Annotated in this window: 73 protein-coding genes, 1 tRNA gene and 2 rRNA genes (2 of these 76 running past the window's edge); 14 read left to right on the forward strand and 62 right to left on the reverse strand. The window is 68.4% G+C overall.

What is annotated here, in order from left to right:
• From LMH63_RS15515 to LMH63_RS15665, 31 genes are all read right to left on the reverse strand, one after another.
• Nucleotides 1-955 carry the 5' portion of an ABC transporter ATP-binding protein gene (locus LMH63_RS15515; RefSeq protein ID WP_109679692.1) on the reverse strand. The gene continues 311 nt to the left of window position 1, outside the view, so the window shows 955 of its 1,266 coding nt (coding positions 1-955); it begins with the start codon at nt 953-955; its stop codon lies off the left edge, out of view.
• Nucleotides 956-988: 33 nt separating this feature from the next.
• Nucleotides 989-1,882, reverse strand: coding sequence for an ABC transporter permease (locus LMH63_RS15520; protein WP_109679695.1), 894 nt, complete (start codon nt 1,880-1,882; stop codon nt 989-991).
• A 22-nt stretch (nt 1,883-1,904) separates the two neighbouring features.
• Nucleotides 1,905-2,855: a glycosyltransferase family 2 protein gene (locus LMH63_RS15525; protein WP_109679693.1), complete on the reverse strand. Its 951-nt coding sequence runs from the start codon at nt 2,853-2,855 to the stop codon at nt 1,905-1,907.
• The gene (locus tag LMH63_RS15530; protein ID WP_109679694.1) at nt 2,839-3,669 is read right to left on the reverse strand and encodes a sulfotransferase family protein; all 831 of its coding nucleotides are present in this window, start codon (nt 3,667-3,669) and stop codon (nt 2,839-2,841) included. The genes LMH63_RS15525 and LMH63_RS15530 overlap by 17 nt, the downstream gene beginning before the upstream one ends.
• A gap of 92 nt (nt 3,670-3,761) precedes the next feature.
• Nucleotides 3,762-5,462, reverse strand: a complete 1,701-nt coding sequence (locus LMH63_RS15535) for an IS1634 family transposase (RefSeq protein WP_109680424.1) — start codon at nt 5,460-5,462, stop codon at nt 3,762-3,764.
• A 268-nt stretch (nt 5,463-5,730) separates the two neighbouring features.
• Nucleotides 5,731-6,900, reverse strand: coding sequence for a glycosyltransferase family 4 protein (locus tag LMH63_RS15540; RefSeq protein ID WP_109678871.1), 1,170 nt, complete (start codon nt 6,898-6,900; stop codon nt 5,731-5,733).
• The gene (locus LMH63_RS15545; RefSeq protein ID WP_109678872.1) at nt 6,897-8,351 is read right to left on the reverse strand and encodes a hypothetical protein; all 1,455 of its coding nucleotides are present in this window, start codon (nt 8,349-8,351) and stop codon (nt 6,897-6,899) included. Before LMH63_RS15545 ends, LMH63_RS15540 begins: the two co-directional genes overlap by 4 nt.
• The gene (locus LMH63_RS15550) at nt 8,341-9,360 is read right to left on the reverse strand and encodes a sulfotransferase (RefSeq protein ID WP_109678873.1); all 1,020 of its coding nucleotides are present in this window, start codon (nt 9,358-9,360) and stop codon (nt 8,341-8,343) included. The genes LMH63_RS15545 and LMH63_RS15550 overlap by 11 nt, the downstream gene beginning before the upstream one ends.
• Nucleotides 9,357-10,991, reverse strand: a complete 1,635-nt coding sequence (locus tag LMH63_RS15555; protein WP_158280382.1) for an asparagine synthetase B family protein — start codon at nt 10,989-10,991, stop codon at nt 9,357-9,359. Before LMH63_RS15555 ends, LMH63_RS15550 begins: the two co-directional genes overlap by 4 nt.
• Nucleotides 10,992-11,131: 140 nt before the next feature.
• Entirely contained in the window at nt 11,132-12,433 is a 1,302-nt protein-coding gene (locus tag LMH63_RS15560) for a putative O-glycosylation ligase, exosortase A system-associated (protein ID WP_109678875.1), read from the reverse strand.
• Entirely contained in the window at nt 12,430-13,251 is an 822-nt protein-coding gene (locus LMH63_RS15565; RefSeq protein ID WP_109678876.1) for a formyl transferase, read from the reverse strand. The genes LMH63_RS15560 and LMH63_RS15565 overlap by 4 nt, the downstream gene beginning before the upstream one ends.
• Complete coding sequence (locus LMH63_RS15570; protein ID WP_109678877.1) at nt 13,244-14,482, reverse strand: prenyltransferase/squalene oxidase repeat-containing protein; 1,239 nt, start codon at nt 14,480-14,482, stop codon at nt 13,244-13,246. The genes LMH63_RS15565 and LMH63_RS15570 overlap by 8 nt, the downstream gene beginning before the upstream one ends.
• Nucleotides 14,479-15,897, reverse strand: a complete 1,419-nt coding sequence (locus tag LMH63_RS15575) for a phenylacetate--CoA ligase family protein (protein WP_109678878.1) — start codon at nt 15,895-15,897, stop codon at nt 14,479-14,481. Before LMH63_RS15575 ends, LMH63_RS15570 begins: the two co-directional genes overlap by 4 nt.
• Nucleotides 15,894-17,003 carry a glycosyltransferase family 4 protein gene (locus LMH63_RS15580; protein WP_109678879.1) on the reverse strand — a complete coding sequence of 370 codons (1,110 nt, stop codon included), beginning with the start codon at nt 17,001-17,003 and terminating at the stop codon, nt 15,894-15,896. The genes LMH63_RS15575 and LMH63_RS15580 overlap by 4 nt, the downstream gene beginning before the upstream one ends.
• Nucleotides 16,994-18,226, reverse strand: a complete 1,233-nt coding sequence (locus LMH63_RS15585) for a TIGR04063 family PEP-CTERM/XrtA system glycosyltransferase (RefSeq protein ID WP_109678880.1) — start codon at nt 18,224-18,226, stop codon at nt 16,994-16,996. The genes LMH63_RS15580 and LMH63_RS15585 overlap by 10 nt, the downstream gene beginning before the upstream one ends.
• Nucleotides 18,223-20,157: an XrtA/PEP-CTERM system amidotransferase gene (locus LMH63_RS15590; RefSeq protein ID WP_109678881.1), complete on the reverse strand. Its 1,935-nt coding sequence runs from the start codon at nt 20,155-20,157 to the stop codon at nt 18,223-18,225. The genes LMH63_RS15585 and LMH63_RS15590 overlap by 4 nt, the downstream gene beginning before the upstream one ends.
• Nucleotides 20,158-20,162: 5 nt before the next feature.
• Nucleotides 20,163-21,344, reverse strand: coding sequence for a TIGR03088 family PEP-CTERM/XrtA system glycosyltransferase (locus LMH63_RS15595; RefSeq protein WP_109678882.1), 1,182 nt, complete (start codon nt 21,342-21,344; stop codon nt 20,163-20,165).
• Nucleotides 21,345-21,346: 2 nt separating this feature from the next.
• Entirely contained in the window at nt 21,347-22,912 is a 1,566-nt protein-coding gene (gene xrtA / locus LMH63_RS15600; RefSeq protein ID WP_109678883.1) for an exosortase A, read from the reverse strand.
• Nucleotides 22,909-24,897, reverse strand: a complete 1,989-nt coding sequence (locus LMH63_RS15605) for a TIGR03087 family PEP-CTERM/XrtA system glycosyltransferase (RefSeq protein WP_146205217.1) — start codon at nt 24,895-24,897, stop codon at nt 22,909-22,911. The genes xrtA and LMH63_RS15605 overlap by 4 nt, the downstream gene beginning before the upstream one ends.
• Nucleotides 24,898-24,902: 5 nt before the next feature.
• Nucleotides 24,903-25,964 carry a FemAB family XrtA/PEP-CTERM system-associated protein gene (locus LMH63_RS15610; RefSeq protein ID WP_229332620.1) on the reverse strand — a complete coding sequence of 354 codons (1,062 nt, stop codon included), beginning with the start codon at nt 25,962-25,964 and terminating at the stop codon, nt 24,903-24,905.
• 149 nt (nt 25,965-26,113) lie between these two features.
• Nucleotides 26,114-26,971, reverse strand: a complete 858-nt coding sequence (locus tag LMH63_RS15615; RefSeq protein ID WP_229332621.1) for an XrtA system polysaccharide deacetylase — start codon at nt 26,969-26,971, stop codon at nt 26,114-26,116.
• A 103-nt stretch (nt 26,972-27,074) separates the two neighbouring features.
• Entirely contained in the window at nt 27,075-28,328 is a 1,254-nt protein-coding gene (locus LMH63_RS15620) for a UDP-N-acetyl glucosamine 2-epimerase (protein WP_109678887.1), read from the reverse strand.
• A 23-nt stretch (nt 28,329-28,351) separates the two neighbouring features.
• A complete protein-coding gene (locus LMH63_RS15625; protein ID WP_158280383.1) occupies nt 28,352-29,794 on the reverse strand; it encodes a TIGR03016 family PEP-CTERM system-associated outer membrane protein in 1,443 nt (480 codons plus the stop codon).
• Nucleotides 29,784-30,683, reverse strand: coding sequence for an XrtA-associated tyrosine autokinase (locus tag LMH63_RS15630; RefSeq protein ID WP_109678889.1), 900 nt, complete (start codon nt 30,681-30,683; stop codon nt 29,784-29,786). Before LMH63_RS15630 ends, LMH63_RS15625 begins: the two co-directional genes overlap by 11 nt.
• A 19-nt stretch (nt 30,684-30,702) precedes the next feature.
• The gene (locus LMH63_RS15635) at nt 30,703-32,235 is read right to left on the reverse strand and encodes an XrtA system polysaccharide chain length determinant (protein ID WP_109678890.1); all 1,533 of its coding nucleotides are present in this window, start codon (nt 32,233-32,235) and stop codon (nt 30,703-30,705) included.
• A 43-nt stretch (nt 32,236-32,278) separates the two neighbouring features.
• A complete protein-coding gene (locus LMH63_RS15640; protein ID WP_229332622.1) occupies nt 32,279-32,875 on the reverse strand; it encodes an XrtA/PEP-CTERM system exopolysaccharide export protein in 597 nt (198 codons plus the stop codon).
• A gap of 141 nt (nt 32,876-33,016) precedes the next feature.
• The gene (locus LMH63_RS15645) at nt 33,017-35,770 is read right to left on the reverse strand and encodes a tetratricopeptide repeat protein (RefSeq protein ID WP_109678892.1); all 2,754 of its coding nucleotides are present in this window, start codon (nt 35,768-35,770) and stop codon (nt 33,017-33,019) included.
• Nucleotides 35,770-37,167 (reverse strand): PEP-CTERM-box response regulator transcription factor, encoded by a 1,398-nt coding sequence (gene prsR / locus LMH63_RS15650; RefSeq protein WP_229332623.1) that lies wholly within the window; start codon nt 37,165-37,167, stop codon nt 35,770-35,772. The genes LMH63_RS15645 and prsR overlap by 1 nt, the downstream gene beginning before the upstream one ends.
• Nucleotides 37,154-39,229, reverse strand: coding sequence for an XrtA/PEP-CTERM system histidine kinase PrsK (gene prsK / locus LMH63_RS15655; RefSeq protein WP_109678894.1), 2,076 nt, complete (start codon nt 39,227-39,229; stop codon nt 37,154-37,156). Before prsK ends, prsR begins: the two co-directional genes overlap by 14 nt.
• Nucleotides 39,230-39,241: 12 nt before the next feature.
• Nucleotides 39,242-40,552, reverse strand: a complete 1,311-nt coding sequence (locus tag LMH63_RS15660) for an ExeA family protein (RefSeq protein ID WP_109678895.1) — start codon at nt 40,550-40,552, stop codon at nt 39,242-39,244.
• An 18-nt stretch (nt 40,553-40,570) separates the two neighbouring features.
• Nucleotides 40,571-41,968 (reverse strand): TIGR03013 family XrtA/PEP-CTERM system glycosyltransferase, encoded by a 1,398-nt coding sequence (locus LMH63_RS15665; protein ID WP_109678896.1) that lies wholly within the window; start codon nt 41,966-41,968, stop codon nt 40,571-40,573.
• 414 nt (nt 41,969-42,382) lie between these two features.
• Here LMH63_RS15665 and LMH63_RS15670 point away from each other — a divergent pair, with 414 nt between their 5' ends.
• The gene (locus LMH63_RS15670; protein WP_158280384.1) at nt 42,383-43,063 is read left to right on the forward strand and encodes an acyl-homoserine-lactone synthase; all 681 of its coding nucleotides are present in this window, start codon (nt 42,383-42,385) and stop codon (nt 43,061-43,063) included.
• A 10-nt stretch (nt 43,064-43,073) separates the two neighbouring features.
• On the opposite strand, the gene LMH63_RS15675 is transcribed toward LMH63_RS15670, so the two are convergent.
• The 3 genes from LMH63_RS15675 to LMH63_RS15685 form a co-directional block, all read right to left on the reverse strand.
• A complete protein-coding gene (locus tag LMH63_RS15675; RefSeq protein ID WP_109678898.1) occupies nt 43,074-43,883 on the reverse strand; it encodes a PEP-CTERM/exosortase system-associated acyltransferase in 810 nt (269 codons plus the stop codon).
• Nucleotides 43,884-44,006: 123 nt separating this feature from the next.
• A complete protein-coding gene (locus LMH63_RS15680; protein WP_158280385.1) occupies nt 44,007-45,086 on the reverse strand; it encodes a nitroreductase family protein in 1,080 nt (359 codons plus the stop codon).
• Entirely contained in the window at nt 45,083-45,958 is an 876-nt protein-coding gene (locus LMH63_RS15685) for a ThiF family adenylyltransferase (protein WP_109678943.1), read from the reverse strand. The genes LMH63_RS15680 and LMH63_RS15685 overlap by 4 nt, the downstream gene beginning before the upstream one ends.
• A 185-nt stretch (nt 45,959-46,143) precedes the next feature.
• Here LMH63_RS15685 and prsT point away from each other — a divergent pair, with 185 nt between their 5' ends.
• The 3 genes from prsT to LMH63_RS15700 all read left to right on the forward strand — a co-directional run bounded on the left by prsT (nt 46,144) and on the right by LMH63_RS15700 (nt 50,941).
• Nucleotides 46,144-48,951: an XrtA/PEP-CTERM system TPR-repeat protein PrsT gene (gene prsT, locus LMH63_RS15690; RefSeq protein WP_109678900.1), complete on the forward strand. Its 2,808-nt coding sequence runs from the start codon at nt 46,144-46,146 to the stop codon at nt 48,949-48,951.
• A 214-nt stretch (nt 48,952-49,165) separates the two neighbouring features.
• The gene (locus LMH63_RS15695; protein ID WP_146205219.1) at nt 49,166-50,353 is read left to right on the forward strand and encodes a sulfotransferase family protein; all 1,188 of its coding nucleotides are present in this window, start codon (nt 49,166-49,168) and stop codon (nt 50,351-50,353) included.
• A gap of 9 nt (nt 50,354-50,362) precedes the next feature.
• Complete coding sequence (locus LMH63_RS15700) at nt 50,363-50,941, forward strand: hypothetical protein (protein ID WP_109678902.1); 579 nt, start codon at nt 50,363-50,365, stop codon at nt 50,939-50,941.
• Nucleotides 50,942-51,061: 120 nt separating this feature from the next.
• Here the strand turns inward: LMH63_RS15700 and LMH63_RS15705 are convergent, their stop codons facing one another.
• The 10 genes from LMH63_RS15705 to LMH63_RS15750 form a co-directional block, all read right to left on the reverse strand.
• Nucleotides 51,062-52,072 (reverse strand): EDSAP-1 family PEP-CTERM protein, encoded by a 1,011-nt coding sequence (locus LMH63_RS15705; protein WP_109678903.1) that lies wholly within the window; start codon nt 52,070-52,072, stop codon nt 51,062-51,064.
• 298 nt (nt 52,073-52,370) lie between these two features.
• Nucleotides 52,371-53,573 (reverse strand): nucleotide disphospho-sugar-binding domain-containing protein, encoded by a 1,203-nt coding sequence (locus LMH63_RS15710; protein ID WP_109678904.1) that lies wholly within the window; start codon nt 53,571-53,573, stop codon nt 52,371-52,373.
• A 165-nt stretch (nt 53,574-53,738) separates the two neighbouring features.
• The gene (locus LMH63_RS15715; protein WP_146205220.1) at nt 53,739-54,530 is read right to left on the reverse strand and encodes a hypothetical protein; all 792 of its coding nucleotides are present in this window, start codon (nt 54,528-54,530) and stop codon (nt 53,739-53,741) included.
• Between the two features lie 235 nt (nt 54,531-54,765).
• A tRNA-Thr gene (locus tag LMH63_RS15720) sits at nt 54,766-54,841 on the reverse strand.
• Nucleotides 54,842-54,994: 153 nt separating this feature from the next.
• A complete protein-coding gene (locus LMH63_RS15725; protein WP_229332624.1) occupies nt 54,995-55,285 on the reverse strand; it encodes a hypothetical protein in 291 nt (96 codons plus the stop codon).
• Nucleotides 55,286-55,289: 4 nt separating this feature from the next.
• Nucleotides 55,290-56,549 (reverse strand): hypothetical protein, encoded by a 1,260-nt coding sequence (locus LMH63_RS15730; RefSeq protein ID WP_109678907.1) that lies wholly within the window; start codon nt 56,547-56,549, stop codon nt 55,290-55,292.
• An 11-nt stretch (nt 56,550-56,560) separates the two neighbouring features.
• Nucleotides 56,561-56,911, reverse strand: a complete 351-nt coding sequence (locus LMH63_RS15735; RefSeq protein WP_109678908.1) for a hypothetical protein — start codon at nt 56,909-56,911, stop codon at nt 56,561-56,563.
• Nucleotides 56,912-56,959: 48 nt separating this feature from the next.
• Nucleotides 56,960-57,289 (reverse strand): DUF2589 domain-containing protein, encoded by a 330-nt coding sequence (locus tag LMH63_RS15740; protein WP_109678909.1) that lies wholly within the window; start codon nt 57,287-57,289, stop codon nt 56,960-56,962.
• Nucleotides 57,286-57,708, reverse strand: coding sequence for a DUF2589 domain-containing protein (locus tag LMH63_RS15745; protein WP_109678910.1), 423 nt, complete (start codon nt 57,706-57,708; stop codon nt 57,286-57,288). The genes LMH63_RS15740 and LMH63_RS15745 overlap by 4 nt, the downstream gene beginning before the upstream one ends.
• Nucleotides 57,709-57,730: 22 nt before the next feature.
• A complete protein-coding gene (locus LMH63_RS15750) occupies nt 57,731-58,585 on the reverse strand; it encodes a DUF4332 domain-containing protein (RefSeq protein ID WP_308443959.1) in 855 nt (284 codons plus the stop codon).
• Nucleotides 58,586-58,602: 17 nt separating this feature from the next.
• Here LMH63_RS15750 and LMH63_RS15755 point away from each other — a divergent pair, with 17 nt between their 5' ends.
• Nucleotides 58,603-58,749, forward strand: coding sequence for a PIN domain-containing protein (locus tag LMH63_RS15755; RefSeq protein ID WP_199225672.1), 147 nt, complete (start codon nt 58,603-58,605; stop codon nt 58,747-58,749).
• A 211-nt stretch (nt 58,750-58,960) separates the two neighbouring features.
• On the opposite strand, the gene LMH63_RS15760 is transcribed toward LMH63_RS15755, so the two are convergent.
• Both LMH63_RS15760 and LMH63_RS15765 read right to left on the reverse strand, forming a co-directional pair.
• Complete coding sequence (locus tag LMH63_RS15760; protein ID WP_109678911.1) at nt 58,961-60,184, reverse strand: type II toxin-antitoxin system HipA family toxin; 1,224 nt, start codon at nt 60,182-60,184, stop codon at nt 58,961-58,963.
• Entirely contained in the window at nt 60,177-60,494 is a 318-nt protein-coding gene (locus LMH63_RS15765) for a helix-turn-helix domain-containing protein (RefSeq protein WP_109678912.1), read from the reverse strand. The genes LMH63_RS15760 and LMH63_RS15765 overlap by 8 nt, the downstream gene beginning before the upstream one ends.
• A 311-nt stretch (nt 60,495-60,805) precedes the next feature.
• Between LMH63_RS15765 and LMH63_RS15770 the strand changes: the two genes are divergently transcribed.
• Both LMH63_RS15770 and vapC read left to right on the forward strand, forming a co-directional pair.
• On the forward strand, nt 60,806-61,042 hold the full coding sequence (locus tag LMH63_RS15770; RefSeq protein ID WP_109678913.1) for an antitoxin: 237 nt from the start codon (nt 60,806-60,808) through the stop codon (nt 61,040-61,042).
• 5 nt (nt 61,043-61,047) lie between these two features.
• Nucleotides 61,048-61,449 carry a type II toxin-antitoxin system tRNA(fMet)-specific endonuclease VapC gene (gene vapC, locus LMH63_RS15775; protein ID WP_109678914.1) on the forward strand — a complete coding sequence of 134 codons (402 nt, stop codon included), beginning with the start codon at nt 61,048-61,050 and terminating at the stop codon, nt 61,447-61,449.
• Nucleotides 61,450-61,689: 240 nt separating this feature from the next.
• On the opposite strand, the gene LMH63_RS15780 is transcribed toward vapC, so the two are convergent.
• Both LMH63_RS15780 and LMH63_RS15785 read right to left on the reverse strand, forming a co-directional pair.
• On the reverse strand, nt 61,690-62,088 hold the full coding sequence (locus LMH63_RS15780) for a type II toxin-antitoxin system VapC family toxin (protein ID WP_109678915.1): 399 nt from the start codon (nt 62,086-62,088) through the stop codon (nt 61,690-61,692).
• Nucleotides 62,085-62,315: a type II toxin-antitoxin system Phd/YefM family antitoxin gene (locus LMH63_RS15785; RefSeq protein WP_109678916.1), complete on the reverse strand. Its 231-nt coding sequence runs from the start codon at nt 62,313-62,315 to the stop codon at nt 62,085-62,087. The genes LMH63_RS15780 and LMH63_RS15785 overlap by 4 nt, the downstream gene beginning before the upstream one ends.
• 581 nt (nt 62,316-62,896) lie before the next feature.
• Between LMH63_RS15785 and LMH63_RS15790 the strand changes: the two genes are divergently transcribed.
• A complete protein-coding gene (locus tag LMH63_RS15790; protein ID WP_109678917.1) occupies nt 62,897-64,201 on the forward strand; it encodes a hypothetical protein in 1,305 nt (434 codons plus the stop codon).
• A gap of 107 nt (nt 64,202-64,308) precedes the next feature.
• Here LMH63_RS15790 and LMH63_RS15795 read toward each other — a convergent pair whose 3' ends face one another.
• From LMH63_RS15795 to LMH63_RS15820, 5 genes are all read right to left on the reverse strand, one after another.
• Complete coding sequence (locus LMH63_RS15795) at nt 64,309-64,506, reverse strand: DUF2283 domain-containing protein (RefSeq protein WP_109678918.1); 198 nt, start codon at nt 64,504-64,506, stop codon at nt 64,309-64,311.
• Between the two features lie 336 nt (nt 64,507-64,842).
• Nucleotides 64,843-65,580 carry a type III pantothenate kinase gene (locus LMH63_RS15805; protein WP_109678919.1) on the reverse strand — a complete coding sequence of 246 codons (738 nt, stop codon included), beginning with the start codon at nt 65,578-65,580 and terminating at the stop codon, nt 64,843-64,845.
• A gap of 235 nt (nt 65,581-65,815) precedes the next feature.
• Nucleotides 65,816-66,793 carry a biotin--[acetyl-CoA-carboxylase] ligase gene (locus LMH63_RS15810; protein WP_109678920.1) on the reverse strand — a complete coding sequence of 326 codons (978 nt, stop codon included), beginning with the start codon at nt 66,791-66,793 and terminating at the stop codon, nt 65,816-65,818.
• On the reverse strand, nt 66,786-68,087 hold the full coding sequence (locus LMH63_RS15815) for a M18 family aminopeptidase (RefSeq protein WP_199225673.1): 1,302 nt from the start codon (nt 68,085-68,087) through the stop codon (nt 66,786-66,788). The genes LMH63_RS15810 and LMH63_RS15815 overlap by 8 nt, the downstream gene beginning before the upstream one ends.
• A 153-nt stretch (nt 68,088-68,240) precedes the next feature.
• Complete coding sequence (locus LMH63_RS15820; protein ID WP_109678921.1) at nt 68,241-69,422, reverse strand: MFS transporter; 1,182 nt, start codon at nt 69,420-69,422, stop codon at nt 68,241-68,243.
• Nucleotides 69,423-69,853: 431 nt separating this feature from the next.
• Here LMH63_RS15820 and LMH63_RS15825 point away from each other — a divergent pair, with 431 nt between their 5' ends.
• Nucleotides 69,854-70,951, forward strand: a complete 1,098-nt coding sequence (locus LMH63_RS15825) for a M42 family metallopeptidase (protein ID WP_109678922.1) — start codon at nt 69,854-69,856, stop codon at nt 70,949-70,951.
• Between the two features lie 101 nt (nt 70,952-71,052).
• Nucleotides 71,053-71,757 (forward strand): GntR family transcriptional regulator, encoded by a 705-nt coding sequence (locus LMH63_RS15830; RefSeq protein ID WP_109678923.1) that lies wholly within the window; start codon nt 71,053-71,055, stop codon nt 71,755-71,757.
• 63 nt (nt 71,758-71,820) lie between these two features.
• Here the strand turns inward: LMH63_RS15830 and LMH63_RS15835 are convergent, their stop codons facing one another.
• The 7 genes from LMH63_RS15835 to LMH63_RS15865 form a co-directional block, all read right to left on the reverse strand.
• On the reverse strand, nt 71,821-72,642 hold the full coding sequence (locus tag LMH63_RS15835; protein WP_109678924.1) for a sugar phosphate isomerase/epimerase family protein: 822 nt from the start codon (nt 72,640-72,642) through the stop codon (nt 71,821-71,823).
• Between the two features lie 52 nt (nt 72,643-72,694).
• Entirely contained in the window at nt 72,695-73,507 is an 813-nt protein-coding gene (locus LMH63_RS15840; protein ID WP_109678925.1) for a methyltransferase domain-containing protein, read from the reverse strand.
• A gap of 28 nt (nt 73,508-73,535) precedes the next feature.
• A complete protein-coding gene (locus LMH63_RS15845) occupies nt 73,536-74,813 on the reverse strand; it encodes a TRAP transporter large permease (RefSeq protein ID WP_109678926.1) in 1,278 nt (425 codons plus the stop codon).
• A 30-nt stretch (nt 74,814-74,843) separates the two neighbouring features.
• Nucleotides 74,844-75,437, reverse strand: a complete 594-nt coding sequence (locus LMH63_RS15850) for a TRAP transporter small permease (RefSeq protein WP_109678927.1) — start codon at nt 75,435-75,437, stop codon at nt 74,844-74,846.
• 81 nt (nt 75,438-75,518) lie between these two features.
• Nucleotides 75,519-76,625 (reverse strand): mandelate racemase/muconate lactonizing enzyme family protein, encoded by a 1,107-nt coding sequence (locus LMH63_RS15855; RefSeq protein ID WP_109678928.1) that lies wholly within the window; start codon nt 76,623-76,625, stop codon nt 75,519-75,521.
• A 199-nt stretch (nt 76,626-76,824) separates the two neighbouring features.
• Nucleotides 76,825-77,817, reverse strand: a complete 993-nt coding sequence (locus LMH63_RS15860; protein WP_109678929.1) for a TRAP transporter substrate-binding protein — start codon at nt 77,815-77,817, stop codon at nt 76,825-76,827.
• Between the two features lie 364 nt (nt 77,818-78,181).
• Complete coding sequence (locus tag LMH63_RS15865; RefSeq protein WP_109678930.1) at nt 78,182-78,892, reverse strand: GntR family transcriptional regulator; 711 nt, start codon at nt 78,890-78,892, stop codon at nt 78,182-78,184.
• Nucleotides 78,893-79,102: 210 nt separating this feature from the next.
• Here LMH63_RS15865 and LMH63_RS15870 point away from each other — a divergent pair, with 210 nt between their 5' ends.
• Genes LMH63_RS15870 through LMH63_RS15885 form a run of 4 tightly spaced genes read left to right on the forward strand, consistent with a single transcriptional unit; the run spans nt 79,103 to nt 83,674 of the window.
• Complete coding sequence (locus LMH63_RS15870) at nt 79,103-80,119, forward strand: tripartite tricarboxylate transporter substrate-binding protein (protein ID WP_109678931.1); 1,017 nt, start codon at nt 79,103-79,105, stop codon at nt 80,117-80,119.
• 13 nt (nt 80,120-80,132) lie between these two features.
• Nucleotides 80,133-80,675 carry a tripartite tricarboxylate transporter TctB family protein gene (locus tag LMH63_RS15875; RefSeq protein ID WP_158280386.1) on the forward strand — a complete coding sequence of 181 codons (543 nt, stop codon included), beginning with the start codon at nt 80,133-80,135 and terminating at the stop codon, nt 80,673-80,675.
• Nucleotides 80,676-80,684: 9 nt separating this feature from the next.
• Nucleotides 80,685-82,205 carry a tripartite tricarboxylate transporter permease gene (locus LMH63_RS15880; protein ID WP_109678933.1) on the forward strand — a complete coding sequence of 507 codons (1,521 nt, stop codon included), beginning with the start codon at nt 80,685-80,687 and terminating at the stop codon, nt 82,203-82,205.
• A gap of 47 nt (nt 82,206-82,252) precedes the next feature.
• Nucleotides 82,253-83,674, forward strand: coding sequence for an MmgE/PrpD family protein (locus LMH63_RS15885; RefSeq protein ID WP_109678934.1), 1,422 nt, complete (start codon nt 82,253-82,255; stop codon nt 83,672-83,674).
• A 107-nt stretch (nt 83,675-83,781) separates the two neighbouring features.
• On the opposite strand, the gene rrf is transcribed toward LMH63_RS15885, so the two are convergent.
• Both rrf and LMH63_RS15895 read right to left on the reverse strand, forming a co-directional pair.
• Nucleotides 83,782-83,898 (reverse strand): 5S ribosomal RNA (rrf, locus tag LMH63_RS15890).
• A gap of 103 nt (nt 83,899-84,001) precedes the next feature.
• Nucleotides 84,002-85,235, reverse strand: a 23S ribosomal RNA gene (locus LMH63_RS15895); it runs 1,657 nt beyond the window's last position.

Raw genomic sequence — 85,235 nt, forward strand, 5'->3', positions numbered from 1 at the left:
CTGTGGTGTGCGTACCGACCAATACCTCGATGGCATCAACGCCAGTCTGGCAGACTGCATCTACGTCAACCACTAGGGGTGTGGCCGTCGGGATCGCTGGCTTGCCGCCAACCGTGGATCCATGCACGGTCACCTTGACGTCCTGTATCTCCCCAGAAGCCCAGATTTGACGGTCTTGTGCTAACGTTAGATTTCTGCTGACTTGATCCGCAGTCCTTTCGTAGTACAAGTTACAGGTTTCTTCCGGCGGCCCGTCCTGTATACATTCTCCATTGTGCAAGAGGAATGCGCGGTTACAGAGGCGCATCACTTGGCGAATATTGTGGCTGACGATAAGTACCGTTCGGCCGTCATCCTTGATAATTTGCTCAATACGGTCGAAGCATTTACGCTGAAATGCGAGATCGCCGACCGCAAGAACTTCGTCGACAATGAGTATTTCGGATTCGACCGTCGTTGCGATCGCAAAGCCCAGCCGGATCTTCATCCCAGAGCTGTAGCGCTTGAGCGGTGTGGCGGCGAACTTTTCCAGCTCGGCGAACTCAAGGATCTCCGCGACCTTGCCCTTAGCCTTGGCCCGTGGCATACCGAGTGTCGCCGCATTGAGGTAGATATTCTCGATCGCGTTCAGCTCCGGGTGCAGACCGGAGCCTACCTCGATCAGCGGTGCGGTCCTGCCCCGCACTATCACCTCCCCCGTGGTGGGCGGGGTGATGCCGGCCAGGATCTTGAGCAGGGTGCTCTTGCCTGCGCCGTTGGTCCCAATCAGGCCCACCACCTCGCCCGGCTCGATGCGGAAGTCGACGTGGTCTAGCGCCCGGAGAGTGGCCCGGCCCTCCTGAGCGGGGGCGCCCCGAAGGCGGGCGATGCCGTTCATGAGGGTGTCCTTTACCGTCTCCATGTAGCCGAGCTGGAACTCCTTGGAGACGTCGTTCACTTCGATGATGGGCTTCATGGTTCGATCCCTGTCTTTCGGTTCCCGCGGCGCTCAGATGAAATCCGCGAAGCGCTGCTCGGCGCGCTTGAAAACGTAATAGCTGATGGGCAGCAGCACGGCCGTCGTCAGCATGCCGGGGAGGAGGACCGCGAGCTCGGGCGCCTCGCCGCGTAGCAGCGCCCCCTGGAAGCCATCGATGATGCCGGCGAGCGGGTTCATGGTGTAGAGGAAGTAGAGCGTCCCGGAGAGCGCGCCGGCCGCCTGGTTCTCGAGGAGCGTACGCTGCACCAGGTCCATCGGGTAGATGATGGGCGAGACGTACATCAGCATGGAGATGATGAGCGGCAGGGCCGTGCGCACGTCCCGATAGTAGACGTTGAGCGCCGCGCCGAGGGTGCTGACGCTGAGCGCCACGATGATCGTGTAGAGGATGATGAGCGGCACCCAGAGGAAGTGCACCGTCGGCGGCATCTGGTAGATCACCATGAGCGTTGCCAGCAGCACAAAGCTGATCGCGAGTTCCACGACCTTCGTGAGCGTCGCCGTGATCGGGAAGATCTCGCGCGGAAAGTAGATCTTGCGCACCAGCGCGGCGTTGGAGACGACGCTGTTGACGCCCTGATTGACCGACTCCTGGAAGAAGATCCAGGGCAGCAGCGCAGCGAAAGCCATGATCGGGTAGGGGATATTGCCCGTGTCGATACCAACGAAGCTCTTCACGATAGTGAAGATGGCCGTCATCAGCGCGGGCTTGAGGACCGCCCAGAACAGGCCGAGGTAGGCCTGCTTGTAGCGGACACTGATCTCTTTCCAGGCGAGGATAAGCATCAGCTCCCGGTACTGGATCAGGAGCTGCAGGCTGCGGAGCAGGCCCTTGCGATCGTCCGCATGGTAGATGCGGACGTAGTCCGAGGTTCCCGGCTCGGCTGCCTCCTCGGCTGTCATCTTTTCCGTGGTTTCGGACATTTCAGTTCGATTGGCTCGTGTTCTGGCTGGGTTTGGGGATTCGCGGCGGGGGCGCCGCTCCTACAATCGTTGCGACCAGCAGGCTCGCGCAGAGGCGGCCGCGCGCTACGGGGGCGCGGAGGCCTCCCTCGATCAGGTGCATCGCGGCGCGGGTGCGGCGGCCAGCCCTCGTCTCCCACTTGGCATAGTCGGCGAGCACCGTGGCGTAGCAGGCCTGCCAGAAGCGGCCGCGGTCATTCTCTGGCAACAGGTGGCGGTTCTTGCGCAGGACTGTCAGCGCCGCCTGGCGCATTACGTCCAGGTTCCCGCTCATGCTATCGGCGCGTTTCTCGATCACGGTAAGGGGCTCTTCCAGACAGGTATAGCCCCCCACCGATGCCAGACGCATCCACTGGTCCACGTCCTCGAGGCTACGCAGGGCCTCATCGAAGGGGCCGGCCTGTTTCAGCGCCTCGCGACGGGCCAGGACGGCGGAGCCACTGCCGGCGACGGCGGCGTTGCGCTCGAAGATGGCGTGCAGCGGGGATCGGGTAACCGCCGGGCAACCCCAGACTCCCCGGTCGTCGCCCTCGGCGTCCACCACGCGGGTAGCCGTGGAGCAGAAGGCCAGCCCGGGCTGGGCCTGCATCAGTTCGACCTGGGCCTGGAGCTTGCCCGGCAGCCACCAGTCGTCCGCGTCGAGGAAGGCGATCAGCTCACCTTTTGCCTCCGCAATGCCCGCGTTGCGGGCGGAGCTGAGGCCGCCGTTGGGCTTGCGGATGAGACGCACGGGGTCGCCGTAGCCCTCGGCGATGGCGGCGGTTGCATCCGTACTGCCGTCGTCCACCACGAGCACCTCGATGGGGCGATAGTCCTGGGCGAGCACGCTGTCCACGGCGCGCGCCAGGCACCACGCGGCGTTGTACGCCGGCACCACCACGCTCACGAGCGGCGCATCAGGCTGCGGGGTCATAGCCCAGCTCCTGCATCAAGGGGGAGATCATCGGCAGTATGCGCTCGATGGCATCGCCGTTGTGCTCCCGCCACTTGTCCCGTTTTGGTGCGCCGGCGACGAGGCTCGTCGGGCGCTCGGCTAGCGTGGCGCAGCGCTGTTGCAGCTCGTCGGTGAAGGGCAGATCCAGTTTCTCGAAGACCTCGCGGAACAGCGCCACGGGGCGGTCGAGCAGATCCTCGTAGCGGATTCGCACCCACTGATCCTCGGGAATCCCCGCCCTCGCCTCGAGCGCCAGATGGTTGGCCGTGGTCCACTGGTGGGCACAGGCCTCGGCCAGGCTCGCATGGTTGTAATCCCGCCAGCCGGGCGGCAGGAAGAAATGCCACTCACGGAAGGCGCCATTCTCGATGGCCACCTCCTCCGGCGGCGGGCCGAGGAACTGGCCGAGTGCGAAGCGCCCGTCCCGCCAGCCGTCCATCAGGGAGCTCACGTTCGCCCGGCCATCCCGGTGGATGAAGACGAACCTCGCCTGCGGGAATAGCGCGTGCAGGTAGGGCACGCGCAGCACGTTGATGCAGGTCTTGTCCACAATGAGCCCCGCGCCCAGGCGCTCGTAGAGGAAGCGCAGCGCCGCCTCGCGGTGCTCCGGGCGGGCGTCGGCACGGCCCGCCGCCTCGGAGTGCCAGCCGTTATGGGCGGGGCCGTGGAGGCGATGCCAGAGCTGCGGCAGCTCGTAGCCGACGCTGCGCACCCCCGGGGCGGCGGCGAGCGTCTCGTAGGTGACCGTGGTGCCGGCGCGCGAGCAGCCTACAAGGAAGATCGGGTCGGGCATGCTCGGGCGGGCAAGGGACCAGTACCCCCAAGTTCATCAGCCGCGGCCATAAGTAGTTGATGCCAGGGGCCTGGAGTTTCGAGTTGGCACAACTACACGGCGATATCGCGGCGCGGCGGCGTCACCTCCAGGCTCTTGAACAGATCACGCTGGGCGGCATCCATGGAGATCCCCTGGATCGACTCGCCATCCAGGGTGAGATGGTGCAGCTGCACCGTCTCCAGTCTCTCCAGCAGCCTCTCGACGCTGTGTACGTCTGCCGGGGGATTGGCCCGCAGCCGCATGCGCAGCACGCGGTAGACCACCAGCGCCAGGAAGCAGATCAGCGCATGAGCGCGGATGCGCTCGGGCAGGCGGTGATGCACCGGCGCGATGTCGAGGGTGCCTTTCAGCGCCCGGAAGCCGCGCTCGATGTCGGCGAGGCTGCGGTAGCGCTCGACGATCTCGCCGGCCTCGCGGTCCTCGAGGCTGGTGACCAGCAGGAGCTTGCCATCGAGGCGCTCAGCCGCCGCCCAGGCCTCTTCGTCGATCTCGTAGTGGAACGCCGGGGCGGTGAGGTCCGCTTTGATGATCCCGGAGAGGCGCTGCTCGACGACCGCCTTGTGGAAGCGCTGGTAGGCGCTACGATCCGAGGAGCGCCGCCCACGCCCGGGCTTGCCGGCGTCTTGGTTGTCCAGGCGCCGGGCGAGGCGCTGGCCAAGCTCATCAACACGCTCGATGCGCCGGCGCCGGTGGGCGCTCTGCTCGGCGGCGCGCTCAGGATTGTGCGCCACCACCAGCCGCCGCCCCGCCCAGGTGGTCTCGGTGACGGCCTCCCCGCCGCCGGCCTCGGCCTCAGCCTCGCGGGCGAGCTCGGGGTGCAGGCGCGCCATCAGCTCGGTGAACTCGCCGTAGCGCCGCCCGGGCACCGCGAGGATGTAGTCCACGGCCAGGCCCTGTTCGCGGCCGAGCGCCTCCAGGGTGTCGACGTTGTCGAGGCTCAGCAGCCCGCGGTCGGCGACCACCACCACGCGCTGCAGGCGGAAGCGCTCCAGCAGCCGGGTGATCATCGGTGCGAGCGTCCTGCTCTCGGCCACGTTGCCCTCGAACACCTCATGGGCGATGGGCAGCCCCTCGGCGGTCTGCACCACCCCGAGCGCGAACTGCCGCGCGATGCCGCCGGTGTCCTTGCTCATCCCGGGCTGGCGCAGATCGGCCTCGAGGCGGTGCTCGCCGTGGATGCGCACCGTGGTCACATCGTAGAAGGTCACGGTGAGGTCCTGATCGAGCAGCGGGCGGATCTGCTCGGCGACCACCGCCTCGACCGCCTCACGGTGCTCGATCAGCGCATCCATGGCGCGCAGCAGCTGATTGTGGTCGATACGGCGTTGATCGACGCCGGGCAGATGCACGCGCTCGAGCCAGCGCAGCACCCCGAGCTTGCTCTGCGGATCCAGCAGCCGGTTGAACACCATCGCGCGGATGACCGCCTCGAGGTCGAACTGGCGGTAGGAGGAGCGCAGCGCCCGTACGAGCCCCTCGTCGAGACCGAGCGCGCGCCAGATCTCGGTGAGCAGCCACGCGCCGCCCAACGAGCGGCTCGGCTCGAACTCCGCGCTCTCGCTGTCGACCAGCGGCAGGCCGGTGTGGCGCTTGAGCCCGCGGATGATGCTCTGGACCTTGTCCTCGGTGAGCTGATCGGCCCGTCCGAGCTGGGCGATCTGGCGATGCCGTGTCCGGCCCTGGGCGTCGCGATAGCCCTCGACCAGTCGCAGGTAGGTGCGGCCTTGGGAGCGCGAGGAGCGGATAAACATGGCGCAACGCTACAACGGCGACATTCGCCTTGCAATGAGCGCTCTTGGCTAGACCCGGCAAACCCAAAGTTGGCACAACACGGCCCCCGCGGACAGTCCCGTGCAACTCGCTGATTTCCTAAGCCCCGACCGCTGCTATACCACCCGAATCCGCGGGTAGCCTGATGAACTTGGGAGTACCGCCCGCGCGCCCAACGCCGGGCCTCGCGCAGGTTCTTGGCGCGGATCTCCGGGTCCAGGAGCTTGGGCAGGCTATGGAGTTTCGCGATCATCCCTGCACCTCCGTGGCCGGCTCGGCGTGCAGCGCGGCGGTGCGCTCGGCCACCCGCTCCCAGGCGAGCTCGCGGCAGGCGCGCTCGCGGGCACTGGCGGCGAGGCGGGCCGCCAGCTCGCGGTCGCCCAGGAGGCGGCTGAGCGCCTCGGCGATGGCCTGGGTGTCGGTGCCGTCCACCCGCAGGCCGGTGACGCCGTCGGCGACGGCAGAGCCGGTGCCACCGGCGATACCGGCGAGCGCCGGGGTGCCGCAGGCCGCGGCCTCCACAAACACCATGCCGAAGCCCTCCGTGTCGCCGTCGATCTCGCGGTTGGGCATGGCGAAGACATCCGCGGCGCAGTACCAGCGGGGCAGGTCCTCCGCCGGCACGGGACCGAGGAAATGCACGCGGTCCGTAACGCCCTGCTCCGCGGCCAGCCGCTTCAGGTCCGGTTCGGCCTCGCCGATGCCGGCGATGGCGTAGTGCACGTCCAGGCCCTGGCGCACCAGTTGCGGCAGCATGCGGATCACCTGGTCGAAGCCTTTGCGCAGGTTGAGACGGCCGACGGAGAGGATCAGGGGCTGGTCTTCGCCGATGGCGAGGCCCCTGCGGAGGTCGGCGGTGGGGTAGTCCGGGCGGAAGCGCTCGAGGTCCACGCCCGGGTGGATGATCTCGATGCGCTCCGGGTCCACGCCGCGCTCGATGAGGGCGTCCCGGGTGAAGTCGCTGTTGGCGATGACGATGTCCGCGGCGCGGTAGGTGGCGGCCATGGCGCGCTGACGGCGAGGGTGGCGCCAGCCGGTGATCTCCTCGCCGTGGGCGTAGATGACGAGCGGCCGGCGCAGGAGGCGCGCAAGCAGGCGCGCGACATAGCCCTCGGGGAGCACGCGGCCGGCGTGTACGGCATCGAAGGGATGCCGCAGGCCGAGGGCGAGGCCTTTCGCGAAGAGCCTTGCGTAGACCGGCAGCGAGGCCGGGCGCAGCCAGGCGTGGCGCGCGAGGCGCAGGCGGTGGACCGTGTTGGGGTGGCCGCGGTCGTATTCTGCGGCTCCCGGTACGTCGGCGGTGATGATGTGAGTCGCCTTGCCCCCCAGGCGCCGGTAGACGGCATCGAACCACACCGCCGTGCCGCCCTTGGTGGGCAGGAAGAGCTCGGTGAGCACCAGGTAGCGGCCGCCGTTCATGCCCGGCCCTCCACCTCGTTCGTGGCCATGGTCGTCTCCGGCACCCGCAGGAGCCACGCTGCAGCCATCGCCGGCAGGGCGAGGCCCGTGGCCCAGGCAAGCTTGCGCAGGCGCCCGTGCCCCGACAGGCGGCGCAGTGTGACGCGCAGGCGGGCGGCCGCGTGGCGGTCGACCAGGGTCGGATCCCTCCGGCGATAGGCCGCGGCGAGTTCCTGGCAACTCATGAAGCGCACGTCCGGCAGCGCCGCCCCCGCCCAGTCCAGCAGCCGATCCAGCTCGGCGAGGCTGCGCTGGAAGGTGGCCTCGTCGCCGGTGAAGTTGGCGCGGTGCGTCTCGAGCAGCGCCGGGCGGCCGAGGGTAAAGCGCCGGCGCACGGCGGCGAGTGCGGCGTCCGCGGTGTGGCCGCGCCCGGGCTCGAAGTAGATGTCGCGCACGAGGTACAGGGCGCTGCCGGCGGCCGGCTGGCCGTTGCCGATGGGGCCTTCTGGCGCGGCCGGCTGGCCATTGGCGTCACGGGCGGTGTAGCGGCGGTCGGGAGTGATGATGGCCTCGACGCCGGCGTTGATCCAGGTCTCTTCCACCTCGCGCGTCCAGACGAAGGTCGGGGGGACGGCGACCTTCGGCGGGGTGCCGAGGATGCGGGCGTAGGTGGCCACCTCCTCCTGCGCGGCGGCCTTGATGGCGGCTCTGGCCAGGGGCCGCGAGGGCAGGGTCGTGGTGTCGGCCCAGCGAGTCTGGAGGTGGGGGGGCAGGGCCTCGGTTTGGGGGTAGTCCTCCGCCGTGAGCCAGTGAAGGAGGGAATTCGCGGCGGCGGTGCCGCTCCCACAGGCGCTGGCACCGGCACTGTTCGCGGCACCCTCTCCGCTGTGGGAGGCGCGTTCCCGCGGCGATTCTTCGGTCAGCACGGCGGAGCCGTGTGCGACATCTGCTGTCTGATTCGGGCCCTGCATAACGCACTCTGCGCGCCTTCGCGGTCGGAGACCGCTCCCACGGGGGGCGGCCTTCAGCGCCTGCTGAAGGGTTTCGGGCCAGTAGTGGGCCAGGCCATGGAGCTGGGGGGCGAAGACGCGTCGCGCGATGCCGCCACGGATGGCCTTGAGGATGGGCTCGGCGCTTGGGTCGTCCAGGGCGATGGTCGGAACGGCGTCCGGGTGCTCGCGGGCGGCCCGGCCGTCCGGGGCCGTGAGGATGAGTCCGAGGGTCATCACGGCCGGGCGGCCGGTGCTGTCGCGGCGTCTACCCAGGCGCGCGGCGATGCACTGGAGGCGCTCGGCGTGCTCCGGCGGGCCTGGGGACCAGTCGTCGCTCTCGATGACGAGCACGGGGTGGCGCAGCACGGGCTCGCGCCAGGCGCGGCGGATGGTGTGGCGATAGTGCCAGACGATTGCCGCCCAGCTCGCGAGCATGAGCACGAGTACCACGCCGAGCGCAGTCAGCAGCTCAGAGGCCATACAGCGCTCCGGCCCGCGTGTCGCGAACGGCGGCCTGGACACGGCCCTGCACGTCGGCCGGCAGGCGCTCCCGCCAGGCGTCCGCGGCGCGGGCGGCGTCGCGGTGGACGCCGAAGTAGGCACCGTCGTCGGCACGGGTACTCTCGCGGATGAAGCTACGTGTCTGTGCCTCCCAGGAGAGGCCAGCGAAGGCGAAGAGCTCGGCGAAGCGCTCATGCGGCGCCCGACACAGGTCCTCGTAGCGGGCGAGGCGGCAGACAGAGCTGCCCTCCGTATCGTCCAGGGCCTTCTCGTTGAACAGCGCCCAACGCCAGGCAAGGCGCTCCTCGGGCTCCATCGCCATGAGCGAGTCCAGGTCAAGCCCATAGCGCCGTGCCTGAGGCGTCTCCGCCAGCTGCCCGAAAATGCCGCGATCGGCGCTGGTGGCGACGCCGCCAGCGAGCCGTCCACTCTGTTCTCCGCGGAGCACCGAGTCCACATATCCACAGGGGTGGCGGATGATGTGTACGCCACGCGCCCCCGGGATGTTGCGCACGGCAAGGCCGAGGCGCCCGAGCGATTCGATGGACTTCCAGGCCAGCCTGACGCCATGCCTGCCGGAGGCTCTCATCAGGGCCGGAACCGGAAAGTCCCGTCCCGACGCCTTGCCGGCGGCCTTCGCGGAGACGATCAGGAGACTGCGGGCGCGCTCGGCCAGAGGGCTGCGGTAGCGCTTGGGGAACTGCGGAAGCTTCCCCGTGACCCGGGCAAGACGACACGCAGGCAGGCGTTCCGCGAATCCCTGCAGCCATTCACCCTGAATAGGGTCGTCCGCATCGGGGAGCAGCGGCAGATCCCTTAGGATCCGGCCGCTGTCCGGCTCGTGCAGGTAAAGCACGTCCGGGTGGCTGTCGAAGACCTTGCCGACCCAAGTCGTGCCCGAGCGCGGCATACCGAAGAGCAGCACCGGCCCGTCAGTGGCGGCCGCTGCCATTGGCGACTGCGGGATGTGGCTGGAGGCTGTGCTCATGCCTGCCCCTCCGCGGCACGCGCTTGTGCTGCCGCGCGATACCCCTCCCGCGCCTCGAGCCACTGCTCGAGCATCATCAGCACCCAGATCATTACGCCGTAGTAGGCGGCGTGCTCGGCGTGGCGCTCGGTGAGCAGCTCATCGATGAGCTGCGGGCGCACTAAGCGCCGGCCCTTGAGGGTGCTGAGGCTGTCGCCGGCGAGTGCGCGCAGCCCAGGGTGCTCGGCGAGCCAGATACCGAAGGGCAGGCCGAAGCCCTGCTTGCGCTTGGCGAGCGTCTCCGGAGGCAGGAAGCCCTGCAGCGAGCGCTTGAAGCCGATGCGCAGCCGCCCCCGGTGGACCTTGTCCCAGGGCGGCACGCGGGTGGCAAGGTCGGCCACTCGTTCGTCGAGCATCGGGAAGGCAACGCCCACGCCGGCGAGCCCGCAGGCGCCGCGAACCTTGGGCAGGTCGCTGTCCGCGAGCACGAAGCGCAGATCCAGGGTCAGCAGCCGGTGCAGGAGGTGTTCGGCCTGCGCGCCCTGCCAGGTCTCGCGCAGAAGGGCGAGTGGGTGCTCCGGGTCGGCGGCGGCGAGGACATCTTCGTGCAGCACGCGTGCGGGGCCGAGGCGGCGCAGGAGGTTGTGCGCCTCCAGGCGCTCTGGCAGGGGCTCGTTGGCGCGGGCGACGTAGCGTGCGAGCTTGCCGATGCCGGGCAGCCCGCGGGCCAGACCGTTGTCGAGCAGCGGGTCGACGAGCCCGCGGCGCAGCGGCGCAGGCACGCCCTGGTAGGCACCGAGCAGGAGCTGCTTGGCGTAGCGGCTGTTGCCGCCGTAGAGCTCGTCGCCACCGTCGCCGGCCAACATGCGGGTGAAGCCGTCGGCCCGGGCCTGGGCGGCGCAGAAGTAGGCTGGCACCGCGGAGGCATTGCCGAATGGCTGCTCGAAGTGGGTCGCCATGCGCGGCACGGCGTCCACCACGTCCTCGGGGGTGACGTAGTACTCGCGGTGGCGCAGGCCAAAGTGGCGGGCAACGATCCGGGCATACTCCATCTCGTCGTAGCCCTCGGCGGCGAACCCGATCGAATAGGCTGTCGCCTCCCCGCCCAGGTGCTCGGCGAGCAGGCCCGCGATGGTAGAACTGTCGGTGCCGCCGCTGAGGAAGGCGGCAGGGGGCTCGCCCTCGGCAAGACAGTCGGCCACCACCTCGCGCAGCACCTCGGGGAGGCTGTCGGCGACGTCACGCCCGCCGCCCTGCTCCCCCGGCCGCCAGTCCGGCGTCCAGTAACGGCGGACCGTCACGCCTCCGTTGCCATCGACGGTGAGACACTCGCCGGGTAGCAGGCGCTGCACGCCCGGGTGGATCGTCTCCGGGCCCGGGACGACGTGAAAGTGCAGGTAGTCGAGCACGGCCTGGGGGCCGATCTCGCCATCGAGACCCGCCTCGGCGGCGACGCTGTTTGCGCGTGAGCCGAAGACGATGCGGTCCTCGAGGACGGCGTAGCACATGGGCTCTTGGCCCATGCGGTCGCAGGCGAGGAGCGTATTGCCACGCTCCGTGTCGTGCAGCGCCAGCGCGAAACGCCCAGCCAGGCGGCCCGGCAGCTCCGTGGTTTCGTCGCGAAACCGGCGCGCCAGCTCTGCGGGCGTCACTGCAGCCGTGCCACCGACTGCGCCTCCGTGCGGGCGCGGACACCCCCCAAGGGCCACATGGACACCCTTGCGGCCGACCGTCATCCCGGCCGGCGTCTTGCCCCGGCCAAGCTGGCGTGGCAGCGATCCGAGTAGCGCGCTCATGCCCGCAGAGGCCCTCCGAGAACCCGTGTCATGGACGCCAGACGTGCCGGCAGGGGCAACGCATCGGAGGCGGGGGCGAGGGCCTCCTGCCCCGCCACCTTGCGCTGAACGATCAGCTTGGTCACTACGACAATGGCGATGATCGAGTAGTAGAGGTCAAAGTATTGCAGCCCGAGGAATGCTCCCGCGCCGCAATAGCCCACCAGGCTTACCTGCAGCATGGCGGCAAGGTCCCGCGCCCAGTAGAGCTCGGGATCCCGTCGGCTGTGCCGGATGATGTAGCTCGCCGATCGCCAGGTGAATAGCAGCAGGAGCATGAACATGGCGAGTCCGAGCCAGCCATGCTCGCCCAGCGTGCCGAAGAATATGCTGTGCGAGTCGCGCCCGCCCCAGTAGACGAGCGCACGGAAACCTCCGCCGATGAAGCGGTGGTTGGCGAGATCAACGGCATTCCCCCACGCCCGCACACGCTCTGAGGCCGAGTTGTCTTCCTCCCAGTTCTGGATGGTCTCCATGCGGTCGAAGTACTTCTCGGGCATGAAGTAAGGGGTGGCCAGGACGACCGGCACGACGAGCAGGAGCACCCCCGCCTTGCCGCGGCTCTTCAGCAGAAAGAAGCCCAGCATGGCGACGCCGCCCACAAGCGCGCCGCGCGAGTGCGTGCCGATAATTGAAATCATCGTGAGGGCAATCGATACCGTCAGCACGAGCTTCAGCCATTTGTGCTGCGCCTGAAGTTGCAGGTACCGCAGCATCGGAATCGTCATGATCAGCGCAAGGCCGATCGAGTTCCGATCCGCGATGAAGCTGTTTGCGGGGCCGAGAACGCGATGTGCGCCGCCAGTCGAAAGCGTGAACCAGCCGCCCTTGATGCCGAAGAACGCCAGCGAGAGTGTGATCACCCACATCAGCAGGTGGATCCGCTGCGGCGTGTAGATGAGCATCATGGTGACGAAGGTCATCAGCTGGATGCGCCAGACCTTGTCCCACTGGTCCCAGGCGAGCCACGGGTAGAGCGACTGCGTGGTGGTAAAGAACATCCATAGCGTGAAGATCAGCAGCAGAAGCGACTCCCGCGTCCACGGGATCCGCTTCGGCTCGTTCCTTGCCAGCATCAGGCCGATGAGCGTGCAGACAGCGATCATGAGCGCGTAGGACATGTCCGTAGCAAACCCCCACGCGAAGCGGTGCGGGTTCATGTAGCTCATCCACGACCACGCCAGCACACCGAAATAGGGCTGCCGCAGGATCATGGGCAGCATCGCGAATACTATGGCTGTGAGCAGGATCGCTCTCATGCCTGCGCCTCCCGGCGGGCGGCCGCGGGCCCGCCGAACCAGCGGATTCGGGGCGGCAGCTCGGGCAGCGGCTCGCGCTGCAGGCGCTCGGCCAGGGCGCGCTCGCTGCGCAGGGTGCGGTCGCTCACCCGGTACAGCCGGCCGCGACGGGCCTGGTGCTCGCCGATGGGCTCGCCCGCCGATAGCCGCTCGAGCATCCGGGCGTAGACCTCGGCGCTGTCGCGCACGGCGCGCCAGAAGAGCCTGAGCTCGTCGTCGTCCGGATGCACCGCGGGGCAGACGTGGGCGATGAGGCGTCCGGTGTCGATGCCGGCATCGATGAAGTGCAGGGTGCAGCCCACCTGCTCCGGCTCGCCGTTGTGCAGGGCCCAGAAGGTGCAGTCCGCGCCGCGGTAGTCCGGCGAGAGGCCGCCGTGGAGATTCAGCAGCGTCGCCCGGCCGAGCAGCGGCTCGCGGATGAGCGTGGTGCCGAAGACGGCCACATAGTCCGGCTGAATGCGGTCCACCAGCTCGACGACGGCCGGGTCATTCACCGTCGGCACCAGGGTGACGCGTTCGGGGTGGTCCAGCGCCGCCGGGCGGTCGCCAAAGAAGTATTGCGCCTCACCGCCGCCGGTGTAGCGGCGGCGGTCGCGCAGCCAGCGCCAGGCCTTCTGCCAGAACGTCTTCGGATTCAGCAGCCGCCGGAGCTTGCGCACGCTCCAGCCGCCGGTCTCGTGGACGATGGCCTGGACGTCCGCCGCCTCGCAGAGGCGGTTCGCCACGTACAGGTGCCGCGGCGAGCGCCCGCAGAGCACGATGATGCGCGGCCTAGGCATCGGCCACCTCCCGCCCTTGCGCTGCGACCACGGGATCGGCCGCCGGCACCGGCTCGCCGGAGAGACCCACCAGCAGCGCATCGGCGAAGAACTTCGCCGCCCAGTTGGGATACTCGAAGCGCGAGTAGCGGCCCCAGATGGGTGCGGAGCCGGCGATGCCGCCGTCGTCCGGGGCACCGTCGCCGCGCCGGCGGTGCTGGCGTTTCAGATACGCGATCGCCCGCTCCGCGTGCTCGGCGAGATCATGGCCCGTCGGCGTCTGCGCCAGGCGCTGCCAGATAAGCGCCGTCTGGGCGAGGCCGGTGAGGCAGCAGTAGCGCCGCCCCTCCCCGACCCAGCCCGCGGCGAAGGCGCCGGCGAGGAATCCGTCCGCGCGCTGCTGCCCGGCCAGCGCCCTCGCGGTGCGCTCGGCCGCCACCACGTAGCGCGACTCCCCGAGCAGTAGGCCCGACTCCAGCAGCCCGCGGGCGGCGTAGGCGATGGTGTGGGTGAACGGCGGCTCGCCCTCGCGGAAGGCGTTGTTCCGGAACCAGCCGTCGGCGTCCTGCTGGGTGAGCGCCCAGTCCAGGTTGGCGCGGGCGGCGCGCACCAGCATTGGCTCGTCGGCCAGCAGGCCCGTGCGCAGCAGCGCCCAGGCGGCGCGGGTGTTGTAGGTGTGCGGGATGCCGTTGTGCACGCTGCGCCGCCAGCAGCCGTCGGCATCCTGTTGCGCGAGCATCCAGCGTCCGGCGCGCACGGCGGCGGCCAGGCACTCCGGTCGGCCGAGCTGGCCATAGCCGGCGATCAGCCCGTGCATGATCTGCCCGGTGTTGAAGATCACCGGCCGGCTGCCGGCCTCGCCGAAGTGGCCGGGGAAGGCGCCGTCCGGGAGCTGCAGGCCCAGCTCCCAGTCGAGGATGCGTTGGGCGCGGTCCACCAGGGAGGGGCGCTCCAGGCTCCGGGCAGCGGCGAGGAAGGTTTCGACGATGTAGCCGCTGGTCTCCGGGTAGCTCGGCAGCCAGCCGTCCTCGAAGCTCCAGCCCGCGGAGACGCCACCGGCGTCCGGCTGGCCTTCGCGGCGGTCCTGCGCGCGCTCGAGCCACTGGATGGCGGCCAATGCATGCTCGTCATGGCGGCCCGGCACGGCGCGGCCCGGGGCCACGATGTCGCGCAGCACGAGGCGCAGGTGGGCCGGCACCCAGGGCCGATAACGGCGCGGCAGGTCCAGCAGGCGGGTGACCGCGGCGCTCATGGCTGCCCCTCCCCGCCGGCGGCCACCCGCAGCGCGCCCGGCAGCGGCACGTGGCTGACCACGTAACGGTACTTGCCCGACGCCTCCGGCGGGATGGCGTCCACCTCGCATATGCGCACCCGCACCTCGCGCCCGAGCCGGGCGCGCAGGCCGTTACGGGCCTGCTCGGCGGTGGTGGCGTCCCAACCTGCGCCGGGCACCACCAGGATCTCGGCCTCGTCGACCCGATGCTGGATGAAGCGGAACTCGGCGATGCCCTCCAGATCCCGCAGCACGTAGATCACCGAAAGGGCGTGCATCACGGCGCCGTCGGCACGGACCACGAAGTCCGTGCTGCGGCCCACCACCTCGTCGATGACGTGCAGGCCCCGGCCCTCGCGGCAGGCGGCGCCGGAGACGCGGACCATGTCCCCGGTGCGGTAGCGCAGGAATGGCTGGGCCTCGGAGCAGAGCCCCGTCATCACCGCCTCGCCCACCTCCCCGGGGGCGACGGGCTCGCCCTGGGGGTCCAGCACCTCGAGGATGATGCTCTCGGAGCACAGGAGCATCTGCCCGGCGGGGGACTCGTGGGCGGTGAAGCCGATGTCCCGGCTGCCGAACTCGTTGGCCACCGGCACCCCGAAGACCTCGCCGATCAGCTCGCGCTGGTGGGCAAACAGCGGCTCGCCGGTGGTGCACACCACCCTGAGCCCCGGCAGGCACAGATCCGTGCCGCGCTCCCGGGCATGGGCGGCGAGCAGCGCGATGGAGCTCGCATAGCCGTAGACGCAGGCCGGGCGGAAGGCGCGAATGGCTGCGATGTAGTCGTCCATGGTCTGCGGCGACATGTCGAAGGCGTTCAGCACCAGCTGGTTGAACAGCCGGTCGCGCAGGGTCTTGATGCGGTCGGTGCGGCCGAGCTCCACCGGCGAGCCCCAGAGGTAGACCTCCCGCTCGCCGACCTCCACGCCCCACCAGCGGCGCGCGCGCATGCGCCCGGCGGCGTCCGAGGCCTGGCGGCGGCGGCCGAAGCGGAAGATCAGCGGCTCGCCGCTGGAGCCGCCGGTGTTGGAGCGCTGGGCCCCACCGGGGACGCCGTGCCAGACGGCAGCGTCACCCGCCGCGCGGGCATCCGCCTTGGTCATGGGCGGCAGACGGCGCAGCGTCTCGAGGCTCACCGGCTCGCCATCGCTGCCGGGTTCCAGGCCGGCGGCGTCCATACGCTCGCGGTGCCAGGGACAGTGGGCATGAGCGACACGCAGGAGCGCACCGAGGCGTTCCGCCTGCCGGGCCTCCACGACAGCGCGGGACTGCCACTGGCCCGCCTCCAACTCCGCCAGATAGGCGAAGGTGGGGCGGCGTAGCAGGCGCTCGTGCAGGGGATAGAGCGCACGGCGCACCGCAGCCGGGGGTATCGCGACGTTCGGCACGCTCATCCCGAGGACACCGCGGTTGCCGATGGGCCACCGTGCGCAGCCCGTTCGTACACATCCAGCAGCCGCTCGCGGACCTGTGGCCATGCGTAACGACTCGCTTCCTCCAGGCCGGCTCGGCGGAGCCGGGCGTGCAACACCGCATCCTCCAGCAGGCGCTCCGCAGCCTTGGCCATCGCGTAGGCATCGTCTACCGGGACCAGGAGCGCGGTACGTCCATGCTCGACCATGTACGGGACACCGCCTACATTCGTGCTGACAATCGGCACCCCACTTGCCATGGCCTCAAGCAAGGCGTTCGGCATGTTGTCGGCACGGCTCGGATTGAGCAGGACGTCAGCATCCCGGTAGAGCGCTGCCATCCGTTCCACGCCTACGCGGCCGGTAAAGGTGACGGCCTGCGCAACGCCGAGAGAGGCCGCGAGCGCAAGCAGTCGCTCGGCACTCGGCCCACCGCCGGCGACGATGAGCTGCGCATCCGGATAGCGTTCGCGCAGGGACGCGAACGCCCGCAGAGCCGTATCCACACCGTAGAGCGGTTCCAGGTTGCGGGCCACCAGCAGCCTTGGGCCGCCGTCGCGACGGCCGGCGGCGGCGCAAAAGCGCTCGCGATCGATGATGTTCGGAAGCACCTCCGCGACCAGCCCGTGCGCGCCGAATACATCGCGCAGAAAGCCGGAGGGCACGACCAGGGCCCCCGCCCGCCGGAGCGTGGGCCGCACGAGCCAGGCGGAGCGGGCCAGAAACTCCGGTGCCTGGCCGCCGCGGTAGTTGACCACGGTCGGGACACCCCGCAACCGCGCTATCCATACGGCCGGGGCGGCGAAAAGATGCCAGGACCAGCCCGAGTTCGCCATGACATGCACCACCTCCGCGCGCCCGGCCATCCGCCACAGGTGCACCAGGTACGGAATCAGCCGGAACAGGGCCCGAAGGCCGCGCAGCCCCGCCACCCAGCGCGGCCGGTAGTCCGCGTTCACCGCCACCAGCTCGACGGCATGACCCTCCCCCGCGAGCAGCTCGCCGAGCTGCCGTGTCTGGTTGGCCATGCCGCCCTCCGGCGGCGGCAACGGCCCCACGAGCCCGATGCGCAGGCGGCTCAGCTGCATGCCCTCGCCTCCGCGGCAGTGCCCAGCCCGTCGTAAACGCCCTCATAGCGCGCCACGCTCGCCGGCCAGCTGCGCTCCGACTCGACGAACCGCCGCCCGTTGGCGTGCAGCGCCGGCCAGGCGGTGCGGTCGTCCAGGAGCTCCAGCGCCCGCTGGGCCAGGGCCTCCGGGTCGCCCGCGGGGAACAGGATGCCGTTCTCGCCGTCGCGGATGAGCTCGCGATGGCCGCCGACGTCGGAGGCGAGCACGAGCCGCCCCTGGGCCATGGCCTCGAGGGGCTTCAATGGGGTGACGAGGTCGGTCAGGCGCATGGACAGGCGCGGGTAGACGAGGATGTCGATGAGGTCGTAGTACCGCTGCACGGCCTCGTGGGGGACGCGGCCGGTGAGGACCACCGCGCCCTCGAGGCCGAGGGCGCGCACCTGCTCGCGCAGCGCCGCCTCCTGCGGACCGCCGCCGACCAGTAGCAGCCGGGCGCCGGGATGGCGCGCGCGGATCTCCACCATGGCCTCCACGGCCACCCGCAGACCCTCGTAGCCGTAGAACGAGCCGATGAAGCCGAGCACCGGGCCCTCGCCAAGCCCAAGCTCGTCGGCGAGGCCGGCATCGCGCTCCCCGGCGAGCCGGAAGCGGGACGGATCCACCGCGTTGGGGATCACCGTTACGCGAGCCGGGTCCACGCCACGGCCGACGATCTCCCCGCGCAGGCCCTCGCAGATGCAGGTGACGGCATCCGCCCGGCGCAGCACGTAGCTCTCCAGCGCCCGGGTGGCGCGGTAGCGCAGGCTGCCCTCGGTGGTGGTGCCGTGGTCGACGGCGGCGTCCTCCCAGAACGCACGCACCTCGTAGACCAGCGGCAGGCCGAGACGGCGGGCGACGCGCAGAGCGGCGAAGCCGTTGAGCGGCGGCGAGTGGGCGTGGATGACGTCCGGGCGCACGGCCTTTGCCACCTGCGCGACTCGCGCCGCCAGCGCATTGATCAGATAGGCCTCGCGCAGGACCGGCGTGCTGTGCCCGGGGCCGCGCAGCTCCGGGGTGCGGTGGAAGCGCAGGCCTTCCACGGTTTCTTCCAGCGCCTCGGCACCGTAGTGGCGGGGGCCCGTGACATGCTCGGTCTCCCAGCCGAGCGCCCGCTGCTCGTCGAGGATCGCGCGCGTGCGGAAGCTGTAGCCGCTGTGCAGCGGGATCGAGTGATCGAGCACGTGGAGGATGCGCCGGCTCATCGTCCCCCCGCCATCGCCATCGGTTCCGCTGCCGCCCCGGCGGACCGGTCCGCGCCCGCAAGGGCGCGCTCGAACATGAGCAGGCTCCAGATGAGCGCGCTGTAGTCGCGCAGACCGGCCTCGTGCTCGCGCACCACGCGCCGCAGGAAAGCGGTGTCGAACCAGCCGACATCGGCCAGGCGCTCGCCGAGGAGAGACGAGCGCACGGCACCGCGCAGCGGCCCGCGGAACCACTCCGCGAGAGGCACGGCGAAGCCCATCTTGGGGCGGTACATCAGCCCCTCCGAGAGCATGGGGCGCATGGCGCGCTTCAGCACATGCTTGCCGTCCCGGCCCTGGAGCTTGAGCGCCGGCGGCACCGTGGCCGCCCACTCGACGAACTCGTGGTCGAGCAGCGGCACCCGCACCTCGAGGCCGTGGGCCATGCTGGCGCGGTCCACCTTGGTGAGGATGTCCCCCGGCAGGTAGGTCTTGAAGTCCAGGTACTGCACCGCCGATAACGGGTGATCGGGGCCGTTGGCGGCATGCCCTTGCATGACCTCCACCGCCCGGTAGCCGTCCAGCTCGCGGCGGAAGGCGTCGTTGAAGAGCCGCCGCGCCAGCGGCTCGCCGACGATTGACACGCTGTGGAAGTACGCCTCCACCGAGTCCAGCGCCAGGGCTTCGAGGGTGGCCTTGGCGCGCAGCACCTTGGGCGCCCAGTCCGCCTTCGGGTAGAGACGCCCGGCGAGGCCGAAGACCGGCCCGCGCAGGGCGCGGGGCAGCAGGCGGCGGACGCGCTCCTCGTTCAGGTGCCAGCGGTAGCGGCGGTAGCCGGCGAAGTTCTCATCGCCGCCATCGCCGGAGAGGACGACCTTCACACCCTCGCGCGCCAGCTCGCTGACCCGGAAGGTGGGCATGGCGGAGCTGTCGGCGTAGGGCTCGTCATAGAGGCCGGCGAGCCGGTCCAGGAGCTGGAAGTCGTCCGGCTCCAGGCGGCGGACGTGGTGGTCGGTGCCGTAGCGCTCGGCCACCTCCGCGGCGTAGCGGGCCTCGTCGTAGGCGGATTCGCCGAAGCTGATGGAAGTGGTGTGCACCGGCTGCTCCACGAGGCCCGCCATGGTGGCCACCACCGCGCTCGAGTCCACGCCGCCGGAGAGAAAGGCGCCGACCGGGACGTCCGCCACCAGGTGGCTCTCCACGGCCTCGGCCAGGCGCTCCCGCAGGCGCTCTTCGGTGGCGGCGGCATCGAGGCCCGCCTCCGGCGCAAAGCGCAGGTCCCAGTACTGGCGCGGCGCGCCCACTGCCTCGCCGGCGCGCACGGTCAGCGTGTGGCCGGGCGGGAGCTTGCGGGCATGCCGGTAGATGGTGCGCGGCTCGGGCACGTAGCCGTAGGCGAAGTACTCCTCCACCGCCCGCGGCTCAATCTCCCGGGGCAGCCCGGGGTGCGCCAGCAGCGCCTTGAGCTCGGAGCCGAAGAGCACGCGCCCGTCGGGGAGCTCGGCGTAGAACAGCGGCTTGATGCCGATACGGTCGCGGGCGATGAACAGCGCCTGGCGGTGGCCGTCCCAGATGGCGAAGGCGAACATGCCCCGCAGGCGCTCGACGCAGGCCTCGCCCCACTGCTCCCAGGCGTGGACGATGACCTCGGTGTCCGAGCGGGTGCGGAACTGGTGGCCGGCGGCCTTCAGTTCCTCCATCAGGGGCTGGAAGTTGTAGATCTCGCCGTTGAAGACGATGGCGACGCGCCCGTCCTCGTTGAACAGCGGCTGGTGGCCGGCGGCGAGGTCGATGATGGAAAGGCGCCGGTGGCCGAGGCCGACGGGGCCGTCGATCCACGTGCCGCGGTCATCCGGGCCGCGGTGGGCGAGGCTGTCGGTCATGCGATCGAGCACGGCGGCGTCGGCGGCCTGCCGCCCGCGGGGATCGAAGATGCCGGCGATGCCACACATGTGCCCTACTCCTTGACCGCCGTGCCGCCGGCCGCCGGCGCGGCGGCGGCGCGCAGGCCGCGCGCTTCCAGCAGCTCCGCATAGGCCTCTTCGTACTGGCGGGCCATGCCGCCCAGGCTGAAGCGCTCCAGCGCGCGGCGCCGGCCGCCCTCGGCGTGCGCCCGCCGCCGGCGGGCGTCCCGCGCATAGGCGGTGAGCACGCCGGCAAGGGCGGTGTCGGAGCCCGCCCGCACCAGGGTGCCGTTGACGTTGTCTTCCACCAGCTCCGGGTTGCCACCGACGTTGCTCGCCGCCACCGGCAGGCCGCTCGCCATGGCCTCGAGGATCGTATTGGAAATGCCCTCGGCCACCGAGGGCAGCACGAAGAGATCCATCTCCCGGTACAGGGCGGGGAGGTCGCTGCGGCTGCCGAGGAAGCGGCAGGCATGGGTGATGCCGAGCTCCGCGGCCTTGGTTTCCAGGCCCTCGCGCAACGGCCCCTCGCCCACCAGCACGAGCTCCAGCGGCCGGCCGTCCTCGGCCACGCCGCCGGTGGTCGCGAGAGTACGCGCAAACGCGCGCAAAAGGGTGACCTGATCCTTGACCGGGACCAGCCGCCCGACCGTACCGATGGTGAAGCGCTCCCGCGACGCCACGGCCTCGGCCCCGGCCGGGCGGAAGCGTTCGGTGTCCACGCCGTTGCAGATGCGACGGATGCGCGAGGGCGGCACGCCGACGGCGGTGCGCAGGTAGCGCTCGATCTCCTTGGAGAGCGCGATGTAGCGGTGCACCAGCGGGCGCAGCGCGCGGCGCAGGCGGCGGCTGCGCGGGTTGGTGGCATCCGCCCCGCTCTCCCAGCCATGCTCGCCGTGCACCCGCCCGCGCACGCCGCTCAGTGCGGCCACGAGCTGGGCATCCAGGGTGCCGAGGTTACGGGTGTGCACGATCGCCGGTCGCCAGCTGCGCAGCACCCGCGCGAGGCGCAGGTAATGGGCCGGGTCCTTACCCGCGCGCTTGTCCAGGGCGGCCACGGGCACGTCCGCGCGGCGGATGCGCGCTCGGAAGTCGGTGTAGCCCGTCAGGCAGATCACGCCGTGGCGGAAGCGCTCCGGGTCGCTCGCGTTAATCAGATTTACCACGCCGTTCTCGAGGCCGCCGGTGTCGAGCCGGTAGACCACGTGCGCGATGAGGGGGCGATCGTCCTGCACGGCTACTGCCCCCCTCGCACGGTGGACGTGAGTGTGTCGTCAAGCGCCGGGCGGGCGTCGGCGAGGAAGGCGCGCAGGGTCTCGCGGGCCTCCTCGCGCTCGGTGCCGTAAGGGGCGTAGACGACGACCCCGGCGGTGCCGCGCTCGCGGCCCATGAGCGGCGCGAATGCCTCCAGCGCCTTGCCCTGGATCCGGTCGGTGAGGTGCTCGCCGCCGATCCAGTACCAGTACCAGGCGAGCACGCGCTGGCCCTCCAGGCGCAGGTCCGCCTCGTAGACCGACCCGCCGGGGGCGGCAGGGACGTCCCCACGCACACTGACCGTGGTCATGCGCCAGCGCGGATGCTTCTGCTCCACCATGACGTTCTGGCTGTTGATGAGCTCGCCCTGCTCCGCGTGCGGCAGGTAGTAGGCCAGGTAGAGGCCGGCCTCGCCGGCGGGCCCCTGGTAGCTCGCGTGGCGCTCGAGGTCCATGCCGCGGTAGCGGGGCGACCACTCAGTGAGCCCGCCGTCACTCTGCGACCATCCGGCCACCACCGGCGCCTGCAGCGCCGCGCGGGAGAAGGCGCTGGCGGGCGGGCCCTGGAGCTGGTACGCAAGCGCCGGCCAGGCGGCCAGGGCGAGCACGCCGATACCCGCCACGGAGAACGGTGTGGCAAGGCCCTGCCGACGCGGCTCGGGCTCGAGGCTGCCGGGCGCCGGGCCACGGGTGTCCTCCGCCCAGTAGGCGCCGACCCAGAACATCAGCAGAATCACCACGCCGAAGAACACCCAGCCATAGATCAGGTGATCGACGCCGGTGGCGTATTCCATGCCGCTGAAGTGGCCGATCATCACGATCATGTAGGCGCGCAGGCTGTTGGCGATGATCGGAACGATCACCGAGGCCACCACGAACAGGCTGCGCCGCAGGGCGCTGCGGTAGGTGATGTAGGCGTAAAGCGTGCCGAGGGCCACTGAGGCGATCAGGTAGCGCAGGCCGCTGCAGCCCTCGACGATGGACCAGTTGCCACTCGGCAGGCTGAAGAAGAACCCCTCCCGGAACACCGGAATGCCCGACAGGCGCACCAGGGAGACGGTGACGTCCGCCGTCAGCTTCATCAGCGGCAGGATGAGGAACTCGCCGATGGGCACCGAGAAGAACAGGTAGGCGAGCGGGAAGAGCAGCGCCCAGACCACCCGGGTGCCCAGCGTCAGCCAGACCACGGCGGGGATCATGCTCACCAGCGCGAGCTGCTGGGTCACAGCCACCTCGGCGAGGTCGCTCAGCAGCCAGAGGAAGCCCGCCCCGATCAGCACGACCAGCGCCAGCGGCTGGGGCCGCGGCGCGATCTGCGCCAGCACCTCCCGCCGCCGCCAGATCAGGAACAGGCTGATGGGCGCGATTATGTAGCCGTGGGCGAAGGTCTCCGAGCGCGTCCAGATCTCCACCATGGACCAGGCCGTGGGGAAGAACAGCGCCAGGGTGAGCGCGATGAGCCCCACCGCCAGCGCACCCGCCAGCGGCCAGGAATAGGGCCGCTGCTCACCGACCGCAGCCGAAGGCAGGTGATCGGTGCTCGCGCTCATGAGCGGGACCTCCGACGGGTGGTGGATGGTGTCGGATGGGGATTCGCGCAGCAGAATTGCGCTCCGACAGGTGCGGCGGCTCTGCCGCGACTCTCCCTGGAGCGAACGGACATTCGGCGCGAGTGCGCGCCTCCCACAGGTGGATTCATGGCCTCGGTGGCGTGATCGAAGCCCGTAGGAGCGGCGCCCTCGCCGCGAATCCCTTTCCCGGTGGGAGCGGTCTCCGACCACGATAGCGCGCCCCGCGCGCTGCCCGGGACGCTGGGATGCACGTCGCTGCGCGCCATTTCGCGGTCGGAGACCGCTCCCACGGGATAAGCAGCGTCCCGACCGTAGGTCGTGCGCGGCGACGCCGCGTGCGACGTTTCCACGTCTGCCATGGGATGTCGCACACCGCTTTCGGCGGTGCACGACCTACTGGATCCCGGGCTTCGACGCGAGGGCGCGCCTCCCACAGGCGGGTTCAGGGCCTCAGTGGCTCGATTGAAGCCTTTGGGAGCGGCACCCTCGCCGCGAATCTCCGGCTCGTTCCCCCTCGCCAGCAACGCCTCCACCGCGGCGACCGACGCGGCCCAGCTATGGTGCTCGCGGACATAGCGCATCGCGTTCGCCCCCAGCTCGGCCGCTCGCTCGGGGCGCTGAATCAGGGCAAGCACGGCCTCGACGAAGGGCTTGGGGTCGCTCGCGACGAACAGGTGCTCGCCGTGCCTCACGTCGATCCCCTCCAGCGCCTGCGGGGTACAGACGACGGTCTTGGCCATCGCCATGGCCTCCAGCACCTTGTTCTGAATGCCCCGCGCGATGGTGAGCGGCGCCACCACCGCGGCGGCGTGGCCGACGTAGGGGCGGACGTCCGGCACGCGGCCGGTGACACTGATGCCCGCCTCCCGCGCGAGCGCCTCAACGGCAGGCGTGGGGCGCAGGCCAACGACGCAGAACGCGGTGTCGGGCTCGCGTTCGCGAATGCGCGGGAAGATCTCGCGGGCGAACCAGAGGACGGCCTCGACGTTGGGGCGATAGTCCATGGCGCCGGTGAAGACCAGGGTGTGCGTCCCGCCGAAGGGGTTCTCCCCGCACTTCTCCGGGCTGAAGTACTCGGTGTCGACCCCGTTCGGCACGGCGTGCACCCGCCCCGCGAGCTCCGGCGCCGACCGCAGGAAGCAAGTCCGCTCGGATTCGGTGACCAGCAGCGTATGGTCCGCCCGGTGTGCGCGCTCGCGCTCGAAGGCGGCGAGGCGGCGCCCTTCCAGGCTGTAGAGCCAGCCCATCAGGCCCCCAGCTTCGCCGTATTGGCGCCATTTCTCGGAGTCGACGTCGACGAAGTCCGTGATGGTGAGGGGGCGGAGATCGCCGCGGCTCGTGCCTCCCACGGCGGGGAGGGGCTTCGCTCCTGCTTTGGGAGAGAGTTCGGGCGCACCTGTGGGAGAGTCGCCGCGGCTCGCGCCTCCCACAGCGAGCGGAACGCCCTCCTTCCCTGTGGGAGGCGCTTGTAGCGGCGACTCTTCGGCAGGCACTCTGCCCGCCGCCAAGGGTCGCTGAGCCGACTCACCTCCCACAGGTAGCGACAGTGCCCCGGTGGTCCGATCAACGCCTGTGGGAGCGGCGCCCTCGCCGCGAATCGGCATGTACTGCGCCATCGTCGACGAGTAGACGAAGACGTTGTCCATGCCCTCCGCGAGCTTCGCGCCCACCCAGCGCTGCATGCGACGGTCGCGATAGAAGGCGACGCTCAGGGACTGCCGGGTGGGCAGCGCGGCAAGGCTGCGCAGCTTGCCCAGCCGGCGGTTCAGCCACACCAGATGCACTTCGGCGCAGATCTGCTCGAGGGCCTCGCGTCCCGCCCAGTCCACGGCATCGTCCACGAAGGCCCCGAGATGGACGCGGTGCCGTGCCGCCAGCCCGCGCAGGAGGTTCCAGGCGCGGATCTTCTCGCCCTTGTCCGGCGGGTAGGGGATGCGGTGGCATAGGAACAGCAGGTCGCTCATGCCGGTCACCCGAGGCTGCGGACTATGTGAGGGCCAATGGCATTCGCCACCGGCAGCGGGAGGCGCTGCCAGAGGCGGATGAAGCGCTGGTAGCGCGGGTTCATGGGGCTGTTGTCGCGCAGCGCGTGCTCGCGCACCAAGCGGCACTCGTAGTGCAGCGGCTCGGGGATGAACCCCCAATGCTTCTTGAAGCGGTAGGAGCCCGTGTCCTTCTTGCTGCGGCCGTAGTCGAAGACCCTGCAGCCCCTCTGCCGCGCACGCTCCATGAGCGACCAGTACATGAAGTCGTTGGCGTAGAGCCCCCGGCTCGCGCCGGTGCCGCCGCCGTAGTAGGGGAACACCTCGTCGCGGAAGTAGAAGCTGAGCACGCTCGCCACGATCCGGCCGCGGTGGGTGACTGTGAGCACCTCGCAGGCGTCGCCGAAGACGTCACGCAGGATGTCGAAGTAACGCTTCGCGAAGACCGGGGTACCCAGGTTGCGCACGCTCTCGGCGTAAGCCGGGAAGAAGCGCGCGCTGTCGTCATCCAGTGACCACTCAAGGCCCGCGTCGATGCCCTTGCGCACCATGGCCCGCTGCTTGCGGGGGATGGCCTTCAGGTTGGCGTCCGGGTCCTCGTGGATGGCGCCGCGGAAGGTGACGTAGAGGTCTTTCGTGGGCCAGTCGTCGTGTAGGGCGAAGTCGCGGTGACGGTACTCCAGGTGGCCGACGCCGAGGTCCTCGGCAAGATCCACGGCGGCCTGGTCCAGCGCCTGGGTCGCCCGGTCCGTGGTCGCGGCGATGCCGCCGTAGACACAGAACGGCAGCGAGGTGAGCTGGTCGCCGAACAGCCGGCTTCTCACCCGGGCCAGCGGCAGCACCCCCTCGATGCCCTGCTCGCCCTCGGCCATCAGGAACCAGGTGGGGTGCCGGAAGGCGCGCTCGATGACCGTCTGCCAGCCGGCGCGGTGGCAGAAGGTGGCCGTTGGGCAGGCGTCGACGAAGGCGTCCCAGCGGGGGTGGTCGCTTTCGGTCAGGGTGGTGACCTGGAGGCCGTGCGAAGAGTCGCCGCGACTCGCGCCTCCCACAGTGGCAGGAGGAGACTCTGGCGCCGCTGTGGGAGGCGCTTGTAGCGGCGACTCTTCAGTAGGGTTCCTGCCCGCCGCGGAGGGTCGCCGAGTGGACTCGCCTCCCACGGGCGGCTCGGACTCACCGGCGTGGCGCTCCATCCACTCGCTCATCCCATCACCTCGGGAAAAATCCGGTCGATGCGGTCCCAGGCGAAGTCCTGGAGCAGGCGCCGGAGGCGGCCTTCGGTGCGGCGGAGGCCAACGTAGTGGCGGAAGCGGGTCCTCGCCGGGATGCCGGGCATGCGCGGCTGGTCCGGGTCGATCTCCCACGGGTGTAGATAGAAGATCGCGTTGCGGCCCTCGGCGTTGATGCGGCGCAGGCTCCAGCGGCTGACGCCGTAGGGCAGCAGGCGGAAGTAGCCACCGCCGGCGGCGGGCCATGTGCGCCCGGCGGCCGGCAGCGCAGCCACGGGGATCTCCAGCGCGCTGCCCTCACCATTCGGCCGGTGCAGACCGAGGGGCGAGTCCGGCATGCCGTAGTGATCATGGCGGATCGGGTACACGCTCGAGCTGTAGGCATGCCCGGTCGCGGCCAGCGCGTCCCAGGCCCGGGGGGTGCGCGCGTCCATGGAGAAGCTGGGAGCACGGTAGCCGCGCACGAGGGCGCCGCCGGCGTCCTCCAGCAGGCCCTTGGCGCGTATGAGGTCCTCGCGGAAAGCTGCATCGTCGAGGTCGCGGACCCGGCGGTGGTCGTAGCCGTGGCTGGCCAGCTCGTGGCCTTCCTCGACGATCCGCCGGACGAGCGCGGGATAGCGCTCGGCGATCCACCCGAGGGTAAAGCAGGTGCTGCGCACGCCATGCTCGGCCATAAGGTCGAGCAGGCGGTGGGTGTTGGCCTCGACCCGGCCCGGATAGTCGTCCCAATGCGCCCGCGGTGCTATGCCCTCGAAGGCGGAGACCTGGAAGTAGTCTTCGATGTCGAGGGTGAGGGCGTTGACTGGGTTAGCCGGGCTGGGATGTCGCACACGGCCTTCGGCCGTGCACGACCTACCGGCTTGTACTGCGCCGCGCGCGGCTTCGCGGGCGGAGACCGCTCCCACGGGGAGTTTGCTACGCCACTGCTCCATCTCAGCCACTCCTGCCGAGCCAGCGGTTGAGCTCGGTGGCGATGCGCTCGGCGGTCTGGCCGTCCCAATACTCCGGGATGCGGCCCTGCTTGCCGCCGGTGGTGAGGATGTTGTCCACCGCGGCGAGGATGGTGGCGCGGTCGGTGCCGACCAGGGTGTTGGTGCCCTGCTCGATGGTGATGGGGCGCTCGGTGTTCTCCCGCACGGTGAGGCACGGGATGCCGAGGGCGGTGGTCTCCTCCTGGAGGCCGCCGGAGTCGGTGATCACCAGGGTGGCGCTCTGGAGCAGCCCGAGCATGGTGAGGTAGTCGACGGGGTCCAGGAGGTGGAGGTTGGTCGCTCCCGTGGGAGCGGCTTCCGACCGCGAAACGGCGCCTGGCGCCGTACCCTCCGGGGGCTCCTGGAGCGCGCTGCGCGCGCTTTCGCGGTCGGAGACCGCTCCCACAGGAGCCGCTGTGCCCGCGGAGCCGTAGGTCGTGCGCGGCGCAGCCACGTGCGACATCCGCGCGCGGGTCCGCGGATGCACGGGGAACACAAGCGGCAAACGCTCGGCGGCCTCGTTAAGGGTGCCAACGATGTTCGCGAGGACTGCCGCGTCGTCCACGTTCGACGGGCGGTGCAGGGTGACAAGGCCCCAGGGCTTCGCCGGGTCCACGTCCAGCGCCGCGAGAGTCTGGGCGGCGCTTACCGCCTTCTCCCGGTTGCGGTGGACGGAGTCGATCATGACGTTGCCGACGAAGCGCACGCGCTCGGCGGGCACCCCTTCGCGGGCGAGGTTGTCCTCGGCTTTCGCCTCCGTGGTGAACAGCAGGTCGGCAATCTGATCGGTAAGGACGCGGTTGATCTCCTCGGGCATGGTGCGGTCGTAGGAGCGCAGGCCGGCCTCGACGTGAATCACGGGCACGCCCTTCTTGCTCGCCACCAGGGTGCACGCGAGCGTGGAGTTGACGTCCCCGACCACGAGCACCGCCGCCGGCTGCACCTCGTCCAGGACCGGCTCGAAGTGCTCCATCACCGCCGCGGTCTGCTTCGCGTGGCTGCCGGAGCCCACCTCCAGGGAGATGTCCGGCTTCGGCAGGCCAAGCGCCGCGAAGTGCTGCTCGTTCATGGCCACGTCGTAGTGCTGGCCGGTGTGCACGAGCGTCGCGGGGATCGCCGGCTCGGCGCGGGCGAACGCCTCCAGGATCGGCGCCATCTTCATGAAGTTGGGGCGGGCGCCGACGACGCAGAGAACAGGTGGCAGAAGCTTGCTCATCCCGATCCGTGCCCTTCCATGCCCTAGAAGCTGGCGGAGACCGTCAGCGTGATGGCGTTCTCGCGGTATTCGCCCGCCGGCTCGTTGCTGTCCCGGCGCACGTGGCGGTAACGCAGACTTGCATTAATGTCCTGGCCAATGCTGCGGTTGAAGCCGGCCGTGAACGAGTAGAGATCGTCTTCGCGCTCGCTCAGCTCACTCTCGTTCCGTGAATAGCTGGCGGTGCTGTTGAAGCTAGTAACCGGACCGAGCTTCCAGGTCCATGAGACAGAGCCGCCCGTCTGCGTGGTTTCCTCTTCGGAGACCTCAAAATCACGGCGCACTTGGAATGCATTGAACGTGAGCGTATTGCGCGTTCCGAAAATCGTGAGCGTTCCGGTACCACGGCGCGTATACGAAAACTCATTTACCGGCTCGAAGACAGGAATTATTGTACGTCGAATAATCTGCCCCGGTGCACAGAATGGATCATCCGGCAGACAGATAACGAATCCGTCACCTTCCTCGAAGCCCTCAAAAACAGAAAGCTCGGAAGAGCTTATTGATTCCGAATAGCTAGCACTCAGCTGCGCCGACCGCCGCCGATGCGTGATGCTGAAACTCTTCGTCTCGCTGATATACCGCTCCCCGTAGGTCGCGCTAACGCTCGTACGGCGATTTGGCGCATAGGTGGCCCCGACCGTCCAGAACTCACCGGAAAGGTCAGCCCGGTCCGACTCGTAATCGTTGTCCTCGTACCCACCGCTCGCCGTCACGCGAAGCTTACGTGTCAATTCGTAGCCAACGCTCGCGGAGGCACTGCGAAACGTCGCCGGATCGCGATCCACACCGGTTACCCGCTGGGCCTGCGCATCCAGGCCCCATGAGAGCCGCCCGAAGCGCGAGCCGCTATCGAGGTTCCAGCTCGCGCTGTTGGAGTAGTTATCCTCGCTGAAATCGCGATAGACGCGGCTATGTCGATAGCGAAGTGTCGACTCCGCGAACGATCCGAATCGATTAACGAGATAAGGGCTGACGCTGACGGTTCCGACGTCTTCGACATTGCCCGTATCCGAAGTATCGTCCAACCCGATCGGCCCGAAAAGAGAGAGCACCTCCTGGCTATATCTCGCGCTAGCGTCAATGAAGAGGTTTTCCCCAATCAGCTCCGAATTGAGGGAGCCGCTGAAGACGTGATTGAGACGGTCGCGATCGGATTCGCGCAGGTGGGTCAGTGCGCGCAGCCGGTAGCTTGCATTGACCGTTGTGCGCGCGCTATCCCCCGTCACGTTGAAGCCAGGACTGATCACGTTGATCAGCTCCCAGTCCTCCTCACCAGGGGGGGCGAGTTCAACGTTGTCGGTGAAGGTGAGACTGTCGCTGAGCGTCGGCGTAAACGACCAGTCTAGCGCGTGCGCTGGAGACGCCAGAAGCGCCGCCGCCACGGCTGCCGTCCCGGGACCGACCAGTGCGCGCTCAGCTGCCATAGGACCCGTAGCCGTAGCCATATCCATACTGATAATCGAGCCCCGGCAGGCGGGTCACCCGGTTGAGCATGGTCATCACCACGTCGCAGCCCTCGATCTGCTCCAACGCACTGCTGACCGCGTTCTGGGCCGTGCGCATGGCCTGCACGACCACAAGTATCTGCCCCATGTGGGTGGCCAGCACGCTGGCCTCCGTCGTGGCGAGCAGGGGCGGCGAGTCGAACAGGACGATGCGGTCCGGATAGCGCTCCGCCATCTCCTGGCCAAGCGCCGCCATGGCGTCGCTCGCCAGCAGCTCAGTGGACTGGCTGTAATTGCGCCCTGCGGGCACCACCGTGAGGTTCGGTACATCGGTGCGCAGGATCACGTCGGAGAGATTGCCCACGTGGCCGCCCAGGACATCCAGCAGCCCCAGCTCCGCGCCCTGCAGGCCGAGGTAATGAAGGATCGACGGTCGCGCCACATCGGCGTCCACGAGCATCACGGTGCGCCCGATCTCCCGCGTGATGCTGAGCGCGAGGTTGATGGTGCAGAACGTCTTGCCCTCCCGCGGCAGGGCGCTCGTCACCATGATCAGATTGCCGTTGCGGATCGCCGGGCCGTTCTGCCCGAAGGCATTCCGGATCAGCGGGCGCTTCAGCGTCCGGAACTCCTCGGCCACCCGGCCACGGTCCTCGTCCGGGGTGAGCAACCCCAGCCGCCGCATGCGCTCGGGATCGAGCGGATGCGCGGGGCGGTCCACCGCCGGCTGTATGCCCGGCTCCGGACTCGACTCGCGGAAGTGCGGCGGCGGCTCGGGAGCCTCCTGTCGCGGCGCCTCCCGCTCCGTGGACTCCGGGAGGGGCTCGGCCCCGGCTGCCTTGCGCATGGCGCGCTCAATGGTGTTCATAGCGAGTTCCTTCTGCCGTTCAGCCAAGGACCGGGAGCGTGACTACGCCCGCATAGACGCCCAGCAACGCGGCCACCGCGAGCAGGAAGCCGCCGAGCTTGAGAATCGTGCGGCGCCGGTGCTGGGGCGTCGGGTTGATCGACACGGCGCCGAGGTACGGGCGCTCGGTGAGGCGCTCGAGCGCTGCCCGCGAGACCACGGCCGGGCGCAGCTGGCCGAGACCGAAGGCCGCACCGCCGCCAGCGCCAAGCGCCAGGAAAAGCACCGCGCTCGAGAGCACGAAGCGATCCGGCGACACCGGGTTGGATGGCACGAACGGCGGATCCACGACGCGGAACTCGACCGTGTCCGTACCCACCTGGACCTCGCCGGTGAGCCGCGCCAGCTCACGGCGCTCTCGCAGCGTGTCGTAATTGCGCTGGACGATGTCGTAGTTGCGCGTGAGCTCCTTGTACTCGGCCTCGATCTGGGGAATGCGCGCCACGGCGTCCTCGAGCTGCTGCTGGCGCTGCTCGAACTCCTGCACCCGGGCCCGGAGCGAGGCAACGCGGCTCTCCGCCTCGGCAAGGGCGAACTCGAGCTGGGAGCGATAGGCGAACTGATCGCGCTCCTCGTCACTCTCACCGCCGCCGACCTGCGCCAGCAACTCGTCGCGACGCTGCTCCAGATCCCCCAGCACCCGCCGCGTCGCGATGACGTCCGGGTGCTCCTCGGTGTAGCGGAGCAGCATCTGGTCGAGGCTGCGCTCCATCTCGTTGATGCGGCTCTCGAGGTCGGCAAGACGCTGCTGAGCACCGTCCGGTGGCGGCTCGACGTTCTCGGTCTCCATCTGCTGCAGCCGCTGCTGGAACGTGTTACGCCGCTCCACGGCCTCCTCGAGCTCGAGGCGGGCCTCCTCGAGCCGTGCCTCGTTTTCCTTGACCCGCGCGTAGTAGTCGGGCCCGGAACCGGGCAGCAGGCCGTGGTGCTCGCGCTCGAACTCGCTGATGCGCTGATCGAGCTCGTCGATGCGCTGCTCGTAGGCCTCCACCTGCGACTCGATGAACGCCCGCGAGCTGCCGAGATCGCTGCGAGCCCCACCCAGGCTGGTCTCCACGAAGATATCGAGCAGCGACTGCACCACCGAGCGGGCCCGCTGCGGATCCTGATCCCGGTACGCGATGGTGTAGAGGTTGTCCCGGGGGCTGCCCCGAAAGTCGATGCGGCGCTCCAGCTCGGCGACCACCTGCTCGAGCTCCGCATCCGTGTTGGCCTGCAGATCGAGGTCGCTGTCCCGCGCGACCTGCTCCAGGTTGGGGCGGCTGAGCAGGGTGCGGTTCACCATGTCCAGCTGCTCGCTGACGTTCGGCATGATCGACAGGCCGCTCATCAGCGGCTGCAGCAGCGAGCGCGTATCCACGTATACCCGGGTGGACGCGCGGTACTCGTCCGGCTGCTGCGCCACCCACGCCCAGCCACCCAGGGCGATGGGCCAGGCGAGCAGCAAGGCGATCCACTTGAACCGCCACGTGTTGCGCGCGAGGTCCAGAACGAGTTGCACCAGTTCATGCATGGCTGGCCACCTCCCGGTAACCGGGGTGCACAGGAGCGCCGTCCTAGAACAGCGACTCGGGGATGATGAGGATGTCGCCGGGGAGCATCTGCACGTTGGCGGACACGTCCCCGTCCTTGACCAGGTCTTCCAGGCGCACGTTGTACTGGCGCCGCTCGCCATCCTCACGACGAACGATGGTCGCGCGGTTGCCCGCGGCAAAATCGGTCAGGCCGCCAACCTCGATCATCACGTCGAGCGCGGTCAGCCCCTCGCGGTACTGCAGCGCCTGGGGATTGGCCGCCTCGCCGACGACCCGCACCTGACGGTCGAACGGACCGACGAAGCCGGAGACGATCACGGTGACCACCGGCTCGCGGATATACTGCGCAAGCTCCTGCTCGATCTCCCGGGCGAGCTCCGTACCCCGCTTGCCGGTGGCAGGCAGATCCTCCACCAGGGGCACGGTGATCACCCCATCCGGCGGCACCGTGACGCCGCGGGAGACCTCCGGATTACCCCACACGACGATCTCGAGCGAGTCACCGGGACCGATGATGTAGCGGTCGTCCTCCGCCGCGGCGACCGTGGTGGGTGCCTCGGGGTAAGGGGTATAGGCGCATCCGGCGAGCAGCAGCGGCACGAGCAATGCAAGCAGCATTACAACGGAGCGCGCAGAAAACGACCTCGACATGACGGAATCCCTCATTCTTCTGTTGCCAAACGGATCACAGACTCGCTCCGGATTTCAATAACGAGAACGCTATCACAGTAACACGGCTAAATTTATGTTGGCCGATCATTACTGCAGTTGCTCCAGAAGCGCTTCCGCCGCGTCCCGCTCCGGGAAGTCGCCTGCGTCGGCGAGCAGGGACGTCAACTCGGAGCGTGCGTCCTGCGGCTGCTGGTTCGCGACCAAAGCCTCCGCCAGGTGATAGCGAACGGTGGGCAATGCCTGGAGCTGGTCGGCGGCCGACACGAGCAGCTCTAGCCCTTGCTCCGGGCGATCCGCGCGGACCAGGAGCCAGCCGAGCGTATCCTGAACGAAGGGGCTCTCCGGCGCCTGCTCGTGGGCCCGGCGGGCGAACTCGAGCGCCTCCTGCGGGGCACGCTCCCCGATCGTTGAGGCGAGATTGTTCAGGGCCCGCCAGTCATCCGGATCAGCCTCAAGCGCCCGCCGGTAAGCCGCTTCGGCCCCCCTCTCGTCTCCCGATGCCAGACGACGGTCACCGAGGACACGCCAGGCCGGACCGTCCGCCGGCTGACCGTCGAGCCATCGCTCCAGCGTCTCGCGCGCCGCCGCGCGGTCACCCCGCTGCCACTGCACCTGCGAAAGCGCCAGGCGTACGGCCCGCGAGTCGGGAAAAGCGGTTAGGGCTTTCTCGAGCACCGCAACGGATTCGTCGGCACGCCCGGCTCGCAGGAGGATCTCGGCGTGCGTGACCACGAGGCTGTCCGTCATGCCTTCGGTCCCGTCGGGGAGGCGGGAAGTGAGCTCAAGCGCCCGCTCATGCTGATCCTGACGGGACGCCTGAGTGGCGAGGGCAAGTATGATCGCGGGATTCTCCGGCTGGACGTCGAGGGCCGCCTGCAATGCGGCGCGGACGGCCTGCCCGTCGCCAATTACCGAGTATGCGCCGGCGAGCTTCAGATAGCCCCGAACCGATTCCGGATTGCGGGTGAGCGCACGCTCATAGGCAACGACAGCCTCGTTTTCGCGCTCCATCTGCAGCAGCAGGTCGCCGTGCAGGAGACCCAGGGCCTCGTCCGCGGGAGCGTCCTCCAGCGCCGCCTCGGTCACCTCGAGCGCCTCGTTCAGCTCGCCGTCGCTTGCCAGCACGAGGGCATACAGCGCCGCAGCGACTGGAGAATCCGGATTGTCCTGCCTCGCCTGCTCCACCCAACGCCGGGCCGAATCGGCGTCACCCGTTCGGCGTGCCAGCTCGAATAACGCAAGCTGGGTGGGCAGGCTGCCCGGTGCCGCACCCAGGGCGGCGTCGTAGTGAGCCCTGGCACGCTCCACGTCGCCGGCCCGCAAGGCGAGGGTCGCCAGGCCCTGATGGGCGGTTACCTGCTCCGGATCGAGACCGAGCGCCTCCGTCAGCGCCTCTTCGGCCGCCGCCTCGTTGCCTTGCGACAGATGACTGAGGCCGTCGATCAGCGGCAGGCGTGCATCATCCGGGTAGCGCTCGCGCAGGCCCTTGAGGCGCTCCCGCGCGTCCGCCGGGGCCCCGCCGCGCAGAAGCTCCACCGCCTCGGCCAGCGCCACCCCCAGCTCGCCGTTGCCCGCAATTCTCTCGACGCCCGAATCCGCATCCGTGCCGGGCAGGGCATCGGGCGAGCTGCCGCCAGCCTGCGCGTCGACCCTCGAGGCCGCGGCGGCGCCCCCGTCTGCCGCATCGCCCACCGCCCCCGGCTCCGTTGCCGAGTCATCGGTCAGCTCAGCTTCGACCTCCAGATCGGCGAATGAGATGGACTCCGGGCCACGTTCGTCCCGGCCGGCAAGTCGCGCCTCGCTCGCGCGCAGAAGCGTGCGGGCGCGATCCAGGGCCGGCCGCTGGCGGACAACCTGCTGCAGATAGCGACTGGCCTGCTCGTAGCTTCCCTCGGCGAAGTGCGCAGCGCCGAGATAGAACAACGCACCGGTGTGCTCGGGTGCCGCACTCAGCGCCGCCTGGAGGCTGGCGATGGCGTCGTCAAACCGTTCCTGTCGCAGCCGCAGCAGGCCAAGCAGGTAGTGCGCCGCCGGACTCTCGGCGTTGGCCTGCAGCGCGCGGTCGAGCTCGCGTTCGGCCTCTTCCCGCGCGTCCCGCGCCAGCAGCGTTCGGGCGAGCCCGATACGCGCGCTGGCCAGACCGGCACTCTGCTCGAGTATCTTGCGATAGGCCCGCCCTGCAGCCCGCGCCCGGCCGCGTGCAAGCTCCACCTCGGCGAGCCGCTCCCACGCGCGCACATTGCCCGGATGACGATCCAGCACGGTGACCAGCCGCCCCGCGGCCGCGGTGTAGCGGCCATCGGCGGCGGCGCACTCGGCCAGGCCGATATGGCCGCGTGGCAGCTCCGGTGCGCGGGCAACGGCACTCTCGAAGGCCGCGCAACCTTGCGCCTCGTCCCCCGTGGCTCGCAGCGCGTAGCCGCGGAGTACCTGCAGCCGCGCTGCCGCCTCGCCCTCGGGCATGGACATGCCCTGCAATTGCGCCAGTGCCTCTTCGGGCTGATCCTCGAGGAGCAGGGCCTCGGCGAGATCGAGGCCGGCACGGTCCTCGCCGACGCCCAGGGAGACGGCGCGGCGCAGCTCCTTGACCGCGGAGGCCGAATCCCCCGCCCGGAGCCGCAACTGCCCAAGCGCAAGCCGCGCCTCGGCAAGGTCGCCTTTCTTCTGCAGGGCATTGCGGAGCTCGATCTCCGCCGAACGGGCGTCCCCCTCGTCCAGGAACTCTCTTGCCGCCTGCAGGTGTTCCTCTGCGGCCGTGCTCTCGAAGGCGTCGCAGCCCGTGAGAAGGAAAGCCGCGGCGGCGGTCAGTACCAACAGCGGTCGAGCAAGCGCGCGAGCCATCACTGGCGTGCCTCCACGGGGCTGTCGGGCTCCCCCCAGCGGGCATTGCGCAGCCCGTACTTGTTCAGCAGGGAGTAGAGTGTCGGCCGGCTCACGCCGAGCAGCTCGGAGGCGCGGACCAGGTTGCCGTTGGCGAGGCCGAGTGCCCGCGACACCGTGCGCCGCTCGGCGCGGTCGCGAACCTCCCGCAGCTTCAACGGCTCGACCTCCTCCATGTCCACGTCGAGCCCGAGATCCGCGGCGGTCACTTCAGCCCCGTCGGCCATGATCACCGCGCGACGGATCACGTTTTCCAGTTCGCGCACGTTGCCGGGCCAGGAGTAGCCGCGAATGGCGGCGAGCGCATCGGCGCTGAAGCCGCGCAGCGGCCGCTTGTCGCGCTCGGCGTAACGGCGCAGGAACGCGTGGGCGAGCAGCGCGGCATCGCCGTCCCGATCGCGCAGCGACGGCACTTCCACGCTGATCTCGCTCAGCCGGTAGTAGAGATCCTCGCGGAAGTCGCCCGCGCGCATCATTGCGTGCAGATCCTGGTTGGTGGCGCAGACGACACGCACGTCCACCGGGATCTCGCCGCGCGCCCCGAGCCGCTCGATCACCCGCTCCTGGAGAAAGCGCAACAGCTTGGCCTGCAGTGAAAGCGGCAGATCCCCGATCTCGTCCAGGAACAGGGTGCCGCCGTCTGCATACTCGATCTTCCCGATGGTCTGCCTCGTGGCGCCGGTGAAGGCGCCCTTCTCGAAGCCGAACAGCTCGCTCTCGAGCAGGTTCTCGGGGATGGACGCGCAGTTGATCGCCACCATGCGCCTGTTCTTCCGCCCGCTCAGGCGGTGCACGGCCTGAGCCAGCAGCTCCTTGCCCGTACCGCTTTCTCCCAGCAGCAGCACGGTGGCGTCCGAGGAGGCAACCCGCTCCACGAGGCGGCAGGCGCGCAGCATCTGCGGCGAGGTTGCAATGACGCCCTCGAGCGGGTTCTCGGGAGACTGGACCAGCCGCCGGCGCTCCATCTGCAATTCGTGCAGCCTGTAGGCGCGCTCGACGATCAGCTGCAGCAGATCCGGATCCACCGGCTTCTGGTAGTAGTCGTAGGCACCGGTGCCGACCGCTTCCAGGGCATGCTCCCGGGCCTCGTTGCCGGTGATGACGATGACCTTGGTTTCCGGGGCGCGGACGAGGATCTGCTCAAGGGCACGAAGCCCCTCGGAGGCGTTCGCCGCGTCCGGCGGCAGACCGAGATCAAGCAGCACGATGGGCGGCTCATGCAGATCCACGAGCTCCAGCCCGCGCTCGCGATTCTCGGCGAGCAGGACCTGGTAGTCATCGCTGAAGCACCACTTGAGCTGCTGCTGCAGCCCGGAATCGTCCTCGACGATCAGCAGTGCCGGATTAGCTCTGGGCACGTTGCACCTCCGCTGGCTCCACCCCTTCCGGCGCATCGGCCTGCATTCGCGGCAGCCGCAGCACGAAGCGCGTCCCCTCTCCCGGCTGGGAGAAGACATCCAGCAGCCCGCCGAGGGACTCGACGAACTGCCGGGCCTCGTACACGCCGATGCCCATGCCCGCGTTGCCCTTGCTGGTCACGAACGGGCGGAACAGCTGCTCGCGAATGAACTCCTGCGACATCCCGCACCCGGTGTCCCGAATCTCGATGCGGCAGTGCTTGTCCGCGTCCACGGCGGACAGCACCACCTGACCCTCGGCAGACGTTGCCTGCTGGGCGTTGCGCACCAGGTGCTCGAGAATGGTCTGCAGCCGTCCCGGAGGGCAGCTGACCCGCAGCCCCTGGTCGGCGGCCTCGACCGCCGGCCGCGGCGTCTCGTCCGCGCAGGCCTCGGCGGTAGCCGCAAGCACGCCCGGGACGTCGACGTCCGTCACCTCCTCGATAGCGGACTCACTCTTGCGTAGCCCCTGCAGCACGCGGTCGAGCCTGGCGGTCGCACTCTCCACGGTGCGGAAGGCGTCGTCGACGAACTCGGGGTTCTGCCGGTGGCGGCGGGCGTTGCGGGTGATGAGCGAGAGCTGCGCGCTCACGTTCTTGAGATCGTGCACGACGAACGCCGAGAGGCGTTGATAGGCGTCGAACTGGCGGGCGTCCATGAGCGCCTCATCGGCGTCGGCAAGGGCGAGGTAGCTCGCCACCTGGCGGCCCGCCGTGCGCAGCAGGTCGCGGTCCTCCCAGTTCAGGGGGCGCGGCGCCCGCGGCTTGGCCAGAACCGCGAAGCCCCGCAGGCGGTCCCGCTCGAGCAGCGGAACCACCAGCCAGGCGTCCGGGACCTTGCCGAGCCACTCGGGGAGATCGAACGTCGGCGCCTGGGCGGGGTCACGCCGAATCTCCTCCAGGTCGAGGATCCACTCGCGCTCGCGCAGCAGTGCGAGCAGCGGGCTGGACGCGGGCTCCGTAACCGTGCCGGGGAAGGCGACGTTCCAGGTGGCGGCCAGCAGCTGGTTGCCGGAGTCGCTGCCGCTGAAGAGCAGGCCACCCCCGGAATCGACGATCTGGGCGAGCGCGCGCAGGGCGCGCACGCGCAGGGACTCGCTGCTGTGGCTGTCCGAGAGCGTATTGACGAAGCGCAGCCACTCCTCACGGTAGTCGTAGCCGTAGGAGAAGAAATGCTTGGAGACGAGCACGCGCAGCCGCGCACGCAGGGTGCTCGAGAACACCCCGACCAGCAGCAGGGCCACCGCACCGGCTAGGAACACGGACTGCAGCAGCGGCCCCCACGTCCCCCCCACCAGCCGCAGATAGTAGCCAGCGCCCGCCATGGCCAGCAGGTAGACCCCGGCTGCGGTAATCACGAAGGAATCGGTCACAAGCCGGCGCGAGACGCCGATGTCCAGAGACCACCTGCGGGTGCGCGCGGCCGAGACGGCGACCAGCGGCGCTGCCACGGCCGCCACCGCCGCGCGGCCGAGCTCGAGACCCGGGGCCGGCGCGCCGAACAGCAGCGCCGTGGAGAAGTAGTAGAAATCGAAAGCGAACAGCAGACCAAGGCCAACGCACAGGTGTTTGAGTGACCAGCGCTGCGCGCCGTCACTGGCCCGGTAGATACGCTCGATGAACACGAGCCCCGCGAGGGTGGCCAGCAGCAGGCCGATCACCAGCGCCATGGGGGACAGCACGCCACTTGCCACACTGGCGAGCAGGAACACCACTGCCGTGCAGATCATCAGAGCCGGCCAGCGCCAGCTCCGCCCCCCGGCGTCCGCCTGCAGAATCAGCGTGAGCGGCACCAGCCATGCCAGGGGGCGCAGGAACTCCACCAGCACCAGCGCCGGGCCGCCATCAACTCCCCCGGTGGCGGCGAAGGCGTGCGCCGTCGCCCACACCGCAGTGACGGCGGCCGCGATCGCGAGCCAGGCCCCTCGGCTGACGCGCCGCAAGGCGAGCAGCAGCAGCACCGCGAGCGCGAGCTGCGTGGCCGCGGCGAGGCCGAATCCGACGCTGGTGATCAGTGCATCCATGGCATTCCGCCGCTATTGCCTCGGCACCGAGACGCTGCCGTCGCGCACGCGCACCTCGCCGGTGTACTCGGCACCGGCCTCAACCTCACCGCCGCCAATCACCCGCTCGCCGAGGGCGGAGACCATGTCCCGGACATCCGAGAAGCTCTGCAGGCCGAGCAGGTCACGCCCGAAATAGACGCTCACGGCAATGAACACGAGCGCAGCCACGCCAACGCCGATGCCGATACCCATGCGGTGACGTCCCCGGCGGACCGGCGCAACAGCGGCGCCCCCATGCTTCTGTCCGCCAGGGGGCGGGGCCTGCGCCGCTCCGCCCCGCGTTTGCACGCGGACCTCAGGCTGAGGGGGACGCGGCGTTGATGCCCTGGCACGATCGGCCGCTGCGGGCGCAGCGGCACCACGAGGGCGCGGGGCACTCTCCGCATCACTAGGCTCCGGAGCGGGAGCATCCGCCGCGGCGCGAGACGCCAGCAGCGCACGGGCCTCAGCAGCCTGCCGGCGCTCGAGCAGCCCCTCCTCGACCAGATCCGTAAGCACTGCCTGGAGGGCCTCGGGGCCAAAATGGCGGCAGTCCTCCACGAAGCCGTACATCAGCAGCCGCGCGCAGACCTGGTTGATGCGTCGGGGCACGCCACCGGTGATCTCGCGGATCACCGGGTAGAGCTCGGGCTCGAAGTGCGGATCACCGTCCCAGCCAACCCGGGCGAGCCGGTGCTCCATGTAGGCCCGCGCCTCCTCCGCATCCATGGGGCGCAGATGGCAGGCGGCGATGAGGCGCTGCTGCAGCTGCTCGAGCTTGGGGTGATCGATGACCTCGCGCAGCCCGTCCTGACCGATGAGGAAGATCTGCAGCAGCGGCCGGCCGTCCTTCTCGAGGTTGGTAAGGAAGCGCAGCTCCTCGAGGGCGTCGTCCGGCAGGCCCTGGGCCTCGTCCACCACCAGCAGGCAGCTGCGGCCATTCCGGTGCTCGGCGTCCAGGGTTCTGATGATCTGGCGCAGCAGCGTGGCCTTGTCCAGATGATCGGCCTGCAGATCCAGTGCGTAGGCGATCATGCGGACGAGCTCGGTACCGGCGAGCCGCGTCGTATTCAGGCGCACGACGCGTATGCGCTGGCTGTCGAGCTCCGCCAGCACGGCCTCGATCAGGGTGGTCTTGCCGGTGCCCGGGGCACCGGTCACCATCACAAACCCCTCCTCGCGCTGCATCCCGTATTCGAGATAGGCCTTCGCCTTGCGGAAGGTCTTGTGCGGGAAACAGAAGCGCCGGTCCGGCGTGAGCCGGAACGGGTCGTCGCTGAAGCCGTAGTAGCTTTCGTACATGGTCGGGTTCTCCTGCGCTCAGCGCACGCCCTTGCCCCAGAGCACAACCTCGGCGGTCTGCAGCAGGATGCCGATGTCCGTTAGCAGGTTGTGGTTCTTTGCGTAGTACAGGTCGTACTGCAGCTTCTCGAAGGCGTCGCGCTCGGAGGCGCCGTAGGGATAGCGAATCTGCGCCCAGCCAGTTAGCCCCGGTTTCACGCGGTGGCGCTCGGCGTAGTACGGGATGTTGCGAATCAGGTCACCCACGAACTCCGGCCGTTCCGGGCGCGGCCCGACAAAGCTCATGCGCCCCGCCAGCACGTTCAGCACCTGGGGCAGCTCGTCGATGCGATAGCGGCGCAGGACCCGGCCCACGCGCGTCGTCCGGGCGTCCCCCCGCGAGGCCCAGCGCGCAACGCCGTCCGCCTCGGCGTCAAGGCACATGCTGCGGAACTTGAGCAGCTCGAAGGGGATCCCCTCCTGGCCGACGCGCGTCTGGCGGAAGAGCACCGGGCTGCCGCTCTCAAGCCAGATCGCCGCCGCCGCGAGGAGCATGACCGGCGAGGCGAACAGCAGCAGGGTGCTGGCCGCGACCAGATCGAAACCGCGCTTCAGCATCAGATGCACTACCCGCCGGTTGAATCCCGGCGAGAACACCAGCCAGCTCGGATCCATGGCATCCAGCTTGAGGATGCCAAGCTCACGCTCGATGAACGTGGGCAGATCCACCACCTCGACACCACGCACGCGGCACTCGATCAGTGCCTCCATGGGCAGGGCGCTGCGCCGGTCGTCGACGGCCACCACGAGCTGATCGACATGGTGCTGGCGACAGAAGCCGGGCAGGCTCTCCTCGAGGTCGAGGCAGCGACCCTCAGGCACGTGGAGCGCGTCGCCGGGGCTCGGCACGAACCCGAGGAACCGCACGCCGATGAAGTCGGTGGAGCGGCGAAACCGCAACAGGTGCGCCGCACGGCGCCCGGCGCCCAGGACCAGCACGCGCCGATGGCCGTTGCCCTGACGCTGCAGGCGCAGCCATACGGTGCGCTCGAGCAACAGCCCGGCCGTGGCAAAGGCCAGCGAGATGGCGAACACGCCACGCCCGAGGTACAGCGCCGGAACCAGGTAGAACGCGAGCATCATCAGGGCACCGGCCCCCGCCATGCCCAGCACGACGCGAAGCGCCACGCCGAGGTAGCCATCGCGCAAGCGCGGGTTGTAAAGCCCGCTGACAACGAGCGCCAGCATCCCCAGGACCGCGAACACAAGTGCCTTCGGCCACAGCGGCTGCAGGTCCGTCTCCCCGACTGCCTGCAGTGCCCCGAAACGCCCCAGGGCGCCGAGGTAGATGGCGCCGACCAGGATGATCGGCTCGATCAGCCCCAGAACCAGCAGCAGTCTGCGGTTGGGGCGCGCCAGTGTGCCCGGACGAATCATCGGATACCTTCCTTGATCAGCCCCGCCCAGCAGGCGGCTGATCCGTCTCTGTGAGAACTGGGCGCAGCCAAATTTTTCTGTGCGCTGGTTCTCAGACCGTCCGTGGTGTTCATCACAGTTTTCCTTCTTGTTGGGATGTTTTACAGATGCCGCGGGTGCCACGCAAGAGGGGTCGTCGCCTATTGGCGACAGTCTGAACGCAACAACGGGAAACCAATAACCCTCTGTTTTCAAAAGCCCACACAGAGGAGTGTGACGCGTGACCGTGGCCGTCCGTCAGGGCCAGGCAACGCAAATGGGCGGGAAGGCCGACGAACGGTAACCTCGCACCTAGAGAAATCACGGGGTTCCGGCGGTGGCACAGGATGTGCTGACCAGCGGAGTGTCGTGCAATTTTACAACGGAGGCTCGACAGTGGCGCAGGCAGAGTCGGCACCGGATCATCCACGTGGCGGCTTCAGCGGGTACCTCGCGGATACCCGGGAAAGCCGCCAGATTCACTATCGGATTCGCTACCAGGTCTATTGCGAGCGGAAGGGCTTTGAAGACAACGCGGTGCTGCGCAAGCGCGGCCTGGAGAGAGACGCCTACGACGGCCACGCCCTGCCGTTCATCTTTCGCGATGAACATGACGAGCGGTGGCGGGGTACGGCGCGGCTGGTGATCCGCGGGGCCTCGCGCCTGCCGATCGAGGAGATGGGCGCGCTGCCGGGTGACTTCTGCAGTCAGCACGCGCCGGGGTCAGTCGCCGAGCTCTCGCGGGTGGCGGCGCTGACACCGCCGACGAGTCATGGACACGGGCGCTGGGAACTGCTGAAGACGACTCTGGGCTCGGTGCTCGTTTGCGCCCAGCAGTTTGGCATCGGGGAACTGCTGTTCCTGATTACCCCCAGCCTCGCCCGGGTCGTCCGGGGGCTCGGGATACCGATGCGCCCCGTCGGCCACCCTGTAAGACATCGGGGCGAACGGCGCGCCTTTGCCAGCTGCGTGCCGGAGGCGCTGGAGAGTCTCGCCGAACTGGATGTGCGGCCGAGCCTCGATTTCTGCTCCCGACTGCGCGACGCTCCGTACTCGCCGCAACGACTTCTGGCGTAGATCCTGCTTTTTACGGCCGGGGCGGGAGATAGCGCCCGCCCTGCGTCACCAGATCCCAGATATCAGGCCGTTCCGCAAGAATCCTGTCCACGACGTCCGCCGCCACACCCAGTGTCGGGCGGCGGCGACCGTGATAGTCGACATCTTCTCCGATGCGCTCGAACCGGATGCCGAACCGGCGCAAAAGCCGAAGCAACGTCGGCTCCATCACGGCAAGCCAGTGCGTGACCTCCGCCTCGACGCTCAATTGCACGATGGCGGCGAACAGCCCGACCGTGATATGCGGAAACCCGCGCTGGTGCAGTGCGTCGCTTCCTGGCCGCGCATCGGCGTAAACGACCTGATCGCTAACGCCACCGACCGTCTCCGCCTCGGCGAGTCGACGCTTGAAATTGCGTGACACCGCAAGACGAGAGATCTCCGCGACGCGGGGACGGGGGAGCTCGGCAATCCGCCGCTGCGCCTGCGGATACAGCGCGTCGGCGCAGTGCGCCTCGATCGGAAACGGGTCCAGCGCCGGCTTACCCGCGAGCACCAGCCGCACCACCGCGGCGCACTCGCCGGAGGCGACGTGGCGCACCAGGGCATGAATGGACCGGGCATCGCAGTCATCCTGCTCGAGGCCATTTGGATGCTCGGCCGGATTCTCGAACGCGTGCTCGACGCAGTAGACCTGATAGCGCAGGCGCTGGACCTCATCGAGCACGGAACCGTTGCGGGCGCGTTCGATGCGAAAGTGCCGGTCAAACGCCTTCCGGATCATCGACGGCTCCGCGGTCCGGCTCGGCTCGCCGCTTCCTTTCGCCTCGCACGCGCTCATGCGCCCTCCGGAAGGTCACGTCCAATGAACCCTGGACGCTACGCGACGAACGTTGGCGCTTCTGCAAACCGCGTCATGCCCAATGCGTGAACCACGTCGGAGCCTGAGGATCCCGAAGGGCGCTCAGTCGACGAGCAGCTCCGCCAGTGGCCAGCGGATCGAGCGAGCCTGGGGTGGCTGACCGTAGCCCATCCGACCCATGAACACGGCGCGCGGCAAGGTTTCGGTGCCGAACTCGTCCTCCAGAAACGCCGCGAGCCGCTGCGCGCGCCGCCAGGGTCGCTCCGCACGAGTGAATCTCTCGCCGCTATGCACGTAACGGTGGAACACGATGGGCGTGTAGGCGGGCTGGAACTGGATCCCCATTGCAGCCGCCTGCAGCCACAGTCGCTGCACGGCCCCACCGGCGGCGAGGTGGTCGTCGATGGTTACCGGTGACGAAGGGGCGAGCAGCAGAAAGTGCCCGCCACAGAAGAGCGCCGGTATCAGATCGAGCTGGAGGCGCGGCAGCCACGTACCGCCGAAGTAGCGGTTAAGTACATCCACCCGCCGCCAGCTCCGCATTGCCCAGCGCATCAGCGCGAGGCCGAGTGGATCCATGCCGACCGCCGCTGCCGGAATCCGGTCCCGGCTCTCCCGCGCGCCCCATTCGATGGCGTCCCGGTGCACGGGGAACGCCTCCGGCGTGGTCAGGCGGATACCGGCGTTGCGCCAGAGCAGCCTCGCGATGCGCCCCCGCTGCCCCCACCCCAGCCGCCAGATCAGCTCGTAGCCCTTTGGCAGGGCCTCGGAGAGCGTGCGACGGTCCGACTCCGAAATGGGCTTCGGGCTGAGCGCCCGGCGGTGCGTGGTACGCCTCTCAATGGCCGCATGCAGCGGATCTTCGGGGTCATCCGTCGGCGAGATCCGGGTGCGCACGCAGAGCTCGTGGCCCGCGCGCTGCACGGTTTCCACCCTGGCGTCCTGGCCCGACGCCCGGGCCGCCAGGCGAAGCGTCTCGAGCAGCGCGCCGACGGCCAGCAGGCTGGCCCCGCCGTGATAGTCGTACAGCACCTCCTCCGCGGTGTCGGCCGCGAGGATCTCGATACCGTCCGGCGCATGCATGCGAAAGCGCCACGGTTGGGCGTTGTCGCCACTCGGGGCCCAGCGGGCACGCTCGAGCAGCGCCCTCAGCCGATCCGCCGCCTGCTGATCGCCGGTCATCGCCCTGCCCTCGCCGCCATGAAACGCCGCCGTGCCAGCCCTAGTATGAGTCGCTGCAGGGGATTCCCATTGCCGCCCGGGCGCCATGTCTTTACGTAGCGCTGGCGGTAGGCATCGAAGTGCAGCCCCCAGGGCGCCGAGCGGACCGTTCCGCGCCCGAGCAGGATCTTCAGCGCCTCGGTACCCGCCACACCGGCACAGAGCTCGCAGCCCATCACCGTCGACGGCCCGCGTTCGTTGGCAAGATCGACGGCGGCAGGCTCCACCAGATACCGTGTCTGCAGCATTGCCGGAGATAGGCCGACCAGGAAACGCAGCAGCTGCTCATCCCGCGGCCGGCCCTCAAGGCGGAAATACCGCTCGAACGTCATCCGCCCCGGCAGAAAGGCGAGGAAGGCCACGCCCATACCGAGGGGCGCCGCCGTGATGGCCGGGATGCCCCGCTCCGCGCAGGCGGCGAACACCAGCTGCCGGGCCTCCACGGCAAAGAAGTCCAGCCCGTCGATGTAGAGATCCACGCCGTCGAGGAAGCGGGCGATATTGCCCCCACCGACCGGCTCGGCCAACCCGCGTACGTCGGCCTCGGGATTGATCGCAAGCACCTGCTCGCGAACGACCTCCAGCTTGCCCCTGTCCGCGGACGCCATCGTGGCCCCGGCCTGCCGGTTTAAATTCTCCACGGCGAAGCGGTCCGGATCCGCCAGCGAGAAGCGCCCGACGCCCAGACGCGCGAGGGTGAGAGCATGAAACCCGCCAACGCCACCGAGACCCGCGATGGCGACCCGGCACCGCCGCAGACGCTGCTGCTCGCCGTGCGTTACCCAGCCGATATTGCGACTGAAGGCCGTGGCATAGTCGAATGCCGTCACGATAGGGGCTCCCGCCACCGCGAATGAAGTGGATCGTACGTCATGCACACCATACAAGGTCGGACTGCGTCTTACCTGCGCGGCCACAATGTGCTTGACTGCGTAGGGGGCATGTCTGTGACCGATGCCCCGTCGTCGATGATTCCATTCAGCCGTGCGATCGATGATCGCCAGAGAGTGTTTCCGCCATGGACACCGGTTTCCGGCATCGCCTCGCCCCTTTCGTTGTCCTCGTTGCCCTGACTCTGATCACGGCATGCAGTGAGCCGAGGGCCAATGCCCCTGAACTCCTCGACCAGGCCAAACAACACATGGCAGATGGCGAGACCCGCGAGGCGCATATCACGCTCCTCAATGCCCTGCAGGCTGACTCGAGCCTGACCGAGGCACGTCACTTGCTCGCCCGCACATCCCTCGCGCTTGGCGACTTCGCCCGCGCGGAGAAGGAGATCCGGCGTGCAATGGAGGATGGAGTACCCGGGGAGAAGGGGCTGCCCATACTTGTGCGCGCTCTGGTACGTCAAGGCAAAGACGATGCCGCACTGGACGAGACGGATGAGTTGCCTGACGGGTTGGGCGACGCCGTACGCGCTGAGATTCTAGGGTTGCGCGGTCAGGCTGCCCTTAACCTGCGAGACGTGCCGGCCGCCGAAACCAGCTTTCAAGACGCCCTGGAACTTGACTCCGATGCGCCGGATGCGCGAGTGGGCATGGCAATGATGGCCGGTCTACAGCGGAACGCCGAAGAAGCCAGGGACTGGCTGGAGCCACTGCTCGATCGGGAGCCAGCTCTGGCGGACGCCTGGTCCACGCTGGGGGATCTCGAGTTGCAGACGGAAAATCTGGAAGCCGCGATTGATGCGTTCTCAACCGCCATCGATGCACGTCCTTATCCGACGCTCGACCGCGCCAAGAGGGCGTTGGCATACATACTTACGGACAATGAGGCGGCCGGCCGCGAGGATCTGTCCACCATTCGTAGCGAAGGTTTTGGGAATCACCCATATGTAGGCTACGTCCGTGGAGTCGCGGAATTCCGCGCCGAGAATTTCGATGACGCCTTGGCTGCACTTCAGCAGAGCGCAGAGGATGCGCCCGACTTCCTGCCTACGCAGATCTACTTGGCCGCGACGCATCACCGCTTAGGAAACTCGGAGCAGGCGCTTCGCGCCGCCCGAACGGTTTACCGGGCGGCCCCACAATCTCTACTGGGAGCCAGCCTGCTCACGGGAATTCATTTGAGCCGCTCCGAACTCGCGGCGGCGGAGACTATCCTGCGAGATGCGCTCGCCGAGAATCCCGACGTGCCGGCGCTGCTGGGGACGGTCAGCAATATCGCGTTGCTACGAGGGGACACATCCGAGGCGCTGACTTTCGCCGAGCGGTTGATGAGCCAGCGTCCGGACTCGGCAGCGGCGAGAAATCTGGCCCTCATGGCCCGGCTTCTCGACGGGGCTCCGCTGGACGATTCCCTGCTTGAGTCGGTGCGCACCGACGGAGACGAGCAATCTCTCTACGTCGCGGATTTCCTTGCCGCGTCGGCCGCGTTCCGCGACGGACGAATGGAAGACGCGATGAGACAGGCGACGCGCCTGCGCGAGAGATACCCGGACCGTGCCGACCCGATGAAGCTCCTGGCGGCGGTACAGCTCAGAAACGGCCAGTGGCCCGCGGCTCGCGAGTCCCTAAACGAGGCTCTCGAGCTGGCACCCGAAGACGTCGGTCTACTCTCCAGTCTCGCCAAGGTAGAGCGCGCGCTCGGAAACGCGGAGCGTGCTGGTGCGCTCGCCAAGGACGCGCTGGAGCTCGATCCCGGGAACGGTGAAATGGCCTTATTTGTCTCCGACGTGGCAGCGGCGCGCGGTAATCGAGACGAGGCGCGCGCGGTTCTCGAGAACACTCTCGCCACCGCGCCGGAATCACTGCAGGTTCGGCGCCGACTCGCCGCCGATTACTTCGCCGACCGGCAACTTGACAAGGTGCTCGACGTTACTGCTGACCTCTCGTCGGGAGAGGAGCGCGATGCACCCGAATTGCTGGAACTCCGAGGTCAGGCGTTCTTGCTTGCAGGTGATCCGTCTGCCGCGCAGCCGGTCTTCGCGCGCTTGACAGAGCTGCGACCAGAGTCGGCAAGGGCGCACTTTCTTCATGCGGAGACATTGGCGCGAACAGGCCGCCTGGACCGCTCTCGCGCCGAGCTGCGGCGGGCGCTAGAGCTTGACCCAGATCTCGTAGAAGCCCGTATCGGCCAAGTCAGGCTGCTGGTCCGCGACGGCCAGATGGACGAGGCACGTCGCAGGCTCGACGAGCTTGCGAGTCGGTTCGGCGACCGGCCTGAGGTCACTGCACTACAGGGTTGGTTCGCCCTGGGCACCGGAGATTATGCCGACGCCGAAGCATATTCGTCGCAAGCCTTGGAGGACGCGCCCACTACAGATGTGTTCATTACTCTTGTCCAGGCGCTCTGGGCGCAGGGCAAGCACGATGCCGCCATCTCTCGTATGAGCGCATGGTTGGAGGAAAACCCCACGGATGCGACCGTGCTCATGCACCTCGCGGGCGCCTATCTGTCATTGGACCAGCCCGCCAAAGCCCGGGAAACGTACGACCGCGTAGTGACTCACCACCCGGATCATGTGGCGGCACTCAACAATCTTGCGTGGCTCAGCCGCGAGGTGGCACCGAAACGAGCTTTGGAGCTTGCGCGACGTGCCTACGAGCTCGTCCCACAGGATCCTGAAATCCTCGATACGCTGGGCGAACTGCTGCTGCGTGACGGCCAGCTCGATGCAGCTCATCGGCGCCTCAGTGAGGCGCGCGAATTGGCACCCGACGATCGGGGCATTCAGATGAATCTGGCGCGGGTGCTTATGGCGCAGGGGCGCGAAGCGGAGGCAGAGACACTTCTGCAGATGGTGGTTGATGGAGAGACCGAGGACGACGAGACCGGGCGAGAGGCCCGGCAACTCCTGGCCACACTGCGTGGCTCGGACTGAGGCGCCTTGTTAGTACGCGCTCTGACCGGCATTGGAGCACCGCCATAAGGGTGGTGGCACGTGATCACATCGGGACCGCATGCCAAGACGCCTGCGAATGCATTCACGGCAGATAGCGCAAATGCATGCTTCGATAGCGAATATGTGAAGCGCTTCGCCTTGGAGACTGTCGGTGCCGTTCCAGTGTGGCTTGGTCAGGCTTTGGAATCATGCGGTGCGGTTCGCGCCCGCACGTTATCGCTCCACGCGTGTGTCTCTGGAGCGGATCGTTGATCGCGCCCGCCGGAATTCCGGCGGACGAGTTGACGAGGGCGAGCAGCATGTGAAGCCCCTCGCCAGACTCGTCGACGCAATGAATGAACCGGATGGTGCCCCTCTGCACGCGTTCGGCCGATTCTACGCAGAGACACTGTTCTCGGAATTGCTGACACAAAGGGAACGCTTGCGACGGCTCTGGGAGCAACAGCCGGAGATCCTTGACGAGAGGATCACCCGGCCGGTCATCATCCTGGGACTTCCCCGCTCGGGCACCTCTTTTCTATTCAACCTGCTCGCCCAGGATCCTGCCCACCGTTTTCTTAGCAACTGGGAGGCGACGGTTTCGCAGGTTCCGCCCCCACGCCAGCGCACCTATTTGGAGGATCCCAGGCGACGCAAGGGTCGGCGTCTGATGCGCTTTCAGCACTACCTTGCTCCCGGGCTGAAGGACGTCCATACCTTCCACCTGGATGGGCCCGAGGAGTGCACGCCGCTTCTCATGCAGGGATTTACGACCCAGGCCCTTGCGGGAATGTTCGAGGTGCCATCGTATTCAGCCTGGTTGGACACCGCATCTCATGCCGAAACGTACCGCCATCACCGGCGCATCCTGCAGACGCTGCAGTGGACATATCCCGGGGAGCGCTGGCTGCTGAAGTCGCCTGACCACTTGAGCGCCATCGACGCGCTGGCTGCGAATTATCCGGGCGCATGCTTTGTCCACTTGCACCGCGATCCGCTGCAATCCGTTGCCTCCTGGGCGAGCCTGAACGCCGTGTTCCGAGGCATTCACTCAAGCCCGGTTGATCCGCAAACGCTCGGAACGCAGGTCCTGAACCGGCTGTCCACGGATATCAATGACTACCTAGAGAAGCGGCCCGAACATCCCGAGGATCTGATCCTGGATCTGTACTACGACGACCTCGTTCGGAAGCCAATGGACACCGTCGAGACGATCTATCGGCACTTCGATCTCCACCTCTCGGCGGACGCTGTCAGCCGCATGCAGTCGCTGATCACCAGTGCGCACGATCACCGTTCCGCGCACCGCTATACGCCCGAGGACTTTGCGCTCTCCCCAGCAGACGTGGACAACCGCTTCGCAGCGTACACACAAGCCTTCGACATACCCCTAGTGCGTTGAGGTGGCGCCATGAGACGCACGCTGCGGACACCGGTCACCGTCGTTGCTAGCTTGCCGGTCCTAGTGGCTGTTGGCCTGCGCTCGTTCAACGGCCCCGCGCCGCTGTTTCGCTTGTCCGTGACCCTCAGCGCGCTTTCCGTCGTCGCGCTGCTGGCGCACGCCTACCTGCGTACGACTGAAATGACGCCACATAGGGATGGCGATGCCGGGAGCGCAGTGCGCGCGCACATACTGGCCCACGCCATCGCCTTCGGTTACCTGGGGCACACACTATTGGCCGAAACGTGGCCGGTGCTGGCGGACCTGCTCTGGCTCGCGCCGCTCGTGTATTTCTTCCACACGGGGCGACGCGCGTGGGCTCGCCTTCATGCAAACTACGGCACCACCCTTTACTACGCCTTCCATCGGGGCAACAGTGCGATGCGGGTGATGGTGCCACTTCTCACGCTGGCGGCTGCAATCCTGCCCCAAGCGCAGGGATTTCCGGGCCGCTTGACCACATTCTATTTCACCGTGCACTTTCTGCTGGTGGGCGTCGCGGTACTCCGCATCGATCGCGACATCAGCCGGGCCAAGTGTCCGCCGTGACCGTCACAATGGCCGCAGGCGACAACCCTGTGTAGAAATTACAAAGACGGGGATGCCCACGGCACCCCCGCCTTTGTAGCCACGGGCAGCGGCACGCCGCCCGAGTCTCAAGTCTCGCGATCAGGCGGCGAGTTTCGAGTCATACCGACGCCGCCGGGCCATCACGCCAAGCCCCGCCAGACCAGCACCAAGCAGCAGCAGAGAGCCTGGCTCCGGCACCTGGGTGGCGTTCACGCTGGTGAGAGCGGCCAGCGTCAGACTGTAGTCGCCAGCAGTGAGTCCGTCGATGTCCAGCGCGAATGCACTAGCAATGGTACCCAGGCTGTGGCTGTTACTGCTATTGCCGGGACCCGCCCCAAGGGTTTCATTCAGGGATTCAGGATCGAGCTCGTTGCTACAAGTCACGTTGACGCAGATCGCGTCGCCCGCCACACCATTAGGCGCCCAATTGACGAATTCACCGCCACCGTCTGTCCGCCGGAGCGTGAAGTCCGCCGTCATATTGGCCTGAGCCAGCCCAGCGGTGAAGCCCGTCAGAAGATCTACCACCGCCTGCATCTCGGGGTTCGCATCAAATCTGAGCTCGAGGCTGGCCGGCCCCGGCTGCAGTAGCGTGAACTGCAGCTCAAACGTCGTGTTCGACTGAATGTTGGTGGATGCCTGAGCGGTGCCACTCCCGGAAAGCTCATTCTCCGAGACCTGCTGAGTTCGCGTCGAGGCATCCCCCTCTAGCTGAGCGGTCGTGACCTCCGCATTGGAGTTCGCATAGGTCTCCGTACCGGTTGGGCCGAGGAGACTGTAGTCCGTGTCCGCACGCGCTATGCTGCTGCCAGGCGCATTGGCAGCGGGAACCCCGAGCCGCGGGGAGCCGGTGCAGCCGCCAGTAAGGCTGCCGCATGTACCTGCGTTGGCGTCCGTTGCGCCGTTGAGGGTAGCGGAATCCTCGACGTTAAAGGTGTACTCAGGGTTGAGGTTCGTTATCTGAGTGTTGTTGTCGTCAAAGAACCTTAGGGTCAGGTTGCTCACATCCAGCGCCGAGCCACCGTAGACTCCGGCCGAGGCGGGCCCGGCCATGCTTAGAACCAGCGCGAGCGACGTAGAAGCTGTCAGTAATGCTGCCTTCGTTCTCATCCGTAGTGCCTCCCGTAGGGCGTTGTAGATATGCTGGCCGTCCATACCCCCGTTGGGGCACGTAAGCATCTGTCGCAATAGTCCCTGCAAAACGCAAGCCAACTTAGAAAACCGCTTAAACTACAAATGGTTGTGACACAACTGCCAGGGCGAATCGTGTACATACGGTCCGCCCTGTAAAGGATCTCGACAACCACAGTCAGTAACCGTCTGATTGCCTGAACTCCCAGGTTCTGGCGGGAGCCGCCCTCGCCACACCCCCAACCAGAACGGGAGCCACCCAACCGACACGAAACCCTCAAGACAGGGTTTCGGCAAGCGCGATGACACGTTGCGCGCCGGGCGTGGCACGTGCGCGTTCCTGCAGACGGGCCGCCGCATGGTTGAACGACTGCGCGGCGAGCAGCGAGCGCAACGCCTCCCCGACCCCGGCGACTGTCATCCTCCCCGCCCTCCGCAAGATTCCAGCACCAGCGCTGGCCGCCGCCTGCATGTTCAGGAGCTGGTCCATGTTGCCGGCCAGTCCAAGCACGGGTCGCGCTGCCAGCAGCGCCTGTTGTACACCGGGACTGCCGCCGTTGCAGACAACCACCGTACCTACCGCCGCAGCCTGGTCGCCGGGAAGGTAGTCCGCCACAAAGCAGTTCGATGGGACCGGGCCAGGCGGGGCAGCACCGGCAGTGGCCACTACGCCGGTAACAGGAAGCGTTGCAAGGGCCTGAAGAACCGGGCCAAGCACGGCTGTATTTCCGGAGCTACCCAGATTCACGTAGACCACAGGGCGATCATCCGGGAGCTCATCCCACCATCCGGGCAGCGATATCCGCGGCGACCACGGGATGGGGCCGATGACTTCGTGGTGGTGAGGCGCATCGCGCAGCGACGTGAGCCCGGGGATATCCGCATACAGGGTGTGGTCGGCATCGGTATACGCGTATCGCAGGTCCGCCGGCAGCGCCGGCAGCCCGAGCTCGGCGCGCAGGCGATTGAGCGGGCGCGCGTGGTGGGCGAACACCTGCGGGCGTATCCGGTCGAACAGCCACTGCGACGCGGCGAGCCCCACCACTCGTGTCAGCGGCAGGTCCGGCACCGGATACGCCTGCTCTGCATACGGGCTCCAGTAGGCGTTCGAGAGCGCGATGTAGGGCACCCCCTCGACTCGCGCGCTCGCCGAAAGCGACAGGCGGAAGTCGCCGATGATGACGTCCGGCTCGATCGCGCGGATGAGCTGACGGTCCTTTGCCGCATAGCGACGGAGGGTCGACAGGTCGTAGAGCCTGCGCCCGGCCGCGAGCGCCGCACGGAAGTCGGCGGGCGAAACCGAATCGAGCGAATGCGTGCGAAAGGTGGGGGCCGGAAACAGCTGCTTGTAGGCGGGCGCCCAGGCCAGGTGGACATCATGCCCGCGAGCCGCAAGCTCGCTGGCCACAACGAAGGGCCGCGCGGCATGCGCCAGGGTGACGGCTTCTGCAAATACCAGGATCCTGCGGGCCCCAGGCATGGGATCGGTGTTCCCCGCGGCGATTTCGCATCACGCCGACGGTGTGCAGACCCGGCCCGGAAGTCAAGCGTTGATGCCGCCCGCACTGCGCATGTCAAGAAAGCTTACAGGTCGGCAGCCACGGGCGCCCCCGGGCTGCCGGATCGGACGCTTCGTCGCAGAGCGCTACGCGCCCCTAGTACCGGCAGCGCTCCGCCGTCCCGCCAGCCCCAGCCCGAGCAAGCCGGCTGACACGAGCATTAGCGGGGCCGGGGCCGGCACCACTTGCACCTCGATGCTGGCCCCGGCCTGCCAGTCCGCATCCAGGCCCGCACGGTATCGCGTCTGCCCCACCGCATACGTCTGGAACTCGCGCACATCGCCCGCAAGCGCGTCAATGTCGGCCTGGTCGGTTTCATTATAGGCATTGCCGTCGGTATCCAGCGGGGCCGCCTCGTTGTCCGTCGCCCAGAACGCGAACCCAAAGGTCCCGATGACGCCATCGTCAGTGCCGTCACCGTCGGCGTCGTAATCCTCCCAGCTCGAAGGCTGCGTCCAACCCGCCGCCGGATCGTCCAGGAGGTAGCTACCCCCACTCCAATCGTACGTATAGTCCACCCCGTTCCAGTCGAACGCCCACTTGACCTGGAAGCGACCGTCCAGGGAGGTCGTGCTCTCGCCAGGCAGCCAGTAAATCCAGTGCAGGCGCTGCCCGAGATCGCCCGTGCTGTAGACGATCTCTTCGTAGGGCGTCATACGATGCGTACCCGCGTAGGCGCCGCTGCGCATATCGACGAAGGAGCCGGCCGCCGCGTCGCTCTTCGCGGCGTCCCACCAGGGCGTCCAGTCGGGAGAGCCATACGCGTTCGGCGCGGTGTCCACATTCAGGGTCACGACCGCCGGCGCGGCCAGGGGAAGCATGGCAAGCACTCCGGCGAGTGCTCGGGCCGTGATGGGGAACTTGCGTCGATAATCCATTGCGCCTCCTTACTCTACGATCTCTGCGAGCGATGGCGTCCGCGTCCACCCGTACGAGGCAGAGCAACGCGAGCCGGTTAGACGCAAAACCAATGCCAATGAACAAAAAACAGCGTGTTATGAGCACCGCCTGCGGGGACCCCGCGTAGCGGTAAGCGAATTGTAAAGCTGACAGACTGGCGTATGTCGCGGGCGTCTGGCGGGAATGACAGGCATGGCCTGAGCAAGCGGTGACTGGAGCTGGCGACAGGAGTCGAACCTGCGACCGGTCGATTACAAATCGACTGCTCTACCAACTGAGCTACGCCAGCTTTGCCCGTGATGATAGAGAGGGCGACGGGGGCGGGCAACGGGTCAGACCCAAGCCCCGCAGTGGAGCCCACTTAACCGCCCGGCCTCGCCACGCGATCCACTCTAGGCGCGTGCCCCGACCATTCACGTGGCCAAAGGCCGAGCCGAAAGGCTCACCCCGCCCGCGAGCGGGAGGTCTTCACCGCATAGAGCCGGCGACCGGCACGGAGCGTCGTGGTGACCTCGCCCTCGGCCCGGAGGCTCTGCAGAGCCCGGCGGATCTGGTGCGTGGCAAGCCCGGTACTGCGCTGGATCCGGGCTGCCGTCGCCGGCGCGTCCAGGGCGGCAAGGGCCTCACGAACACGATCCCGCGGCTCCTGCACCCGGCTTGCGGTGTCCTCCGCCACCGCCGGCGCATCGCCGCCGCCGTCCTCGGCCGCCGGCTCGAGGCCGAGCGCGGCCATCATCTCAGTGTAGGGCGCAAGAATCGCGTGGATACGCCGTGCCGCGGCGGCGAGCTGCTGGAACCGCCGCTGATCGGTGGGCTCTCCGCTGCCAAGGCAGCACCAGCGCTCGCGGCGCAGCAGTGCCGTCATGCGACGGTAGGTCTCGATGTGCTCGGCAAAGCCCGCTTGGTGGAGGGCCTGCTCCATGTGACGGAGCACCTCGATGCCGGTCTCGACGTTGTCGCCTGCCCCCTGCGGCGCCGGCCCGGCCGCGTCGGTGTCGGTTTCCTTTACAGTGCGCCGACGGGTCATGGCGCCCCCGCTCCACGAGATCGAAGCGAAAGGTGAAGGTGTCCGCGAAGTCGTGACCGACGATGCGGTTGACGACACCGACACGCACCTCGTGGCGGCCCGCGGCGAGCGGGCGCGGCGGCTCATGGACCACCTCGAATGGCGAGCGCGGCGGGGCGCGGTAGGGCACCGAGGCGCGGTCCACGGCGAACTCGGTGATCGCGAGCTCGCCGCTGCCGGTGAAGCGCACGCGAATGCGGTCCGGGCCCTCATCCACCGGGTAGCTGCCCGGTGCGGGTCGCTGGTCGACGAGCTGCGGGAAGGGCGAGAGGGGCGTGTAGCGCTCGTCCCAGTCGATCTCGCGCTCGATGACCCGGCCGCGCCCGTCCCCGGGCTGCCGGGCGCGCGGGTAACCGCCGCCGCGCGATTCGAGGATGCGCACCCGCGCGCCCCGGTGGGCCTGGAAGACGCGAACGTGCACACCGGGGCGGTTCAGGATGTCCCCGGGGCGCAATGCGGCGCGGTCCACCTCCACGCACAGGCGGGGCAGGTTGCGGGTGCTGTAGCCCACGCCATTGATGCGCCGACTGCCGAACCCCCAGGCCCGGAGGACGTAGCCGGAGCAGTCGATGCCCGCCAGGCTCCGCGGCACGCGGAAACCGTAGCCAAGACCGTTCGGGGGGTTGCGGTACCAGTAGGCGGTGGTGCGCCCGGCGACCCCGGCGGGCAGGGGGTGGCGGCGATCCCAGCCCCCGGGGCACTCGCCGTTGGCGATGCACATCAGAAACTGCGTGCCGGAGTCGAAGCCGTCCTCGCCACCAAAGACGTAGGGCATGACGTCATGCTCGGCGCCAGTGAGATAGCCGCTGTGGAAGGTGTGCGCGGGGTTGGCGGCGCTGAAGGTGTGCGTATTCGCCGTCGGGCGCCAGCCAGCCATGCGCGGCGGCGTATAGCGGCGGGCGTTACTGATGACCTCGGCTCGGGTGACCACCGGGCCCTCCCCTACGTTTCGTCGTTGCTGCCTGCATGCAGGGTCAGCGGGGCGAGGCGCAGCTTCATCGAGGAGACCTGGTGGGGCTGGAACTCGCGCAGGGCCTTCGGATCGGTGATGACGGCGACACCACGGGGGTCGCCACCCTGCCCGTCCGGCGCGCCGGCGACCGCAAAGCGTAGCTCGATGTCCACATCGGCGATCTGGAACGCGGGGACGGTGAGCTCGGCGAGCGCCTCGCTCTTGCGATACTCCTCGCGCAGGCGCGCCGTCTCGAGATCCCCCAGGCGCCGGGCCTCGGCGAGGGAGCCAAGCACGGCGCCGACGAGCTGTGCGAGCGGGACGGTCTGCGGGTCCGCCACGTCCTGCCTCCTCGGCCCCGGCCGCGCCGCGACCGGTGCGGCCTGGCGTTACGGCGACGCCGGGGTGACGCCCGTGCCCGGATTGACGCCCGGCACCGGCTGCGCCTCACCGATGGGTACCACCTTCACCGACTCGTGCAGGATGTCCAGCACGCGGCCGAGCCCCTCGGGGATCTCGTCCTGCACGGCGTTGACGGTGATCTTGAGCGTGGTGCGGCGATCGGTCTGGCGCTTGTTGGTGGTGCGGTTGCTGTAGGAGCCCTTCACCTTGACCTTGAAGAACCAGTAGTTGGCCTTGGCCTCGGCGCTCACCTTGCGCACGGAGGTGGACTCCCGCGTCTCCACGTCGCGGATCTGGAACTCGAAATCGATGGTCATGTCGTTGATCCGCAGACAGGGGATCGATCCGCAGACAGGGGATCGATCCGCAGACAGGGGATCGGGACCATCGCGAGCAGCGGCACGGTGAGCTTGGACGGCACCACCGAGTAGCGGACGGTGCCCGGCGTGCCCTCGGGGGCATCCGCCGGGGGCGGGATGCGCTCCTCGAGCACGCGGTCGAACTTGAAGTCCACGTAGCGCGCCTCGAGCCCGGGCTCGCCGCTCTCCCCGGAGATGATGTCGAAGTCGCCGGCGGCCTCGCCGTCCTCCAGCGCCCGGGGCTTCAGCCCCACCTCCTTGATGAAGTCCACGGTGTTGTTCGCCGCCAGGGCCTGGGCCTGGATGGCCGCGACCATGGGCGAGCCGATGATGTGCTCCAGCGGCAGGGCGCGGAGCTCGGCGGGGATGTTGGCCATGGCAGTGTTCCTCCTGCGGCCGCTAGAGGCGCTCGGCCGCGTTCCTCCACGTGCGGATCTGCTCCTCGGAGACGTTCAGGCGCCCGGCCAGCGCCCGAATGCCCTCCGGCGTCTCCGTGGCCTCCAGGAAGCCGGCGACGCTCTCAATGCCAAGCGCCCGCAATTCACGGCCGCGGGCAATGCCGATGCCGCGGATGACGGTGACATCCCCCGACACGGGCGGGCGGGGCCCCGGGCCCGGTGGCTCGGGAGCGGGGTCCGGCTCGGGCTGCGGCGAGGGTGAGGGCTCCGGCGCGGCTTCGGGCTCGCGGCCGCTCAGCAGGTCGGTCAGCAGGTCACCGAGCCGGGCAAGGCCCTCGGCGGGCTCGCTCGTGATGCGCATGCTGACTTTCATGTTTCCGGGCCCGGAGGCGGAGCGGCGGCCAAGGTAGGCGCGCGAGGCGGCCAGGCTCGTGGCGAGCGCCCCGGGGGCGATACGCGAGGCGGCAAGCGGCTCCCGCCGCGTCTCGGTGACGTCGAGCTCGAGCTCCACGTTCATCTCACGCAGTTGTACCGCCGGTGGCTGCACCAGGGCGAGCCGCGGAATGCTGACCTCGAAGGGAGCCTGGCCCTGTACGACGCGCGGCTCGCCCGTCTCCGGGTCGACAATGCGCTCCTCGACGGTGCGCTCGGTGCGGAAACGGAAGGTGCGGGCGATGTCCTGCTCGAGACCGAACTGCTCGAGAAAGGCGAGGCTCTCCTGAGTGGCAAGCCCCTGGGCGCGGAACTGGCATTCGGGGTCGCGAAGAGTGGATCGAGGCGCAATCGCGCGGCGCTGTACAGGTTCCTCGCACTTCTGGACATTTTTCCGTTCGGCGAGGCGGCCATGCGCCAGTATGGTCCCGGCGCGCCCACGTGGAGCGCAAGGGTCAGCCCATCGGCTCCATGGACCTGCTGATCGCGGCCCACACCCTGGCCCTCGGCTATACGCTGATCACCAACAATCTCAGGGAGTTTGCCCGGGTGCCGAACCTGCCGCTCGAGAACTGGGTGGGTGGATGAAGGCATCGGGGACGGGTGTAAGTCGACAAGCGCGCAGCGCTCTCCGACAGCCGCGTGGAGCGCGGTCAGTGGGGTTCGCCAGCCGGCGCGTTGGCGAGCGCGGAGCGCTTGCCGACCTATGGCGGGCACATCTGCCGTGGGTCTGCCTGTCTGGTCGCCGGCGGCCTCCTCAATGGCTATTCCGCAGAATTCGCCGCAAACGTCGCGGTGTTCAGGCGATTGGCAACGTCTCGAGATGGGCGTCGATAGCGCGGACGATCGTCGCGGTGAGCGGCAGGTGGGCCTTCTCGGCGTGCCAGCGCTCATGGAAGCGCGCCACGGTCTCGCGGGCCGTCGAGAGCACCAGCGCCTCGGGGAGCATCGCTTTGGCGGCAAGGTGTGACAGCTCGTCTTCGGTGAAGCGCTGAAACGATTTCGTGCGGCTGTACTTCAGCGCCGCCGTCTCGCCGCGGATGTAGGGCACGGTGGAGACGAGGTCATAGGCCGGCGCGAGCGCAGCTTGCCGGCGGTCGGGGTAGATCAGGGACCAGTTCTTCAGGTGCATGTCGCCGTTGCCGATCAGCGTGCTGAAAGTCAGCCGCCGGATAAACTCGGCAAGGTCGGCGTCGCCGCCTTCCGCGGCCAGCACGCGTGCGATGTGACGGGCGGATCCCCTGCTGTACTTGGCCTCGGGATACACGCCGAAGACCTGGGCGAAGTCCTCGATGTGCACGGGTGTGCCATCTTCCTGCCGGTCGAATCGCCGGACGGCCAGCGCCTGGCATTCGAACTCGGCGATGCGGGGCGGCAGATGCCGAATGGCGTCGAGGTCGACGAGCGCCACCGGCGGCACGTCGATCCCGACCTGCCGGGCCAGCGTCATCATGGCGTACTCGTTCTCCGGGACGCGCTCGAACTGGGGCGAGGGCAGCTTGATGATCCAGTCCCCGCCGACGCCCCGCGCGGGAATCGTGAGCCCGCCGCGTTGCTCATTGATCGCCGAAAACTTGAGCTGGACGCCGGCGAGCGAGAAGCGGAGGGCGTCTTCCCGATCACCGGGGTGCTCATCGTCAGGCGCGCCCTCGTCCCTGTCCGAAGGCCAGGCCTGGCCTTCGCCAGCCTGGACGGTGATGGCACCCGGCAGGTCCTGCCCCAGCGCCCAGAGGAGAAAGAATTCCCGCTGTGGCTTCACACCTGCCCTTTCGGCGAGATAGGTGCGCATGTGGCCTTCCGGGAGCAGGTTCGAGAAGAACGGCAGCAGACGCGTCTGCGTCGTCCGGAAGTCGGTGATCAGATTGCCGAGCTCATCCTTGAAGCCGAGCCCCAGGACCGGACGCTGAGGGTCGTTGATATAGCGCTCGTTGAACGCAAAGAGGACGCGATCCTGGCCAACATGGGTGAGCGTCCCAACGGGCTCTCCATGGAGAAGGACGTCCAGGACGGAGACCTCAGCCATCGTCGTCGTCCTCCAGCGTGTAGGCGGGGCGCACTCCGGCACTGTCGCGCCCCGGCGACTCGCCTTCGGTGCTGCGAATGACGGCCTGTACGGCCGGCATGGCTTTTCGTGGCACGAGCATGAGCTCGAGCTCGAGCGCGCGGGCGAGCTCGACCAGACTGGACAGCCGCAGGTCGACCTTCGCGCTCTCGATCTTCGAAATCTGGGCCTGGGGCAGGCCGGTTCTTGCGCTGAGCGCGCGCTGGCTGAAGCCCTTGCGCTTTCGGGCGGCCTTCAGCCTCGCTGCCAGGTGTTCGGTGTGGTAGGGCATATTGATAGCTCAAAGTGAATCACTGAGGCTTGCCTATATATGAAAGGATATCAATCACTGCCGCCTCAAACTATTGATGCATTACCACACATCATTGGTTGACTCTGATATCTTTTTTTATATCACGCGCCCGAGCGCTCCGTCAGGCGGCCCCCTGAACCGGGGATCTCCGCGCGAGACCAGCATCGCAGGGAGAGGGCCGCCAATGAGTAGGAGGAATTCGCCTGCCGGCGTGTCGGCGAACGCGGAGCGCTTGCCGACCTACTCGGGAGATGGGTACCATTGATATACACCATCGGTCGGAGTGGATCATGGCGACCACTGCAAAGATCTTCACCTCGGGCCGTAGCCAGGCGGTGCGCCTTCCCAAGAGCCTCCGCTTCGAGGGCACGGAGGTCATCGCCAAGCGCTTTGGCAACGGCGTGCTGCTGCTGCCGGTGGACGCGCCGTGGGAGGTGATGCAGGAGGCGCTCGAGGAATTCGAGCCGGATTTCCAGATGGGGCGTGAGCAGCCCCCGCTCCAAGATCGCGACAACTGGCCCTGGTAGCGGCCGTGGCCTTCCTGCTCGACACCAACACCTGCATCTACATCATTAACCGCCGTCCGCCCGAGGTCTTCGAGCGGTTCCGTGGCCATGCGATCGGTGAGATCGGCATATCGAGCATCACGGGCGCGGAACTGACGTTTGGGGTCGCGAAGAGTGGCTCGAGGCGCAACCGCGCGGCGCTGGACAAGTTCCTCGCGCCTCTGGACATTCTGCCATTCGATGAGGCGGCCATGCGCCAGTATGGTCCCCTGCGCGCCCACCTGGAGCGCGAGGGTCAGCCCATCGGCTCTATGGACCTGCTGATCGCGGCCCACGCCCTGGCCCTTGGCTATACGCTGATCACCAACAATCTCCGGGAGTTTGCCCGGGTGCCGAACCTGCCCCTCGAGAACTGGGTGGGGAGCTGACGGCACCAGAGACAAGGCCGGCAAGGGCGCAGCGCTCGCCGACAACGATGCGCGCGTTCGATCCATTCGCCCCGGACCATGGCACGATCCGGACGCTCACGCACATGGTCGAAGTGGGTTGTGCGCGGCGCAGGCGCGTGCAACATCCCGCGCACATCGTCGAGCGGTGCTTCGGGGTCCGGATGTCGCACACGAAGGTGCGCGACCTACGTCTGGAGGCATCATCCCCGGTGCCGGCCATCACCATAGCCATCGCACATGCGGGTACGCCTGGATACGGTGGTCGGCGGTGACGAGCGTGGCGTTCTGCTCGCGGGCGAGTGCGACGATCATGCGGTCTGCCGGATCGGCGTGAAACGCGCCTGGCAGTCGGGTTGACTGAACGGCGACCTGCGCCGTGACCGGGACGATCCGCACGTCGGGGATGGCGGCGACGGTCGCGAGCCAGTCGTCCAGGTCCATGCTGAGGGCGAGCCGTCCCTTGCTAACGAGCATGGCGATCTCCCACGCGCAGATGGCGGACACCTGCACTCCGGTGCCGCGTGAAACCGCATCCGCGATGGCCCCACTCGCCGCCGGCGAGAGCGCGTCGCCGCCGGTGACCCACCAGATCAGCGTGTGCGTGTCCAGCACGATCACCTGGCGGCCTCCCAGTCCTCCTCGCCGACGGGCTCGCAGGGGTCGTCATAGCGGAGCACCGTACCGTGTAGCCGCGATAGCGCGTCTTCGGCGGGTGCCGCCTTGTATTTGCGGATCACGTGGCTCGGACGGCCATGGTCGGTAATGATGACCTCGCCGTCGTCGGCCTCGATCTGGCGCAGGATCTCCAGCGCGTGGGCCTTGAAGCGGGATTTGGAGATTTGCATCGGAGTGCCCAGGGTGTTTGTGACTCTGGTCATAATACCATGGTCACTGGACCCGCCAGAGGCAGGCACTCGGTGGCGGCGTTACGCGCCTTTCAGTGGCGATTCACCTGGCGGCCTGGCGGCGAGCGCTTCGCGCTTGCCGATCTACGCGGCTGGAGGCGGCGCGGGATCTGCGACCGCGGGTACGGCCTGGAGGGTGGCGCCTGGTGTACGCCGCTTTGCGGCGTTTCGCGGTCGGGGGCCGCTCCTACGGGGGGCATTCTGTAAGGGCTTTGCCTTGGCGGATCGGGATGTCGGCGTCCGCGTGCGGCGGGTACCGACCGGCGCCCGACTTGCTCTCTCTCGCTCGCCCCCCTCCCCCGCGCCGGCAGGCGTGGGGGAGGGTTGGGGTGGGGGCTCCCAGCCGGCGCTAGTGGCACCGGGGTTACCCGCCCCACCGCACCGCTGGTCGGCCCCTCCGGGGTCCGCCGCCGAATGGTCGCCCGCGGGCAGGTCGGGACACCCGATTGCGGCTATAGAGCATCCCAGACTACGTGACACGGGAAGGGGGCGGCGCCTGGGACGCCGCCGGGGAGGGAGTGATGCGCGTGCATGGGATGGGCGTTTGGGGCCTCGCCGGGCTGCTGCTCTGGGCGGTCCAGGCGAGTGCCAGCGAGCCGCTGGCCGGGGTCTGGACGCTGGACGGGGAAGCCACGGTGCAAAGGCTGGAGGCCGCGGTCGACGAGAACGCGAGCATGGAGCTGCAGGCGCAGGCCGCCTTCGTTGCCAGCCTGCTCGGTGACATCCGCCAGACGATCATCCTTCAGCCTGACGGCGCCGCGGGCGTGGAGATGATCATGGGCGCGGAGCGCGAATCGGCGGGCGGCACCTGGGAGCGCGTCGGTGCGGGCATCAGCGTCACCCTCACGGACGCCACCGGCGCGAGCGAGACCATGTCCTTCACGCCGAGCGGGCGCCACCTCGCGTTCACCCCGCAGGACTGGGGGCTGCCCGTGCCACTGCTTTTCACCCGCGAGGGCGACGCGCCGCCGCCGGAGGCGGCGGAGGCGGAGCCGGCGCCGGAGGCGCCCGCGGAGCGCTGGCCAATGCCCGCCGAGTGCCCGCCGCCGGCTGTGCTCCCGCCGCGGGCCGAGGGCGCGCCGGTGGACGACATCCTCGGCCTGCGCCCGGGGATGGGCTTCGTCGAGGTGCGTGACCGCATCCTCTGCCGGGGCTCGACGCCCCATCTGGAGACCGCGGCGCTGTGGAACGTGCGCCAGAACTACGGCCTGTCGACGCGGCAGCTGCTGCGCGCCACCAACGGCGAGCCCTGCACGACGCAGGCCGCCGACTGCGACGATGGCGGGCGTTTCACGCCCCGGCGCGACCTCACCGAGGAGATCGTGGTGCTGTTCACGGGCATGCCGGAGGCCGAGCGCGCCCACGCCATCTGGCGGCGCACCCGCTTCCCCGCCGAGGCCTCCCCGAGCGTGGCCTCACTGGTCGAGGCCCTGAGCGAAAAGTACGGCGCCCCGCACTTCCAGGAGACCGAGTCCGGCATGTACAACACCTCGCCGCGCCGGGGATCCACCACACTGAGCTGGGTCTACGACCCCCGCAACCGCGCCGTCCCCCGGGAGCAGGCCGCGGGCTTCCGCCGCAACTGCCTCAACGGCCCGAAGCCCTACTTCGCCACCCGTCACAGCTGGAATGGCGGCTGCGGGCTCACCGTGCGCGCCGAAATCCTCCCGGTGCCGGGCTCCGAGCTGGTCGCCAGCGGCCTGGACGTGGTGGTTTTCCATCAGAGCGCACTGATGCAGGGCACGCGGGCGTTCGAGGCCGAGCTCGCGGCTGCTTACGAGGCGCAGGTGCGCGAGCGGGGGGCGGAGGCTGCGCCGGAGCTGTGAGGCATAGCGGCGGCAGGCAAGCCGGGAACGGGCGGCGTGATCCGCGCAGCGTACTGCACGCATCCGCGGCAGGTGCGCGCCTACGTCACGCTACCTGAGGCACGGCCTCAAGCCGCGATCTGCTCGAACGAGCAATGCGGGATGTCCGCCCGGTCGCTCGCGTGTTCGACCGTGATGGCGCAAATGTTCCCATCGGCATCGACGTCGAGCAGTGTGTTCTCGTCCAGGTCGCGGGTCTCGATAACCTCCGCTTTCCGGAACTCGATGTACAGCGTGTCCGTTTCCTGGAAGTACTTGATGTTCATGGCCGGAATCTCCGGTCGAGGAACGCGTTGTGAACGGTCTCGCCGTCAGGGAGCCGCACGACGCGCAGCCACCGGCCCTGCAGTTCCGGCACCCGGCCCACCGCCGGATGCGGCCGTCGGACTGGGTGACCTCGTACTCCGGATGCGACGCACGCGCTTGATCCCCCAAGCTCACCGCACTCACGGATCGACTCGAGGCCATCAGTATGTACGCGGGCACCGCTCGGCGTTAATGCCAGTGTAGGTTGTGCGCGGCGCAGCCGCGTGCAACGGGCGGCACGAAGACCGGGTAACGGGTGACACGGAGCCGGGATGTCGCAACCGGAGGTGCACGCCCTACGTTGAGACGGCACCGTGGGCCAGGCCTTCCAGGACCAGGTCGGGGGCGTGGAGGCTTGCGGGGAGGTGGGGGCGCAGGGTCTCGGCGTCGCCGCCGGTGAGCACGAGCCGCAGATCGAGTTCCGTGGCCGCCTGCAGGCGGTTGTAAAGACCTTCGACACTGGCGGCGGTGCCGAGGACGAGGCCGCTGCGCAGGCCGGTGCGGGTATCGGTGGCGAGGTGGGTGAGCTCGCCCTCGACGTCGATGGGCGGGAGGCCCGGGGTGCGTTGCGCGAGGCCCAGCTGCTGGGTCGCGAGGCCGGCGAGGATGACGCCGCCGAGGTGATGGCCGTGGGGGTTCACGGCGTCCACGGTGATGGCGCTGCCGCAGTCGACGATGCAGGCGGGCAGGAGGCCTCGGGCGGCGGCGCCGGCCATGGCGAGCCAGCGGTCGGTGCCGAGCTGGCCGGGGTCTGGATAGGCGATGCGGATGCCGGCGCCCTCCTTCGGGGTGCGGACGCGGCGCGGGGTGATGCCCCACAGGGTCTGGCTCAGCTCGGTGACCCGGGCGCTGATGGGGCCGGGCGCAGTGGTGACGTAGCGCACGGCCGTCGGCGGCGGCAGCCGGGCCCAGTGGCCGTGGAGGGCGTCGATGGCCGAATGCGGGCAGGCCTCGCCCGGCGCCAGCAGGTGGCCGCGGTCGGCGATGGCCCACTTGATGCGGCTGTTGCCGATGTCGATGACGAGGGTGGTCATGGGGTTTCGGGCTCGGGACGCTCGCGGGGTGGCGCGGTGTAAGGCCTATGGTGTCAGCGCGGCGCAGGTTTTGGGAGGCTGGGTGAGGTGACGGCGTGCCGCCGGGGTAGAGGGGATTCGGCGCGAGGGCGCGCCGCCTGCAGGCTGCAATCGGGCTTCTCCTGGCGGAGTTTGGCATGTGGGAGCTCCCCCGGCCGGGTCTCCCATGGCGGCGCCGCTCGCGTGTCGCAGGGCATCATGATGGCAGCACTCTCGTGTCGCCGCTCAGGTGGCGCTCCAGGCCCTGGGCGGTGCGCAGAATCAGGGCGCCGGTCTCGTCGACGCCCTGGACCTCGCCGGTGACGATGCGGTTGGCGAGCTGGAGGGTGATGCGGCGGCCGGCGAGTGTGTCGAGGGCCGGCCAGCGTTCGCGCAGGGCGGGGGCGAAGCCATCGGGATAGGCCTGGCAGGCCTCGAGCACGGCGGCGGCGAGCTGGCCGGCGAGCCCGGGGCGCGGCGGCGGTGCCGGGAGGATATCCGCCACGCCGGCAGCCTCGCGCCCCGGCTCCAGGGGGCCGACGAGATCGGCGCGCCAGTTGATGCCCGTGCCCACCACCACCGTGCAACGGCCCATGGGGTCCCCGGACAGCTCGCAGAGGATGCCGGCGAGCTTGGCGCCCTCGTGCATGACGTCGTTGGGCCACTTGACGCCCACGCGGGTGGCGCCGAGGGCGCGAAGCGTCTCGGCCAGATGCAGGGAGACCAGCAGCCCCAGGCCGGCGGGCCCGGACTCGAGCGCCTCGAAGGACCAGGCCACGGACAGGTAGATGCCGCCCGGGGGCGAGGCCCAGCCGCGGTCGAGCCGGCCGCGACCGCCGGTCTGGCGCTCGGCGATGACCATCTCCGGGCCGCCGCTCCCGCGCGCCCGCAGCCAGCGGTTGGTGCTGTCCACCTCGGGCAGCACGGTCAGCGGGATGCCGGCCCAGCTCTCCCCGAGCCCGGCACGCAGCGCGTCGGCCTCGTGCAGCGGCCATGGCCGGTCCCAGCGATAACCCTGGCCGACTTCGGCGCTGACCGGATAGCCGGCCGCCTGCAGCTGATGCACCTGCTTCCACACGGCGGCGCGGCTGATGCCGAGGTCCTCCGCCAGGCGCTCCCCTGAGCGCGGGGCGCCGTCAGCGAGCAGGCGCAGCAGGCGGTCGCGGGTGCCGGGGCCGGGGCTGGCTTCAGCCATCGGCGGCCCCGGGCTCGTCGTAGAAGGTCCGCAGGACGGCGATCATGGCCGCGTGGTCCTCGGCGCCGGCGGCCTCGCGGATGCTGTGCATGGCCCACATGGGGTTGCCGACGTCCACCGTGCGCACCCCGAGCCGGGTGGCGGCCATCGGGCCGATGGTGGTGCCGCAGGGCAGGTCCACGCGATGCACGTAGTGCTGGCAGGGCACGCCGGCCTGCTCGCAGAGGCGGGCAAACCAGGCACTGCCGACGGCATCCGAGGCGTAGCGCTGCTTGGCGTTGATCTTGACGGCGGGGCCGGCGTTCACGGCCGGGGCGTCCTCCTCCTCGTAGGCCCAGGGGAAGGCTGGATTGCGGGCGTGGGTCATGTCCGCGCTGAGCAGCCAGGACCGGGGCAGCTGACGCTCCAGCGGCATGTCGAGCGCACGCGCGATGCGGCCGAGGACGTCGGGCAGGAAGCTGCTGGCGGCGCCCTTGAAGCTCTCGCTGCCGACCTCCTCGTGGTCGAAGACCGCGAGGATCGCCAGGCCCGAGTCGGGCTGCGCGTGCCGCATGGCCTCCAGCCCCGCGTGGCACGAGGCGAGGTTATCGAGCCGGGGCGCGGCGATGAACTCCTGGCGGCGGCCGTAGCGGGTCGGCGCCTGGGTGTCGACGGCACCGAGCTCCCAGGCGCGGACGCGCTCCGGGGCCACCCCGAGCGCCTCGCCGAGCCAGGCCCGCAGGGCGTCCATGCCCGGCGCTTCGTCGCCGAACTGCAGCGGTAGATGATCGTGGGGGGAGAGCTTCAGGCCCTCGTCGTTGACCGTGCGGTTCATGTGGATGGCGAGGTTCGGGATCCGACAGATGGGGGTCGGGTGATGGAACAGCCGGCTGGCGTCGGTGCCGTCCGCCCCGCGCAGGATCACCCGCCCGGCCAGTGTCAGATCCCGATCGGCGAACGTGGCCAGGATGGGGCCGCCGTAGACCTCGACCCCAAGGCGCTGCATGCCGTCCCCCTCCCGCGCCCTGCCCGGCTTGACGCGGAGGCCGGGGGAGTCGGTATGGGCGCCCACGATGCGGATCGGGCCTTCGCTCGGCCGCTGCCCCACCGCGACGGCGATCAGGGAGGATTCGTCCCGGCGGACGAGGTAGCGGCCGCCGGGCCGGATGTCCCAGCTGTCCGTCTCGCGGCGCTCCGCGAAGCCGGCATCCCCGAGCCGCGCGGCGAGGTTGGCGCCGGCGTGCCAGGGGGACGGGGAGCTGTCGATGAAGGTCAGGAGGTCGGTGACCGGGTCGGCTGGCATGGTGTGGGGCATGGGCGTCGTCTTGGGTGTCCGCGGCGATTGCGGTTGGCTGTTGGATGTTGGCTTCCGCCTGCGGCGGGAGCCAACCTGTTGCTGCGTCATGGCTGGCGCTGTCCGGGTTACCGTAAGGCGTGTGCCGGGGTCGCAGGAACACGCGGCGCCAGTCTATGCCGGGGCGGCCACCTCCTCGCCGGGCCTCGGCATGGCCGCGCCGGCCAGCGCAGTGACCGCGCCGGTCACCGCCAGGGCGACGAACATGGCGAAAAACCCGCCCAGACCGTGAAGCGCGCCCACGAGCGGCACCGCGATCCCACCGACGCCCAGTACCAGGAGGAACTGCAGCCCATAGACCCGTGCCCGGATGTGCTGCGGCACGTAGCGCGCGACCAGGGTCGAGCCGATGGGCACCTGGGCGAACACCAGGACCATCACCAGCCCGCCAGCGAACACCATGGGCCAGCCGTGGCTTAACGCCGCAACGCTCATGGCGAGCACCTGACCCGCGGCGATGGCCATCAGCAGCGGACGCACCGGGAAACGGTCCAGCGCCATGCCGACGGCAATCTGCGCGAACGCCGCCGTGGCGTAGATGACGGTCGCGACAAGGCCGATACCGGCCGTGCTGGTAATGACGGCAACGAGACGCTCCTCGAGGACCTTCGGCATGGCCACCGTGGTCGCGTTGAACTGCAGGGAGACCATGATCGTCGCCACCGCAACCACCGCGAGCACCCGCGGCCAGCCAGGCCGCATCCGTTCGCTGGCCGCGGTGTGGATGCGGGCGCGGGGCGCGCCGCCGTGCCGCCACAGGAACGCGATATAGGCCAGGCCGGTGAGCAGGGACAGCACCCCGGGCAGCACGAAAGCCGCCCTCCAGCCGGCGGTGTCAACGAGCGCGGCGGAGACCAGCGCCGCGCCGGCCACGCCCATGTTGCCCCAGACGCCATTGATCCCCAGCCGGCGGCCGAGCGATGTGCGGGGACCGCTCTCTGCAACCATGGCGATGCCCACAGGATGGTAGATCGCCGCGAACACGCCGACGACAAACAGCGCGGTGGCCATCGCCACCGGCCCGTCCGCAAACCCCATGAGCAGGCAGGCGGCCCCGATGCCGAGAAAGAACACCACCATCATTCCCTCGCGGCTCCAGCGATCGCCGAGCCAGCCCGCGGGAATGGCACCGAAACCGAAGATCAGGAATGCCGGGGTCGCCAGCGTCATCAGCTCGCCATAGGCGAGCCCGAACTCCCGCTCCATGGCGATCACGGCGGTCGCGAATATCAGCATGAACCAGTGATCGTAGGCGTGCCCCACGTTCAGGAAAAGCAGGCGCAGGCGCGCTTCCATCGGAACCCCGGTACAAATCTCAAGGCGGTACTACACGCCGTAACCCGGCCGTGGCTTACTCTGGTGGCGGCGACCCGGACTCGATGCGCTGTCCGCAACCACCTGCCTCGAGCCCCCACCCGGTATCAGCATCGGCGAATCGTGCGCCGCATACAACCGCCGCGGCTGCGTGACCTGCAATCGGTGCAGGCAGATCGCACACGTCGCGCCCGCGAACGGTCTGTGCTAAGGAAGTGGTGGCAAGGCTGGGGCGCGTGGGCAGCGCGATTTGCCCGGCCCGCGGAAGCGGGTACCCTGCTCCGGCAGGCGGCGCCAACGGAGACGCCCCATGCACGCCGCCGAGCACGATCCCCGCAGCGCATCGCGGATGCCCGCTGCGCGCAGCGCACGCGGCCCCACGAGCAGCATGCAACCGGCCAGGAGACCCGATCATGAGCGCTAGCCCGCTCCTTGAGCGCCTGCGGGCACTGACCGCCCTGGATGCCCCCGTGGGCTTCGAGGAGCCGGTGCTGGAGGCCGCCCGGGCGGGCCTCGCGGCCTGCTGCGACCGGGTGGAAAGCGACCTCCGCGGTAACGTCTACGCCTACCAGGCAGGGCGAGACGCCAGCGCGCCGCGGGTGATGATCACGGCGCACGCCGACGAGGTGGGGTTCATGGTGACCTCCGTGCTCCCCTGCGGGCACCTGCGCTTCGCCCGGCTCGGCAAACCCACGGCCATGGTTCTCCCCGGCCAGCGGGTTCGCGTGCTCACCACCGCGGGCGCCCTCGAGGGGGTGATCGGCGTCAAGCCCGGCCACGTGCTGAGCGGCGAGGAGGCGAACCGACTCCCGGCACTGCGTGACCTCTATATCGACGTCGGCGCCGAGTCCGCAGCCCAGGCCGCGGACTGGGGCATCGAGCCGGGCACGCCGGCCGTCTTCGTCGGCCCGCTCACCCGCACCGGCAACCCGCACCGCTGGCTCGGCAAGGCCGTGGACAACCGTATGGGCGTGCTCGCGGTGCTCGAGGCGGCCGAGCGCCTGGCTGAAGCCACCGCACCCTGCGAGCGGGTATACGTGATCGCGGTGGAGGAGGAGGTCGGCCTGCGCGGGGCCGAGGTGGCCGCGCGCCACGTGGACCCGGACGTGGTGCTCGCCGTGGACACCGTGCCCTCGGGCGGCACGCCGGACCTGCGCCCGGACGATCTTCCCTGGGAAATCGGCAAGGGTCCGCTGCTGAAGGTGCGCGAGACCATCGGGCTCAGCACCAGCCGGCCGCTGCGCGAGCTCATCCGTGCGAGCGCCGAGCGGGCGTCCCTCCCCTATCAGCTGATCGTGGACACCGCGGGCATCACCGACGCCACCTCCGCACAGCAGGCCTCCGGGCGGATCGCCGCAGCAGTGATCGGCCTGGCGCGCAAGTACTCGCATTCGGCCGCCGAGCTCTTCGACGCCCGTGACCTGGAGGCGCTGATCGACCTGGTGGTCGCGGTCACCCGGGACATCGAGCACGTGGACCAGCTGCGGCGGCTGCCTGCGGGCGGGGGCTGACCGACGGCGCCCGGCTGGCGGACGCGATGCACGCCGCCTCATGCCTGGCCATGGCCCGGGCCGGGCGGCAGCGCCCGCTAACACGATAGCGAGGAGAGCCGATGAGAATCGTCAAGTCGTCCCTGCACGAGGCCTGCGCTGACCGCATCCGCGAGCAGATCAACGCGGGCGTGCTGCTGCCCGGCACGCGCATCCCCGAGCGCGATCTCTGCGAGCAGTTCGGCGTCTCCCGCACACCCCTGCGCGAGGCCCTGAAGGCGCTCGCCGCGGAGGGCTGGGTGGAGCTCACGCCCCACCGCGGCGCATGCGTGACCCGCCTCGACCGCGCCGACATCGAGAACGCCTTCGAGATCATGGCGGCGCTGGAGTCGCTCGCCGGGCGTCTCGCTTGCGAGCGCATCCGCGACGACGAGCTCGCCGGGATCCGCGCGCTGCACCAGGAGATGTGCGCCCACTACGAGAGCGGCGAGCTGCCGCAGTACTTCCGCTGCAACCAGCGCATCCACGAGGCCATCATCGACGCGGCCCGCAACCCGGAGCTGCGGCGCCTGTACGACAGCCTCTCCGGGCGCCTGCAGCGCGCGCGCTACACGGCCAATCTCACCCGCCAGCGCTGGAGCACGGCCGTGCAGGAGCACGAGCGCATCCTGGAGGCGCTCACCGCGCGGAACGCGGACCGCCTCTCCCGCCTGCTCGCCGAGCACCTGCAGCACAAGCTCGAAGCGGTGTGCGAGGCGAACTTCGTCAACGACACGGAGCAGGACGGCGGCGTCGACAGGACGCACCGCTACTCCGGCAGCCACTGAGTGCGCCGGGGCCCGTAGCCCGCCGGCGGCGGGCTACGCCCGGCTCGGCAGCGCCACGGGCTTTCAGGTTATGCCTGCCTCGCGCGCCCGCTCGACCAGGTAGCGGCGCCCTTCCAGCATGTCCTCGAGCGTGCCCCACTGATTCATGTAGTGGCCGGTGAAGCCGGCCCCCTCCACCAGGCGGAACATCTCGCCGAAGTCGATCGTCCCCTCGCCCGGATGCAGGTGCTCCTCCACCGTGCCACGGCAGTCGGCGAGGCGCACCTCGCGGCAGCGGGTGAGGTCCAGCGCCTCCACGAAACCGCGGATGCCCTCCGGGAAGAGATGCGCGTGGTTCACCGTGAAGGAGAACCCGAGCGCCGGCGAGCGGAGGTTGTCGAGATAGTAGCGGCACTCCTCGATGCTGCTTGCGAGGTAGTGCACCTCCGCGTCGTCGGGCTCCCGGTTGGTGTTCTCCAGCAGCAGCAGCGTACCCACCCGCTCGGCGTACTCGGCCGCTCGCCCCAGGCGCTCCAGCGCCGCCTCCCGGCGCAGCGCATAGTCGCCGGTGAAGTGGTAGCCGGCGTGCACGACGACCCACTGCGCCCCGGTGTCCACCGCCATGTCGGCATAGGTGCGGAGGTACTGGTCGGCGGCGTCGCGCACGAACGGCGACACCTCGGCGATGTTCACTCCGGAGACGGTGTGCAGGCCAAGGTTCACCCCGTGCCGCGCGGAGAGCTCGCGGATGCGTGGAGCGCGCTCGGCGATGGTCTCGAGGGCGTTCGGCGCGAGGTCCACCTCCACATCGAGGAAATGGACGTCGTGCTCGGCAGCCCAGACGATGGCCTCCTCCACGGGTAGGTCCTTCTTGGCGTCGATGCCGATGCGCTGATGCAGGTTCATGGCGTTGTTTCCACTCCCATCTGTTGTCCGTCGCCGTCCCAGCCAGGCGCGCTCAGCCGGGGGGCACGCGCCCGGTGACCACCCAGGCGGTGGCCGTAAGCGAGCGCGGGCCGTCCTCGTCGCCGCTCAGGTAGGCGGAGCGCACTGCGGCGCACACTCGCTCGCGGAGCGCTGGTTCCAGACCCGCAACATACCCGCCCACCGGGCCCTGGCCACCCAGCAGCGGCTGCCAGTAGTCGTCGAAATTCAGAAAGTCCATGCGAATCGTGACCCATGAGCGCTGCACCGACTCCAGACCGGCCCCCTCCAGCAGGCGCGGCATGCCGTCGGGCAGCGCCAGCGGTGATGAGAAGATCCGGTCCCGCAGGGCAGCCGCCTCCGGGTCGATGCCGGCGGCGCTGTCCCAGAGCAGCCGCTGGTACACCAGCCCGCCACGGAAATCCCAGGCCGAGGCCACCACCGTGCCCCCCGGCTTCGTGACACGGCGCATCTCCGCCACGGCGGCCTCCGGCTCCGCCACGAAGTTGAGCACGATGAGCGCGAAGGACGCCGCGAAGCGGTCGCTCTCCAGATCGAGGGTACAGGCGTTCTGGCGCATGAACTGCACGTTGCCTGCATCGGCACGCTCGCGGGCGAAACGCAGGTAGTCCTCGGCCACGTCGACGCCGATCACGTCCCGCTCCGGGTAGCGCTCGGCAAGCGCCAGCGCCATGCTGCCGGTGCCGCAGCCGACGTCGAGCAGCGGCCCCGCGGGCAGCGGCTCTGCCGCGCCGCTGATGCGCTCCGCCACCCGGCGGCTCCAGCGGCCAATGAATCCCTCGTAGGCGGCGCCGTCGTTGGCGGCGTAGGTCGAAGACTGGCTCATACGTCTGGGGTTCTCCGGAGTGGCGGGGTCATTGGGTGATGCTGGGCAGCCAGGTGGCAATGCCCGGGAAGGCCATCAGCACCAGGGTGAAGGCGACCAGCGTAAGCAGGAACGGCAGATTCGTCACGAATATGCGCATCTGGTCGACGCCCGCTATGCGCCCGGTGATGATGAGCGCGATGGCGAGGGGCGGCGTGAGCTGGCCGATCACGACCGACATCACCATAAGCACCCCGAAGTGCAGGAGATCGGCGTCGTAGAACAGCAGCGTCGGCAGGATCACGGGTACCAGCACCGGGATCAGCGGGTCCAGGAACATGCCCGCAAGCACGGCCAGGATCACCAGCACCAGCAGCCGGGCGAACATGCCGTCCCCGATGGTGAGCACGTCGATCACCGAGGCCAGGATCTGCGGCACGTGGGCGCTGGAGAGGCTGGCGCCGAGCGCGAAGGACAGGCTGACGATGATCAGCAACTCGCCGGTGAGCTGCAAGCCCACGACGAACACCCGGTAGAGCTCGCGCAGGTGCAGGGTGCGGTAGGCGAAGACCGACACCAGGATCGCGTACACCACGGCGAAGGCGCCGGCCTCCGAGGGGGTGAACACGCCGAAGGCGAGGCCGCCGACGATGATCGCCGGCATGCCGAACGCAAGCGATGCCCGCCGCCCGCTGCGCAGGATGTCCCACCCGGACAGGCTGCCGTGCCGGCGCCAGCCTCGGCGCCACGCCAGGAACATCACCAGCACCATGAAGGTGAGGCCGAGCAGGATGCCGGGTATGAGCCCGGCCAGGAACAGCGCTCCGAGGGAGGTCCCGGTGATCGCGGAATAGAGGATCATGGGCGAGGACGGTGGGATGAGCGGCCCGATGCCGCAGGAGGAGGCGCTCACCGCGGCGGCCACGTCGCCCGGGTAGCCCTCGCGCTTCATCGCCGGAATCAGGATCGAGCTGGAGCCGGCGAGATCCGCAGTGGAGGAGCCGATCATGCCGCCGAAGAACATGCTCGTCAGCACGTTCACCTGGGCGAGGCCGCCGCGCATCCAGCCGACCAGGGCGCGGGCGAACTCGAACAGCCGCCCGGAGATGCCGCCGGCGTTCATGATCACCCCCGCCAGCACGAACAGCGGCAGGGCCAGCAACGTGAACTGGCTGACGCCGGAGACCATGGTCTGCGGCAGCATCATCCCCCACTGGCCGCCGAGGTAGAAGTTCAGGGCGACGGCCACCAACAGCGCCGCCACCATGGGCACGCCGAGGATAAGCAGCCCGAGCAGCGAGGCGATGGCGATCAGGGCACTGGTCATGGGCGGTTTCCGTTTGGCGGGGGTTCGGGATCAGGCGTCGCCGCCCGTGGCGCGCGCCGCGAGCAGGCCCTTAACGAAATGCTCCAGGTAGGCGAGCGCCGCGACGGCCGGGCCGATCAGCATCGCCGAGAGGAACCAGCCGCGCTCGAGCTTCAGGTAGATGGTGCGGTCGCCGCCGAACAGGCCCACGTAGTTGACGGACACCAGCGCGAGATACGTGAACCCGGCCGCCGCCACCAGGTAGGCGAACAGGTTCAGCGCCTGGCGCCAGCGGGACGGGAAGAGGTCCATGAAGAACTCGATGCGGATGACCTGCCGCCGCCGGATGGCGAGGAACATGCCGCACATGCCGAGCCACGGCAGCGTGCCGATCACGATCTCCTCCACCCAGATGAACGTGAACCCCACCGTGTAACGCGTCGTGGCGTTGACGAAGACGAGCGCCACCGTGGCGACGAGGATGGTCACGCCGACGGCCTCCACTATCCGGTTGATCAGCCGGTCCAGGGGCGAGGCGCCGGGATCCGGGTCCATCAGCTCCGGCGGCCGGGTGGCCTCCTCCATCTGGCGGACGATATCGTCGTCCTTACCCGTGGCGGCTTCGGTGCGGCTCTCCTCACTCATCGCCTGTCCCCTCCGGAATTGTTCAAGGGCGCGCCAGCGCACCCGTGTACGCCAACGCGTCCCGGGCACCTGCGCACGGCGTCAGTCATCGCCGCGGACCAGCGAGTCCTTCAGGGCGTCCCGGTCGACAGTGACCCCAAAGCCCGGTGCGTCGGGAACGTGCATGCGCCCGTTCACCGCCTCCGGGGCATGCTCGAAGACCTGCCGCTCCACCTGCTCGACACCGAGGTGGACCTCCGCCAGCGTGCCGTTGCGGAAACCCGCGACGTGGTGCAGGCAGTAGATCCCGCCGCCGCCGGCGTCGGACAGCGGGCGATTGTAGATCTGGGCGAGATGCGCCACCCGCCGCGTCTCCGTCATGCCGCCGTTGAACAGGCTGTTGGGCATGAAGATGTCGATGGCGTCGTGCTCGAGGAAATGCCGGAACCGCTCGGAGTGCCCGTCCATCTGTCCGGCCGAGAGGGGAATGCTGGTGCGCTGGCGCAGCAGGCGCATATCTCTCGGATCATTGCGATGAAGCGGGTCCTCGAACCAGGCGATGCCGCAGTCCTCGAGCATGCGGGCGAGTTGCAGGGCGTCCTCGAGGCCGAGGCTCTCGTTGGCGTCGATGGCGATCAGAACGTCCTCGCCCAGCGCCTCGCGCAAGTGGCGTACACGCTCGGCGTCCTCCCGGATACCACCCGGGGCGACCCCGACCAGCATCTTCAAGCGGCTGTGCCCGCGCGCGATGAGGTCCCGCGCCACCGCCACCAGCTGGTCGCGGTCGTAGGCACCGAAGCCGAAGGTGACGTAGACATCGGCGTGGTCGCGGTGGCCGCCGAGGAGCTGGGCCACGCTGCGTCCCGCCGCCTTGCCGATGAGGTCCCAAAGCCCAAGGTCCACGCAGGACAGGGCCGCGAGGTTGATACCGCTGGCCTGGCCGCGCTCGGAGACGATCGGCTGCAGCCGTGCGTGGATCGCCTCGAGATTACGGGGATCCATGCCGACCAGCGCCGGCCGCAGGTGGTGGTTCACGCAGGCCGCCACGCCGTGGCAGAGGAAGCGGGCCGACATGCCGACACCGATGTGCCCCTCATCGGTCTCCACTTCGCAACAGACGCGCATGGGGTCGCCCGCTGGGCGGTTGTGGATGAGCGGCAGCCGTGTCTCGAAGCGATGCACGCTGGCACGAACGTCTGAGATCTTCACAGGGTAACCTTCTCCGGTTGCCGGGGTGGCACACCCCCGCGGCGACGGCGCTGCAGAAGCTCCGCTTCCGCCGGGTGGCGTCCCGCTGCGGCAATGCTTCTCGGGTGGGCCGCTCCGTGCCCGGAGCAGCCATGTTGGCGCGGTGGGCCGGGCGTGCCCGGCCCACCGCGGCGGATGCCGCAGGGATCAGCGACGGCGCCTACTGCGAGCGCAGCTCGAGGACGCGCGCCGTGAAATCACGGCCCGCGAGCTCCGCCAGCGCATCCCAGATGGGCTCGGAGGCTTCCTCGAACGCCGCGAGGTCGATCTCGTTGACCTCCATGCTCTGGCCAAGCTCGTCGAGCAACTCCGCGTCCGCCTCGGTACCCAGTCGCCGCGTATACTCCGCGGCCTCCTGGGCGGCCCGGGTTACGGCCTCCTTGTGCTCAGGGCTCAGCCCGTCCCAGGTATCGCCGTTCATGACGAACGTCACTGGCGTGTAGACGTGGTTGGAAAGGGAGAGGTAGTCCTGGACCTCGAACAGCGAGCGCGTCTTGATGGTGAGCAGCGGGTTCTCCTGAGCGTCCACCGTTCCCTGCTGCAGCGCCAGGTAGAGCTCGCCGAAGTTCATCGACACTGGCTGGGCGCCGAACGTGCGGAACGTCAGCACCCGGCCCTCACTGCCCGGCACGCGGATGCGGATGCCCTCCAGATCCTCCGGCACGACGATGGGCCGCACGTTGTTGGTGATCTGGCGGAAGCCGAGCTCACCGAAGGCGAGTACGTGCAGGTTCTCACTCTCGCGCATGGACTCGCGCAGCATCTCGCCCACCTCGCCGTCGAGCAGGCGGGCCACGGTTTCCCGGCTGTCGAACAGGAAGGGCATGTCGAACATCGCCCACTTGGAGTCCAGGGAAACCGCGTCCGAACCCATCGGGTAGACGTCGATCTGCCCGGTCCGGATCATCTGCAGGTGGACGGTTTCGTCACCCAGCGCCTCGGTGTGGAACAGCTCGTAGCTGAAATCGTCGCCAAGCGCTTCCTCCAGGTTGTCGGCGAATCGCTGCGCCATCTGCAGGTCCAATCCACTGGAAGGGTTCTCGCCCGAGATTCTCAGGCTCAGAGACTGCGCACCTGCCGGCAGGGCGAGCGCAATGCTCACACCTGCCACGAGCGCCCCGAGCGCGCTCGCCACCGTTCGCTTGTTATTCATGATGATCTCTCTCCTCAGCAACTAGGATGCCGCCGTGTCAACGGTGGCGATGGGATCGGACCCACCCCGCTGCACCCGCTCGGGCGCTGACGGGGACGGCTGGCCGGGACTGACCTGCCGATTCAGCCTTCCCTGGACTTTTGACATTATTCATAATCCCTTTGGGGAAAGTAGCCCACGGTCACGGGGGGCGCAACTCTGCAGGCCCGCCGTTGACCTAGGGCGCACCACAGATCCGGTAAGCCGCCCCCCGATCCCGCGACTCCCGGCCCCGCCGCAGTGCCGCGCTTCGCGCACGTCCGGACACCGCCGCGGACTCGAGCCGGACACGGTGCGCCTCGGCCTCTCTCCGTCGGGGCGGCCATTACCCCTGATCCGCACCTGCCGCCCGGTCCTCCGCAGCGATACCGCTGGCGTCGCCCAGTCGGTTCAGCACGCTGGCCGCCGACTGGTGGATGTGGCGCTCGGTTGCGCAGCGAGCGTGCACCGGATTCCCCGATCGCAGGGCCTCCAGGATCTCGCGGTGTTCTGCCGCGCGACTCCCCTGGTCACGCCCGGCGGCGATCATCGTTCGAAAGCGGCTGATACGCAGCCTGAGGCCGCGCACGATCTCGACCAGGGGGGCGTTTCCGCTGCGCTCGAGAATGACGTCGTGGAACGCCTGGCCCGCCTGCAGCGAACCATCGACATCGCCTTCGGCCGCCAGGCGCCGCATCTCCTCAACGTGATGCTCCATCGCAGCCAGGTCGTCATCAGTGATGGACGGGGCAGCGAGGCTCGCCGCGAGGCCCTCGTTCACTGCGCGAACGGCGTACAGCTGCTCCAGCTCCTGCGCATCGAGCGGGGCGACAAAGATTCGCCCGTTGGGCCGCCGCACCACGAAACCTTCCTGTTCTAGCCGATGCAGCGCCTCGCGGATGGGGCTGCGGCTGATCTGGAACTGCCTTGCCAACTGTGGCTCGGTCAGCTGCGCCCCAGGCTGCAACGCCCCCGACACGATGGCCCGCCGCAAGCCGTGGTAGGCGTCATCGCGCAGAGACCGTTTGGGGATGGGACCAAGTTGAGCTTCGTTCATCGGAACAGGGCTCCATCTATGCCGACACTACGGAACATACTGTCGACTGTATGTTGACTCAAGCCCAAATGGGGCTACGTTGATGCGTAGGGGCGCATTGCCGATGGCAAGCGCCCTCGCCCCGGGACCCGTCGACCGCCCGCGGTACAGAAAGGCGCGGCGCCGGCCTGGGGCCTGCTCCATTCAGAGCGCCAATACGGAGGAGAGGAGATGAACGCATCCATCCCCAGCCCCTTGCGGGGCATGCTCGCGGTGTGCCTTCTGAGCCTGTCTGGCCTCGGCGTGGCCGATGCACAGACAACAGAGGCACCCGAAAAACCCGACGGCTATCCGAGCCGCGACATCACCGTGATGATTCCCTTCGGCACGGGGGGCGGCTCCGATCAGATGATGCGGGCGCTCGGTGCCGAAATGGCCCGCATCATGGGCGTGGACTTCCGCTACACGAACAAGTCCGGCGCGGGGGGACTGGCAGCCATCCCCGACTTCCTGGTCGCGCCGACGGACGGCTACACGCTGTTGCAGCACCATGACGCCGTCGTCACAGGCCAGGCAGCAGGCAAGCACAACCTCGTCATCGGCGAGAACATCGTGCCGATCTGCATCCCTCAGCAGGACTTCAGCCAGCTGTTCATCAACGCCGAGGACGATCGCTTCGACGACTGGGAGTCCCTGGTCGAGTACGCCCAAGAGACCGGCGAGACGCTCAGGGTCGCCGCGAGCAGTGGTCAGGGCTCGCACGAGCACAGCATGGTCACCCTCATCTCGGAGGGCAGCGGCATCGACCTCGAGGTGGTGCCCTTCGGCGACCCGGGGGAGCGTGTCAGCGCGATTCTCGGCCAGCACGTGGCCCTTTACTACGACCAGCCCGGCGAGGGCCGGCCTTACGTTGAGGAAGGCCAGCTCACGCCGGTCCTGTCGATTGTCGAGGAAGCGCCCGACGCGTTCAGCCACATACCCGACCTGCGCGACGTGGGACTCGAATTCAATCCGACCCTGAAGTTCCGCGCGCTCTGGGCGAGCCCCGAAGTCCCGGAAGAGCGCCGGGACTATCTCGAAGCGGTCTGCCGCCAGGCGGCCGATTCCGAGGGGTGGCAGGACTATCTCGAGCGCACCTATACGCATCTGAACAGCCGTTTCTACGGCTCCGAGGAAGGCACGGAGTTCGCCTCGCAGATGCTCGAGACCTACCGCACGACCTTCAGAGATCTGGGCATCATCGACTAGCGGAGGACTCCCGGTGAGTGCTTCCACGCGTGAGTTGCTGAAGATATCCAGCGAGGCGGCGGTGTGGCTCGGCATCGCCGCCTTCGCCTGGATCCAGACCTATGAATTCGCCGGCCAGGACATGATCTTCCGCTGGGGTGCGGCGATCTGGCCGCGCGCGGTAATCGTCGCTCTGGTGCTGGGTGCCGCCGTGCAGTTCCTCGGGCGGCTCATGGCCTGGCAACAGCGCCGGGGGCGCGAGGCGGCAGCGTCCCCGGCCACCCCTCGGGTCAGGGACTGGCGGGCGACGGCGAGAACCGGGGCGATGCTCGTCGTCCCGCTGGTGTACCTCTACCTTCTGCCGCGCATGGGCTATTTCGTCACGACGCCCTTCTTCATCGGGCTGTTGGTCCATATCTACGGCATTCGCCAGCCGGCGAAGGTGGTCGGGATCGCGCTGGCGGTCTACGCAGCCCTCCTGCTCTTCTTCACGACCCTCCTGTTCGTGCCACTGCCCACCGGGTACTGGCCCGGTTTCTACGAATTCAATACGTGGTTCGCCGAACTCGTGAGTTAGGAGACCGGCATGTCCGACTTGATCACCGGCCTGAGCGGCGTGCTCCTTGACCCCGCCACGCTCGGTCTCTTCGTCTTCGCCCTCATTGGCGGCATTGTGTTTGGCTCGATTCCGGGCATCAGCGGAGTGACTCTGGCCGCCATCCTGCTACCGTTCACCGCCGGAATGTCCACCACTCAGGCGGTCATGACTTTCGCGGTGCTTTACGTCTCGAGTGTCTACGGCGGGGCCATCACCGCGATCCTGTTCAATATCCCGGGCTCGCCCAACAACGCGCCGGCCTGCTTCGACGGCTACCCGATGACCCTGAACGGTCAGTCGGGCAAGGCGATTGGTGCGGCGGTGACGGCCTCTGCACTGGGTGGCACCGTATCGGCCCTGGTCATGATGCTCGCCACCGAGAGCATTGCCGGCTGGGCGGTGAGGGCCTTCGGTCCGCCCGAGATCTTCGCACTGGTCGTATTCGGACTCACCGTGGCCGGCGCAGTTGGCGCGCAGACCCTTTCCCACGGCTGGCTGTCCGTCTGCCTGGGCCTGCTGCTGGCCACGATCGGCACCTCGCCGGCGGGAAATGTGCCGCGATTCAACATGGGTAGCACCTACCTGATGGGCGGCATCGAGTTCGTCGCCATCATTCTCGGAGTGTTCGCCGTCTCGGAGGTGCTCAAGCAGGGACAGCACATTGCCGAAGGCATCCGTGTCCCGCCGAAGATCGGTATCGATTTCCCCAGCTTTGCGGAATTCTGGGCACTGAAGCTTGCGGTGTTCCGGTCGATCATCATCGGGTTCTTCTCCGGGATTCTGCCCGGCATCGGCGCGACGCTGGCGGCCTTTCTCGGTTACAACGAGGCCGTTCGCTGGTCTCGAAACCCCAAGAAGTTCGGCACCGGCACGCTTGAGGGCGTGGTTGCCCCCGAGGTGGCCAACAATGCCGCCACGGGGGCTGCCATGGTGCCCCTTCTCGCCCTGGGCATCCCCGGCGGGGCACTCACCGCCATGATGCTGGCCGCGTTCCAGATGCACGGCCTCGACCCGGGGCCAGCGCTGTTCATGACCAGTCGCGAGCTCGTCTGGACCGTTTTCGTGGCGATGCTGCTTGCCAACATGTCGATCATGCTGCTGGGCTACCTTGAGACAAAGACCATCGTCCATCTGCTGCGGATTCCGTTTCCGCTGCTCGCTCCGATCATCCTCATGCTGGGGATCATCGGCGCCTACGCGGTGCGCAACCTGATGCTGGATGTCTGGGTCATGCTGATTGCCGGTATCGCTGCCTTCGTTCTCCGGGGCCGTGGCTACTCCATGGCCGGCGTCGTGCTGGGGGTGATTCTTGGTCAGATCGGAGAGGGAGCCTTCGTGAAGGCCATGCCGATCATGAACTACGAGCTGACCGGCTTTCTGTACCGTCCGGTTGCGCTCGTCCTGCTGCTCGGAGCGGTTCTATCAGTCGCCATCAGCGCATTTCAACGGGTGCGGCGAGCGCGGAAGGAAGCGGGTCGGGACGGCTTGCCGGCAGACGCCAGCGCCTGACCGTATGCTCGCAGGTCGACGAACCAGGAGCATAAAAGGCTGAAGCGATGACCAGTAACGACGACACAAACATCACCGCCGGGGCCGCGCGGTTCGCCTCGCAACTTGGCTATGCCGATTTACCCTCGGAGGCACTGCATGTCGGCCGCCGCTGCATGATCGACGGCATCGGCCAGTTTATCGCGGGCAGTACGACCGGCCCGGTACGTCTTGTTCGGGACGACGTGCTCGACCAGGGCGGGCGCCCGGACGCCCTGCTGCCGGGCACGGGCGGGCGACGCGCGCCGGCCGCACTGGCCGCGCGAGTGCTTGGCACCGCGGGGCACGCGCTTGACTGGGATGATACGCAGGCAACGCGTGACAGCCGCCACACCTACGGCCTCTTGACCCATCCCACGGTGCCTCCCCTCGCGGCCGCACTGGCACTCAGCCAGGGTGCCCTGGGCGAGGTGGACGGGCGCCGCTTCATGGTGGCCTTCCAGGCCGGATTCGAGGTCGAGTGCAAAATCGCCGAGTGGATGCTGCCCGACGCCTATCGGCGCGGCCTGCATGCCAGCGCAGCCGAGGGCACGCTGGGCGCCGCGGTCACGGCGGCACGACTCATGGAACTGGACGAGGACCGGATGCGCCACGCCATCGGCATTGCCGCGAGCCGCTCATCGGCGGGCATCCGCGCCAACGTGGGCACGATGACCAAGCCGCTGCACTTTGGCGGCGCCGCCGAGCACGGCGTCACCGCGGCATTGCTCGCCGCGCGCGGGCTCGAGGCCAGTCCGAGCGCGCTGGATGGCGCCTACGGGTTTCTCACCGTGTTCTCCGGCGGCATCTTCGAGGAAAAGCTCCAGGAGGGCTTCGGCCAGACCTTCTCGATCGTCGATCCGGGCGTCGCGGTGAAGCCCTACCCCAGCGGTATCCTCTCCCATCAGGCCATGGACGCGATGCTGGGGCTGGTGCGCGAGCATGACCTCAAGCCCGAGGACGTCGCCACCGTTCGCTTTCATGCCGGCAGCAACATCCTCAAGCCGCTGTCGTACCGGTTCGCCGAGGATCACCTGCAGGCCAAGTTCTGCATGCCCGCTCTGCTCGCCATGATTCTGCTGCGCCGTCAGGCCGGTCAGGACGAATTCACTGACGCATTCGTCGGTTCGGAAGCGATGCGAGCCATGCAGTCTCGCATCGAAACCGTCTTCGATCCCGAGATCGAGCGCCTGGGCTTCGACCGAATCCGCTCCCGCATCGAGGTTCACACTCATGATGGACGCGTTCTGGAGCGCCGGGCCGATGAACGCTACCGGGGCAGCCCCGAGCACCCGATGTCGGATGCGGAGATGGAGGAGAAATTCCGCGTCTGCACGCGCGGCATTCTCCCGAAGCCCCGTCTCGAGGAACTGCTGCAGGCAATATGGGGAATTGACGACAACACTGGCAACGACGCTGGCCGCCTGGCCAAACTCATGGAGTACGACTAAGGGGGCTGCGGCGTGATAATTCCGCATTCGCGCGGCGGAGCTGCGCGCCTACGGAGGTTGAAATAAAAAACCCCCGTGGCGTGAGCCACGGGGGTTTACGTGTAAGTGCCTGGCGATGACCTACTTTCGCACCGCAGCGGGGCGGCACTATCATCGGCGCTGCGTGGTTTCACTTCCGAGTTCGGAATGGGGTCGGGTGGTTCCCACGCGCTATGGTCGCCAGGCGAGCCGGTTTCCGGTGCACGCCACTCGGCGCGCCACCGCAATTCTGGAAAGCTGCTGTAGTCGGGCACGCAGACCGGTGCCATACAAACCGCTTGGGGTTATATGGCCAAGCCTCACGGGCAATTAGTACCGGTTAGCTTCATGCATTACTGCACTTCCACACCCGGCCTATCAACGTGGTCGTCTTCCACGGCCCTTCAGGGGGATCGAGTCCCCAGGGAGATCTCATCTTGAGGTGGGCTTCCCGCTTAGATGCTTTCAGCGGTTATCCCTTCCGTACGTAGCTACCCGGCAGTGCCACTGGCGTGACAACCGGAACACCAGAGGTACGTCCACTCCGGTCCTCTCGTACTAGGAGCAGATCCTCTCAAATCTCCGACGCCCACGGCAGATAGGGACCGAACTGTCTCACGACGTTCTAAACCCAGCTCGCGTACCACTTTAAATGGCGAACAGCCATACCCTTGGGACCTGCTACAGCCCCAGGATGTGATGAGCCGACATCGAGGTGCCAAACTCCTCCGTCGATGTGGACTCTTGGGAGGAATCAGCCTGTTATCCCCGGAGTACCTTTTATCCGTTGAGCGATGGCCCTTCCATACAGAACCACCGGATCACTAAGGCCGGCTTTCGCCCCTGCTCGACTTGTCAGTCTCGCAGTCAGGCACCCTTATGCCTTTATACTCAGAGCGCGATTTCCGACCGCGCCGAGGGTACCTTCGCACTCCTCCGTTACTCTTTGGGAGGAGACCGCCCCAGTCAAACTACCCACCACACACTGTCCCTGATCCGGATAACGGACCTAGGTTAGAACCTCAAGCATGCAAGGGTGGTATCTCAAGGATGGCTCCACCAAGGCTGGCGCCTCGGCTTCAAAGCCTCCCACCTATCCTGCACAAGCATACTCGAAGTCCAGTGTGAAGCTGTAGTAAAGGTTCACGGGGTCTTTCCGTCTTGCCGCGGGAACGCAGCATCTTCACTGCGATTTCAATTTCACTGAGTCTCGGGTGGAGACAGCGGGGCCATCGTTACGCCATTCGTGCAGGTCGGAACTTACCCGACAAGGAATTTCGCTACCTTAGGACCGTTATAGTTACGGCCGCCGTTTACCGGGGCTTCAATCAAGAGCTTCGCCCCGAAGGGCTAACCCCATCATTTAACCTTCCGGCACCGGGCAGGCGTCACACCCTATACATCCTCTTACGAGTTAGCAGAGTGCTGTGTTTTTAGTAAACAGTCGCAGCCCCCTGGTCACTGCGGCCCGCCTCGGCTCTGCCCGCGAGGGGCTTCACCTAATACGGGCGCACCTTCTCCCGAAGTTACGGTGCTATTTTGC

The sequence above is a fragment of the Spiribacter halobius genome, assembly GCF_020883455.1.
GTDB lineage: Bacteria > Pseudomonadota > Gammaproteobacteria > Nitrococcales > Nitrococcaceae > Sediminicurvatus > Sediminicurvatus halobius.

Coding starts and splice junctions, on each gene's coding strand:
- LMH63_RS15520 (WP_109679695.1), bottom strand. CDS start 1,882: ATGACAGCCGAGGAGGCAGCCGAGCCGGGAACCTCGGACTACGTCCGC.
- LMH63_RS15525 (WP_109679693.1), bottom strand. CDS start 2,855: ATGACCCCGCAGCCTGATGCGCCGCTCGTGAGCGTGGTGGTGCCGGCG.
- LMH63_RS15530 (WP_109679694.1), bottom strand. CDS start 3,669: ATGCCCGACCCGATCTTCCTTGTAGGCTGCTCGCGCGCCGGCACCACG.
- LMH63_RS15535 (WP_109680424.1), bottom strand. CDS start 5,462: ATGTTTATCCGCTCCTCGCGCTCCCAAGGCCGCACCTACCTGCGACTG.
- LMH63_RS15540 (WP_109678871.1), bottom strand. CDS start 6,900: ATGAACGGCGGCCGCTACCTGGTGCTCACCGAGCTCTTCCTGCCCACC.
- LMH63_RS15545 (WP_109678872.1), bottom strand. CDS start 8,351: ATGGCCTCTGAGCTGCTGACTGCGCTCGGCGTGGTACTCGTGCTCATG.
- LMH63_RS15550 (WP_109678873.1), bottom strand. CDS start 9,360: ATGAGCACAGCCTCCAGCCACATCCCGCAGTCGCCAATGGCAGCGGCC.
- LMH63_RS15560 (WP_109678875.1), bottom strand. CDS start 12,433: ATGAGAGCGATCCTGCTCACAGCCATAGTATTCGCGATGCTGCCCATG.
- LMH63_RS15565 (WP_109678876.1), bottom strand. CDS start 13,251: ATGCCTAGGCCGCGCATCATCGTGCTCTGCGGGCGCTCGCCGCGGCAC.
- LMH63_RS15570 (WP_109678877.1), bottom strand. CDS start 14,482: ATGAGCGCCGCGGTCACCCGCCTGCTGGACCTGCCGCGCCGTTATCGG.
- LMH63_RS15575 (WP_109678878.1), bottom strand. CDS start 15,897: ATGAGCGTGCCGAACGTCGCGATACCCCCGGCTGCGGTGCGCCGTGCG.
- LMH63_RS15580 (WP_109678879.1), bottom strand. CDS start 17,003: ATGCAGCTGAGCCGCCTGCGCATCGGGCTCGTGGGGCCGTTGCCGCCG.
- LMH63_RS15585 (WP_109678880.1), bottom strand. CDS start 18,226: ATGAGCCGGCGCATCCTCCACGTGCTCGATCACTCGATCCCGCTGCAC.
- LMH63_RS15590 (WP_109678881.1), bottom strand. CDS start 20,157: ATGTGTGGCATCGCCGGCATCTTCGATCCCCGCGGGCGGCAGGCCGCC.
- xrtA (WP_109678883.1), bottom strand. CDS start 22,912: ATGAGCGCGAGCACCGATCACCTGCCTTCGGCTGCGGTCGGTGAGCAG.
- LMH63_RS15605 (WP_146205217.1), bottom strand. CDS start 24,897: ATGAGCGACCTGCTGTTCCTATGCCACCGCATCCCCTACCCGCCGGAC.
- LMH63_RS15620 (WP_109678887.1), bottom strand. CDS start 28,328: ATGAGCAAGCTTCTGCCACCTGTTCTCTGCGTCGTCGGCGCCCGCCCC.
- LMH63_RS15625 (WP_158280383.1), bottom strand. CDS start 29,794: ATGGCAGCTGAGCGCGCACTGGTCGGTCCCGGGACGGCAGCCGTGGCG.
- LMH63_RS15630 (WP_109678889.1), bottom strand. CDS start 30,683: ATGAACACCATTGAGCGCGCCATGCGCAAGGCAGCCGGGGCCGAGCCC.
- LMH63_RS15635 (WP_109678890.1), bottom strand. CDS start 32,235: ATGCATGAACTGGTGCAACTCGTTCTGGACCTCGCGCGCAACACGTGG.
- LMH63_RS15640 (WP_229332622.1), bottom strand. CDS start 32,875: ATGCTGCTTGCATTGCTCGTGCCGCTGCTGCTCGCCGGATGCGCCTAT.
- LMH63_RS15645 (WP_109678892.1), bottom strand. CDS start 35,770: ATGGCTCGCGCGCTTGCTCGACCGCTGTTGGTACTGACCGCCGCCGCG.
- prsK (WP_109678894.1), bottom strand. CDS start 39,229: ATGGATGCACTGATCACCAGCGTCGGATTCGGCCTCGCCGCGGCCACG.
- LMH63_RS15660 (WP_109678895.1), bottom strand. CDS start 40,552: ATGTACGAAAGCTACTACGGCTTCAGCGACGACCCGTTCCGGCTCACG.
- LMH63_RS15665 (WP_109678896.1), bottom strand. CDS start 41,968: ATGATTCGTCCGGGCACACTGGCGCGCCCCAACCGCAGACTGCTGCTG.
- LMH63_RS15675 (WP_109678898.1), bottom strand. CDS start 43,883: ATGAGCGCGTGCGAGGCGAAAGGAAGCGGCGAGCCGAGCCGGACCGCG.
- LMH63_RS15680 (WP_158280385.1), bottom strand. CDS start 45,086: ATGACCGGCGATCAGCAGGCGGCGGATCGGCTGAGGGCGCTGCTCGAG.
- prsT (WP_109678900.1), top strand. CDS start 46,144: ATGGACACCGGTTTCCGGCATCGCCTCGCCCCTTTCGTTGTCCTCGTT.
- LMH63_RS15700 (WP_109678902.1), top strand. CDS start 50,363: ATGAGACGCACGCTGCGGACACCGGTCACCGTCGTTGCTAGCTTGCCG.
- LMH63_RS15705 (WP_109678903.1), bottom strand. CDS start 52,072: ATGAGAACGAAGGCAGCATTACTGACAGCTTCTACGTCGCTCGCGCTG.
- LMH63_RS15710 (WP_109678904.1), bottom strand. CDS start 53,573: ATGCCTGGGGCCCGCAGGATCCTGGTATTTGCAGAAGCCGTCACCCTG.
- LMH63_RS15715 (WP_146205220.1), bottom strand. CDS start 54,530: ATGGATTATCGACGCAAGTTCCCCATCACGGCCCGAGCACTCGCCGGA.
- LMH63_RS15725 (WP_229332624.1), bottom strand. CDS start 55,285: ATGGCCGCGCTCGGCCTCGAGCCGGCGGCCGAGGACGGCGGCGGCGAT.
- LMH63_RS15740 (WP_109678909.1), bottom strand. CDS start 57,289: ATGACCATCGATTTCGAGTTCCAGATCCGCGACGTGGAGACGCGGGAG.
- LMH63_RS15745 (WP_109678910.1), bottom strand. CDS start 57,708: ATGGCCAACATCCCCGCCGAGCTCCGCGCCCTGCCGCTGGAGCACATC.
- LMH63_RS15760 (WP_109678911.1), bottom strand. CDS start 60,184: ATGGCTGAGGTCTCCGTCCTGGACGTCCTTCTCCATGGAGAGCCCGTT.
- LMH63_RS15765 (WP_109678912.1), bottom strand. CDS start 60,494: ATGCCCTACCACACCGAACACCTGGCAGCGAGGCTGAAGGCCGCCCGA.
- LMH63_RS15770 (WP_109678913.1), top strand. CDS start 60,806: ATGGCGACCACTGCAAAGATCTTCACCTCGGGCCGTAGCCAGGCGGTG.
- LMH63_RS15785 (WP_109678916.1), bottom strand. CDS start 62,315: ATGCAAATCTCCAAATCCCGCTTCAAGGCCCACGCGCTGGAGATCCTG.
- LMH63_RS15790 (WP_109678917.1), top strand. CDS start 62,897: ATGCGCGTGCATGGGATGGGCGTTTGGGGCCTCGCCGGGCTGCTGCTC.
- LMH63_RS15795 (WP_109678918.1), bottom strand. CDS start 64,506: ATGAACATCAAGTACTTCCAGGAAACGGACACGCTGTACATCGAGTTC.
- LMH63_RS15805 (WP_109678919.1), bottom strand. CDS start 65,580: ATGACCACCCTCGTCATCGACATCGGCAACAGCCGCATCAAGTGGGCC.
- LMH63_RS15810 (WP_109678920.1), bottom strand. CDS start 66,793: ATGGCTGAAGCCAGCCCCGGCCCCGGCACCCGCGACCGCCTGCTGCGC.
- LMH63_RS15815 (WP_199225673.1), bottom strand. CDS start 68,087: ATGCCCCACACCATGCCAGCCGACCCGGTCACCGACCTCCTGACCTTC.
- LMH63_RS15820 (WP_109678921.1), bottom strand. CDS start 69,422: ATGGAAGCGCGCCTGCGCCTGCTTTTCCTGAACGTGGGGCACGCCTAC.
- LMH63_RS15825 (WP_109678922.1), top strand. CDS start 69,854: ATGAGCGCTAGCCCGCTCCTTGAGCGCCTGCGGGCACTGACCGCCCTG.
- LMH63_RS15830 (WP_109678923.1), top strand. CDS start 71,053: ATGAGAATCGTCAAGTCGTCCCTGCACGAGGCCTGCGCTGACCGCATC.
- LMH63_RS15835 (WP_109678924.1), bottom strand. CDS start 72,642: ATGAACCTGCATCAGCGCATCGGCATCGACGCCAAGAAGGACCTACCC.
- LMH63_RS15840 (WP_109678925.1), bottom strand. CDS start 73,507: ATGAGCCAGTCTTCGACCTACGCCGCCAACGACGGCGCCGCCTACGAG.
- LMH63_RS15845 (WP_109678926.1), bottom strand. CDS start 74,813: ATGACCAGTGCCCTGATCGCCATCGCCTCGCTGCTCGGGCTGCTTATC.
- LMH63_RS15850 (WP_109678927.1), bottom strand. CDS start 75,437: ATGAGTGAGGAGAGCCGCACCGAAGCCGCCACGGGTAAGGACGACGAT.
- LMH63_RS15860 (WP_109678929.1), bottom strand. CDS start 77,817: ATGAATAACAAGCGAACGGTGGCGAGCGCGCTCGGGGCGCTCGTGGCA.
- LMH63_RS15865 (WP_109678930.1), bottom strand. CDS start 78,892: ATGAACGAAGCTCAACTTGGTCCCATCCCCAAACGGTCTCTGCGCGAT.
- LMH63_RS15870 (WP_109678931.1), top strand. CDS start 79,103: ATGAACGCATCCATCCCCAGCCCCTTGCGGGGCATGCTCGCGGTGTGC.
- LMH63_RS15880 (WP_109678933.1), top strand. CDS start 80,685: ATGTCCGACTTGATCACCGGCCTGAGCGGCGTGCTCCTTGACCCCGCC.
- LMH63_RS15885 (WP_109678934.1), top strand. CDS start 82,253: ATGACCAGTAACGACGACACAAACATCACCGCCGGGGCCGCGCGGTTC.